At 70.8% G+C, this 114,073-nt stretch carries 102 protein-coding genes and 2 pseudogenes (2 of these 104 only partly in view); 46 read left to right on the forward strand and 58 right to left on the reverse strand.

Features of this window, described 5'->3' with window-relative positions; translation table 11 throughout:
- On the reverse strand, positions 1-288 hold the 5' end (the start) of the coding sequence (locus tag OHS71_RS38675) for an ABC transporter ATP-binding protein (protein WP_328483982.1). The gene continues 462 nt to the left of window position 1, outside the view; only the first 288 of its 750 coding nucleotides appear in the window; its start codon is at positions 286-288; the stop codon falls past the left edge of the window.
- Positions 285-800, reverse strand: a complete 516-nt coding sequence (locus OHS71_RS38680) for a PadR family transcriptional regulator (RefSeq protein WP_328483983.1) — start codon at positions 798-800, stop codon at positions 285-287. The genes OHS71_RS38675 and OHS71_RS38680 overlap by 4 nt, the downstream gene beginning before the upstream one ends.
- 124 nt (positions 801-924) lie before the next feature.
- Here OHS71_RS38680 and OHS71_RS38685 point away from each other — a divergent pair, with 124 nt between their 5' ends.
- From OHS71_RS38685 to OHS71_RS38705, 5 genes are all read left to right on the forward strand, one after another.
- Positions 925-2,193 carry an ABC transporter substrate-binding protein gene (locus OHS71_RS38685; protein ID WP_328483984.1) on the forward strand — a complete coding sequence of 423 codons (1,269 nt, stop codon included), beginning with the start codon at positions 925-927 and terminating at the stop codon, positions 2,191-2,193.
- Between the two features lie 173 nt (positions 2,194-2,366).
- Positions 2,367-4,061: a glycoside hydrolase family 13 protein gene (locus OHS71_RS38690; RefSeq protein WP_443047135.1), complete on the forward strand. Its 1,695-nt coding sequence runs from the start codon at positions 2,367-2,369 to the stop codon at positions 4,059-4,061.
- An 82-nt stretch (positions 4,062-4,143) separates the two neighbouring features.
- On the forward strand, positions 4,144-5,472 hold the full coding sequence (locus OHS71_RS38695; RefSeq protein WP_328483986.1) for an ABC transporter substrate-binding protein: 1,329 nt from the start codon (positions 4,144-4,146) through the stop codon (positions 5,470-5,472).
- Between the two features lie 6 nt (positions 5,473-5,478).
- The gene (locus OHS71_RS38700) at positions 5,479-6,837 is read left to right on the forward strand and encodes an ABC transporter permease subunit (protein WP_328483987.1); all 1,359 of its coding nucleotides are present in this window, start codon (positions 5,479-5,481) and stop codon (positions 6,835-6,837) included.
- Positions 6,834-7,679 carry a carbohydrate ABC transporter permease gene (locus OHS71_RS38705; protein WP_328483988.1) on the forward strand — a complete coding sequence of 282 codons (846 nt, stop codon included), beginning with the start codon at positions 6,834-6,836 and terminating at the stop codon, positions 7,677-7,679. Before OHS71_RS38700 ends, OHS71_RS38705 begins: the two co-directional genes overlap by 4 nt.
- A 123-nt stretch (positions 7,680-7,802) precedes the next feature.
- On the opposite strand, the gene OHS71_RS38710 is transcribed toward OHS71_RS38705, so the two are convergent.
- From OHS71_RS38710 to OHS71_RS38735, 6 genes are all read right to left on the reverse strand, one after another.
- Positions 7,803-9,614, reverse strand: a complete 1,812-nt coding sequence (locus OHS71_RS38710; protein WP_328483989.1) for a protein kinase domain-containing protein — start codon at positions 9,612-9,614, stop codon at positions 7,803-7,805.
- Positions 9,615-9,826: 212 nt separating this feature from the next.
- A complete protein-coding gene (locus OHS71_RS38715) occupies positions 9,827-10,177 on the reverse strand; it encodes a hypothetical protein (protein WP_328483990.1) in 351 nt (116 codons plus the stop codon).
- Positions 10,178-10,282: 105 nt separating this feature from the next.
- Positions 10,283-10,546, reverse strand: a complete 264-nt coding sequence (locus tag OHS71_RS38720) for a hypothetical protein (protein ID WP_328483991.1) — start codon at positions 10,544-10,546, stop codon at positions 10,283-10,285.
- A complete protein-coding gene (locus tag OHS71_RS38725; RefSeq protein ID WP_328483992.1) occupies positions 10,537-11,025 on the reverse strand; it encodes a carboxymuconolactone decarboxylase family protein in 489 nt (162 codons plus the stop codon). Before OHS71_RS38725 ends, OHS71_RS38720 begins: the two co-directional genes overlap by 10 nt.
- Positions 11,026-11,267: 242 nt before the next feature.
- The gene (locus tag OHS71_RS38730) at positions 11,268-11,777 is read right to left on the reverse strand and encodes a DinB family protein (RefSeq protein ID WP_328483993.1); all 510 of its coding nucleotides are present in this window, start codon (positions 11,775-11,777) and stop codon (positions 11,268-11,270) included.
- 145 nt (positions 11,778-11,922) lie between these two features.
- Positions 11,923-12,972 (reverse strand): LacI family DNA-binding transcriptional regulator, encoded by a 1,050-nt coding sequence (locus tag OHS71_RS38735; protein WP_328483994.1) that lies wholly within the window; start codon positions 12,970-12,972, stop codon positions 11,923-11,925.
- 99 nt (positions 12,973-13,071) lie between these two features.
- On the opposite strand from OHS71_RS38735, the gene OHS71_RS38740 reads away from it, so the two are divergent.
- From OHS71_RS38740 to OHS71_RS38760, 5 genes are all read left to right on the forward strand, one after another.
- Positions 13,072-14,373, forward strand: a complete 1,302-nt coding sequence (locus OHS71_RS38740; RefSeq protein WP_328483995.1) for an ABC transporter substrate-binding protein — start codon at positions 13,072-13,074, stop codon at positions 14,371-14,373.
- Positions 14,370-15,314, forward strand: coding sequence for a carbohydrate ABC transporter permease (locus tag OHS71_RS38745; protein WP_328483996.1), 945 nt, complete (start codon positions 14,370-14,372; stop codon positions 15,312-15,314). Before OHS71_RS38740 ends, OHS71_RS38745 begins: the two co-directional genes overlap by 4 nt.
- An 8-nt stretch (positions 15,315-15,322) precedes the next feature.
- Complete coding sequence (locus OHS71_RS38750) at positions 15,323-16,189, forward strand: carbohydrate ABC transporter permease (protein ID WP_328483997.1); 867 nt, start codon at positions 15,323-15,325, stop codon at positions 16,187-16,189.
- Positions 16,189-17,988, forward strand: a complete 1,800-nt coding sequence (locus OHS71_RS38755) for a DUF2264 domain-containing protein (RefSeq protein ID WP_328483998.1) — start codon at positions 16,189-16,191, stop codon at positions 17,986-17,988. Before OHS71_RS38750 ends, OHS71_RS38755 begins: the two co-directional genes overlap by 1 nt.
- A 401-nt stretch (positions 17,989-18,389) precedes the next feature.
- Complete coding sequence (locus OHS71_RS38760; protein ID WP_328483999.1) at positions 18,390-21,044, forward strand: discoidin domain-containing protein; 2,655 nt, start codon at positions 18,390-18,392, stop codon at positions 21,042-21,044.
- A 71-nt stretch (positions 21,045-21,115) separates the two neighbouring features.
- Here the strand turns inward: OHS71_RS38760 and OHS71_RS38765 are convergent, their stop codons facing one another.
- Together OHS71_RS38765 and OHS71_RS38770 are read right to left on the reverse strand one after the other, a co-directional pair.
- Positions 21,116-22,390, reverse strand: coding sequence for an alginate lyase family protein (locus tag OHS71_RS38765; RefSeq protein WP_328484000.1), 1,275 nt, complete (start codon positions 22,388-22,390; stop codon positions 21,116-21,118).
- Between the two features lie 183 nt (positions 22,391-22,573).
- Complete coding sequence (locus tag OHS71_RS38770; RefSeq protein ID WP_328484001.1) at positions 22,574-24,271, reverse strand: glycosyl hydrolase family 28-related protein; 1,698 nt, start codon at positions 24,269-24,271, stop codon at positions 22,574-22,576.
- A 145-nt stretch (positions 24,272-24,416) separates the two neighbouring features.
- Between OHS71_RS38770 and OHS71_RS38775 the strand changes: the two genes are divergently transcribed.
- Positions 24,417-24,752: a transcriptional regulator gene (locus OHS71_RS38775; RefSeq protein ID WP_328484002.1), complete on the forward strand. Its 336-nt coding sequence runs from the start codon at positions 24,417-24,419 to the stop codon at positions 24,750-24,752.
- Between the two features lie 91 nt (positions 24,753-24,843).
- Here the strand turns inward: OHS71_RS38775 and OHS71_RS38780 are convergent, their stop codons facing one another.
- Positions 24,844-25,704 (reverse strand): 3-hydroxybutyryl-CoA dehydrogenase, encoded by an 861-nt coding sequence (locus OHS71_RS38780; protein ID WP_328484003.1) that lies wholly within the window; start codon positions 25,702-25,704, stop codon positions 24,844-24,846.
- Positions 25,705-25,721: 17 nt separating this feature from the next.
- Positions 25,722-28,952, reverse strand: coding sequence for a fused isobutyryl-CoA mutase/GTPase IcmF (gene icmF, locus OHS71_RS38785; protein ID WP_328484004.1), 3,231 nt, complete (start codon positions 28,950-28,952; stop codon positions 25,722-25,724).
- A gap of 427 nt (positions 28,953-29,379) precedes the next feature.
- Between icmF and OHS71_RS38790 the strand changes: the two genes are divergently transcribed.
- Positions 29,380-29,928, forward strand: a complete 549-nt coding sequence (locus tag OHS71_RS38790; RefSeq protein ID WP_328484005.1) for a DUF1062 domain-containing protein — start codon at positions 29,380-29,382, stop codon at positions 29,926-29,928.
- Between the two features lie 242 nt (positions 29,929-30,170).
- On the opposite strand, the gene OHS71_RS38795 is transcribed toward OHS71_RS38790, so the two are convergent.
- Positions 30,171-30,551, reverse strand: coding sequence for an STAS domain-containing protein (locus OHS71_RS38795; protein WP_328484006.1), 381 nt, complete (start codon positions 30,549-30,551; stop codon positions 30,171-30,173).
- Positions 30,552-30,719: 168 nt separating this feature from the next.
- Between OHS71_RS38795 and OHS71_RS38800 the strand changes: the two genes are divergently transcribed.
- Positions 30,720-31,199: an ATP-binding protein gene (locus tag OHS71_RS38800; RefSeq protein ID WP_443047136.1), complete on the forward strand. Its 480-nt coding sequence runs from the start codon at positions 30,720-30,722 to the stop codon at positions 31,197-31,199.
- A 74-nt stretch (positions 31,200-31,273) separates the two neighbouring features.
- A pseudogene (locus OHS71_RS38805) lies at positions 31,274-31,644 on the forward strand (ANTAR domain-containing protein); the annotation flags it as partial.
- A 207-nt stretch (positions 31,645-31,851) separates the two neighbouring features.
- Here OHS71_RS38805 and OHS71_RS38810 read toward each other — a convergent pair.
- The 11 genes from OHS71_RS38810 to OHS71_RS38860 form a co-directional block, all read right to left on the reverse strand.
- Complete coding sequence (locus OHS71_RS38810) at positions 31,852-34,950, reverse strand: alpha-N-acetylglucosaminidase (protein WP_328484007.1); 3,099 nt, start codon at positions 34,948-34,950, stop codon at positions 31,852-31,854.
- 20 nt (positions 34,951-34,970) lie between these two features.
- Positions 34,971-35,108, reverse strand: a complete 138-nt coding sequence (locus OHS71_RS38815; RefSeq protein WP_328484008.1) for a hypothetical protein — start codon at positions 35,106-35,108, stop codon at positions 34,971-34,973.
- On the reverse strand, positions 35,105-36,037 hold the full coding sequence (locus tag OHS71_RS38820) for a hypothetical protein (protein ID WP_328484009.1): 933 nt from the start codon (positions 36,035-36,037) through the stop codon (positions 35,105-35,107). Before OHS71_RS38820 ends, OHS71_RS38815 begins: the two co-directional genes overlap by 4 nt.
- Before the next feature lie 5 nt (positions 36,038-36,042).
- On the reverse strand, positions 36,043-37,473 hold the full coding sequence (locus OHS71_RS38825; RefSeq protein ID WP_328484010.1) for an alpha-L-fucosidase: 1,431 nt from the start codon (positions 37,471-37,473) through the stop codon (positions 36,043-36,045).
- A 67-nt stretch (positions 37,474-37,540) separates the two neighbouring features.
- Positions 37,541-39,766, reverse strand: a complete 2,226-nt coding sequence (locus OHS71_RS38830; RefSeq protein ID WP_328484011.1) for a GDSL-type esterase/lipase family protein — start codon at positions 39,764-39,766, stop codon at positions 37,541-37,543.
- A 9-nt stretch (positions 39,767-39,775) separates the two neighbouring features.
- Positions 39,776-40,957, reverse strand: coding sequence for an SGNH/GDSL hydrolase family protein (locus OHS71_RS38835; RefSeq protein ID WP_328484012.1), 1,182 nt, complete (start codon positions 40,955-40,957; stop codon positions 39,776-39,778).
- Between the two features lie 47 nt (positions 40,958-41,004).
- Entirely contained in the window at positions 41,005-41,253 is a 249-nt protein-coding gene (locus tag OHS71_RS38840) for a hypothetical protein (RefSeq protein ID WP_328484013.1), read from the reverse strand.
- Positions 41,254-41,261: 8 nt separating this feature from the next.
- Entirely contained in the window at positions 41,262-44,915 is a 3,654-nt protein-coding gene (locus OHS71_RS38845) for a beta-galactosidase (protein WP_328484014.1), read from the reverse strand.
- Positions 44,912-46,780, reverse strand: a complete 1,869-nt coding sequence (locus OHS71_RS38850; RefSeq protein WP_328484015.1) for a DUF4091 domain-containing protein — start codon at positions 46,778-46,780, stop codon at positions 44,912-44,914. Before OHS71_RS38850 ends, OHS71_RS38845 begins: the two co-directional genes overlap by 4 nt.
- A gap of 107 nt (positions 46,781-46,887) precedes the next feature.
- Positions 46,888-49,743 (reverse strand): TIM-barrel domain-containing protein, encoded by a 2,856-nt coding sequence (locus tag OHS71_RS38855; RefSeq protein ID WP_328484786.1) that lies wholly within the window; start codon positions 49,741-49,743, stop codon positions 46,888-46,890.
- Between the two features lie 584 nt (positions 49,744-50,327).
- On the reverse strand, positions 50,328-51,227 hold the full coding sequence (locus OHS71_RS38860; RefSeq protein ID WP_328484016.1) for an SIS domain-containing protein: 900 nt from the start codon (positions 51,225-51,227) through the stop codon (positions 50,328-50,330).
- 195 nt (positions 51,228-51,422) lie between these two features.
- Here OHS71_RS38860 and OHS71_RS38865 point away from each other — a divergent pair, with 195 nt between their 5' ends.
- The 3 genes from OHS71_RS38865 to OHS71_RS38875 are packed head-to-tail and all read left to right on the forward strand — an operon-like array spanning position 51,423 to position 54,534.
- Positions 51,423-52,682: an extracellular solute-binding protein gene (locus OHS71_RS38865; protein WP_328484017.1), complete on the forward strand. Its 1,260-nt coding sequence runs from the start codon at positions 51,423-51,425 to the stop codon at positions 52,680-52,682.
- A gap of 5 nt (positions 52,683-52,687) precedes the next feature.
- A complete protein-coding gene (locus OHS71_RS38870; RefSeq protein WP_328484018.1) occupies positions 52,688-53,650 on the forward strand; it encodes a carbohydrate ABC transporter permease in 963 nt (320 codons plus the stop codon).
- A complete protein-coding gene (locus tag OHS71_RS38875) occupies positions 53,647-54,534 on the forward strand; it encodes a carbohydrate ABC transporter permease (RefSeq protein ID WP_328484019.1) in 888 nt (295 codons plus the stop codon). The genes OHS71_RS38870 and OHS71_RS38875 overlap by 4 nt, the downstream gene beginning before the upstream one ends.
- An 86-nt stretch (positions 54,535-54,620) precedes the next feature.
- Here OHS71_RS38875 and OHS71_RS38880 read toward each other — a convergent pair whose 3' ends face one another.
- Positions 54,621-55,409 carry a DeoR/GlpR family DNA-binding transcription regulator gene (locus tag OHS71_RS38880; protein ID WP_328484020.1) on the reverse strand — a complete coding sequence of 263 codons (789 nt, stop codon included), beginning with the start codon at positions 55,407-55,409 and terminating at the stop codon, positions 54,621-54,623.
- 200 nt (positions 55,410-55,609) lie between these two features.
- On the opposite strand from OHS71_RS38880, the gene OHS71_RS38885 reads away from it, so the two are divergent.
- The 3 genes from OHS71_RS38885 to OHS71_RS38895 all read left to right on the forward strand — a co-directional run bounded on the left by OHS71_RS38885 (position 55,610) and on the right by OHS71_RS38895 (position 58,234).
- Positions 55,610-56,464 (forward strand): class II fructose-bisphosphate aldolase, encoded by an 855-nt coding sequence (locus tag OHS71_RS38885; protein WP_328484021.1) that lies wholly within the window; start codon positions 55,610-55,612, stop codon positions 56,462-56,464.
- A 246-nt stretch (positions 56,465-56,710) separates the two neighbouring features.
- A complete protein-coding gene (locus OHS71_RS38890) occupies positions 56,711-57,580 on the forward strand; it encodes an SCO6745 family protein (RefSeq protein WP_328484022.1) in 870 nt (289 codons plus the stop codon).
- Positions 57,581-57,727: 147 nt separating this feature from the next.
- Positions 57,728-58,234 (forward strand): DUF6584 family protein, encoded by a 507-nt coding sequence (locus OHS71_RS38895; protein ID WP_328484023.1) that lies wholly within the window; start codon positions 57,728-57,730, stop codon positions 58,232-58,234.
- Between the two features lie 157 nt (positions 58,235-58,391).
- Here OHS71_RS38895 and ppk2 read toward each other — a convergent pair whose 3' ends face one another.
- The 3 genes from ppk2 to OHS71_RS38910 all read right to left on the reverse strand — a co-directional run bounded on the left by ppk2 (position 58,392) and on the right by OHS71_RS38910 (position 61,183).
- Positions 58,392-59,195, reverse strand: a complete 804-nt coding sequence (gene ppk2 / locus OHS71_RS38900; RefSeq protein WP_328484024.1) for a polyphosphate kinase 2 — start codon at positions 59,193-59,195, stop codon at positions 58,392-58,394.
- A gap of 160 nt (positions 59,196-59,355) precedes the next feature.
- A complete protein-coding gene (locus OHS71_RS38905; protein WP_328484025.1) occupies positions 59,356-59,823 on the reverse strand; it encodes an FMN-binding protein in 468 nt (155 codons plus the stop codon).
- A gap of 7 nt (positions 59,824-59,830) precedes the next feature.
- Complete coding sequence (locus OHS71_RS38910) at positions 59,831-61,183, reverse strand: ferredoxin reductase family protein (RefSeq protein WP_328484026.1); 1,353 nt, start codon at positions 61,181-61,183, stop codon at positions 59,831-59,833.
- A 228-nt stretch (positions 61,184-61,411) separates the two neighbouring features.
- Between OHS71_RS38910 and OHS71_RS38915 the strand changes: the two genes are divergently transcribed.
- Together OHS71_RS38915 and OHS71_RS38920 are read left to right on the forward strand one after the other, a co-directional pair.
- Positions 61,412-62,161: a response regulator transcription factor gene (locus OHS71_RS38915; protein WP_328484027.1), complete on the forward strand. Its 750-nt coding sequence runs from the start codon at positions 61,412-61,414 to the stop codon at positions 62,159-62,161.
- A gap of 113 nt (positions 62,162-62,274) precedes the next feature.
- On the forward strand, positions 62,275-63,690 hold the full coding sequence (locus tag OHS71_RS38920) for a sensor histidine kinase (protein ID WP_328484028.1): 1,416 nt from the start codon (positions 62,275-62,277) through the stop codon (positions 63,688-63,690).
- A 109-nt stretch (positions 63,691-63,799) separates the two neighbouring features.
- Here OHS71_RS38920 and OHS71_RS38925 read toward each other — a convergent pair whose 3' ends face one another.
- From OHS71_RS38925 to OHS71_RS38945, 5 genes are all read right to left on the reverse strand, one after another.
- A complete protein-coding gene (locus tag OHS71_RS38925; RefSeq protein WP_328484029.1) occupies positions 63,800-64,078 on the reverse strand; it encodes a GlsB/YeaQ/YmgE family stress response membrane protein in 279 nt (92 codons plus the stop codon).
- 115 nt (positions 64,079-64,193) lie between these two features.
- Complete coding sequence (locus OHS71_RS38930; protein WP_328484030.1) at positions 64,194-65,225, reverse strand: AI-2E family transporter; 1,032 nt, start codon at positions 65,223-65,225, stop codon at positions 64,194-64,196.
- Between the two features lie 288 nt (positions 65,226-65,513).
- Positions 65,514-65,867, reverse strand: a complete 354-nt coding sequence (locus tag OHS71_RS38935; RefSeq protein ID WP_328484031.1) for a VOC family protein — start codon at positions 65,865-65,867, stop codon at positions 65,514-65,516.
- Positions 65,868-66,065: 198 nt separating this feature from the next.
- Positions 66,066-66,980, reverse strand: a complete 915-nt coding sequence (locus OHS71_RS38940; RefSeq protein WP_328484032.1) for a phosphatase domain-containing protein — start codon at positions 66,978-66,980, stop codon at positions 66,066-66,068.
- Between the two features lie 2 nt (positions 66,981-66,982).
- Positions 66,983-68,191 carry an RNA ligase gene (locus OHS71_RS38945; protein WP_328484033.1) on the reverse strand — a complete coding sequence of 403 codons (1,209 nt, stop codon included), beginning with the start codon at positions 68,189-68,191 and terminating at the stop codon, positions 66,983-66,985.
- Positions 68,192-68,501: 310 nt separating this feature from the next.
- Here OHS71_RS38945 and OHS71_RS38950 point away from each other — a divergent pair, with 310 nt between their 5' ends.
- Positions 68,502-70,034: an MFS transporter gene (locus OHS71_RS38950; RefSeq protein ID WP_328484034.1), complete on the forward strand. Its 1,533-nt coding sequence runs from the start codon at positions 68,502-68,504 to the stop codon at positions 70,032-70,034.
- Positions 70,035-70,176: 142 nt separating this feature from the next.
- Here OHS71_RS38950 and OHS71_RS38955 read toward each other — a convergent pair whose 3' ends face one another.
- Positions 70,177-70,623, reverse strand: a complete 447-nt coding sequence (locus tag OHS71_RS38955) for a hypothetical protein (protein ID WP_328484035.1) — start codon at positions 70,621-70,623, stop codon at positions 70,177-70,179.
- A gap of 369 nt (positions 70,624-70,992) precedes the next feature.
- Between OHS71_RS38955 and OHS71_RS38960 the strand changes: the two genes are divergently transcribed.
- Positions 70,993-71,196: a cold-shock protein gene (locus tag OHS71_RS38960; protein WP_009192932.1), complete on the forward strand. Its 204-nt coding sequence runs from the start codon at positions 70,993-70,995 to the stop codon at positions 71,194-71,196.
- Positions 71,197-71,397: 201 nt separating this feature from the next.
- On the opposite strand, the gene OHS71_RS38965 is transcribed toward OHS71_RS38960, so the two are convergent.
- Both OHS71_RS38965 and OHS71_RS38970 read right to left on the reverse strand, forming a co-directional pair.
- A complete protein-coding gene (locus tag OHS71_RS38965; RefSeq protein WP_328484036.1) occupies positions 71,398-71,970 on the reverse strand; it encodes a GNAT family N-acetyltransferase in 573 nt (190 codons plus the stop codon).
- Between the two features lie 174 nt (positions 71,971-72,144).
- The gene (locus tag OHS71_RS38970) at positions 72,145-72,861 is read right to left on the reverse strand and encodes an NADPH-dependent F420 reductase (protein ID WP_328484037.1); all 717 of its coding nucleotides are present in this window, start codon (positions 72,859-72,861) and stop codon (positions 72,145-72,147) included.
- A gap of 483 nt (positions 72,862-73,344) precedes the next feature.
- Between OHS71_RS38970 and OHS71_RS38975 the strand changes: the two genes are divergently transcribed.
- From OHS71_RS38975 to trhA, 3 genes are all read left to right on the forward strand, one after another.
- Positions 73,345-73,896 carry a GNAT family N-acetyltransferase gene (locus OHS71_RS38975; RefSeq protein ID WP_328484038.1) on the forward strand — a complete coding sequence of 184 codons (552 nt, stop codon included), beginning with the start codon at positions 73,345-73,347 and terminating at the stop codon, positions 73,894-73,896.
- A 585-nt stretch (positions 73,897-74,481) separates the two neighbouring features.
- Entirely contained in the window at positions 74,482-74,814 is a 333-nt protein-coding gene (locus OHS71_RS38980) for a MerR family transcriptional regulator (protein WP_328484039.1), read from the forward strand.
- 59 nt (positions 74,815-74,873) lie between these two features.
- On the forward strand, positions 74,874-75,674 hold the full coding sequence (gene trhA, locus OHS71_RS38985) for a PAQR family membrane homeostasis protein TrhA (protein WP_443047137.1): 801 nt from the start codon (positions 74,874-74,876) through the stop codon (positions 75,672-75,674).
- A 45-nt stretch (positions 75,675-75,719) separates the two neighbouring features.
- On the opposite strand, the gene OHS71_RS38990 is transcribed toward trhA, so the two are convergent.
- Both OHS71_RS38990 and OHS71_RS38995 read right to left on the reverse strand, forming a co-directional pair.
- Positions 75,720-76,430, reverse strand: coding sequence for a hypothetical protein (locus OHS71_RS38990; RefSeq protein ID WP_328484040.1), 711 nt, complete (start codon positions 76,428-76,430; stop codon positions 75,720-75,722).
- 385 nt (positions 76,431-76,815) lie between these two features.
- Entirely contained in the window at positions 76,816-77,556 is a 741-nt protein-coding gene (locus OHS71_RS38995) for a VOC family protein (protein WP_328484041.1), read from the reverse strand.
- A 108-nt stretch (positions 77,557-77,664) separates the two neighbouring features.
- Here OHS71_RS38995 and OHS71_RS39000 point away from each other — a divergent pair, with 108 nt between their 5' ends.
- Positions 77,665-78,231 carry an alpha/beta fold hydrolase gene (locus OHS71_RS39000; RefSeq protein ID WP_328484042.1) on the forward strand — a complete coding sequence of 189 codons (567 nt, stop codon included), beginning with the start codon at positions 77,665-77,667 and terminating at the stop codon, positions 78,229-78,231.
- Between the two features lie 93 nt (positions 78,232-78,324).
- Here OHS71_RS39000 and OHS71_RS39005 read toward each other — a convergent pair whose 3' ends face one another.
- The 3 genes from OHS71_RS39005 to OHS71_RS39015 all read right to left on the reverse strand — a co-directional run bounded on the left by OHS71_RS39005 (position 78,325) and on the right by OHS71_RS39015 (position 80,585).
- Positions 78,325-78,729 carry a hypothetical protein gene (locus OHS71_RS39005; RefSeq protein WP_328484043.1) on the reverse strand — a complete coding sequence of 135 codons (405 nt, stop codon included), beginning with the start codon at positions 78,727-78,729 and terminating at the stop codon, positions 78,325-78,327.
- A 132-nt stretch (positions 78,730-78,861) separates the two neighbouring features.
- A complete protein-coding gene (locus OHS71_RS39010) occupies positions 78,862-79,614 on the reverse strand; it encodes an ABC transporter permease (RefSeq protein WP_328484788.1) in 753 nt (250 codons plus the stop codon).
- A gap of 26 nt (positions 79,615-79,640) precedes the next feature.
- Complete coding sequence (locus OHS71_RS39015; RefSeq protein WP_328484044.1) at positions 79,641-80,585, reverse strand: ATP-binding cassette domain-containing protein; 945 nt, start codon at positions 80,583-80,585, stop codon at positions 79,641-79,643.
- Between the two features lie 63 nt (positions 80,586-80,648).
- Between OHS71_RS39015 and OHS71_RS39020 the strand changes: the two genes are divergently transcribed.
- Positions 80,649-81,362, forward strand: a complete 714-nt coding sequence (locus OHS71_RS39020) for a TetR/AcrR family transcriptional regulator (protein WP_328484045.1) — start codon at positions 80,649-80,651, stop codon at positions 81,360-81,362.
- A 174-nt stretch (positions 81,363-81,536) separates the two neighbouring features.
- Here OHS71_RS39020 and OHS71_RS39025 read toward each other — a convergent pair whose 3' ends face one another.
- Positions 81,537-82,412 (reverse strand): helix-turn-helix transcriptional regulator, encoded by an 876-nt coding sequence (locus OHS71_RS39025; protein WP_328484789.1) that lies wholly within the window; start codon positions 82,410-82,412, stop codon positions 81,537-81,539.
- A 104-nt stretch (positions 82,413-82,516) separates the two neighbouring features.
- Here OHS71_RS39025 and OHS71_RS39030 point away from each other — a divergent pair, with 104 nt between their 5' ends.
- Positions 82,517-83,212: an SDR family NAD(P)-dependent oxidoreductase gene (locus tag OHS71_RS39030; RefSeq protein ID WP_328484046.1), complete on the forward strand. Its 696-nt coding sequence runs from the start codon at positions 82,517-82,519 to the stop codon at positions 83,210-83,212.
- 174 nt (positions 83,213-83,386) lie between these two features.
- Here OHS71_RS39030 and OHS71_RS39035 read toward each other — a convergent pair whose 3' ends face one another.
- Both OHS71_RS39035 and OHS71_RS39040 read right to left on the reverse strand, forming a co-directional pair.
- On the reverse strand, positions 83,387-83,740 hold the full coding sequence (locus OHS71_RS39035; RefSeq protein WP_328484047.1) for a hypothetical protein: 354 nt from the start codon (positions 83,738-83,740) through the stop codon (positions 83,387-83,389).
- Between the two features lie 175 nt (positions 83,741-83,915).
- Positions 83,916-84,902, reverse strand: coding sequence for a L,D-transpeptidase (locus OHS71_RS39040; RefSeq protein WP_328484048.1), 987 nt, complete (start codon positions 84,900-84,902; stop codon positions 83,916-83,918).
- A 160-nt stretch (positions 84,903-85,062) separates the two neighbouring features.
- Between OHS71_RS39040 and OHS71_RS39045 the strand changes: the two genes are divergently transcribed.
- The 5 genes and pseudogenes from OHS71_RS39045 (at position 85,063) to OHS71_RS39065 (ending at position 89,017) form a co-directional block, all read left to right on the forward strand.
- On the forward strand, positions 85,063-85,797 hold the full coding sequence (locus tag OHS71_RS39045) for a nucleotidyltransferase domain-containing protein (RefSeq protein ID WP_328484049.1): 735 nt from the start codon (positions 85,063-85,065) through the stop codon (positions 85,795-85,797).
- Positions 85,798-85,910: 113 nt separating this feature from the next.
- Positions 85,911-86,423: pseudogene (locus OHS71_RS39050) on the forward strand (MFS transporter); the annotation flags it as partial.
- A gap of 214 nt (positions 86,424-86,637) precedes the next feature.
- Positions 86,638-86,880 carry a DUF6411 family protein gene (locus tag OHS71_RS39055; RefSeq protein WP_328484790.1) on the forward strand — a complete coding sequence of 81 codons (243 nt, stop codon included), beginning with the start codon at positions 86,638-86,640 and terminating at the stop codon, positions 86,878-86,880.
- Between the two features lie 361 nt (positions 86,881-87,241).
- Positions 87,242-88,261, forward strand: coding sequence for an SH3 domain-containing protein (locus OHS71_RS39060; RefSeq protein WP_328484050.1), 1,020 nt, complete (start codon positions 87,242-87,244; stop codon positions 88,259-88,261).
- Positions 88,262-88,696: 435 nt separating this feature from the next.
- A complete protein-coding gene (locus OHS71_RS39065; protein WP_328484051.1) occupies positions 88,697-89,017 on the forward strand; it encodes a hypothetical protein in 321 nt (106 codons plus the stop codon).
- Between the two features lie 137 nt (positions 89,018-89,154).
- On the opposite strand, the gene OHS71_RS39070 is transcribed toward OHS71_RS39065, so the two are convergent.
- The 4 genes from OHS71_RS39070 to OHS71_RS39085 form a co-directional block, all read right to left on the reverse strand.
- Positions 89,155-89,835, reverse strand: coding sequence for a hypothetical protein (locus tag OHS71_RS39070; RefSeq protein ID WP_328484052.1), 681 nt, complete (start codon positions 89,833-89,835; stop codon positions 89,155-89,157).
- Entirely contained in the window at positions 89,802-89,987 is a 186-nt protein-coding gene (locus tag OHS71_RS39075) for a hypothetical protein (protein ID WP_328484053.1), read from the reverse strand. The genes OHS71_RS39070 and OHS71_RS39075 overlap by 34 nt, the downstream gene beginning before the upstream one ends.
- 223 nt (positions 89,988-90,210) lie before the next feature.
- A complete protein-coding gene (locus OHS71_RS39080) occupies positions 90,211-90,564 on the reverse strand; it encodes a DUF805 domain-containing protein (RefSeq protein ID WP_328484054.1) in 354 nt (117 codons plus the stop codon).
- A gap of 152 nt (positions 90,565-90,716) precedes the next feature.
- On the reverse strand, positions 90,717-91,082 hold the full coding sequence (locus tag OHS71_RS39085) for an STAS domain-containing protein (RefSeq protein ID WP_328484055.1): 366 nt from the start codon (positions 91,080-91,082) through the stop codon (positions 90,717-90,719).
- 664 nt (positions 91,083-91,746) lie between these two features.
- Between OHS71_RS39085 and OHS71_RS39090 the strand changes: the two genes are divergently transcribed.
- The gene (locus OHS71_RS39090) at positions 91,747-92,037 is read left to right on the forward strand and encodes a hypothetical protein (RefSeq protein WP_328484056.1); all 291 of its coding nucleotides are present in this window, start codon (positions 91,747-91,749) and stop codon (positions 92,035-92,037) included.
- Positions 92,038-92,257: 220 nt separating this feature from the next.
- Here the strand turns inward: OHS71_RS39090 and OHS71_RS39095 are convergent, their stop codons facing one another.
- The 4 genes from OHS71_RS39095 to OHS71_RS39110 all read right to left on the reverse strand — a co-directional run bounded on the left by OHS71_RS39095 (position 92,258) and on the right by OHS71_RS39110 (position 94,750).
- Positions 92,258-92,494, reverse strand: a complete 237-nt coding sequence (locus tag OHS71_RS39095; RefSeq protein WP_328484057.1) for a hypothetical protein — start codon at positions 92,492-92,494, stop codon at positions 92,258-92,260.
- 376 nt (positions 92,495-92,870) lie between these two features.
- Complete coding sequence (locus tag OHS71_RS39100) at positions 92,871-93,041, reverse strand: hypothetical protein (RefSeq protein WP_046260526.1); 171 nt, start codon at positions 93,039-93,041, stop codon at positions 92,871-92,873.
- A gap of 166 nt (positions 93,042-93,207) precedes the next feature.
- Complete coding sequence (locus OHS71_RS39105; protein ID WP_328484058.1) at positions 93,208-93,606, reverse strand: DUF6234 family protein; 399 nt, start codon at positions 93,604-93,606, stop codon at positions 93,208-93,210.
- Between the two features lie 154 nt (positions 93,607-93,760).
- On the reverse strand, positions 93,761-94,750 hold the full coding sequence (locus tag OHS71_RS39110; protein ID WP_328484791.1) for an endonuclease/exonuclease/phosphatase family protein: 990 nt from the start codon (positions 94,748-94,750) through the stop codon (positions 93,761-93,763).
- A gap of 429 nt (positions 94,751-95,179) precedes the next feature.
- Between OHS71_RS39110 and OHS71_RS39115 the strand changes: the two genes are divergently transcribed.
- Both OHS71_RS39115 and OHS71_RS39120 read left to right on the forward strand, forming a co-directional pair.
- Positions 95,180-95,875 carry a response regulator transcription factor gene (locus OHS71_RS39115; RefSeq protein ID WP_328484059.1) on the forward strand — a complete coding sequence of 232 codons (696 nt, stop codon included), beginning with the start codon at positions 95,180-95,182 and terminating at the stop codon, positions 95,873-95,875.
- Between the two features lie 10 nt (positions 95,876-95,885).
- On the forward strand, positions 95,886-97,016 hold the full coding sequence (locus OHS71_RS39120) for a sensor histidine kinase (RefSeq protein ID WP_328484060.1): 1,131 nt from the start codon (positions 95,886-95,888) through the stop codon (positions 97,014-97,016).
- 38 nt (positions 97,017-97,054) lie between these two features.
- Here the strand turns inward: OHS71_RS39120 and OHS71_RS39125 are convergent, their stop codons facing one another.
- Positions 97,055-97,960, reverse strand: coding sequence for a trypsin-like serine peptidase (locus OHS71_RS39125; protein ID WP_328484061.1), 906 nt, complete (start codon positions 97,958-97,960; stop codon positions 97,055-97,057).
- 149 nt (positions 97,961-98,109) lie between these two features.
- Entirely contained in the window at positions 98,110-98,811 is a 702-nt protein-coding gene (locus OHS71_RS39130; protein WP_328484062.1) for a 2-phosphosulfolactate phosphatase, read from the reverse strand.
- Between the two features lie 231 nt (positions 98,812-99,042).
- Between OHS71_RS39130 and OHS71_RS39135 the strand changes: the two genes are divergently transcribed.
- Together OHS71_RS39135 and OHS71_RS39140 are read left to right on the forward strand one after the other, a co-directional pair.
- Positions 99,043-99,282 carry a hypothetical protein gene (locus OHS71_RS39135; protein ID WP_328484063.1) on the forward strand — a complete coding sequence of 80 codons (240 nt, stop codon included), beginning with the start codon at positions 99,043-99,045 and terminating at the stop codon, positions 99,280-99,282.
- The gene (locus tag OHS71_RS39140) at positions 99,282-99,659 is read left to right on the forward strand and encodes a fic family toxin-antitoxin system, toxin component (RefSeq protein ID WP_328484064.1); all 378 of its coding nucleotides are present in this window, start codon (positions 99,282-99,284) and stop codon (positions 99,657-99,659) included. Before OHS71_RS39135 ends, OHS71_RS39140 begins: the two co-directional genes overlap by 1 nt.
- Before the next feature lie 183 nt (positions 99,660-99,842).
- Here the strand turns inward: OHS71_RS39140 and OHS71_RS39145 are convergent, their stop codons facing one another.
- Entirely contained in the window at positions 99,843-100,952 is a 1,110-nt protein-coding gene (locus OHS71_RS39145) for an LUD domain-containing protein (protein ID WP_328484065.1), read from the reverse strand.
- A 156-nt stretch (positions 100,953-101,108) separates the two neighbouring features.
- On the opposite strand from OHS71_RS39145, the gene sigJ reads away from it, so the two are divergent.
- The 3 genes from sigJ (at position 101,109) to OHS71_RS39160 (ending at position 104,605) form a co-directional block, all read left to right on the forward strand.
- Entirely contained in the window at positions 101,109-102,047 is a 939-nt protein-coding gene (sigJ, locus tag OHS71_RS39150; protein WP_328484066.1) for an RNA polymerase sigma factor SigJ, read from the forward strand.
- 109 nt (positions 102,048-102,156) lie between these two features.
- Entirely contained in the window at positions 102,157-102,750 is a 594-nt protein-coding gene (locus OHS71_RS39155; protein ID WP_328484067.1) for a VOC family protein, read from the forward strand.
- Positions 102,751-103,420: 670 nt separating this feature from the next.
- Complete coding sequence (locus OHS71_RS39160) at positions 103,421-104,605, forward strand: type III polyketide synthase (protein WP_328484068.1); 1,185 nt, start codon at positions 103,421-103,423, stop codon at positions 104,603-104,605.
- A gap of 300 nt (positions 104,606-104,905) precedes the next feature.
- Here the strand turns inward: OHS71_RS39160 and OHS71_RS39165 are convergent, their stop codons facing one another.
- On the reverse strand, positions 104,906-107,071 hold the full coding sequence (locus OHS71_RS39165; RefSeq protein WP_328484069.1) for an ATP-binding SpoIIE family protein phosphatase: 2,166 nt from the start codon (positions 107,069-107,071) through the stop codon (positions 104,906-104,908).
- A gap of 382 nt (positions 107,072-107,453) precedes the next feature.
- Between OHS71_RS39165 and OHS71_RS39170 the strand changes: the two genes are divergently transcribed.
- Positions 107,454-108,647, forward strand: a complete 1,194-nt coding sequence (locus OHS71_RS39170) for a PP2C family protein-serine/threonine phosphatase (protein WP_328484070.1) — start codon at positions 107,454-107,456, stop codon at positions 108,645-108,647.
- A gap of 70 nt (positions 108,648-108,717) precedes the next feature.
- Here the strand turns inward: OHS71_RS39170 and OHS71_RS39175 are convergent, their stop codons facing one another.
- On the reverse strand, positions 108,718-110,436 hold the full coding sequence (locus OHS71_RS39175; protein WP_328484071.1) for a SpoIIE family protein phosphatase: 1,719 nt from the start codon (positions 110,434-110,436) through the stop codon (positions 108,718-108,720).
- A gap of 474 nt (positions 110,437-110,910) precedes the next feature.
- Positions 110,911-111,756, reverse strand: coding sequence for an RNA polymerase sigma factor SigF (locus tag OHS71_RS39180; RefSeq protein WP_328476313.1), 846 nt, complete (start codon positions 111,754-111,756; stop codon positions 110,911-110,913).
- A gap of 698 nt (positions 111,757-112,454) precedes the next feature.
- On the opposite strand from OHS71_RS39180, the gene kdpF reads away from it, so the two are divergent.
- Complete coding sequence (gene kdpF / locus OHS71_RS39185; protein WP_256916116.1) at positions 112,455-112,544, forward strand: K(+)-transporting ATPase subunit F; 90 nt, start codon at positions 112,455-112,457, stop codon at positions 112,542-112,544.
- Between the two features lie 7 nt (positions 112,545-112,551).
- Positions 112,552-114,073 carry the 5' portion of a potassium-transporting ATPase subunit KdpA gene (gene kdpA, locus OHS71_RS39190; RefSeq protein ID WP_328484072.1) on the forward strand. 194 nt of this gene lie beyond the right edge of the window, so only the first 1,522 of its 1,716 coding nucleotides appear in the window; it begins with the start codon at positions 112,552-112,554; its stop codon lies beyond the right edge, outside the window.

The following is a 114,073-nucleotide window of genomic DNA, read 5'->3' on the forward strand; positions in this document are numbered from 1 at the left end:
GAAGACGACGCCGATACGGCGCCGGCGCGCCACGGCCCACTGCGCTTCGCTGTAGCCGTCGGTGCACACGTCGTCCAGCCAGATGCTGCCGCTGTCCGGCCGCTGGAGGCCGCCCAGCAGATGCAGCAGCGTGGACTTCCCGGCGCCGGACGGACCGGTGACGGCCACGAACTCGCCCTGCCGCACGCACAGGTCCACGCCGCGCACGGCACGGGCCGGCGCCCCCTCGCCGTGGTGGGTCTTCACGAGCTTCTCGGCCCGCAGCGCAGGAGCGTTGGCGTCTTTCACTGCGGCTCCTCCAGTTCCTCCTGGCAGCGCTCCAACCAGTCGAGGTCGGCCTGCAGGTGCAGCATGGCGCCCTCGACGAGCAGCCGGGCCGTCCGGTTGTCCCGGTGCTCGCCCGTGACGAGTTTCGACAGGGTGCGCATGGTGTTCAGGTAGTGGCGTCGTTGCTTGTTGATCAGGGCGATCTGGTCGGCGAGACCGGTCTGCGGGGCGAGCGCGAGCTTCATGAAGAACTCGTCACGCAACCGCGGTTCGTCCGACGTCTCCTCGTACCAGACGCGCAGCGCTTCCTGCCCGGCCCCGGTGAGGTGGTAGATCTTCTTGTTGGGCCGACTCGACTGCTCGACCTCCTCGCCCTCGATCAGTCCCGTCTTCTCGAGGCGGCTCAGAGTCACGTAGATCTGGCCGATGTTCGGCTGAGGGTACGCGGCGCCCAGCAGCCGCTCAAGGTCCTGCTTGAGCTCGTAGCCGTGGGCCGGGCCGCGCGCCAGCAGGGCCAGGAGGGGCAGGCGCACTCGTGCTGTCCTCCTCGCAGCCTCGTATTGTGTTCCAGGCCCTAGTATCGCCCATACCTAACGGGTATACATAGCCTCTGACTCCGGGCGAGGGTGCCCGGCGCCGGTGTACAGGGAGGAACCTATGCGGTGGATACGCGCCGCCGGTAGGGGTCTCCTCGTCCTCGCTGTCGTGCTGGCCGGTTACGGAGCGTCCGGCGCCCATGCGGCCGTGGGGCCGCCTGGCCGCGGACCGCTCACCCTGGCCACCGCGGGCGACCTCACCGGCTACCTCGGCCCGCTGCTCCAGGGCTGGAACCGCGCCCACCCCGGCGAGAAGGTCACGCTGGTCGAACTGCCGGACTCCGCGGACGAGACCCGCGCCCAGATGATCACCGATCTGCGCGACGGCGGCCGCAGCCGCTTCGACGTCCTGAACATCGACGTCGCCTGGACCTCGGAGTTCGCCGCCGCCGGCTGGATCCGCCCGCTGCCGCGAGACCGGTTCCCGCTGGGCAGCTTCCTCGGGCCGGTCGTGGACACGGCGATGTACGACGGCCGGCTGTACGCCGTCCCGTACGTCACCAACGCCGGGCTGCTCCTCTACCGCAAGGACGTCCTCGCCGCCGAGGGCATTCCGCCGCCCCGCACCTGGGCCGAACTGGAGCGCGACGCGAAGACCGTCGCGCCCAGGCACGGCCTCGACGGCTACGCGGGCCAGTTCCTGCCGTACGAGGGCCTCACCGTGAACGCGGCCGAGGCCGTGTACTCGGCGGGCGGCACGATCCTCGGCGACGAGGGCGACCGCGTCACCGTCGACTCGGCCGCCCGGGAGGGCATCGGATTCCTCGCGCGCGGCGTCCGCGAGGGCTGGGTGCCGAAGGAGGCTCTGACCTATACGGAGGAGGAGTCCCGGCAGGCCTTCCAGGACGGACGGCTGCTCTTCCTGCGCAACTGGCCGTACGCGTACGTCAGCGCCTCGGCCGACGGGTCGGCGGTCGCCGGCAAGGTCGGCGCCGTCCCGCTGCCCGGCCGCGACGGGCCCGGGACCAGTGTGCTCGGCGGCTCCAACCTCGCCGTCAGCAGTCATGCCGAGCATGCCGACACCGCCGCGCGCCTGATCGCGTACCTCACCGGCGAGGGCGTCCAGCGGCAGGTGCTCACCAAGGGGGCACTGCCCCCGGTACGCGCGGATCTGTACGAGGACCCGGAACTGGTGCGCCGGTTCCCGTATCTGCCGACCCTGCGCGCGAGCATCGCGACGGCCGAGCCGCGGCCCAAGAGCCCCCGGTACGACCAGGTCAGCATGGTGGTGCAGGCGGTCGTGCACGACGCGATGGCCGGGCACTCGACGCCCGAGGCGGCGGTGCGCCGACTGGCCCGGGAGCTGGCGGACATCTCCCGCCGCGGCTGACCTCCGTCAGCCGACGCCGTTCATCCCGACGGCGATCACCTACTTACATGTTAGGTAACGTCGACGTATCAACCGGGTGCGTTTTGTCCTGGTAAACACCTCTTTACGGCCAGGCCTGGCAGATATCTGCTGTCCGTTCGTTGACACCCCCGTGAGACGCCTACCTAACATGCATGCATAACAGTCAGCCCGCACAGACAGGCCAACGGGTGAGCTCCCAGCACATCGACACGCACTCCGGCACGCACCGATGGTGGCGCGAGGCAGTGATCTACCAGGTGTACGTCCGCAGCTTCCTGGACAGCACCGGCGACGGCGTCGGCGATCTCGCCGGGGTCCGCGCCGGACTGCCGTACCTGAAGAAGCTCGGCGTCGACGGGATCTGGCTGAGCCCCTTCTACCCCTCACCGCAGCACGACCACGGCTACGACGTCGCCGACTACTGCGACGTCGACCCGCTCTTCGGCGACCTCGCCGAGTTCGACCGCCTGGTGGCGGCCGCCCGGCGGCTGGGCGTCAAGATGCTGCTCGACATCGTCCCCAACCACTGCTCCAGCGAGCACCCGTGGTTCCGCGAAGCGCTGGCCTCGGCGCCGGGCGACGCGGCCCGGTCGCGCTTCCACTTCGCCGACGGGCGGGGGGCGGACGGCACGGAGCCGCCCAACAACTGGCATGCCATGTTCGGCGGCCCGGCCTGGAGCCGGGTGACCGAGGCGGACGGCCGCCCGGGCCAGTGGTACCTGCACATGTTCACGCCCGAACAGCCCGACTGGAACTGGCGCGACCCCGAGGTCGGCGCCTACTTCGAGCGGGTCCTGCGGTTCTGGCTGGACCGGGGCGTCGACGGCTTCCGCATCGATGTCGCCGCAGGCCTCTACAAGCACCCCGCACTGCCCGACTCACCGGATCCCGAGGCGGACGCCCGGACCCGCGACTCCGTCAACCCGCTCGCCTGGAACCAGCCCGAGGTGCACGACGTGTGGCGCCGCTGGCGCGCAGTGTGCGAGCAGTACACCGCACACGACGGCCGCGAACGGCTCCTGGTCGGCGAGGTCTCGGTCCCGACGGCCCGCGAGCACGCGATGTACGTCCGCCCCGACGAACTGCACCAGGCCTTCTTCTTCGACCTGCTCAGCGCCTCCTGGGACGCCGACGCGTTCCGCAAGGTCATCACCGAGGCCATGCAGGACATCGCGGGCACGGGGTCGACCGTCACCTGGGTCCTCAACAACCACGACCAGGTCCGCACGGTCACCCGCTACGGCGAGCCGGCCGTGGAGGGCAGCGGCCTGGGGGCCGCCCGCGCCCGCGCCGCCGCCCTGCTCCTGCTCGCGCTGCCCGGCGCCGCGTACATCTACCAGGGCGAGGAGCTGGGCCTGCCCGAGGTCGTCGACCTTCCCGACGACGTGCTCACCGACCCGATCTTCCGCCGCACCGGCAGCCGCGCCCGGATCCGGGACGGCTGCCGGGTGCCGCTGCCGTGGTCCGGGCAGGCCTCACCGTTCGGCTTCACCTCGGGCGTCGACGGCACCAAACCGTGGCTGCCGCAGCCCGAGTACTTCGCCGAGTACGCCACCGACCGCGCCCTCGCCGACACCCGTTCGTTCTGGCACCTGTACCGCGACGGCCTCCACCTGCGCGCCACCCTGCCCCAGCTCGGCGAGGGCACGCTGCGCTGGCTGGACACCCAGCCGGGCGTGCTCGCCTTCGCCCGCGGCGACGGCCTGGTCTGCGCCGTCAACTTCGGTACGGCGCCCGCGCCCGCGCCCGTCCGCGGCGTCCCCCTGCTGTCCAGCGGCCACTGCCCGGCCGGAGTGCTCCCCGGCTCCACGGCCGCCTGGTGGATCGGCGACGACACCGATTCCTGAGCGACTCGGCTTCCCGGTCCCTCAACTCCCGCCCGTCAACTCCCCACCCCGGTAACTCCCCATTCCCGAAGGGACATCAACGATGATGCGACGACGTACCCCCCTGCTCACCGGCTGCACCACCCTCGCCCTGGCACTCGGCGCGACCGCCTGCGGAGGCGGTGGCCCCGTCTCCGCGGGCGGCGGTGACCAGGCACTGAGCGGTCAGAGCGTCTCCGTGGCCGGTGTCTGGTCCGGCACCGAGCAGAAGAACTTCCAGAAGGTCCTGGACGCCTTCACCGAGAAGACCGGCGCCAAGACGCAGTTCGTCTCCACCGGCGACAACGTCTCCACCGTCGTCGGCAGCAAGATCGAAGGCGGCAACGCCCCCGACGTCGTGATGGTCCCGCAGGTCGGCGTGCTCCAGCAGTTCGCCGGCAAGGGCTGGCTCGAGCCGCTCTCGCCGACCACCCAGAAGGCCGTCGCGGCCAACTACGCACCCGTCTGGAAGAACTACGGCAGCGTCAAGGGCACCCTCTACGGCCTCTACTTCAAAGCCGCCCACAAGTCGACGGTCTGGTACAGCCCCGACGCGCTCGACCAGGCCGGCGTCCAGCCGCCGAAGACCTACGACGAGATGCTGAAGGCCGGGCACGCCGTCTCCGACTCCGGCCTCGCCGCCTTCTCCGTCGCGGGCCAGGACGGCTGGACCCTCACCGACTGGTTCGAGAACGTCTACCTCTCCCAGGCCGGGCCCGAGAAGTACGACGCGCTCGCCGCCCACGAACTGAAGTGGACCGACGGGAGCGTGGTCGACGCCCTCACCACGCTCAGCACCCTGTTCAAGGACAAGCAGCTCCTCGCGGGCGGCCAGAAGGGCGCCCTCAACACCGACTTCCCCGGTTCCGTGGAGAAGGTCTTCGGACCGAAGCCCGAAGCGGGCATGGTCTACGAGGGCGATTTCGTCGCGGGCGTCGCCAAGGACCAGTTCGGCCGGAAGATCGGCGAGGACGCCGACTTCTTCCCCTTCCCGCCCGTCGGCGCGGGCGAGGCCCCGGTGGTCAGCGGCGGTGACGCGGCCGTCGTCCTCAAGGACGGCAAGAACACCAAGGCCGGCATGGCCCTCCTGGAGTACCTGGCCACCCCGGAGGCCGCCGCCGTGTGGGCCGGGGCCGGCGGCTTCCTCTCGCCGAACAGGAAGCTCGATCTCACCTCCTACGGCGACGACGTCACCCGGACCACCGCCAAGTCGCTCATAGCGGCCGGGGACACCGTCCGCTTCGACATGTCCGACCAGGCCCCGGCCGCGTTCGGCGGGACCAAGGGCGCGGGCGAGTGGAAGATCCTCCAGGACTTCCTGCGCGACCCCGCCGACCCGAAGGCGACCGCGGCACAGCTGGAGAGCGCCGCGGCCAAGGCCTACAAGGGCTGACCGCCGATGACCGCCACGCTCACGAAGACGGCCCCGCCCCCGGCCGCCGCGACCGTCGCCCGCAAGCGGCGTGCCCGGCGGCGGGGCAGGACCGTCGCCCTGCTCTTCGTCCTCCCCGCGCTGCTCCTGCTGGGCGCGCTCGTCGTCTACCCCGTGCTCTTCTCGGTCGGCCGCAGCTTCTTCGACGCCTCCGGTACACGGTTCGTGGGCGGCGACAACTACACCGAGATGTTCCGCGACCCGGCCACCCTGAACGCCGTGCGCAACACCGCCGTCTGGGTCGTCGTCGCTCCGACCCTGCTGACCGGCCTTGGCCTGATCCTCGCCGTGCTCGTCGAGAAGGTCCGCTGGGCCACGGCGTTCAAACTGCTGCTCTTCATGCCCATGGCGGTCTCCTTCCTGGCCGCGGGCATCATCTTCCGGCTCGCCTACGACGAGGACCCCGACAAGGGCGTCCTGAACGCGGCGGCCGTCGGCGTCCACGACGCCTTCCAGGACACTTCCTCGTACCCGTCCGCCCGCGCTCGCGACGGTCAGGGCCTGGTCCACGGCGCCGACGGCTCGTACCGGACGGGCACCGGCGTGTCACCGGGCGACACACTGGTGCTCGGCCTGGTCGGCGTCCCGCCCGGGGAACTCCCGGCGGGCGCGCGCCCCGCCTACCGGGCGGCCGGCCGCGAAGCGGGCCCCGACGAACTGCGCGGCGTGGTCTACCTGGACTTCACCCCGGGCGGCGGCGGGAAGCAGGGGGCGGTGGACCGCGGGGAGAGCGGACTGCCGAAGATGGAGGTCGTCGCCGTGCGCGACGGGAAGACCGTCGCGAGCACCACCACCGCGGCCGACGGATCCTTTCGCCTCCCCGGCCTCGAAGGGGGCTCGTACACCGTCACCCTTCCCGGCTCGAACTTCGCCCCGCCCTACGACGGCATCTCCTGGCTCGGCCCGACGCTGGTCACCCCGGCGATCATCGGCGCCTACCTGTGGATCTGGACCGGCTTCGCGATGGTGCTGATCGGCGCCGGCCTGTCCACGCTGCCGCGCGACTCGCTCGAGGCGGCGCGGATGGACGGCGCCAACGAGTGGCAGGTGTTCCGCAGGATCACCGTGCCGCTGCTCGCGCCCGTGCTGACGGTGGTCTTCGTGACCCTCGTCATCAACGTGATGAAGGTGTTCGACCTCGTCTACATCATCGCGCCCGGACCGGTGCAGGAGGACGCCACCGTGCTGGCCACCCAGATGTGGCTGGTGTCCTTCGGCGGCGGCAACGACCAGGGGCTGGGCAGCGCCCTCGGCGTGCTGCTCCTGCTGCTGGTGATCCCCGCCATGGTCTTCAACGTCCGTCGCTTCCGAGGGAGTCAGCGATGAACCTCAGTGCGCTGCGGCGCGGTCTCGGCAACAGTGCGGTGCAGGCCGTCCTCGTGGTCGTCGGGCTGCTCTGGCTCACGCCGCTCGCCGGACTGCTCGTGTCGTCCCTGCGGTCGGCGCGGGACACGGCCGAGGGCGGCTGGTGGACGGCGCTCACCAGTCCCCGGCAGCTGTCCTTCGACAACTACACCGCGCTGCTCGGCAACGCCGGGATGACGCAGGCGTTCTGGAACACCGTGCTGATCTCGGTGCCGACGACGCTTCTCGTGGTGGTGATCGCCGCACTGGCGGGATACGCCTTCGCATGGCTCGACTTCCCCGGCCGTGACGCCGTCTTCCTGCTCGTGGTCGCGCTGCTCGTGGTACCTGTGCAGATCGGTCTGCTGCCGGTGGCCAAACTCTTCGGCCAGTTGGGGCTGTTCGGCACCATTCCCGGTGTCGTCCTCTTCCACGTCTCCTACGGACTGCCGTTCGCGATCTTCCTGTTGCGGAACTACTTCGCCGAGATTCCGCGGGAGATGCTGGAGGCGGCCCGCATGGACGGGGGCAGCGAGTGGCGTATCTTCACCCGGCTCGTGGTGCCGGTGGGGCGGCCCGCCCTGGCGAGCCTGGCCATCTTCCAGTTCCTGTGGGTGTGGAACGACATGCTGGTCGCCCTCCTGTTCGCCGACAGCTCCTCACAGCCCCTTACGGTGGAACTCCAGTCACAGATACGGCAGTTCGGCAGCAACATCGACGTGCTGGCGCCGGGCGCGTTCCTGTCGCTGATCGTGCCGGTGGTCGTGTTCTTCGCCTTCCAGCGGCACTTCGTGCAGGGGGTGATGGCGGGCTCCGTGAAGTAGCGGCCGCGGGGACCGCCGCCACCTGCCGACCGGGGTTCCGCGGGCGTCACGGCCGCCGGGGGAGGCCCGGCCGGTCACCTGCGCTCCGGGAACGCGGCGCCCGGTCCCACCGACCGGGCGCCGCTATTCCGCCGTGACGAACCGCAGACGGCGGCGGGCACGCGGCGGGGGGTTCCTGCGGGCGCGGATCTCCTGGACGACGGCGGCGACGACGAGCACGGCCCAGGCCACCGAGAACACCGCGGTCTGCTCGTCCGGACCGAACGCCAGCCAGCCGACTCCCGCACCGCCCAGGGTGACACCGCAGGCCGCGGCGAGCGGCGAGAGATGCCGGCGGCTCAACGCGCGGACGAGACAGAGCACGGCGAGGGCGAGCAGGGGAGTGGCGAAGACCTCGATGCTGTCGTGCGCGGTGTAACTGTGGTCCACCTCGGCCTGCGCGGGAGAGTACCCGCCGCTGTAGTCGCTCTCGAAGAGGTGATAGCCGGAGGAGTCGACCGGCAGTTCGTAGTAGCCCTGGTAGGCGGTGTCGTAGTAGTAGAGGGTGCCGAAGTCGCTCTCCGTGACGGAGCTGTAGTCGTAGTCGTCGGCCGCGCCGCCGATCGCGACACTCGCGACGACGAGGGCCCCTGCTCCCCACCAGAGGAGGGCCGAGGTCAGGGGCAGCCACCGGAACAGGGCGAGGCCGAGCACGACGGCGGCCATCCACACGCCGACGTAGGCGTCGGACGAGTCCTCGTACACGTCCATGTAGCCGAGACTGACCACGCCGGAGACGACGATGCCCAGCAGGGCGACGGCCCTGCCGGCGGTCAGGCCGAACCGCCGCTTGCGAGGCGCGGACGACGGGTCGGCGCTCGTCGGCGCGTCGCCCGACTGTCCCCGGGCGCCGTCCGCAGCGCCGGGGAGAGCCGGGTCGACCGGCCCGCCGGGAGGCGGGACGGCGGGCCGGGGCGGTGCGGGCGCGGTACGCGTGTCCTGCTGGGCCAGCGCCGTGTCCCCGGGACCCGTCTTCGAGTCGGCCTTCGCACGCGAGGGCGGCACGACGGGCGCGGGCGGCGTGCCGGGAACCGGGGCGGCGGTCCCCGGGACCGGCGCGACCGCCGGCCCGCTCAGCACGGTCAGGGTCGCCGACAGAGCGTCCCGCAGTTCCGCCGCACTGCCCGGCCGCTGTTCGCGGTCCTTGGCCAGGGTCCGCAGGACGAGGCCGTCCACCACGGCCGGGATCTGCGGGCGCAGACGGGACGGGGCAACCGGTTCCTGGCTGATGTGCTGGTGCATCACCGCGAAGGCGGAGTCGCCGACGAACGGGGGGCGGCCGGTCAGCAGTTCGTACAGCAGGCAGCCCGTGGAGTACTGGTCGGAGCGGCCGTCGACCGGCTCGCCCGTGAGCTGCTCGGGGGAGAGGTAGGCGGGGGTGCCCACCGTCATGCCCGTCGCGGTGAGGCGGGTGGTGGTCTCGGCGACGACCTTCGCGATCCCGAAGTCCAGGACCTTGATGGCGCCTTCGGACGTCAGCATGACGTTGGACGGCTTGATGTCGCGGTGGATGAGGCCCTGGGCATGACTGTGGGCGAGGGCGTCGGCGATGTCCCGGCCGACCGCCAGGGCCCGTTCGACCGTGAACGGGCCGTCGGCCAGCACATCGGTCAGCGTGCGCCCCTCGATGAACTCCATGACCAGGAACGGAGTCGTCTCGCCGTCGGTGGTGTCCTCGCCGACGTCGTGCAGCACGGCGACGTTGCGGTGGTTGAGGGAGGCCACGATGCGTGCCTCACGGCGGAACCGGACACGGAACTCCTCGTGCCGGGTGAGCTCCGGGGGTAACACCTTCACTGCGACGGTACGCCCCAACTCCCGGTCGGTGGCCCGCCAGACCTCGCCCATCCCACCGCGTCCGGCCGCCTCGACCAGCTCGTATCGCTGCGCGAGCACCCGCATGGTTCTGCCCCCTGGTGACATAGGGCAGCCCGACAACAGCGTGGCCGCCCGAAGTTCCGGAACCGCGACGGGCGAAGGGGCGGCATCTCCGGAACCCCCCCGGCGCCGGTGTGCCTTCTGCCCTGCCGCCCGCTCACCATACTGGCGGAAATTCGCTCATGGGACATTCGGCCCCCAGGAGTACAAATGTGCGCCTCCCGTGGTCCTCAGCCCTCGTCCCGCTGTGCGAACTGGAGGGACAGGGACCGCAGGACCTCCGCGGACGAGGTGTCGGTGCGGCCTTCGTCGTGCACCTCGGCCAGGTGCGCGAAAGCGTAGGAGAAGCAGTGGGAGAGAGTCATGATGGCCGGGCCCAGTGCCTCCGTGATGAGGGCCGTCGTCTCCTGGGCGCTCGCGTCGGCGGGCAGTTTGATCTCGGGGAGGGTCTCGGCGAGCAGCGCGGAGATGGCGCCCGTCAACGCCGCCTTGGCGTCCGGGTTCTCGCGGACCTGCCGCCGCATCTCGATCTCTTCGGTGAGGATGCCGACGACTCGTTGCATGATCTCTGATTGCCGCATGGGTGAAGCCTAGGAGCGGGCAGGCGTCGACGAGAGCCGATCCCTGCTCACGCTCCGGTCGTGCTCCGACGGCCCCGTCACGCCCTGAGCACCGCCCCGCCGTACTCAGGGCGTGACGGGGCCGTCGTCCGGCCGCGGCGGCCGGACCGTGACGAGACGCGTGAGGCCGGAGAAGGGTTTGACGAGGTAGTCGTCCGCGTAGTCGTCCGCGCCCGCCGACAGCCCTCGGTTGAGGATCACCTTCTCCCACATGTCCCGGTCGACGTGGACCGGCCGGGACAGCGCAGGGCAGTCGACGGTGAGGGCGAGGCCGGCCTTGTCGACGGCCGACCTGAGATCCGGGCCACGTCTGCCGGGGATCAGTCCCACTGCCGGTCCGCGAGGGAGGCGACCGGCTGCGGCTTGCCGATGACGGCGAGGGCGGCGTAGAAGCTGATCTGGCCGATCGCGATGGTGAGGGTGGCCAACGCCTTGTCGTCGTAGTGCTCGGCCACCTCGGCGTACAGCTCGTCCGGCACGCGTTCCCGGCCGTGCGGGGCGGGCTGAAGCGTGGCCTCCACCAGGGCGAGGGCGGCGCGCTCGGCGTCGGTGAAGTACGGGGCGTCCTGCCAGGAGGAGACGGCGGTGATGCGCTCCTCGGACTCCCCGGCCTTGCGCAGGAAGCCCGTGTTCAGGATGGTCAGGTACGTGTTGCCCACGATCTGCCCGGCGCGCAGGTGGACGAGGCTCATGGTCGCCCGCGGTACGGAGCGGTTGCCGGTGGCCCGGAAGAGGGCGGCGCTGATGTCGTTCAGCTCGGGCACGAACTGGCCCGGGTCGGGCATCCGGGAGATGGAGGGGTTCGTCATGGCTGCTCTCCTCGTGTTCGCCTGGTCGGCGGCTTCACAGCACTGACGGACGGGCGCACGCGAATGTGACGGGACCGCGGAAGGTTTTCCCAGGGCGCCCCGGCCCCGGGGGGAAACCGTGCCCTGCGCTGTGCGCGGCCCGCAGATCCCGAGGCGTGGAGGACCGGACCGCCTTCGCCCGCAAACGGTGCCCACGGGGCCCGGCCGTCCGGGCGGGGGCACGCGGCCGCCTGGCCGCGGGCTCAGGCGCCCACGGCCCCGTCGACACCCTCGCGCAGGAAGTCCGCATGCCCGTTGTGGCGGCCGTATTCCAGGAGGACGTGCATCATGACCATCCGCAGCGACACCTTCTCCTCCCATCGTGGCTGGTACCCGGCCTGATCCAGGGACTCGGCCGCCCGCTCGACCCGGCGGGAGTTCGCCACCTCCGCCTCCCAGGCCGTGAACGCCTCGGCCCTGGTCGACGTGCTCGCGTCGTACGCCGCCTGGAAGTCGATCCGGTCGGACCAGACCATGGGCGCGTCGTGGTCCTCGAACACCCGGCGGAACCAGGCGCGCTCCACCTCCGCCATGTGCCGCACCAGACCGAGCAGCGAGAGCGTGGACGGGGGCATCGACTGCTGCCGCAGCTCCTCGTCGGTGAGCCCTTCGCACTTCATGGCGAGAGTCGCCCGGTGGTAGTCGAGGAAGGCCCGCAGCATGTCGCGTTCGCTGCCGAAGTGGGGTGGCCCCGTGCGGTTGTCGCTGCTCACAGGCGGTGCTCCTCGTCCGTGTCCGTGTGTGTCCGTGTTCGGGGCCAGTATGGGGCCAAGGGCCGTCGGTCTGCCGGACGGGCGGATCACCGCTCCCTCACTCCGTGCGGACAAGGGGCCTTCCTCCTCCGGCAGTTGACGGCTGTCAGGGCGACGGTCGGTGTGCGGTGCTCTCCCGTACCACCAGTTCCGTCGCCACCTCCACACGGGTCGTCTCCGGCTGCTCCCCGGACAGCAGCCGCAGGACCATCCGGGCCGCGAGCGCGGTCATGTCGGCGAGGGGGGTGCGGACCGTCGTCAGGCGTGGGGTGACCCAGTCCGCGAAGGGCAGGTCGTCGAAGCCGACCACGCTGACGTCGTCCGGGATGCGAAGACCCAGTTCCGCGGCGGCCCGGTAGGTGCCCAGGGCCTGGTGGTCGCTGCCGGCGAAGATCGCCGTGGGGCGGTCGGGCAGCGCGAGCAGTTCCAGGGCGTGCCGGTGGGCGAGGCTGTGAGCGAAGTCGCCGTAGCGGACCAGCTCGGGGTCGAAGGGCAGAGCGGCCTCCGCCAGCGCCGAGCGATAGCCGTCGACCCGCGCCCGCGAGGTGAGCCGGCGTTCCGGACCGCTGATGATCGCGATGCGCCGGTGGCCCAGCTCGACGAGGTGGCGGGTCGCGGCCAGTCCGCCGGGCCAGTTGGTCGCGCCCACCCACGGAGTGCCGGGGGCGGGCTCGTCGATCGGCATCACCAGCGCGTAGGGGACACCGAGCCGGCTCAGCTCGTCGTGCTGCTCCGGAGTCAGTTCGGGAACCACGAGAATCGCTCCGCGGGTGGGGCGGGTGGCCAGCGAGTCCAGCCACTGACGCGCGCGTCTCGTCCGGCCGTGGGTGGCGGAGACCACCAGTCCCATGCCCGCGTCGTGCAGTACGTCCTCCGCGCCGCGGATCAGCTCGACCGCCCAGGGGCTGTCCAGCTCGTTGATGACGAAGTCGATCAGTCCGCCGGGTGGAGCCGCGGTGGCCGAAGGGCGGTGTTTCGCCAGATAGCCGTGCTGCTCCAGCAGCCGCTGCACCTTGGCTCGCGTCTCGGCCGATACATCCGATCTGTTGTGCAGCACCTTGGAGACCGTTGACACCGATACGCCCGCCTGATCGGCGACTTCTGCGAGTGTGCGCCGTCTTCCCTGGCTCGATCCTGTCGGAACCGTTGACGTCATCGGATGAATCTCCTACGTTGCCGGGGCGATCGCGATTTGCGAAAACTATCGCAATCTTCGTTCCCGGAGGAAGGCTCCTCGGTGAGAAGGTGGTCCCCCATGAAGAGATGGCGCGCGGCTTCCCTGGCCGCGGCCGTGGCGCTGGTGCTCTGCGGATGCGGAGGAACCGGTGGCGGTGCCGGCGGCCGTTCGGGCGACGCAAAGGACGAGTTACTGGTCTGGGTGGACAACACCCGGATGCCCGCGGCCCAGCAGTACGAGAAGACCCACCCCGACCTGAAGATGCGCATCGTCACCATCCCGCCCGACGCGGGCTACGTGCCCACCAAGGTCTCACTCGCCAACCGCACCAAGAGCGGCTGGCCGGACGTCGTCTTCCTGGCCAACCCGGCCGAGGCGGCGACGCTCGCGAGCGAGAAGTTCGGCTACGCGGCCCCCCTGGACGACCTCGTCCCGAAGTCCGTCCGCGACGGTTTCACCCCCGGCTCCCTCGACACCTGCACCTTCGGCGGCAGGACGTACTGCCTGCGCAACGACATCGCCCCCACCGTCCTCTGGTACGACGCCACGCTGATGAAGCGATACGGCTACCGGGTCCCCAAGACCTGGGACGAGTACCGGCAGACCGGACTCGAGGCGGCCGAGGAGCACCCCGGCACCATCGTCGGAGCCGTCAACGGCAAGTACGGCGCCGGCGTCTACTTCGGCAGCAGCGGTTGCCCCACCCGCGACACACTGAGCCTCACCGAGGTGCGCATCGACCTCGGCGGGCCGAACTGCACCCGGGTCGCGGACCTGCTCCAGCCGCTCGCCCGCAAGAAGGCCGTCACCACCGTCGTACCCATCGACCCGGGCTTCTCCAAGCTCGGCAAGGGCGACAAGATCCTCATGCTGCCGGCCCCGGCCTGGTTCGGCGACTTCATGTTCGGCCCCGCCTTCAAGGTGCCCGAGGGCCGCATCGCCGCGGCTCCCATGCCCACCTGGCCCGGTGAGAACAAGCCGTACGCCGGACAGGTCGGCGGTGGCGCCTTCCTCGTCTCCTCGCATGCCGGAGGGCGTACCCGCGAGGCCGTGGACCTGGTGCGCTGGATGACCACCGACGTCGCCCTCCAGGCGAAGCAGCCCACCTATCCCGCCTTCGCCGCGGCCGCGGTCAAGTGGGGCGAGGCCAAGTCGAAGGACCCCTACTACGCCTCCGACCCGATGCCCGCCCTCACCGCGGCGGCGAACGCGCTGCGCCCCGGCTTCGGCGCGGTCCGCTTCGAGGCCGACTGGCAGAGCAGCTTCAACGACACCTTCGTCAAGGCGGTCGACTCCGACGGCAACCTCCGCGATTCGCTGAGGAGTTGGCAGGACAAACTGAAAGCGGCCGCCGGGACCAGCGGGTACACGGCCGGATGAAGACGCTCACGACACCCCGCCCGCCCACGGCCGCCTCCGCACCCGCGGTGACACAACGCCACCGCCGGTGCCCCGCACGCACCGCCGCGGTCTGGATACTCGTCGGCCCCTACACGCTGTTCCTCGTGGTCTTCGGGCTCGCACCGGCCGGATACGCCCTGTGGACCTCGTTCGTCGAGGACGGTTCCTTCACCGGCTTGCGCGACTGGGCGGCCGTTCTCCACGACTACCGGCTCGGCGACGCGGCCGCCCATGTGACGACGTATCTGCTGCTGTGGCTGCCGATCCTGCTGCTGACGGTCCTGTCCCTCGCCTTCACCCTGCACGCCCGCCCCGGGCGCGCGACGAGCGTGCTCCAACTCGTCTACTACCTGCCCGGCGCGGTCACCGGCTCGGCGGCGGCCCTGCTGTGGCTGTTCATGGTCAGCCCGGACAGCAGCCCGTTCTCACCCCTGCTCGACCTGATGGGCATCGAGAGCGCCACGGACGCGCTCTCCGGCGGCAGCGTCATCGCCGTCCTCACCGTGATGGGCGTCGCGGTGCACGCCGGCGGCTGGATCGTGGTCCTCCACGGGGCGCTCAACGCGCTCCCCAAGGATGTCCTGGAGGCCGCGCAAGTCGACGGCGCCTCCGCCTGGCGCACCATGTGGCACGTCAAGCTGCCCATGGTCCGCACCTACGTCGCCTTCGTGCTGATCTCCAGCTTCGCCTCCGGCAGCCAGGTGTTCGTGGAGCCCACCGTGCTCTCCACCGGCGCCCCCGGCCAGATCAGCCCCACCTGGTCCGTCAACCAGCTCGCCTACGTCTACGCCACCCAGGACGGCGACTTCGGCAAGGCCGCCGCCCTCTCACTGGCCATGCTCGCCGTCGGAGTGCTCGCCGCCTGGATCGTGATCACCCGCACCCGTATGTACGCCACCGACTCCTCCGACTCCCGGTGAGTGAGGCGATGACCGCTCTGTCACGCGGCGCCCGCGTCCTGTTCCTGCTCGGCGCCGCCGTCTTCTTCGGACTGCCCCTGCTCTGGCTGCTGCTGGCACCCACCCGCACGGCCGACGACCTGACCACCGGCTCACCGCTCGGCTTCGGCTCGCTGGGCAACGTGGGCGACGCCTGGTCGCACCTCACGTCGTACAACGACGGCGAGATCACCCTGTGGATCGGCAACTCGATCATCTACGCCACGGCCAGCGTGGCGCTCGCCCTGCTGCTCTGCGTGCCCGCCGGCTACGCGCTCGCCAAGCACGACTTCGCCGGCCGCCGGGCCCTGCTCACGCTCTCGATCATGACGATGATCCTGCCCCCGGCCGCGCTGGTGCTCCCGCTGTACCTGGAGATGTCCGCACTCGATCTCACCGGCACGGTCTGGTCGGTGATCCTGCCGCTGTCCTTCTACCCGTTCGGCGTCTATCTGGCCTTCCTGCACTTCCGGGCGAACCTGCCCGACAGCCTGCTGGACGCCGGACGCGTCGACGGGGCGAGTGAACTGCGGCTGTTCTGGTCGGTCGCGGTGCCCCTGGCCCGCCCCGCGATCGCGCTGATCGCCTTCTTCGGCTTCGTCCGCTGCTGGACCGACTTCTTCCTGCCCTTCGTGATGCTCTCCGACGACCGCACCTTCACCCTCCAGCTCGGCCTGATGTCGCTGCTCCAGTCCACCGGCGCGGTCAACAACTCCAGCGGCTTCGCCGACCTCGATATCCACCAGCCGGAAGCGGCCCTTGCCGGGCTCGTGGCCGGTGCGCCGCTGCTGATCGGATTCGTCCTCGCCCAGCGCTTCCTGCGCACCGGGCTGCTCGCCGGAGCGGAGAAGGGCTGATGGACGACGCACGTACCGAACTCGCCGCGGAAGCAGCGGAACTGATCAGGCCGGTCGTGTCCCGCTTCAGCCCGGGCCGGGCGCGTGTGCGGCTCGGGGTGAACACGGCGATCCATGACGACACGGCCGCCGAACTCGAGGCGTTCGCCCGGCCGCTGTGGGGACTGGCGCCCCTGGCGGTGGGCGGAGCGCTGGTTCCGCATGCGCAGTCCTGGCTTCAGGGACTCGCCCACGGCAGCGATCCCGCGCACCCCGAGTACTGGGGCGAGCCGGTCGACCGTGACCAGCGCATCGTCGAGATGGCCGCCATCGGCTTCGCGCTCGCCCTCGCGCCCGAGGTGTGGTGGGACCCGCTGAGCGGCCCCGAACGCGACCGGCTCGCACGCTGGCTGCTCAGCGCGCTGCCCCGGGAGACCTCCGACAACAACTGGCTTTTCTTCCCCGTGCTCGTCGGCCTCGGCCTCGACCGGGTGGGGGTGGCGTACGACCGCTCGCTGATCAGCGCGCGCCTCGACCGGCTGGAGACCTTCTGGCTGGGTGACGGCTGGTACGCGGACGGCCCCACCGAACGGCGCGACTACTACGTCCCGTGGGCCATGCACTTCTACGGACTGCTGTACGACACGCTCACGGACGGCGACCGCTTCAAGGACCGGGCGGCCCGGTTCGCCGGGCACTTCCGGAACTGGTTCGCCGACGACGGCGCCGCCGTCCCCTACGGCCGCAGCCTGACCTACCGCTGGGCGCAGGCCGCCTTCTGGGGCGCGCTGCCGTTCGCGGGCGTCGACGTACTGCCGTGGGGCGAGGTCAAGGGATATCTGCTGCGGCATCTGCGCTGGTGGCGGGGGCGGCCGGTGACCGGCCCCGACGGACTGCTGTCCATCGGGTACGGCTATCCGCAGCCCTCGCTGGCCGAGCAGTACAACGCGCCGGGTTCGCCCTACTGGTCGCTCAAGGCGTATCTGCCGCTCGCACTGCCGGCCCGGCACGCGTTCTGGACCGCGAAGGAGGAGCCGGCTCCCGCCCTGGACGCTGTCAGCGCCCAGCCGCACGCCGGGGCGCTGCTGATGCGCACCCACGGCGATGTCACCCTGCTCGCCGGGCGCCAGCACCACCCCTGGGTGCGCCACGGGGCCGAGAAGTACGCCAAGTTCGCGTACTCCACGCGTTTCGGCTTCAGCCTCCCGAACGGCACGCTCGGGCTGGAACAGGGCGCGCACGACTCGATGCTGGCGCTCAGCGACGACGGCGGGGCGCACTACCGGGTGCGCGAGGAGCCGGCCGACCCGCACGTCACGGCGGACACGGTCCGCAGCACCTGGAGCCCCTGGCCCGACGTGGAGATCACCACCTGGCTGACGGCCACCGCGCCCTGGCACGTACGCGCGCACCGTATCCGCACCGCTCGCGCCCTGCACACCGCCGAGGCCGGTTTCGCCGTCGACCGCGACGCGGGCACGGACCGGGAGACCGGGCCTGGGCACGCACGGGTGTCGGCCCCCGCGGGCTTCACCGGACTGCGCGACCTCGACGGCCGGCGCGAGGGCGACGTCGTCGACTGTCTGCCCGGTACGAACGTCCTCGCCAGACGCACCGCGCTGCCCCTACTGAGCGGCCTGCTCCCGCCGGGGGAGCACTGGTTGAGGTGCGCCGTGCTCGGCGCCCCGGCGGGACACGAAGCCGAGACGGCCTGGCGAGACCCCCCGATCACCGGCCACCCCGCCACCACCGCAGCCCCCGCGACCGCCACAGCCCCCGCCACCGGCCCTCCGACGGCCGCACGGCCGGTCACCCCTTGACCTCCACAGCCCCCGCGACCGCCACCGGCCCTCCGAAACCGCCGGGCACCCCTTGACCACCGGGCACCCCGCGGCCGCCACCGGCCCTCCGACGACCGCACCGCCGGGCACCCCCTGACCACCGCAGCCCCCGCGACCGCCACCGGCCCTCCGAAACCGCCGGGCACCCCTTGACCACCGGGCACCCCGCGGCCACCACAGCCCCTCCGACGACCGCACCACGGAGCACCCGCTGACCGCCGGGCACTCCCCGGATCACCGTGCCCTCCCCGGATCACGGCACACCCGCGGCCACGGCGCACCCCCGGCCACCGCGCACCGCTCTGTCCACCGGACACCCCCCCTGCCCACTGGAGATGGAGACCCCCGACCACCGCACATCCGACGACTGGAGACGGGACATGAGATTCAGACACCTGTCCGTACTGGCCGCCGTGACCGCGCTGCTGACCTCGCCGGTCCAGGCGCACGCGGCACAGCCCGGCCACACCTACCACGTAGCACCCGCGGGCAGCGACCACGCCCACGGCACGCAGGCCCGACCCCTGCGCACCATCGGCGCCTGCCTCGAACGCGTCCGCCCCGGTGACACCTGCCTGATCCACCGGGGCACCTACCGGGAACAGCTCACCCCGCCCTCCGGCACCGAGGGCGCCCCGATCACGATCGCCTCCTACGGCGACGGCCCGGTGACCGTCGACGGGACCGAGCGGGTGAGCGGCTGGAAGGACGCCGGCGGCGGGCTGGTGGCAGCCGACACCGACCTGCCGCCCGACCCGGACTTCAACGCGGTGTTCCTCGACAACGCCCGCGCCGCTGAGGGGCGTTGGCCGAACTCCGGCGCCGACCCGCTGAACGCGACCTGGGCCGAGGCCGACACCACCTCCACCGACCAGCACATCGACGACACCGACCTGCCCGGCGCCGACTGGACCGGCGCCACCGTGCACCTGTGGGCGGGCTCCAACCCCTGGGCCCAGCAGACCGGCACGGTCACCGCCGCGGCGCCCGGCAAGCTGGACTTCAAGGGCGGCAACCACCGCTGCCCACCGCTGTGCATGGGCAACCAGACCTACCGCAACTACTACCTCGTCGGCTCGAAGGCGGCTCTCGACCAGCCGGGGGAGTGGTACTACGACAAGACCGCGCACCGGCTGTACCTGGTCCCCCCGAAGAACGGCATCGCCGGACACACGGTGACCGCCAAGCACCGGCTGTGGGGCGTCGACCTGAGCGGCAGCTCCCACGTCACCGTCCGCGGTCTGAACCTGTGGGGCACCTCCCTGCGAACGGGGCAGTCGAGTACGGAGGTCGTCGTCGACCGGCTGCACGCCTCGTACATCTCCGAGTTCTCCACCCTGCCCATGCCGCCGGACAGCGATCTCGCGATCCCGCCGTTCGAGGGGCACATCGTCGCCTCCCGGATCCTCGACTCCGGGGTGCAGATCCTCGGCACCGGCAACACCCTGAGGAACAGCGAGATCGCGCAGTCCGCCGGTGACGGCGTCCTGATCCGAGGCACCGGCAACACCGTGACCGGCAACTACATCCACGACGTCGGCTGGATGGGCAGCTACACCCCCGGCATCGAGATCAACGGCAACGGCCACACGGTCACCCACAACACGATCCGGCGCACCGGACGGGCGGCTATCGACACCGCCTGGCAGCTCAACGGCACCGAGTTCCACGACAACCGCATCGCCTACAACGACCTCTCCGAGGCGATGCGCACCTCCCGCGACGGCTCACCGTTCTACGTCTGCTGCACCCTGAACGGCTCCGGCACCTCCATCGACCACAACACCGCGCACGACGCCGACGGCCAGAACGGCTACTACATCGACAACTACTCCGGCCACTTCCGGCTGCACCACAACGTGGCCTGGAACACCGGCAGCCGGGGCGTCTACTTCAACGGTCACACCGGCCCCAGTATCGCCAACGAGGACCACAACTCCAGCTACGGAGTGGGCATCAACGTCGCCTCGGTCGCCCTCGGCGGCGCCACCGACGCGTCCGGCTCGTACTTCAGCAACATCGTCGGACCCAAGCCGGTCACCGCCACGAAGGCCGGAGACCCGCTGCCGGTCGTCCGCTCCAATCTCATCAGCGACCGGCCCGGCTACACGGACGCGGTCAACGGCGAACTGTGGCTGACGCCGGGTTCACCCGCCGTCGACGCGGGCGAGGCGATCGACGGCGTCACCACCGACGTCGTGGGCGCGGCTCCCGACCAGGGCGCCTACGAGTACGGCGCCCCCGTCTGGTCGGCCGGCTGCGATCTGCCGGGCTGCCAGGAACGGGTGCGGCACGGCAGCTGGACCGCCACCGCCGGCGACTCCACCGACGCCTCCGCCACCGTCGACGGCGACATCGACACCCGGTGGACGGGCGCCGCCCCGCAGGCCGCAGGCCAGTTCCTGACCGTCGACCTGGGCGAGAGCAAGACCTTCGGCCGCCTTTCTCTCGACGCGGGCCGCGACACCAGCGGCCAGCCCTACGGATTCACCGTCTCCGTCAGCGGCGACGGCGCGCACTGGGGCGAACCGCTGGCCCGGGTGGCCGGCCGCTCCTTCACCCAGGACGCGGTGTTCCCCCGGCAGACCACCGCCCGCTACCTGAGGATCACCCTCACCGCGAGCGGACCCGCACCCTGGGTCGTCAACGACATCAGGCTGTACGGCGACGGACCCGACGCCGCCTCGACGCTCCAGGCCGAACGGGCGACGACCGTGCGGGGCGTGGAGCGCGGGACGGCTTCCACGGGCGTCCTCGACCCGGGCGACCGGGTGGTCTTCGCCCGGGCGGACGTCCGCGGGAAGCGGCTCACCGTACGTCTCGACTCCGCCTGCGCACGGGGCTGCTCGCTCCAGCTGCGCCTGGACGCCCCGGACGGCCCTCTGGCCGCCGTGGTACCCCTCGGGGGTGCCGAGGGGTGGCAGGAGCGGACCGTCTCCCTGAAGCGGGAGATCACCGGCACGCACGACCTGTACCTCGTGGCGAAGGGCGCCGGCCGGGTCGCGGCTCTCGACTGGCTGACGATCAGGCCCTGACGGCAGACGGGCCGGGCGGCGGGACGGAGATCCCGCCGCCCGGCCCGTCCGGCCCGCGGGGTGCCGGGGCCTCAGCCCGTTATGGAGTCCAGTTGCTCCGCCGCCGGGCGCAGGGCCCACAGATCACCCCCGGGTGGTTCCTGTAGTGCGGGGACGGCCCGCCGCGCCTGCCTGTCGCCCGCGTCGGCGGCCGCGTGCACCACATCGGTGGCCGCATACCGGTAGAACTCGAGTTCCGGATGCGGCCAGGCCGCGGTTCCGGTCGCGGCGGGCAGCAGATAGTCCACCGCCTGGAACAGGCTCTGCCCGTCGGGGCCCCGGTACTTCCACAGGTCCACGCCGACATGCCGGCCGATGGCCGCGAGCCGGGTGTAGGCGACCAGGTCGAACGTCGAGTAGTGCCAACTGCGCGTCCGGGCCAGTTCCTGCGGTTGGCTGCCGTCGGCGGCGATCTGCGGGGTGATGCGCGTACTCCGTGCGTTCAGGACCGTTCGGCGGGCCAGGTCCCTGTCGCCGGTCGCGTAGGCGAGGGCGGCGACCTGCATGTCGTGGAAGGTGCCGTGGTTGTTCGCGGCGGCGGCCTCCTGCTTGCCGAAGTCGCTGTTCTTCAGCCAGCCGAGGAAGTCGGTGTTCCATTTCGCCATGCCGGCGCGGTCCGTCCTGGTCCATCCGGCGGCGCCGGTCTCCAGGATGGCGAGCGCGTCGACGACGCTGGTGTACGACTGGGAGAAGTCGATGATGCCGATGGCGCGGCCGTCGTACTTGCAGGGGATGAACTGCGCGTGGTTGAGGTTCGGGTTCATCCTCGTGGCCGGATCGAGGAACCAGGTGCGCAGGATCTGCCCGGCCTTGAGGGCGTACCGCTTGTCACCGCTGTAGTACCAGGCCAGGGACAGGTCGTACGCGGAGTCGAAGACCTTCTCCACCTCCTGACGGTCGGTGCCGGTGTCGACTTCGGGGTTGCGCTGTCCGTCGCGCTGCACATAGGGGCAGCCCCACGGGTTGTCGGAGGTCGGCGGCCCGGAGGGCCACCAGTACGGGGCCTGGCTGAGGTAGTCGTGGACGTCGCCGCCGGGTGCCGGCCGGGGCTTGTCGACAACCGTCCAGGGGCCCTGGTCCAGCCACTTGTCGGCGCGGGCCGTCAACGCCGATGCCGTGCGCCGCAGTTGCCGGTCGCCGAGGTCCAGGCGGATCTTCGCCTGTTGCAGGCGGGCGCCGTCGAGGACGGCCGTGTGCGGAACCCGGGGCACGGGATGCGCCACCCTCGCCGAGGCTGCGGGTACCGCACCGGCGGTGAACGCGACCAGGGCCGCCAGGAGGACACCCAGGCGGGAGCGAGCGCTCATAGGTCAACTCCAATCATGTATGTGAATGCGAGGGGCGGCCGTCCCCGGTCGGGACGAGGCGGCGCGGCGCCGTCGTGCGGCCACGGGTCTTCGACGTCCTGGACGGAGCAGGCCGGCCGGAGGCGTCATCCACCCCGCGGGGCGCGGGAGCCGGCCGCCTCGTTCGTCACCCTCTGTCGTGGCCTACAGGGCGCGCTGGGCCTCGTGCAGGTTGCGCGGCCGTACCGCGCCGGGGGCGCCGTACAGTTCCAGCCGGGTGTGCAGATCACCCGGGAAGTCGGGGACGTCGATCTGGTCGAACTCCGTGACCTCGTCGACGCCGACGGTGGCCGAGTACGGCGCCAGGGCGTCGATCTTCATCAGGCCCGCCCGGCCGTTGGTCACCCGGATGTTCCAGTGCGTGAAGCGGGCGCCGAACAGCGGACCCGCGCTCGCGTCACCGCCGTGACGGCCGTTGTTGTTCACCGTGATGTCCGTGCGGACGTTGGCGAACGGCATGCCGCGGTGGCTGTCGAACGTGCCCATCCGCATGTCCCCCCGCGACCACACGTTGTACGAGGACAGCCCCTCGACATTGATGCCGTGCAGCTGGGTGTCGGGGCGCCCGGGGACGGTGCGCTCCTCGATGACGAAGTCCTCGATCAGGTTGTCGTGCGACCCCTCGCGGCAGAAGTAGGGGTGATGCGAGCCGCGGCCGGCCACCCGCGTCCGGCGCAGGGTGCAGGCGGATGCGGCCACGAGACCGAAGCCGTTGTCGACGTGCCGGACCGTCACGTCGTCCACCCAGCAGTCGTAGGCGCACTGCAGGACGACGCCGTTGTGCCCCTTGTCGAGAAGGTGCGGTTGCTGGGCCGACTCCACGGCCTCGAGGGTCAGGCCCTCGACGCCCGCGCCCGTCAGCTCCGGTACGTGCGTGGTGAGCTGGGGGTTCCACTCCTCGCGTACGTCGAGCGGGAGGGGGCGTTCCAGGGTGACCCTGCGGCCGTGGACACGGGTGACGCGCACCGGCCACTCGTAGGGCACGTAGGAGGTCAGCTTCGTCTTGTCGTCCCAGTAGTACGCCTCGGTTCCGGGCCCGCCGCCCGCCATGTGCTCCAGCAGCGTGTGACCGGCATCGTCGGCGAGCCGGAGGAGGACGAGCGCGCCGGGGCGCAGTCCCGCGGGATCGGTGACCGTCACCGTCCAGGAGCCCTGGCGCGCCGGCGCGACGCCGGTGAGCGGCCGCCATTCGTCGCGCCGATTGCCCGTCCACCCCTCGAACGGCCATGTCCTCGCCCGGATCGCGGCGACGAGCGAGTTCCAGCGGGACTCGGGAGCCAGCCATACGAGGCCGCCGGCCCAGGACCAGGACGACTTGTCACCGCCGTAGCGGGAGCCGTAGGCGCCGATCAGCTCGGTCAGGTTGCGCGTCGCGTACAGCGTCGTGCGGCCGCTGCCGGCGCCGCGCAGGACGACGTTCGAGTGCCCGATGCGTATGACGTCGTCGATCCGGAAGGTTCCGGACGGGATGGAGACCGTGCCACCGCCGGCCCTGCCGGCAGCGGCGATGGCACGGTTGATCGCGGGGGCGGAGTCGGTGGTGCCGCCCGCCCTGGCCCCGAACGCGCGGACGTCGAACACCGGGGGACGGTGCGGGAAACGCACCGCTCCGCCGCGAAAGCCCGCTCTGCCGACGTAGGGGATCTGCGGGTGCGTGTAGGGATGGTGGGTGAACTCGCGCCAGAGCCGCGGTACTTGACCCTGCGCGGCGGGCGCGGCGGCGGCCGTTTCGCCACCGGCTGTCACCACGCCGGCCGCTACGGCCGCGGCGCTGCCCAACAGGCCGCGCCTCGTGAGGCCGGTCGAACGATCTCCGCTCTTGCTGTCGTGTGCCTCGCTCATGTCCGCTCGCCCCTCCACAGGAATTCATGTAGATGAACAACGTTCATAGCTATGTGGGGCGTGAGCATGCCATGGCGCAGTCGGGGCGGGAAAGAGGTGTGCATGACCAAACTCGATGCGAGACCGAACGCGGGGCGCCTGTCCGGTGCGACGCACCCGCGTATCCGTGCTGACGGCGCTGTCCGCGGTCCGCGACCCCGCGCGCATCACACCGATCCGCGAGCCGGCCGGCTCCGACGGCCGGGCGCGCAGCCGCGGCAGCTTCGACGTGCCGGTCGGCAAGGCCGGGCTCGGCCGCCACTCCTCGGTCCTGCGCGGCGCCGGCCTGGTGGAACGCGCGACGAGGGGCCGAGGCGGGTCGGCCGGCCCGCGCCGCGAGGAGTTCGAGAAGCGCCCTCCCGGGCTGCGGGCCCTGCTCCTGCGCGACGACCACCGACCGAGCTGCCCGGGGGCCGTGGGTCCTGACGGCCTGAGGGCCTGAGCTTTTGATCCCGGGGTTCGAGAGTCAGACGATCCGACGGATACCGACGCCGTCGTCAGCGTTCCGCCGGACGACGACGTCGGGCCGTTCCTCAGGAGTCGTAGGCGTAGAAGCCCCGGCCGTTCTTCCGGCCGAGGTGGCCCGCGGCGACCATCCGGCGAAGCAGCGCGGGCGGCGCGTACAGCGGCTCCTTGAACTCCTCGTACATGGACTCGGCGACCGCCTGGGCGGTGTCGAGGCCGATCAGGTCGAGCAGACGCAGCGGGCCCATGGGGTGGGCGCAGCCCAGTTCCATGCCGCGGTCGATGTCGTCCGGCCGCGCGGCTCCCGATTCGAGCATGCGGACCGCGCTGAGCAGGTACGGCACGAGAAGGGCGTTGACGACGAAGCCGGAACGGTCCGGTGCCTCGATGGGCTCCTTGCCCAGCTGTTCCGAGAAGGCGCGGGTGCGCCGCACGGTCTCGGGGCTGGTGGTGAGCGCGGGGATGAGCTCGACCAGCCGCTGGACGGGAACGGGGTTGAAGAAGTGCATGCCGATGACCTGTGCGGGCCGCTCGGTGGCGACGGCGAGGTCGACGATGGGGATCGAGGAGGTGTTGGTGGCCAGGATCGCCGCCGGGTCCTCGACCGTCTTGTCCAGCGTACGCAGGACGTCCGTCTTGATGTCGCGGTTCTCGGCGACCGCCTCGACGACGAACTGCCGGTCTGCCAGCTCGGCGAGGTCGCTGGTGAAGGACAGCCGCGCGAGGGCCTGGTCGCGCTGCTCCTCGCTGAGCTTCCCCCGCCGTACGCCTCGGTCGAGGGAAGCGGTGAGACGGCGGCGTCCGGCTTCGAGGGCGTCGAGGCCGGCTTCGGCGACGCGGACGTCGATGCCGCTGCGCAGGGCGATCTCGGCGATGCCCGAGCCCATGAGGCCGCAGCCGACCACTCCGAGGCGGATGACGGGATCCATGTGGTTCTTCCGTTCTGTCAGACGTTGCGGCGGTACTGCCCGCCGACCTCGAAGAAGGCGTCGGTGATCTGCTGGAGGGAGCAGACGCGGGCGGCGTCCATGAGGACGGCGAAGACGTTGCGGCCGTCGAGGGCCGCGTCCTTGAGGGCGGTCAGTGCCGCGTGCGCGGCGTCACGGTGACCCGACTGGAAGTCCCGCACCCGCTCCAGCTGCGAGACCTTCTCCTCCTCGGTGGCGCGGGCGAGTTCGATGACACCGGGCTCGACGCTGTCGGCGTGGGGATTGCGGAAGGTGTTGACGCCGATGATGGGCAGGGTGCCGTCGTGCTTGCGCTGCTCGTAGAGCATCGACTCGTCCTGGATACGACCGCGCTGGTAACCGGTCTCCATGGCCCCCAGGACCCCGCCGCGCTCGCTGATGCGCTCGAACTCCTGAAGGACGGCCTCCTCGACCAGGTCGGTGAGTTCGTCGACGATGAACGATCCCTGGAGGGGGTTTTCGTTCATGGCCAGGCCCCACTCCCGGTTGATGATCAACTGGATGGCGAGGGCACGGCGGACGGACTCCTCCGTGGGGGTCGTGACCGCCTCGTCGTAGGCGTTGGTGTGCAGGCTGTTGCAGTTGTCGTAGATGGCGATGAGCGCCTGGAGCGTGGTGCGGATGTCGTTGAAGTCCATCTCCTGGGCGTGCAGGGAGCGTCCGGAGGTCTGGACGTGGTACTTCAGCTTCTGGCTGCGCTCGCCCGCGCCGTATTTCTCCTTCATCGCGACCGCCCAGATGCGGCGGGCCACCCGGCCGAGGACGGAGTACTCGGGATCCATGCCGTTGGAGAAGAAGAACGACAGGTTGGGGGCGAAGTCGTCGATGTGCATACCCCGGGCGAGGTAGGCCTCGACGTAGGTGAAGCCGTTGGCGAGGGTGAAGGCGAGCTGGCTCACCGGGTTCGCGCCGGCTTCGGCGATGTGGTAGCCCGAGATCGACACCGAGTAGAAGTTGCGGACCTTCTGCGCGATGAACCATTCCTGGATGTCGGCCATCATCCGCAGGCTGAACTCGGTGGAGAACAGGCAGGTGTTCTGCCCCTGGTCCTCCTTGAGGATGTCGGCCTGCACCGTGCCCCGCACGCTCGCCAGCGCGTGGGCCCGCAGCTCGGCCGTCTCCTCGGGGGAGGGGGAGCGGCCCTGCGCGGAGCGGAAGGCGTCGATGCGCTGATCGACGGCGGTGTTGAGGAAGAACGCCAGGACGGTCGGGGCGGGGCCGTTGATCGTCATGGAGACGGAGGTCGTCGGCGAGACGAGGTCGAAGCCGTCGTAGAGCGCCTTCATGTCGTCCAGGGTGGCCACCGAGACGCCGGAGGTGCCGACCTTGCCGTAGATGTCGGGGCGCTCGTCGGGGTCGCGGCCGTAGAGGGTGACCGAGTCGAAGGCGGTGGACAGGCGGGTGGCGGGCTGGCCCTCGGAGAGGAGCTTGAAACGCCGGTTGGTGCGGAACGGGTCACCCTCGCCGGCGAACATCCGCGCCGGGTCCTCGCCGTCACGCTTGAAGGGGAACACCCCGGCGGTGAAGGGGAAGTGGCCGGGGAGGTTCTCCCGCCGCCAGAAACGCACCAGTTCACCGTGGTCGGTGAAGCGGGGCAGTGCGACGCGCGGGATCCTGTTCCCCGACAGGGACTCGCGGGTCAGCTTGGTGCGGATCTCCTTGTCCCGCACCTTGACCACCTGTTCGTCGCCGGAGTAGGAGGCGACGACCGCGGGCCAGCCGGTGAGCCGCTCCGCGATGTCGTGCGGGAGCTGTCCGCGGGCCGCGTCGAGCAGCGACCGCACGTTCGCGTCGTCCGATCCGGCCTCGACGAGTTCGCCGCTGACCGTCTCCAGGCGTTGCACCCGCCGTGCCGCCTCGGCCAGCCGGCCGGTCTCGGCGTGGTAGGCGCGGACGGTGTCGGTGATCTCGGCCAGGTAGCGCACCCGGTCCGCCGGGACCACCTGCCGGATACCCGAGGAGTGACGCACGTCGACCTCGGCCAGCGTGCTCTCGGACAGGGGCAGACCCTTGTCGGCCAGAGCGCCCCTGAGGTGCTGGTACAGGGCGGTGACCCCGTCGTCGTTGAACGTGGCCGCGGAGGTGCCGTACACCGGCATGTCCTCCGGCCGCATGCCGAACGCCTCGCGGTTGCGCACCAGTTGGCGGCCCACGTCGCGCATCGCGTCCTTCGCGCCGCGCCGTTCGAACTTGTTGATGGCCACGACGTCGGCGAAGTCGAGCATGTCGATCTTCTCCAGCTGCGAGGCGGCGCCGAACTCCGGCGTCATCACGTACAGCGAGGTGTCGACGAACGGCACGATCGCCGCGTCGCCCTGCCCGATGCCCGGTGTCTCCACGATCACCAGGTCGAACCCGGCCGCCTTGACCACGTCGATCACGTCGGACAGATGCTCCGGCAGCTCACGGCTGCCGCGGGTGGCCAGGCTGCGGAAGAACACCCGGTTGCCGTCGAGGGAGTTCATCCGGATCCGGTCGCCGAGCAGCGCACCGCCTCCCCGGCGGCGGGTCGGGTCGACCGCGATCACGGCGATCCGCAGCTTGTCCTGCTGGTCGACCCGGAACCGGCGCACCAGTTCGTCCGTCAGCGACGACTTGCCCGAGCCGCCGGTGCCCGTGATGCCGAGCACCGGCACCGGGCGCGCCGTGCCCGCGGACCGTACCCGGTCCAGGAACTCGGGGGGCAGCTTGCCCAGTTCCGCGCCCGTGACGGCGCGGGCGATCGCGAACCGGTCGCCCGCCAGGACGGCGGCCGGGTCGGCCGCTTTGCCGTCCCACAGGTCGAAGTCGCACTCCCTCACGACCGAGTTGACCATCCCGGCCAGGCCCATCCGCTGCCCGTCCTCGGGGGAGAAGATGGTCACCCCGCTCGCCCGCAGCCGGGCGATCTCCTCGGGCACGATGACACCGCCCCCGCCGCCCACCACGCGGACGTGCTCCGCACCCTGCGCACGCAGCGACTCGACCAGGTACTCGAAGTACTCCACGTGCCCGCCCTGGTAGGACGAGACGGCCACACCGTGGGCGTCCTCCTCCAGCGCCGCGTCCACGACCTCCTGGACCGACCGGTTGTGCCCGAGGTGGATCACCTCGGCGCCCTGGGACTGGAAGATCCGCCGCATGATGTTGATCGATGCGTCGTGCCCGTCGAACAGGGCCGAAGCCGTGACCAGACGGACGGGGTGCACGGGACGGTGCAGGTCGCTCATGGGGCCTTCCCAGACAGATCACGGTAGCTCCGACTGAGGAGATAGTAGGACGTCCTAGTAAATGCCAGTAGGTGAGGACGCTGTGACCAGCAGCACACGCCGGCCCCCGGCCACGGCGGATCGCTGCCCGCCCGGCGCGGCCCCCGGCAACGCACCGCTGTCCGCGCGTACGACGCGCCGCGGTTCCCGGCGGATCCGCCCCTGCGCAGCGGCTCGCGCCGGCGCGGAACCCGCCGCCGAGGCGGCTGGAAATCCGGTGGAGCGCCACCACCGTGAGCCGTTACCGTGCTGCCCGATCAAGTCGTCCAGGCAGGGATGTGCCGTTGTACACCGTGTGAGACCCCCCGAGTGCTGATTCGTCGCGCGTCGCGCTTCTGCGCCGCGCTGCTTTTTGCTGCGGACTTCTCACTGGAACCGGTGTACTTCTGTGCTCGAAAACTGGGTGGTCGTGCCCACCTGCCTGCCCGTCGTCCTCCGCCGTTGTCACGCGTGCGCGTCGACGCGCTTCCGGGCGAACGGCAAATTCCGTGTCAACGCGAACCACAAGCTCCTCGACGCCTGGCTCCTCGTGCTCTGCACCGAGTGCGGGGCTACGGAGAAGCTGACGGTCCTGGAACGGGCGAACGTGCGCTCCGTGCGACCCGAGCTGCTGGACCGGCTGCATGACAACGACCCCGGACTGGCGGCCGAGCTGCTCCGGGATCCGGTCGTGCGGCGCCGCAATCGCATCGCCCTCGACTGGGACGGGGCCTGGCGTCTCGACACCGAGGGCTCGGACCACCTGGACCATGAGGTGATCGACATATCGGTCCGCTTCGCGGCGCGGATCCCGGTCCGGCCGGTGCGGCTCATCGCCGAAGGCTGCGCTCTCCCGCGGGCGGAGGTCGAGAGGCTGATCACGTCAGGGAATCTCGTGTCGGCGGTCCGGTTGAGCGGCAAGCTCTCCGGCGACTTCACCTTCACGCTCAAGCGCTGAGCCTCCTGGTGACCGGGGCCCGGCCGGCAGCAGTGTGCCGGCCGGGCCACCCCGGGCGGCCGAGCGGGACGGTCTCCCGAGTGTCTTCGTGTCAGCGCCCTGACAGGACCGGGCGTCCGGTCTCGTCGCGTGGTCCGCGCAACGCGCGTCAACCACAGCGCAGTCGGCGCGCCGCGACCTCGTCGCGGCCGGCGGCAGCGGGGTTACGAACCTGCGGGGTTACGAGCCTGAAGGACCGGTGCTCACGCCGCCAGGGCCTGTTCGACCGTGCTGTGGCAGGGAAGGACCGCGTCCAGGCCGACGAGCTGGACGACCCGTGCCACCGACTCCTGGGCGGCCGCCAGGCGCAGCCACCCCCGGGCGGCGCTGAGCTGCTGGTGGACCTGGACGAAGACGTTGATGCCGCTCGAGTCCAGGAACGTCACGCCACTGAGGTCCGCCACGATCCGATGCCCCTCGTCGCCCCCGTCACCCTCGCCGTCCCGGGACAGAAGCGCCTCGCTCAGGGCGTCCTTGACGTCGTGGTCGATTTCGCCGCGCAGGGTCACGACATGGATGCCGCCGACCATCGAGCGCTCGGCGGACAGCCGCTCCGCTCGGCCCGTTTCCTGGTTGTCGGTCACCGTTTCCTCAATTGCACCTAGGCTGCCGGGGGCAGCGTCCGTACGAACGATTCTGCCGCACCGCCCCAACCGGATGCGCCCGGCCGGCTGTGCTGTAGAACACTGCCTGTGACATGCATGAGAACGTGGCGGGTACACGTACACGCGTGAACGGGGAGCAGAAGGACGATGCTGGTGGGACCGCGATCGGACGACGAGGACTGTACGAGGCCCGGCCCGCACCTGATGCAGGCCGTACACGCCCTGGGCGGAGGTGACGGATGCATAGCTCAGGCCCGCCACCGGGCCGTCGACTTCCTCACCCGGGCCCGGGACGAGCACGGCCTCGACGTCTCCACGCGGGCCATGGACCTGACCCAGCTGGTGGTCAGTGAGCTGGTCACGAACGCCCGCAAGTACGCGCCGGGCCCGGCGGTCATGGAGCTGCGTGTCACCGGCGCCTTCGTGGAGGTCGTGGTCCGCGACGACGACCCCACCGTGCCGACGGCCGGGGCCGCCGACCCCGACCGGGTCGGTCAGCACGGGCTGGAGATCGTCAAAGCCGTCGCCCAGGAATTCCTCATCGAGCGGCAGCAGGTCGGCAAGCGCGTCACCGCCCGCATCGCCCTGGCCGACACGCTCGCGGCGGCACCGCCGCGAGCCGGCTGACGCCCGGACACGTGGTTCACAAGGTTCGAGGACGGAGGGCGCAGCGCACTGGGACCGGTTCGCTCGGAAGAACCTATGCCCCGCAGGCCCATGTGCTCGGGGTGGGGAGCGTGATGGGCTTCCTGCTGTTCACCGAGGACGAGGAACTCGGCGCGCTGAACTTCTACTCCCGCGAACCCGGCGCGTTCACCGAGGGCAGTGAGCTGGCCGGATGGCTGCTGGCCTCCCATGCGGCGATCGCCTTCTCCAGCGCCCGCACCCACGCCCAGATGGAGAACGCCGTCGCCACCCGCGAGGTCATCGGCGAGCCATGGGTATCCTCATGGGCCGCCACCACGTCACCGAGGAGCAGGCGTTCGACGTGCTGCGCCGCTACTCGCAGGAGAACAACATCAAACTCCGTGAGGTGGCCCGGCTGGTCTGTGAAGAGGGCACTCTTTCCTGACCCCCGGCGGGCGGCTCCTCCGGCACGACATCCGAACCAGAGGAACCTGAGCCGGGCCGACCCCATGGGAACGCCGACCCGGCCTGCGGACCAAGTCCCCCGTCCCGACCCGTCCACACCGGTCCGCACCCGGGTTCCTCATCGGAACGGACCTTCTGCCGGCCGGCAGACCCTCGGCAGCACCGGCCGGCGCCACCGCCGCCCCGGTCAGGTCACCGTGAATCCCTCGAAGGTGGCGATGCCCCGTGTGCCGGTCCAGCCGTTGGCCGCGGTCATGAAGACCCCGACGTCCTGGGCGAAGGCCGCGCCGCGCGGCGCGGCCGTGCCCACCGTGGTCCAGGTGACGCCGTCCGTGCTGGCCTGACCGGTGTACGAGGCGCCGGTCCTGGTCAGCCGTAGCCGCACCGGAGCGGTGAAGGAGCCGGACAGCGCGATCGAGTCGAAACGGCCGTCTCCGTCGGCGTCCCAACTCAGCGCGCAGCCGTTGGACGGTGTGACCGCCAGATTCACACAGCCCGAGCTTCCCCGGACCCCGAGGTCGTCGCGGACGACGATGCCGGCCCGGGCCCAGCCCCCGGTCGCGTCCTGGGAGGTGACCGTCACCTCGGCCACGGTGCCGTCGCCGTACGCGCCGGCCCGGTACACGGCCCCGAACTCGTCGGTCGCGCCCCACATGTCGGCGCCGGCGCCCTCCACGGCGATCTCCGTACCGGCCTGGCCGAACACGGCGTCGTTGAAGGAGACCGTGCGGTACGGGGCGCCGACCCCGGCCGCCGCCACCAGCCGTACCGGAGCGACCGCCTTGCCGCCGCCGGCGTACGCCGCCGCTGCGACGACCTGGCCGACGAGGTGCTTCGGCGCACCCGCCAGCGAGACCTCGAAGCGAGCGGTGAACGTCCCGCCGGAGACGACCAACGCCGTCCGTACCGGGTCGAGGGCTTTCACCGCCAGGCCCTCGGGAGCCGTGACGGAGAGCGTCACCCCCCGTGCCGTCGCAAACCCGTTCCTGTTGGTGAAGGCGACCGTGATGGTCGCGGGCGCGCCCTCGGCCACCGCTCCACGGTCGGTCGCGGCGGTGAGGGCCGCCTGGTGGGGGGTGGCGGCGAGCAGGTCGCGCACGCGGCGGGCCAGGGCGTACGGCGAGCCGTGGGGCCGGGTCGGGTGCGTCTCGTGCGCATGTGCCCAGCGGTCCTCCAGGGCGAACCAGTCGATCGACGCCGGGTCCTCTCCCGTGACGAGCGCGTCGAAGTACGTCTTCCAGCGGGTGCGGTACAGACCGCCGACCAGCCCCGCCCACTCCCGGTTCGCGTAGTCGTGCAGGCCCTCCTCGCTGCTCACGCGTCCGCCCCAGGTCGTGATGAGAGAGCGGACGTCGTACTCCAGGCGGTCCTTCTCGGCCCGGTCGGCGCCCCAGGAGCGCGCGTCGGCGAGCCACCGCCCGAGCAGGTGCTGACCGGAGGCCGCCAGCAGGTCGTCGAGGAGGTCCATCCAGGCCAGCCAGGTCCTGGTCAACCTGCCGAACAGGACCTTCTCCCCGGCTTGGTGCGCGGCCCTGATCTGCGGCAGCAGCACACGGCTGCGGTTGGACAGGACCTGGCGGGCCACGTCGACGACGTCGTACCGGTAGGCCGAGCTGTCCCTCAACCCGGTGCGCACGGCGAGGAGTTCCGTGAGCGCGGTGTCGAAGACCGTGGTGTCGTAGCGGTCCTTCTCCGGCCCCCAGGCGGCGGCCTTGTTCGCTGTCAGGCTCGGACGGGCGCCGAACAGGCCGTCGGGCGCCTCGCTCCAGGCGTCCGCTCGGGACATGTTGTACGCCGTGTCGCGGATCGTCTGCCAGGCCGCGGCGGCATGCCGGTCGGGCCCTCCGTAGCGGGAGAGGGCGTACGCCGCGAACCAGTCGTCCAGATCGATGGTGCCGGGCGTCCAGGCCAGGTCGGTGAGCAGGGCGAGGGCGGGTGCGTTGTTGTCGGCGGCCTCCGGCATCGCCGCGATACCGGCGAGTGAACTTCCCTCTCGGTCACGCCACTTGGGGTACTGCTCCACCCAGTCCGGGGCGTTGGCGCCGATCGGGGTGTGGCCGCCGAAGTTCCAGATGCTGCCGAAGGCGTACGGCGTGCCGCCCCAGTCGCTCTCCCGGTCGGTCACGGTGGTGTAGCGGTCCGAGAGTCCGTCCACGATCAGCATCCGGCTCTTGTCGACACCGTCGAGCAGCGCCCTGGAGGGGTTGTTCTGCCATCCCAGGATCGCCCAGACGGCCCCCGGGTGCGCTTTCTGGAGCGCCGCCTCGACAGCCCGCGCGGCCTCGTCCACCGGGACGTCACCGGGGTTGCCGCCCTCGTGCAGCAGGTCCATCTTGTACATCGTGCTGTCGCCGAACCGCTCCGACTGGGCGCGGTAGAAGGTGGCGGCCACCTCGGCGAAGGCCTTCGTGCGCGGGTCGAGCCAGTCCGGGCGTTCGAAGGCGCCCCAGGTGCCCTGCGCCACCACCGCGGCGTCCCCGCCGTGCCGGGCGGGGAAGTCGTGGGGGACGCTGCCGTAGTAGCCCGGCAGGACCGGCGTCATGCCCAGGTCGCGTATGCGGTCGACGATCCTCCCGGCGAGTGCGGCACGTCGCTCGACGAGCTGCCGGGAGACCGGCCCGCCGAAACCCGACATGTTCTGGAGCAGCCACCAGGGCTGGTGGGCGGGGGCCGGGATCCAGGCGCGCAGCGCGGCGTCGGAGTAGCCGAAGCGCCGGAAGGTGTCGTAGTACACCGCGTCGCCGCCGATGTACACCAGGACCCGGTTGACTCCGTGCAGGGCCAGCACGTCCAGCTCGCGCTGCCAGGCGTTCCAGTCGCGGTAGGCGTTGGTGTAGCCCTCGTTGGTGTCGTTGAAGGCGAAGCGGTGCGGCACGTCGGCCGTTCCCGTGATCTCCTCGGCGGGCGCGGGGAGCGTGCTCGGCAGGTTCAGTTGCTCGCCCGTCCAGGAGACGAAGGCGTGTGCGGTCCGCCGCAGGTAGGTGTGCAGCCCGGCGAGCAGCACCGCGGGGCTGGTGGCCTCCACCGTGAGGTGCCCGGCCCGGCCGGACACCCGGAAGCGGTCGGTGTCGTCGTGGAGGGCCCGCAGGGTGATCTGCCGGTGGTGGTCGGGAAGCAGTCGCTTCAGCGCGGCCGCGGCGGGAGCGGTGTCGAACGGGGCTCCGCCGACCGCGTACGCGCCCTGCGGGCTGGTCAGCAGCGCGGCGCCGCCCAGCGCGACCGCGCCCGTGAGGATCCGTCTGCGGGTGATACCGGCGAGGTCGAGGTCGCCTCGGTTGTCGTGCATGAACGTCCTTCCGGCAGGGCTCAGTTGATCGGCATGGCGAAGATGTGCAGGGTGGCGGCGTCGGGTCGGAGACCGTCGCCGGCCCTGCGCGGGACGGGGTGACGTGGCTCCTTGACGGTCCGGGGGCGGTGGGCGTGCTCCAGGCGGTGGGCGCTCATGACCGCTCCACGGTGAAGTGGTCGAACACGGCCCGGACCGTCGTGCCGGGGTGGTCGAGGTTCACCGCGCTCGCCACCACGCCGGCGTCCAGGGCGCCGCTCGCGGAGGGCACGGTCACGCGGCCGATCTCCTTCCAGGCGAGGCCGTTGTCGGTGCTGCTGTACGCCGTGCAGGTCGTGCCCTCGCGGACCAGGCGCAGCCAGGCGGGGTGGCTGGACACGCCGCCGCCGGCCCAGGTGTCGAGGTGGCCGTCGCCGTCGCTGTCGGTCATGAACTCCACGCCGTAGGACTTCGACATCGTCAGTACGGCGTAGCCGCCCTTCTCCGGTGCGGTCAGGTCGTTGGCGACGGCGATCCCGTACTTGGCGGTGGGGTTGTCGCTCCCGGTGAGCCCGACCGTCCTGACCTGCACCACGCTCGACTCGGCGGCGGAGCCGGGCAGGAGGATGCCGCCCTTCTCGTCGAGCCCGCCGGACAGGTCACGGCCGCCCGCCCAGATCACCAGCCGGCTGCCGTACTGCCCGAAGCGGGCGTCGTCGGTGGTCGCGAACGTCCGGTACGGGTCCCGCACGCCGTTCGGCTCGTAGGGCAGGCTGACGGTCTTCGCGGCTCGCGCGCAGTCGGCGCTGCGGCCGTCCACGTCGAAGACGACGTGCGCGGTGAACGAGAGGTCCCCGGCGGCGTCGGCCGGCATCGACGTGCGCCAGATGCGGGTGACCTGTGCGCCGCGGCGCACATCACCGAGCGGGACGGCGCGGGCGGCCGTCGTCCTGCCCGGATCCACCAGGTACAGGACGGCGCCGCGCAGCGGGAACGGGCAGTTGTTGACGAGGACCGCGGTCGCGGTGACGACGTCGCCGCCGGCCGGTTCGGCAGGCTCGGTGGTGACGGTGAGGACGGGGCCGAGGGTGTCCGTATGGGTGCTCACCCCGCTCACCGCCGTTCCCAGTCGACGGTGAAGGTGCTGGCGAGTTCGCCGGGCAGCGTCCTGGGGACGCTGATGTGGACCTTGCCGTCGGAACGGGTCCATTTGAGCGGTCCGTTGTGGCCGAGCAGCCGGATCCGGGAGGTCGCGGAAAGGGGGATGTCCGCGGGCACGGAGAGGGTGCCGTCGGGCGCGCCGAGCACGATGATGTTGAACTTGCCCGGGGTGACTGTGTACCGGACGCCGGGGGCGCTGCCCTCCTCCTCGGCCCGCACCCAGGGCGTCGAGCCGTAGATCGCGGGCCCGTTGACCTTCAGCCAGGCGCCGATGTCCCGCAGCCGCCGCTGCATCACGTCGGGAATGGTGCCGTCCGGCCTCGGCCCGATGTTCAGCAGCAGGTTGCCGTTCTTGCTGGTGACGTCGGCGAGCAGGTGGACGAGGTACTCCGAGGTCTTGTAGTCCTCCTCGACCTCGAACCTGTTGTAGCCCCAGGAGTAGCCCATCGTGATGCAGCACTCCCATTTCTGGGGGTCCATCGTGGGGTTGGTGCGCTGCTCGTAGGTGGCGAAGTCGAAGTGCGTGTCGAAGCGGTCGTTGACCACGACCCCCTGGGGGCGGCCGCGGTTCTTGGCCTTGTTGTAGTAGTGCGCGAGCGGTTCCTCGCTGCGCCACGGCGGTTCGCCGGCCGGCCGGAACCACTGGCCGTCCGCCCACAGCAGTTCCGGGTCGTAGCGGTCGATGATCTCGTACAGCTGCTTCAGTTCGTAGTCCCCGATGTAGTCGTCGACGGGCCTGTAGCCGGTCATCGGGACCTCTTCGCCCGTGTAGAAGTTCCTCATCGGCCGGCCGAGCGTCGGGTTGAAGTACTCGCCGAGCGAGTAGTACAGGCCGGGCCGGACCGTCCCGCGCTTGCGGGCGGCTGTCATCAGCTCGCCGACCAGGTCGCGCTTCGGGCCGTACCTCCCGGCATGACGGTCCGTCACCTTGCTCGGCCACAGGGCGAATCCGTCGTGGTGCTTGCCGGTCAGCGCGAAGTACTCGGCGCCCGCCTGCTCGAACAGCCGCACCCAGGCGTCCGGGTCGTAGTGCTCGGCCGTGAACCGCGGGATGAAGTCGTCGTAGAGGAAGTCCTGTCCGTAGGTGTCGCGGTGGTACTTCCAGGTGGGATCGTTCTCGAAGCTCTGGTACCAGAGGTACCACTCGGAGGCCATCTGCCGGGCGGAGCCGGCCGGGACCGAGTAGACGCCCCAGTGGACGAAGATGCCGAACTTGGCGTCCTTGTACCAGCGCGGCACGGGATGGGTGTCGAGGGACGCCCTGGTGGGCCGGTAGTCGGGGAGGCCGCCGCCGATCGCCCGGGCGGCGCCGGGCGGGGCCAGGAGCACTGTTGAGCCGAGAGCAGTGGCCGTGGTGAGGAAGCGTCTACGGCTGACGTTCACGCGGGGCCTCTCAGTGGATGGTCGGTGCGGTCGTCGCAGGGGAGGCGGTCGCTCAGTCGGTGGTCGTTCACCCGTTCCTCGTTCCGCCGGTGGTCGTTCCGCCTGCGGTCGTTCGGCCGGTGGCCGAGAAGGCGTCGAAGACGGCTGTGGTGATCTGACCGGGGTGGTCGAGGTTGACAGCGCTGGCGACCATTCCCGCGTCGAGGCCGCCGCCTGCCGTGGAGGGGACGGTCGCGGTCCCGATCCGCTGCCAGGTGGTGCCGTCGGCACTGGCGTACGCGGTGCAGGCGGTGCCGTCGCGGGTGAGCCTGAGCCAGGCCGGGTGGTACGAGGAGCCGCCGCCGGCCCAGGTGTCGAGCTTCCCGTCGCCGTCGCTGTCGGTCATGAACTCCACGCCGTAGCTCCTGGACATGGTGAGCACGGCGTAGCCGCCCTTCTCCGGTGCGGTCAGGTCGTTCGCCAGGGCGATCCCGGCCTTGGCGGAGGGCCCGCTGCCGGTCTGGCCGACGAGACGGGCGGTGAGGCTGCCCGAGGCGGGTACGGCGTCCGGGACATGGACGGTGGCCTTCTCGTCCTTCCAGCCGGCCAGGTCCCGGCCGCCCGCCCAGATCGCGAACCGGTCCCCGTTCTGGGCGTACTGGGCGTCGTCGGCCGTGCTGAACGTCCGGTACGGGGGCCGGACCGCGGACGGGACGGGGGTGACGTCGGCGCTCACGCTGTCGGCGTCGTGGCGCGTTCGGCCGCTCTGCCGGAAGGAGGAGTCCACGCCGATGGCGTGGGGCCCCCATGCCGCGTCGGCGGACGGCGTGACGCGCCAGACGGCCGTGGAACTCGCGCCCGGGGCAAGGGAGGCGACCCCTGTCTTCCCTTCCGCCTCGGCGGTCCAACCGTCCGGCAGGCGCAGCGCGGTGGTGACCCGGGTGACCGTCCTCGTGCCGGTGTTGGTGACGGTCGCGCTGATCTCCGTGGGACGGCCGGCCGGAAGGCCCGGGTGGTAGGGGGTGAGCCGGACCCGGGCCGAGGGGCAGTCGCGGGCCGCTCCGAGGCCGGCGAGGTCGACCGCGTCGGCGAACGCCTTCATCCCGGTGTCGTTGGGGTGCAGATGGTCACCCGAGTCGAACGCGGCGGCGTAGCGGGTGGGGTCGTCCGGGTCGCGTACCGCCTTGTCGAAGTCGGCGTGGCCGTCGAAGACGCCGCCGTCGCGCACGAAGGCGTTGACCTTCTGCCGGTCGGCCTCCTTGGCCTCGGTCCAGTAGTCGCCCCAGCCACGGTAGGGGACCACGGTCGCGCCGATCACCCGCAGCCCGCGGGCGTGGGCCCGCCGCACGATCTCCCTCATGCCGTCGATCACCTGGTCGCCGGTGGCGCCGCCCCAGCTGAGGTCGTTGACGCCTTCGAAGAGGATGACCGTCCGCGCGCCCGGCTGGGACAGTACGTCGCGTTCCAGCCGCTCAGGTGCCGAGGGGTTGCCGTCGGTCCCGGCCGTGATGCGGTTCCCGCTGATGCCCTCGTTGAGAACTCCGGCGGGTGTGGTGCAGCCGGACAGGCGGGCCGCCAGATAGTCGGGCCAGCGCCGGTCGGCGTCCGACGTGGAGGCGGCCCCGTCGGTGATGGAGTCGCCGAGCGCGACCACGGCACCCCGCGCCGGCCCGCCCCGTACGTCGACACCGGTGAGGAACGGGAAGGCGGAGTCGGTCGTGGTGAACGCGTCGCCACCGGCGTCCCCGGCGTGGTCGCCGCCGCCGTCGGGTGTCCAGTAGACGGTCTGCAACCCCATCCAGTGCTGGCTGACGTGGCCGAGCCTGCCGGGGAAGTACAGGCTGACCACCAGGTCGCTGCGGGCAGCCACGGGAATCCGCAGCCCGTCGCTCGCCGCCTGCCCACCGGCCGGGATCATCACCTCACCCTTCCCCGCGAACGTCAGATCGCGCGGACCGGCCACGGACGAGCCGCTCGCACGGCGCCCCACGGTCGCGTGTCCGATCGTCACCGGCTGGTCGGTGAAGGCGTTGGTCAACCTGATCCTGACGCTCGTCCCGGCCGCGCTGACGCGGACCGGGATCCGCACGGTCACCTCCGAGGTGCCCGGGTCGTACGACGCGTGCTGCGCGGTCGCCCAGGTCCCCGTCCAGCCCTGCTGCCGGCTCCCGGCCTCAGCCGCACTCACCGGAAGCACGGCCGCCAGGACGGCCGCCACGGCTGTGGCCAGTGCGGCGAATCTTCGTTGTCCACCCAGGTGGGGGTGCGGGTGTCTGCGCGGGTGTCCCCGCAGGCGTCCGAGTGATGCGAGCACGGGTCCTCCTCAGGAACAGCCGCGGCCGAGGCCCAGCGTCGTCAGGTCGATGGAGTCGGCGAACGCCTTCATCCCGGCGTCATCGGGATGGAGATGGTCACCGGAGTCGTAGGCCGCGCCCAGCCGTTGGGGATCTGCCGGGTCGCGGACCGCCCGGTCGAAGTCGGCGTAGTCGTCGAAGACGCCGCCGGAGTCCCGGACGAACGCGTTGACCCGCCGGCGCCGGGCCTCCGTCTCCTCCGTCCAACCGCCCCAGACGAAATCCTTGTACGGGGTGATGGTGGCGGCGACGACGCGCATCCGGCGCCGGTGCGCCCGGTCGGCGATCTCGGTCATTCCGGCGATGATCTGCTCGGCACTCGCCCCGCCGAGGTCGTTGATCCCCTCGAAGAGAATCAGGGTCCGCGCCCCCGGCTGGGAGAGCACGTCCCGGTCGAGCCGGTCCAGGGCCGAGGGATTCGTCGCGGTCCCGGCGGTGATCCTGTTGCTGGTGATGCCCGCGTTGAGCACCCCCGCGCCGGGCCGGCAGGCGTTCAGCCGGGCGGAGAGCAGGTCGGGCCAGCGTTGGTCGGTGTCGGCCGTCGAGAAGGACCCGTCGGTGATCGAGTCGCCGAGCGCCACCACCGCCCTGTTCCTCGGCGCGGTCACATCCACGCCGCTGAGGAACGGCCAGCTCGTGGTGGTCCAGGTGAAGGCGTCCCCGGTGGGGTCGGCGGCGTGGTCGCCCGCCCCGTACTCCGTCCAGTACACGGTCTGCTGCGCCCACCAGTGATCGGTGATGTGCGTGACCTGGCCGGGCAGATGCAGACTGACCACCAGGTCGGTCAGGGCCGGCACGGCGAGCCCGACCGGATCGCTGACCGCCTGGCCGCCCGCCGGGATGGTGACCCCGTGCTTCCCGCTGAACCGCACGTCGAACGGGCGTGCCACGGCGGAGCCCCCCGCACGCAGGCCCACGGTCGCGTGTCCGATCCTCACCGGGTCGCCGGCGTAGGCGTTGGTGAGGCGGATGCGTACGGACGAACCGCCGACGCTGGTGTGGACGGGCATCCGCACCGTCACCTCGGACATCCCCGAGACCTCGTAGTGCTCGCTGGCCGCCGTCGCCCAGGTGCCTGTCCAGTCGCGCTGAACAGGCGACTGGCCTGCCTGGGTGGGCGCCACCGGCCCCGCCAGGAGAGCCCCGACCATGAGCATCAGTACAGCGAACCTGCCACACACGGAACGCATCGCGCCCCCTACCGTTCCGCGCCGCTGCGCGCGAGGGCCTGGTACGCCTCGGTGGCGCCATCGGCCTCCGGGCCGGCGAAGGCCGGGGTCATCCCCGGTGGCGCCGCGTACGCCTCGAGCGCCACGGGACCGCTGACGGCCTCGCCGTCGGTGACGTCGCGTCGTGTTCCGGTCGGCGGAAGCACGTCCCGGGTGGTGCCTTCGTCGAGCTTCGGCGCGGCAAGCGCGGCCGGGCCGCAGGGGACGGCTCGTGTCACCGTGGGCATCACGCACCGCCCCCACAGGTCAGCCTGGCGTCGGCCCAGTCCGCGTGGTCCGCGGAGACATCGCCGTCCCCGTCGACCAGCAGGTCCAGCCAGCGGGCGTCGGTCACGTCCACGTCGACGGCCGTGCCGCCGTCGGAGCCGCGTACCACCGGGGTCTTCGTGAGCGAGCGGCCGTCGGCGACCACCTGGAAGGAGACGCTGCCGCTGTCGCCGACCTCGTCGTCCACTCCGGCGGTCGCGGTGAAGCGGGTGCAGCCGCCGCCGAGGTAGACGTGGATCCGGCTGTTCGCGTGCACGCCGAGGCCCTTGGCGTAGGTGGTGCCGCCGATGCTCAGAGGGCGTCCGTCGCCGGCCGCGGCCTCTCCGTTGGAGGTGTCCTTCTCCACGGGGCCCCAGCCGTTGACCGCCGTGACGAGGGTGAGGTCGCTGACGTGGGCGTCGGCGGACAGCCCCGGCGGCGGCACCTGCACGGCCCGGACACCGGTCACGGCGCGCGGACGGCCGTGCTGGGTCAGCTCGGCGGTCGCGGACAGGACGGCGTAGTGGACGGGATCACCCGGCGGGGTGACGGTGTAGTCCGCGGTCACCGTGCCGCCCGGCCGGACCCGGTCGAAACGGACGGTGTCGTCGGTGGTCGCCTTCCAGCCTTCCGGGACCTTCAGCGTCAGCCGGACGTTCCGGGCGATCGGCGCGTCCTTCGGCACGCTGAGGGTGACGGGGACCTTCACGGCGGTGCCGGTGCCCATGAACGGGTCGGCGTCGACGGTGACGTGAGCGCCCGCGGCCGGCATGGCGTAGGTCTTCGCGTCGTACGAGGGAGCGGCCACCGTGGCCACCTTGATGCCGCCCGCGGAGGCGCCGAGGCCGACGAGCCTCACCGAACCCGGGCCCGCGCCGTCCTCGGTGGACCACACGGCCAGGGCGATGGTGTTGTTGCCCTGCTCGCGCAGGAGACCCTTCGGGATGACGAACCGTGACTGCGGCCCGGTGCCGGGCAGGTAGCGGCCGATCAGCCAGCCGTTGACGAAGATCTGGGCGCGGTAGCCGGTACGACCGCCGGCGGCCCCGGCGAGTTCGAGTGCGAGTGCGTTGTCCTGGCCCTGCGGCAGGTCCAGCCGGGCGGACGTGCGGTACCAGCGCACGCCGGGCCCGGTCCTGCGGGTCTGCCGGGCGAGCGTGGTGCTCTTCCAGCCGCCGTCGGAGTACCCCGGCAGCGACCAGCCGGCCCGCTCCCCGTACAGCCCGCCGTTGTTGTACGGCCCACGGGCGGTGTCGGCCGGGTCCTCGCCGCCTCGGCTGCCCTGGATCTTCCAGGTGAGGGTGGAGGCCCCGCCGATCACCTCGGCGCCGAGCAGTCCGCGCGGCTCCTTGGAGTAGTCGTGGCCCCATTCCTCGTTGTGACCCGCGTTCTCCACAAGGACGGAGAGGACGTTGTCCCCGCCCCCTTCGCCGGCCTTCAGCGCGCCGGCCGGGATGTCGAAGGTGTGCGCGCCGCCGCCGGAGCTGCCGAGGTAGCGGCCGTTGAGCCAGACCGCGTACTGGCCGGTGCTGCCGGTCGTGGCGTCGAGTGCGAGCGCGGTCGCGGCACCGGTGGTCCTGAACCGGCCGCGGTACCACACGTTGCCGTGGTGGAAGCCGTACTCGTCCATCGCGAGGACCGGCAGCGATCCGGCCAGATCCGGGTCGGCGGCGGTGAGGTGGTCGGCGGTGGTCCAGGAGGAGTCGTCGAAGCCGGGAGCGGCCTCCGGTGCCTCCTCTTTGTACGTCCATGTCCTGAGCGCGGGCAGCTCGACCGGACGTGGCGCCTCGGTGACGGCGACCTTGCGGCCGTTCCAGGTGGCCTTCCCGGCGTCCGCGATGACCTCGATCTTCGCCGCCTCGGTGGAGTCGCCGGTCAGTTTCAGAGTGCCGTCCGTCTCCTGGGCGGTACGGACGAGGGAGGGGCCTCGTACCAGGACCGGACCCGTGGCGGTGTCCTGCCGCCACCAGTGGGCGGTCTCGGCGGTGTCGGCGATCAGCAGTTCCATGCCGTTCACCCGCACCCGTGCCAGACCCTTGTGGGTGTAGTTCAGCCGCAGGTCACCGCGTTCGGCGTCCCAGGTGGGGGTGACATCGCCGTCGAGGACGGTCACCTCGGGCCGCGCGGCGTACCGCAGCACGGTCTCGCCGGTCTCGCCCGCCCGCCCGTACAGCAGCGCCACTTCCCGGCCCCCGATCCGGGCGTGCGTCATGATCTCCGAGGTGGAGTAGACGAGCCGCTGGCTTCGGCCCAGGTCGTAGCCGGCCACGAGCAGTTTGGCGTCCCGGCCGTCGACGGTGATCGTTCCCTGCTGGGGCACCCGCGGGTAGTCGCCGTCCGCGCCCTTCAGCGACAGGGTGGTCTCGTCCTTGTCCTTCACACGGGTGTCGGCGTGCCGCACGGTGAAGAACTGAGTGCCGTCGTCGGGGTTGACGCGCCGGTCGATGCGCAGGGCCTGATCGGTGGGAGTGGGCGCCTCGGCCCTGTCGGTGCGCGCCAGCGAGGTCACCGAGTTGACCATGTACCCGAGACGCTTGAACTCCTGGTATTTGTCGGTGAGTTGGCGGGACTCGTTGATCGGGGCGCCATAGTCGTACGACGTGTACACCGCGTTGGGGTCGGCGAGCCAGCCCCAGTTGGTGCCGCCGTACGTCATGTAGAAGGACTGGCCGCTCACCCCGGCCGCGATGTTCATCTTGCTGAACACCCGGGTGAAGTCGGTGCCGGTGAGTTTCGCGCAGTCCTGGTATCCGGTGCCGCCCCAGGGGTCGAACGCGCCGCCCTGCGCCTCGGGGATGAGCAGCGGGGACTCGGGCTTCCACTCGTTGACGTAGGAATAGTCGGGCAGGTTCTTCCAGGAGTCGGGGTTCTTGCAGTCGAAGCCCTGCGGATAGGCGTCGAAACCGTAGATGTCGGGGGCGCCCTTGCCGCTCACCCAGTTCTTGTTGGCCCCGCCGTCGTTGACGAAGGTCGGGACGTCGATGCCGTCCGCACGCGCCCAGTCGATGAGGGTCTGCATGTAGTCGGCGTCGTGCCGGCCGCCCTGGTACTCGTTCTCGACCTGATACAGAATCACCGAGCCCGTCCCGCGCGTGAGTTGGTGGCGTGCGATGACCGGGTTGATCCGGCTCATCCACTCCCGGGCCGCCTTCAGGTACTCCGGCTCGGAGGTGCGGTTGACGCCTGCCTGTGTCGTGCGCCAGGCGGGCATGCCGCCGCCGGAGACCTCCGCGTTGATGTACGGGCCCGGGCGGGCGATCACGTACAGGCCCGCCCGCTCGGCCTCGTCGAGCAGCCGCTCCACGTCGCGGATGCCGGTGAAGTCGTACGAGCCGGGCTTGGAGGAGTGGTACCCCCAGTCGAAGTAGAGCGAGACCGCGTTGAACCCGCCCGCCTTGATCTTCTGGAGCACATCGCGCCAGGCGTCGGGACTGGGCAGCCGGAAATAGTGGAACTCGGCGCCCCACAGGTACAGGGGCTTGCCGTCGACCCGCACGGAGTACTGGTCATAGGTGACGGTGTGCGGGGCGGCGCCGGGCTTCGCCCCGGCGGGTGCCGCGACGGCGTGCGTACTGGTCAGGGGCATGACAGTAAGGGCCGTGGCGAGCAGCAGGGACCTCCACTTCGCTCTCATTTGGTCAGCCCCTTCACGACTGCGGTCCGCGCGGTCTCGATGTCGCCCACGTCCTTCGTGCGGCCGTCCAGACCGCGGGTCGCGGTGGCGAGGGCCTCGGTCAGCGCGGCGCTTTCGGCGCCGCCGTCCTTCCTGCGCAGCTCGGCGACGAGTTCGTAGTCCTCGATGCCCTCCTTCAGCTGCTCCCAGCGGATGCTGGACATCGGACCGTCCTTGCCCGGGTAGACCAGGTACTCGTCGCCCTGGGTGAAGATGTGCACCGGTTGCTTGAAGGGGTCGCTGGTCCAGCTGTTGTACGACCAGCGCAGGAAGCCGTCCAGACCGCGCTGGGCGGAGATCCACGGCAGCATCCGCGACTCGACGGCGGGGGAGAACGTCAGCGTGTTGGGGTGGGCCGGCGCCCCGTACACGTAGAAGGTCGTGATCTTGCCTGCCCTGCGCCGCTCGGCCGCCTTCTCCTTCGTCATCGCGTCGATGCCGCCCCAGTCGACGGACAGGTTGGACGCGACGCCCTCGGTGCTGATCGAACCGGCCACGGAGATACGGTCGTCGAAGACGGGCGCGACCTCGTGGACGAAGTTCCTGACCACGGTCATCGTGTCGATCGGCCGCTCGTCGAAGGACAGCCAGGTGTCCTCCAGCCAGCCCTTCGCCTTCAGGTGCTTCTCGAAGGCGGGCAGGAACGCTCCCCACGCCTCACGCCAGCGGCTGCCGCCCAGATCGACGTTCTCGTAGACGGTTCTGCCGGTGCTGGTGTCGGTGTAGGTGAGGTGCTCCCGGTCCTGGAAGGCCAGCATGGAGAAGGCGCCGATGTCGGGCCCGAGACCGGCGCCTCTGGCGGTCCGGACGTACTTGTCCCAGCGGCCGAAGTCGAAGGAGAACGCCTTTCCGTTCCACTTCCAGCCCACCATGCTGGTGTACGGCGTGGCCGTCTGCGACGCCCTGGTGCCGAGCGACCACTGGTGGTGCCACGGGTTGTCGACAATGGTGGTGTTGATGACCTTCTGCCCGCGCGAGGCCAGGTCGCGGTCGTACGCGCCGATCAGCTTCCAGTGCTCGTCGGACCAGAGCTCGACGCCGTGATTCCTGGCGATCGTCTCCGGCTGCGCCCATACGTCGAGGAAGAAGGAGTAGTCCTTCGGGTCGGGCACGCTCGCGTCCGCGACCTCGATGGTCAGCGGATAGTGGGCCTGGGTACGGCCGTCGGCGTCGACCTCGACCGTGCCGGTGTAGGTGCCGGGCCTGGCCCGCCCGGGGATGTGGAAGGTGAACCACAGCGGCTGGGCCGCGTACGCGGGTACGTCGACGGAGGACCGCTCCTCCAGCGGGTCTGCGACCACGTCGGGGTTGCGGTCCCCGGACACCTCCTTGCCGGAGCTGACCTGGTCGATGGTGGCGGACCAGTCGACCTCGCTCTTGGAGCGCTGCACGGGCACGTACCTGACGAACCTGACCTGGGTGTCGGCGCCGGACAGCTTCGCGCCGCCGGGGCCGGTCAGATCGCCGACCACGGCCTTGACGTCGCGGAGACGGTGGCCGGAGGCGATCGCCAGCTGCGCCGAGACCTGCTCGTTGCGGACGGCGGAGAGCTTCAGCTCCTTGGTGTCCTTGCCCTGGATGGGGGTCATCGGGTACCGCGGGACCCTTTCCTCCGCGGAGCCGGCGAAGGAGCCGGTGGGGACCCAGGTGAGGGTGTCCCTGGTGCCCATGGCGTCGGCGACCTTGACGGTCAGCCAGGTGGTGGTGGTCCTGGAGCCGAGGTCGGTGCCGGTGGTGGCCGCACCGGTGACGGCGATCGCGGTGGTGCTCGCGGCCACGACGACGCCCGCGACGAAGCCGGCGAGGGCTGAGGACGTACGTGCCATGGGCTGGGTCCCTCTCTCTCACGAAGGTGCAGGGAAGTGGGGCCCCGGCAGGCCCCGGGGAGGGCGAGGTCCTGCCGGGAAGCGGGGGTCGCCGGCGTCGGCGCGTGTCAGGAGGTGACGGAGAATCCGCTGAAGACGGCTTCGATGTTCTGGCCGGGGTAGTTGACGTTGGCCGCGCCGGCGACCATCCCGGCGTCTTCGGTGCCGGAGGCAGAGGGCACCTGTGCGGTGCCGACCTGCGACCAGGTCTCGCCGTCCTTGCTGGCGTACGCGGTGTAGGTGGTGCCGTCCCGGGTCAGCTTGAGATGCGCCGGGTGGTAGGTGGAACCGCCGCCCGCCCAGGTGTCGAGCTTCCCGTCGCCGTCGCTGTCGGTCATGAACTCCAGGCCGTAGCTCTGGGTCATGACCAGCACCGCGTAACCGCCCTTCTCCGGCGCGGTCAGGTCGTTGGCGAGGGCGATGCCCGCCTTGCCGACCGGTGAGGCGCTGTTCTGCGAGACCAGCCGGGCCTGCACGGTGGCCTTCTCGCCGGCCGCGTCGTCGCGGTAGATGACGCCCTTCTCGTCCTTCCAGCCGGACAGGTCCTGGCCGCCCGCCCAGATGGCGAACTGGTCACCGGCCTGGGCGTATCGGGGGTCCTCGGAGGTGGTGTCGGTCGTCAGGTACGGCTCCTGGACACTGCCCGGGGCGGGCTTCACCCGCGCCTGCACGGTGTCCGACACCTTCGTCGACCCGCTGTGGGCTCTGTAGGTGGCGGTGCCGGTGAGGTCGTGGCTGCCCCAGCGGGCGTCGTCAGCCGGGGTCACGGTCCAGGTGGTGGTGAGTGTGGCGCCGTTCTTGAGGGACTTCGCGGTGCTCGGGCCGGCCGCCGCCGCATGCCAGCCGTCGGGCAGGCCCAGTGCCGCCTTCACGCTCCCGATGGGCCCGGTGCCCCAGTTGGTCACCTCGGTGGTCACCTGGAACGGCCTACCGGAGTCGGTGGCCGGGGCGTCCGGGGTGATCAGGACGGAGGCGGCCGGGACGTCGTCGCGCTTGAGGGCCCTGACGGCCTTGGCGGCACCCTCCGCCTTGAGATCGACGAAGGCCGGCGTGACGCCGAGCGGCGCCGCGTACCCCTTGAGCGTCCTGGGGCCGCGGATCACGGTGCCCTGGTTCACGTCGTACCAGGTGCCCGGCGGCAGATGGACGGAGCGGGTGGCGCCGCTGCTCAGCTTGGGCGCGGCCAGCACGGCCGGTCCGAGCATCCACTCGTCGGTGACGGTGTAACTCGCCTCGTCCTTCGGGAAGTCGAAGAACAGCGGCCGCATGATCGGATCGCCGGTCTTCAGGGTGCTCCGCACCTGGTCCCAGATGTAGGGGGCGAGTTTCTCGTGCGTCCTGATCGCCTGCCGGTAGAGGTCGACCGTCTCCTGGTCGTAGTCCACCTTCTGCCCGGTGGTGGTGTCGTTGGTGTCCACAGCGGAGGTCGAGGCGTACATCAGCGGCATCAGCGAGGCGGACTGCGCCCAGCGCACCAGGACGTCCTTCGACGGTGCGGGCTGACCGCCGGAGCCGCCGATCATGTCGGACTCGACGAACGGGTAGCCGATGGTGGAGATGGCCAGGTTCTGGGAGGCGGAGGCGCGCAGGGAGTCCCAGCCGGTGCCCTTGTCGACCTGACGGGTGACGAAACCGGCCTCGTGGGCCGTCCGGTTCCAGTGCACCCGGATGCCGGCGCCCTGGAGGTCGAACCCGTCGGCGAGCTGTGTACCGAGCTTCTGGTAGTCCGTGGCCTGGTGGCCCTCGCGCGGCGCGCACTTCTCGTCGAAGAAGCGGGTGTCGAACTTCAGCCCGTCGATGTCGTACGTGTCCATCAGGGTTTTGAGGTTGCCCTCGTACCAGGCCCTGGCGTCGGGGTTCGCCAGGTCGATGATCCCGGCCTGCCCGTTCCACCAGGTCACCTCACACGGCTTGCTCGTGTCCTCGGCGTCCTTGAGCAAGTAGTCGTGGTCGACGGCGTACCGGTAGTTGTCGGAGTCCAGGTTGATCCACAGGGTGACCCAGATGCCGAAGTCGAACCCCATGTCGTGGATCTTCTTGGAGAGCCCTTGGGGATCGGGGAAGGTATTGGGGTCCCAGGTCAGATTGCCGTAGTTCGATTCCCACTTGTCGTCGAGCTGGATGGTGTGCCCGTCCAGGCCGTTGTCGTGGAGGTCGGTGGCGTAGTCGAGCAGTTTCTCCTGGTCGACCTTGGTGTAGAACTGCGCCCACGAGTTCCACAGAGGCTTGGCGTACTGCTCGTACGGGGCGTCGGACTTGGCGGGCTTGCCGACGACGCCGATGTAGTCGCGGTAGACCTCCAGCGGGGTCGACTCCACGAACACGGTGGCCTTGTAGGGGTCGGGCGAGCCGACGGTGAAGGTGCCGAGGCCGTCCTTGCCCTTGTTGATCGCCACGTCCATGACGTTCCCCGTGTCGACGCGCAGGCCGGTCGACCTGGAGGTGTACCAGAACGGGTCGATCATGTTGTACGACGCCGGACCGAAGCTCTTGTGGTCGACCTCGCCCGCGTCGAGCGGCCAGGGCTGGTCGACCCCCGGGCCGCCCTGCGGGGTTTCCGCCTCGCCGTGGCCGTACCAGTGGCCGGCCGCCGACAGGTCGTAGGCGAGGCCCAGTTGCTTCGCCGCGCCGCCGTGCACGTCCCAGTCGAGTTGGTACCGGTCGGCGCCGGGGGTGATGCGGGCCCGCACCGTGACGCCGTCGAGCGTGCTGTCCGCCGTGACGGTCAGAACACCGTTCTTCCACGTCCAGTCGGTGACCCCGGTCGCGTGCTGCCAGATTCCGTCGGCCCCGGCGAAGCGCAGGGCGCCGGTGTCGCCGGGGGCGGTGGCGAGCACGGTCTTCCCGGCGCGGCGCGTGGTCAGGGCGAGTTGACCGGTGGCCACGTCGAGGGTGTAGCCGGGTGCGCCGGCGGAGGCCGGCATGGAGACCGTGACGGCGTGCGCGGTGCGGACCACCTTGGGCCCGCCGGTGCCGGCGGTGGTGGTCGGGCGGTCGGCGGCCGTTGCCGTGGCGGAGCCGGTGACGGGCGCCATCAGCATGGCGGCGGTCAGCGCGGCAGTGAGCAACAGGCCGCCGGGACTGCTCAGTCGGGCGTGCACTCGTGTCCTCCTGTCGGACAGGACGGTGACTCGGTGGCTCGGGAGCGGCGGTGCGTGGTGCCGGTGCGTGCGGAGTTGGCCGGTCACGAGGAAGCGCGGCGCTCGGCGGGCTCGAGATCTGCTTGTCACAAGCCTCATAAGCCTCAGAGACCTTGAGGGAGCTGTTTGGTGCTGCGTGCTGATGCAAGATTCCAAGCGATTTCGCTCATGCTCTTGCGGTAACCGCCACCTGTCAACAGGCGGGGTGTCCGGCCTCCCGGGTGCCCCGAGGGGCCGCACGGAGCTGTTGTCGCCCCTGGTGGTGGTCGGTTCCGGGCCCCCCGGGAGGGCGTCGGCGGGCCCGGAAACCGTTGGTAACGGACGGGTAAATTCTGCGACTTCGTCGAGACCGGTACCGGCGCGCCCGGTCAGGCGAGGATCACGGAGCGGGTCAGATGGCGCGGATTGTCCGGGTCCAGCCCACGTGCCGAGGCGAGGGCGGCGGCCAGCCGGTGCACCACGACGAGGTCGGCCAGCGGGTCCCGGCCGAGGGCCACCAACTGCCCCCCGGTGCGGGCGATGTCGTCGGCGAGACCGGCCGGCAGTTCCGCCGGGTCGCCGAACCACCAGGCCACCCGGCCGGGGCCGGTGACGCTGATCGGGCCGTGCCGGTACTCCATGACCGGATAGGCCTCCGTCCAGGCGCCCGCCGCCTCGCGCATCTTCAGCGCAGCCTCCTGGGCGATCCCGTAGGCCCAGCCCTGCCCGAGGAAGGTGAACTGCTCGGCCTCGAGCACCCCGGCCGGCAGTTCCTCGTCCAGCGCCGCGCGGCCCTGTGGCGGAAGGTGGCCGAGGTCCTCGCCCAGATGCGCCCGCAGGAGCACCAGTTCCGAGCTTGCGAACCGGGTCTGGACGACCGAGGTCTCGTCCGCGAAGTCGAGCAGGACGACGGCGTCGGACACCCCCGTCACCGGTGACTGTGCCACCGCGGTCACCGCGGTCGTGGGGGTGTGCCCGCGCAGCCGGCGGAGCAGTTCCAGCACCTCGGTCGTGGTGCCGGACCGGGACAGCGCGACCACCCGGTCGTAGACGCGGCCGACCGGCATCTCGGAGGCGGGGAAGGCGTCGGTCTCCCCGTGGCCGCCCGACTCCCGCAGTGCCGCGTACGCCTGGGCGATGAACCAGGACGTCCCGCAGCCCACGACGGCCACGCGCTCTCCGGGGCGGGGCAGCGAGGCGGAGGCCGGCCCGTCGGTTCGCCGGGCCAGAGCCTCGGCCTGCCGCCAGCAGTCGGGCTGGGTGGCGATCTCGATCTCGGTCTGACTCATCGGGAGGTCTCCCCTCTCGGCGCACGGTGTGACCGATGCGTGATGTGGCGGCCCCTTGACACCGTGCGCGACTCATTGAGCATCATGTCGCTTGATGATTGATAGCACTAGGAATCGAGCATAAACAAGCAAGCGAGCGCGCAATCAAGCGAGCACGCGCTTGACCCAGCACGCCATGCGTGCGGAGAGGACTCCGTGAAACGGCACCTCACAGGCCTTGCCGGGGGACTGGCCCTGGCGCTTGCCCTCGCCGGATGCGGCAAGGGCAGCTCCTCGGACAGCGGCGGCTCCGACGGCACCACGATCACCTTCGTCGCCGCGAAGTACGACGACGACACCCAGGCCTACTGGGCAGCGCTGATCAAGGACTTCGAAGCCGCGAACCCCGGATACCGGGTGAACCTGGAAGTCGTCGACTGGGAGCAGATGGACTCCAAGGTCAAGACGTACGTCCAGACCAAACAGGAACCCGACATCCTCAACTACAACAAGTTCTCCGACTTCGCCCGGGACGGACTGGTCCACAAGGCGCGGGACGTCGTCTCCCCCGAGGTGCTGAGCGACTTCCTCCCGCTGTTCCGGCAGAAGGCGCAGTACGACGGCGCCCAGTACGGCCTGCCCTTCATCTCCAGTGCACGTCTGTTCTTCTACAACAAGGACATCTTCGCCGAAGCGGGCATCGCCCGGCCGCCGTCCACGTGGGCCGAGGTCGAGGCCGACGCCAAGAAGATCAAGCAGGCCGGCTACATAGGCCTCGGGTTACCTCTGGGGGCCGAGGAGGCCCAGGCCGAGTTCCAGATCTGGGCGATGAACAACGGCGGCGGCTGGACCGACGCCTCGGGCAAGTGGGCCATCGACCGGCAGGCCAACGTCGACACGCTCACCTTCCTGCGGAAACTGACGAAGGAGAAGGTCACCCAGCCCAACCCGGAGGCCACCAACCGCAAGGACGTCTTCAACCAGTTCGCCCAGGGCAGGATCGGCATGCTGAACGGGGCGGTCTTCATGCGCAAGGGCTTCATCGACCCGGTCGACGCGAAGCTGAACTACGGCGTCGCGGCGCTGCCGAGCAAGGACGGCAGCACACACAAGACGCTCGGCGTGCAGGACTACCTCGTCGCGTTCAAGAAGGGCGACGGATCGAACAAGGCGGGAGTGAGGAAATTCCTCGACTTCTTCTACCAGAAGAAGAACGCCGCCGAGTTCGTCTCCACCGAGGGGTTCCTGTCGGTCACCAAGTCGTCCGGCGAGGTGCTGAGTTCCGACAGCCGGAACGCCGCCTACTACAAGCCGTTCGTCGACGCCCTCTCCGACGCGGAGTTCGCCCCCACCGACGACCCGGCGTGGGCAGCCGTCGACGGCGCCGTGAAACAGCGCATCGGCACCGCCGTGGCGGGCGGTGACCCGGCGAAGGTGCTGGGCGAGATCCAGAAGACCGCGCAGAAGGGCGACTGACCTCGGTGGCCGTACACGACGTCACCGTGAACGCGGCGGGGAGCGAACGCCCCGCCCCGCAGGCGCCCGTGCCCCCGCCGCCCCGCCCTCGGAGTAACCGGCGTGCGCTGGAGCCCCTGTTGTGGCTCGGTCCCGCCACCCTCCTCATCCTGACCATGGTCGTCTGGCCGATCGTCGAGATGGTCCGTACATCCCTGACACGGGTGAGCTCGACCGGACTGTCCCGGGGGTTCGCCGGCGCCGGCAACTACACCGACCTGTTCGCCGAGGGCGATCTGCCCGGAGTGCTGCTGCGCACCCTCGTATGGGTCGTCGGGGTCGTCACCGTCACCATCCTGGTCTCCCTCGGACTGGCCCAACTGCTCAACTCCCGTTTCCCCGGGCAGCGGTGGGTGCGGTGGGCGATGATCGTGCCGTGGGCCTCGTCCGTGCTGATGACGGCCCTCATCTGGCGCTGGATGCTCAACAACTTCTACGGCGTCATCAACCGGCTGCTCATGGACCTCGGTGTGCTGGACGCGCCCGTCAACTGGCTGGCGGACCCGGGGCCGGCCCTCGTCGCGATGATGGGCGTGGCCGTGTTCGTCTCGCTGCCGTTCACCTCCTTCGTCCTGCTCGCCGGTCTCCAGAGCATCCCCGCCGAGGTGTACGAGGCGGCGCGGGTGGACGGCGCCGGCCCGGTCCGGGGCTACCTGGCCATCACCTTGCCGCTGCTGCGGCCCTCGCTGGTCGTCGCCGCGATCATCAACGTCATCAACGTGTTCAACTCGTTCCCCATCATCTGGGCCATGACGCGCGGCGGCCCCGGCTTCGCCACCGACACGACCACCACCTATCTGTACAAACTCGCCTTCGACAACCAGTCGGTGGGGGAGTCGGCCGCCATGGCCGTCGTCAACTTCGGGCTGGTCCTGGCTGTGGTGCTGGTCTATCTGCGCGTCGTCCGCCGTAAGGAGGACACCGCGTGAGCAGGACCGCCGTCGATCCCCGCAAAGCCGCGCCGCCCGGGCGGCGAACCGCACCGATGAAGCTGCGCACCGTCCTGCTCACCGCGACCGGCTGGCTGGTGGCGCTGGCGTTCCTCGCGCCCTACGCGCAGATGCTGCTGACGGCCCTCAAACCGACACCCGAACTGATGCAGTCACCGCCGGCCTATCTGCCCTCCCACTGGCAGTGGTCGAACTTCACGGACATCTGGTCGCTCAACGACCCGCGCGTCGTGGACGCCCTGCTGTTCTCGCTGTACATCGCCGGAGCGGCGACGCTGCTCACCCTGGCCGTCGGGCTGCCCGCCGCGTACTACACGGCCCGGCACCGCTTCCGCGGACGCGGCGCGTTCCTGCTGCTCGTCCTGGTCACGCAGATGTTCGCCCCGACCGCGCTGCTGGTCGGCATCTACCGGGAGATGGTCAGCCTCGACCTGACCGACACCGCCGAGGGCCTCATCCTGGTGAACGCGGCGTTCAACCTGCCGTTCTGCGTGTGGATCCTCAACGCGTACTTCGCGAGCATCCCCAAGGAACTGGAGGAGGCCGCCTGGCTCGACGGCACCGGGCGGTTCGGCGCCCTGACCCGGATCGTTCTGCCGCTCGCGATGCCTGGTGTGGTGACCGCGCTCGTCTACACCTTCATCGGTGCGTGGAACGAGTACGTGGTGGCGCTCACCATCACCTCGTCCGGCAACCGGATGACCCTGACCAAGGCGATTCCCGGCTTCGTCACCTCGTACCACGAGCAGTGGCAGTACCTGTTCGCCACGTCGATCGTCGCGATCGTCCCCGTGGTGGTGCTGTTCGTCTTCGTCGAGCGCCACCTCGTCGCGGGCCTGACCTCGGGCGGCGTGCGCGGATGACGGCGCGAGGCGCATCACGGCCGCGCCCGGGGCCGGGTTCCGGTCCCGGGCCGCAGTCGGCGTCGCGCCGGGAGCGGCGTGGGGTGTCAGGCGCGGATGACTTCCACACCGGCAGCCGTGAACGTCTCGGTGAGCCGGTCCGAGGCGGCCTTGTCGGTCACCAGGACGTCGATGTCCTCCACCGGGCAGATGCGGGCGAAGGCCCGCCGGTCCAGCTTGGTGGAGTCGGCGACCGCGACGACCTGCTGCGCGCGGCGGGCCAACGCCCGGTTGATGCTGGCCTCGCCCTCGTGGTGGGCGGTCGCCCCGTTGGCCACGTCGATGGCGTCGACGCCGATGAAGACCACGTCCAGTGCGATCTCCGCCAGCAGTTCGGTGGCCAGCGGACCGATCAGCTCGTAGGACGCCGGCCGGGCGACCCCGCCGGTCACCACGAGCTTGACGTGGCGACGTACGACCAACTCGTTGGCGATGTTCAGGGCGTTGGTGACCACGGTGACCGCCGTCTCCGCACCGCCGGAACTCAGGTCGGCGCGGGTGGCCAGTGCCCGCGCCACCTCGGTGGTCGTGGTGCCGCCGTTGAGCCCCACCACGGCCCCGGCCTTCACCAGGCCGGCGGCGGCGTGCGCGATCCGCTCCTTCTCCGGAGCGTTGCGCGCGGCCTTGTAGCGCAGGGGCAGGTCGTAGGCGATCGCGTTGATGACGGCTCCACCGTGCGTGCGGGTGACCATCTGCTGGCGGGCGAGCTCGTCGAGGTCGCGCCTGATCGTCGCGGCGGAGACTCCCAACTCCTCGGCGGCAGGCTCGACTTCGATCCGTCCGTCGCGCGTCAGCATCTCCAGCAGCGCGCTCCACCGGGCCTGCGGTGCCGCCATCTCTCACAACTCCCTGTCGGTGGTGTGCGCCACGAGGTGCGCAGCACCATGAAACCACAGCGCTTGATTGGGTGTTTTATGGTCGCCAAACGAGCAAAACCCTGCACGTCCCGCAGGTGCGGCCCGCTGCCGCCCTCGCTGCCCCTGTCCCTTCCGACGCTCTGCTCGCCGGCCCCGCCCGCCGGGATCGGGGGCCGTCCGTGCCCTTGACCTCCACCGCGGACCTGATGAGCTCCGCGTACCGCGACGGACGGGCCGTCGGCGCGTTCAACGTGATCACTCTGGAGCACGCCGAGGCCGTGGTCACGGGGGCGGAAGCCGCCGGCTGCCCGGTCATCTGCCAGATCAGCGAGAACGCCGTACGGTTCCACGGCGGCCGGCTCGCCCCGATATCCCGCGCCACCGCCGCGCTCGCCGAGGCGGCGGCCGTCCCTGTGGCGCTGCACCTCGACCACGTCACGGACGAAACGCTGCTGCATGGCGCCGCGGACTGCGGCTTCGGCTCCGTCATGTTCGACGCCTCCGCGCTGCCGCATGCCGAGAACGTCTCCGTCACACGCTCCGCCGCGCAGTGGGCTCACGCCCGGGGGCTGTGGCTGGAGGCGGAGCTCGGCGAGATCGGCGGCAAGGACGGAGTGCACGCGCCCTCGGCCCGTACGGACCCCGACCAGGCGCGCGAATTCGTCGCCGCCACCGGCGTGGACGCGCTGGCCGTCGCGGTCGGCAGCTCCCACGCCATGACCACACGCACCGCCCGGCTGGACCACGCACTCATCGCCCGCCTCGCCCGGGCGCTCCCGGTGCCGCTTGTCCTGCACGGCTCGACGGGCGTACCCGACGAGGAACTCCTGCTGGCGGTGGCGGCCGGCATGGTCAAGGTCAACATCGGTACGGCGCTGAACGTGGCCTTCACCGGCGCGGTGCGCGACACGCTCGCCGCGGCGCCCGCGGCCGTCGACCCCCGGCCGGCCCTCACCGCGGCGCGCGGCGCGATGGCCGACGCGGTGGCCTCGGCCCTGCGGACCCTGTCGGGCAGCCGGGCGGGAACGGGGTGATCCCCACCTCGCCGACGGGGCGGAGCGTGATGCCGTGGGGGCGCTCCGGGCGCCGTCGGACGGGCGAGGGCTGAGCGGGGCAAGCGGACCCGGCGCGCGAGGGACAGCAAGCCGGGTCTCCGCGCTGCCCCTGTCCGACGGGGCTGCATCGGGGCTGCATCGGGGCTCCAGCGGAACTGCCTCGGGGCCGGACCGGGCCGAGTACCGGGGGTACGGCCATAATGACCAGTCGGTAACCTGTTGGCCATGACTACTGCCGTACTCGAACCGCGCGCCGGTCGGCGCTGTCACAACCCGCTCAACTCACTGCACGCGACGCACTACTTCTCGCCCGATCTGGGTCGCGAGCTGGGCGCACTGGGGATCACCCATCCCAAGGCCGTGAACTTCGCCGTACGGGCGGCCGCGCTGGGGCCGGTCGGAGCCGGCGCGGTGACGGCGGCCTTCTACAACTACAAGCACGACCTCGTGGCCCGGCACGTCCCCGCCGTCTGGTCCGTCGCCGCCCCGGCGGACGTGCTCGCGGCACGCGCGCGGGCCGTCGACGCGACGCTACGGCGCCTGCTGGGCGAGGAGGCGGTGGCGTCCGCGGAGATGACGGAGGCCGCACGGCTCGCACTGCGCGCCGCCGAGGCCTGCGGGCGAGGCGCCCGGCCGCTGTACTCCGCCCACGCCGACCTCGCCGTCCCCGAGGAGCCGCACCTCGCGTACTGGCACGGAGCGACCCTGCTGCGCGAGCACCGGGGCGACGGGCACCTCGCGGTGCTGATGTCCGCGGGGCTCGACGGACTGGAGGCGATGGTCACCCACACCGCCACGGGCAAGGGCATGACTCCGAGGTGGGTGGCGAACACCCGGGGCTGGACCCGGGACGACTGGGACGCGGCGACGGCCCGGCTGCGGGACCGCGGGCTGCTGGACGGCGCCGGCGAGCTCACGGAGCGAGGTGTCGCGCTCCGCGAGGACATCGAGCGGGAGACCGACCGCCTCGACCAGGCTCCGTACGAGCACCTCGGCGCGGAGGGCGTCGCACGCCTGACGGTCCTCGGGACGAGGTTCGCCCAGGCCGCGCTGGCCGCGGGCGCCTTCCCGGCGGACCTGATCGGCAAGAGGTGACCGTCGGCAACAGGTGACCCTCCGGCCGCCCGGAGCGATCCGCCGCCCGGAGCGATCCGCCGCCCGGGGCGACCCGCCGGCCCGGGTGAGCGGTGCCGAGGGAAAACCCGTTCGACGTCGGTCACCGCCGTAGTCGATCATGCGCTCATGCCCCTGAACGAGACTCTCGCCCGAGCCGACGCGGACCTTGCCGCCGGCCGTGTCCCCATGGCGCGCCAGCGCCTGCGCGGGCTGGTGTCGTCCTTCCCCGCCGATCTGGAGCCGCGCCGCCGCCTGGGCGAGGTGTACCGACTGTACGGAGAGCCGGCGGAAGCGGGTCGTTGGATGTACCTCGAACAGGACCGGGACCCGGCCGAGACCCTCGCCTTCGAGCGGAGATACGCCACGGCTGAGCAGCGCATGCGGGCACTCGCCTGGAGCGGCCCCGAGTCGCTCGCCCGATCGGCCTTCGCGCGGGAGCAGCTGGCGGCGGTGCGTGCAGCGTGCTCCGACGCCCTGGGAGCCCCGGCCGACTGGGACACGCTGCCGTCGGACGAGGGCACGGAGACCAAGGTGAGCGCCTTGCCCGGCTACGTCGGCGGCACCGTGTTCGTGCTGGTGATCCTCGTGTTCCTGGCGATCTGGGTGAACGGGCTCGTCGCGCTTTTCGACTGACTCCGCTCGCCAGGCTCCGCGAACCCGGTCCGGCCGATGTCGAGGACGCGGGCACCACGACGGCGCCCACGTGTGAGGTACTCGGCGTGGCTCGGGCCGCCGGGCCGGCCTCATGACAGCGTCCCCGTGTGTTCCGGGGCGCGGGGCGGCCGACGGCTCAGATGGTCGCCGCGTGGTCGGGGACGTAGGTCTGCAGATCACGCGGCGGGCGCTCGTAGCCGGTCGACGGCGGCCGCTCCGGGAGCTCCAGCACGGGCGGCGGCACCTCGTGGTACGGCAGGGACGACAGCAGATGGGCGATCATGTTCAGCCGCGCCCGGCGCTTGTCGTCGCTCTCGACGACGTACCAGGGCGCCTCGGAGATGTCGGTGTGCACCATCATCTCGTCCTTGGCCCGGGAGTACGCCTCCCAGTGGGTGATCGACTCCAGGTCCATCGGCGAGAGCTTCCAGCGTCGCAGCGGATCCTCCAGCCGGCGCCGGAAGCGCTCCTGCTGCTCGGTGTCGCTCACCGAGAACCAGTACTTGCGCACCAGCACGCCCGCCTCGACCAGCATGCGTTCGAAGATCGGGCACTGGCGAAGGAAAAGCTGGTGCTCCTCCTTCGTGCAGAAGCCCATCACATGCTCGACCCCGGCCCGGTTGTACCAGGACCGGTCGAACAGCACGATCTCCCCGGCCGCCGGCAGATGCTCCACGTACCGCTGGAAGTACCACTGTGTGCGCTCGCGTTCCGTGGGCTTCGGAAGCGCGGCGATCCGCGCCACGCGCGGGTTGAGGTGCTCCGCGACCCGCTTGATGGTCCCGCCCTTGCCCGCCGCGTCCCGTCCCTCGAAGACGACCACCAGGCGGGTGCCCGAAGCCCGCACCCACTCCTGAAGCTTCACCAACTCCGTCTGAAGGCGCAGTAGTTCCTGCTCGTACTCCTTGCGCGGCAGCCTCGCCGCCTTCTTGCCGGCCATGCCGCCTCCACCGCCCGATGACCTCTACGCCGAAGAATCGCGGTATTCCACCATGTCGCAGGTCGGACACCAGAACGCCACCGTACTGACAGACGGAGTACCGCGCACCCCGAACGCGCGGGTCGGCCGGTCCGCTGTCCGGCCGTGTCCTACGACGGCGTCAGCCGCTCGCGGAGTCCAGTGCCGACTGGAGTGACTGGCGGTACCCGTCGCTGGTGTACGTGGCGCCGGACACGGTGTCGATGTCGGCGCTCTGGGCCGTGAGCGCCTCTCGGGTCAGCTGCGGAACGGCGTAGCTGTTGATCTGCTGGTCCCTCGGGTTGTCCTGGGGGTAGGTGACCGCGGTGACGTCGGTGAGCTTCCCGTTCGTCAGCGTGACGCGGACCTGGACGGGGCCCCAGCGGGTCTGGACGGAGTCCCCGGTGAGGGTCCGGGTTCCCGTGGCCGCGGATCCGCCGGTCCCGCCCGACACGCCGGAACCGCTGGACGGCGCGGGGGAGGAGGCGAGACCGGCGACGGCTGGCGTCGTGTGCGGTTTCAGCGACAGCAGCAGCACCATCCCGGAGACGGTCGCGGCGCTCGCCAGCACGATCCGGCGCAGCGGACGGTTCTTGTTCAACGTGTGCAAGACGGCCTCACAGCTCGAAGGACTCATGGTGGATACGGCTGTCCGCAACCCCGGCGGCGCGCAACGCCCGGTACAGGTCCTGCGCGAATCCGTGCGGGCCGCACAGGTAGACGTCGTGGGCGTCGAGGTCGGGCACGGCCGCGCGCAGGGACCGGGCGGTGAGATCGGGGCGTCGGCCGTCCGGGCCGTTGAGCGCGTAGTGCACCTTGGCCCCTCGCCACAGCGCGACCGCCTCCAGCTCCCCGCCCAGGGCCAGGTCCTGCGCCGAGCGGGCGCGGTAGAGGAGGGTGACCTCGCCGGGCAGCGTCTCGAACAGGGCCCGCAGTGGGGTGACGCCGACACCGCCGGCGATCAGCAGGGACTTGTGCGCGCTCCGCCGGTCCGCGGTCAGCGCCCCGTACGGGCCTTCCGCCCACACGCGGGTGCCCGGCCGCAGCAGCGCGACGGCGGCGCTGTGGTCCCCGAGCGCTTTGACGGTGATGCGCAGCAGGTCCGGGCGCGGCGGCGCCGACAGGGAGTACGGCGTGGAGGTCCAGCGCATGCCCTCGGTCAGGAACCGCCAGCGCAGGAACTGCCCAGGCAGCGCCCCCATCTCGTCCAGCCGCCGGCCGCGGATCACGACCGAGTACACGCCGGGCGCCTCCCGGTGCACGGTGTCCACCCGCAACCGGTGACGCAGGTTCAGCCGTACCGGAGCCAGGATCCGGAACCACACCACGAGGGCCGCGACGCCCAGGTACAGCGCGTACCAGGCGGCCTGGGCCGCACGGCTGCCGACGAAGTCGGAACCCAGGGCCAGTTGGTGCCCGAAGGTGAGGAAGACCGCCGCGTACGTGAGCAGATGCACGTAGTACCAGAACTCGTGACCGACCCGGCGGCGCACCGCTCGGGCCGAGACGATCCCGACCGCGAACAGGATGACGGTCCCCGCGGCGCCCTTGAGCATCTCCGGATAGTCCAGGACCACCGTGAGCGTCTCGTCCACGAAGGACGAGCCGTCCTGGGCGGCGTACCCCAGCAGTATCAGCACGACGTGCGCCACCAGCAGACAGATCGTGTAGCGGCCCGCCATCGCGTGCCAGCGCGTCACCCGGTCCGCGCCGATCCGTCGTTCGAGGAGCGGGACGCGGGCCATCAGAGCGACGAGGACGGCGCAGGCGTACCCGGCCAGCAGTCCGGCGATCCGCCCGGCCCCCGTCAGCACACCCGCGGAACCCACGACCGACCCGGTGTCGTGCCACCACAGGGCGAGCACGCCGGCGGCCCCGCCCCACAGGACGACGAGCACGGGCACGACGGGGGAGCGCTTCGGTGCGGGAGGCGCGGGGGCGACCCCGGGTCGTGAGTACACCGTCGTCATCCGTGTGTCCCTTCGCTGTCCGTACGCCCCTTCGGCCGTCCGGTAGGGACACTGTGCCGACGCAACCTCTGAGCCGGCTCTCAGCGCACACCGGGTGGCAGGGCCCAGCCGCAGGTGGGAGGGGCCCCCGGGGGGCCGGCGCCGACCGCAGGCACAGGGGACTCAGAGCGAACTCAGAGGCCGGGAAGGCAGCCCGGGCCGCTCCGAGACCGCATCCTGGTGGATGAGATGAACACCCACCGCCCCCGCGGCTCAGGCCGCCCCGCGCTGACCCGGACCGACGGCGCCCCGCTCCGGGTCCTCGTCGTCGACGACGATCCCGACCTCGCGGAGGTCCTCTCCGGCGCCCTGCGGTACGAGGGCTGGGAGGTCCGTACCGCGGGCGACGGTGTCTCGGCACTCGCCGGGGCACGTGAGCTGCTGCCCGACGCGATCGTCCTCGACGTCATGCTCCCGGACACCGACGGCTTCGCCGTACTGCGCGCGCTGCGTGCCGTGCGCCCCGACGTGTGTGTGCTCTTCCTGACCGCACGGGACGCGGTCGAGGACCGCATCGCGGGCATCACGGCGGGCGGTGACGACTACGTGACCAAGCCGTTCAGCCTGGAGGAGGTCGTCGCCCGCCTGCGCGGGCTGCTGCGCCGGGCCGGCATGGCCCGCCAGCAGGCGGACGGCCCGCAGCTGACCGTGGGCGACCTGGTGATGGACGAGGAGGCCCGCGAGGTCACCCGCGGTGGCGAACTCGTCGAACTGTCCCCGACGGAGTTCGAACTGCTGCGTCTGCTCATGCGCAATCCGCGACGCGTCCTCAGCAAGGCGCAGATCCTCGACCGGGTGTGGTCCTACGACTTCGGCGGACAGGCCCACGTCGTCGAGCTGTACATCTCCTACCTGCGCAAGAAGGTGGACGCGGGCCGCCCGCCCATGATCCACACCGTGCGCGGCGCCGGATACGTGCTCAAGCCGGTCGTCCGGTGAGGACACCGAACCGGCGGCCGGCGCGAGGTCCGTTCCGCGGCGGGGCGCGTCAGACGCTTTCGCGCCTTCCGCGGCCCCGCACACTGAGGGCGCGGCTCACGGCCGGCCTCGTCGTGCTCCTCGCGGTCAGCTGCGCGGCCGTGGGACTGGCGGCGGTGGTGGAGCTGAACGGCTTCCTCACCGGCCGGCTCGACCAGCAGCTGCGCGAGACGGGCGTACGGTTCCCGGCGAGCCTCGAGCACGGTGAGAAGCGCCCGTCCGACCACGACGGCGACGAGGACGGCGACGGCGACACCCGCCGTCAGACCGTCGGCACCTTCGGCGCCCGGCTGGTCGGCGACAAGGTGACCAACGCCGCGGTGGTGGGCTCCAGCACGGGCGCGGGCGTCCAGAACGTTCCGCTCGGAGCCGCGGACACGGGAACGCTCGCCCGGGTGCCGGCCGACGGCAGGGGCCACACGGTCGATCTCGCCTCGCTCGACGACTACCGGGTGATGGCGGTCCGGGGCAGGGACGGCGACGTTCTGGTCACCGGGCTGCCCATGGAGCCCGTCGAGGCCACCGTCCACCGGCTGGAACTGGTCGCCGCGGTCGTCTTCGGGGCCGCGCTCGTCGTGGCCGGCTTCGCGGGGGCGCTGTGGGTGCGCTGGTCGTTGCGACCGCTCAGCAGGGTGGCCGCGACCGCCACGAGTGTCAGCCGGCTGCCGCTGTCCAGCGGCGAGGTCGAACTCTGGCCCCGCGCGCCCGAGACCGACCCGCGCAGTGAGGTCGGACGGGTCGCCCGCGCTTTCAACACCATGCTCGGCCACGTCGAGGACGCGCTGACCAAACGGCACGCGAGCGAGGAACGGCTGCGGAGTTTCGCCGCCGACGCCAGCCATGAGCTGCGCACACCCGTGGCGTCGGTCCGCGGCCACGCCGAACTCGCCCTGCTGCACCCCGGGCCGGTGCCGCACAAGGTGGTGCGTGCCCTGGAACGCATCGAGGCCGAATCTGCGCGCATGGGAGAGATGGTCGACGACCTGCTGCTGCTGGCCCGCCTCGACGCGGGCCGCCCCCTGGAACGGCTGCCCGTCGACCTGACCCGCCTGGTCCTGGACGCCGTGACGGACGCGCAGGCCGCGGGCCCAGGACACCGCTGGAAGCTGGAGCTGTCCGAGGAGCCGGTGACGGTGCCGGGCGACGCCCACCGCCTCCATCAGGTGCTGGCCAATCTGCTGGCCAACGCCCGCCTGCACACACCCGTCGGCAGCACGATCACCATCTCGCTGGAGAGCGAGGACCGCACAGCGGTCCTGAAGGTCCACGACGACGGACCCGGCGTCGCCGCCGACGTCCGGCCCAGGGTGTTCGAGCGCTTCACGCACGGGGACCGCCGCCGGACGGGGGGCTCGGAGACCGGCACCGGTACCGGGCTCGGCCTGTCGATCGTGGCGGCGGTGGCGGAGGCCCACGGCGGGAACGTCAGCCTCGACAGCGGCCCCGGCTCCACCACCTTCACCGTGCGGGTCCCCGCCGGTGACGGGTGATCACACGCCGTTCGTCCGGCCGGGCCGCGGGTGGGTGAACGGCGACGGCTCCCGCCCTGAGAACAGGGGGGAGCCGTTCACGCGTGGGGACGCGTACGCCGTCAGCGGGTCACGCGTGGCGGTGCGAATGCCGGTTGCCGGCGACGGCGCGGTAGAGAGCGAGCAGGATGAAGGAGCCGACGATCGCGGCGATCCACGTCGAGAGGTCGAAGAACCCGTCGATGGAGTCGACGCCGAAGATCACCTTGCCGAGCCAACCGCCGAGCAGACCGCCGGCGATCCCGATGAGCATGGTGATGATGATGCCGCCGGGGTCCTTGCCCGGCATCAGGGCCTTGGCGATGGCGCCGGCGAGCAGACCGATGATGATCCACGCAATGATGCCCATGAGGGGTCTCCGCTTCGTCGTGTAAAGACAGTGTTAGCTCTCGTGTGCACCGAAAGCGCGGGGACAAACGTCTCGATGCCGAGTCCTTGACGGCACAAGCGAGTGACCGGCCGTGCTACGTACCGGTATCGGCTCGCAGTGTCTGGCGGACGGACCACGCAACGGCCACCAGCGGTACGGCGACCACGGCGCCGATCACTCCCGCCGCGACCGCTCCGCCCACCACCGCCAGTGCCACCACGACCGGATGCAACCGGACGGCCCAGCTCATCACGAGGGGGTGCAGGAGGTGGCCCTCGATCTGTCCGATGACCACGATCAGGGCCACGACCAGCAGGGCGATGAACGGCCCCTTCGACGCGAGAGCGACGACGGATGCGACCGCCAGGGCAATGGGCGAGCCGATCAGGGGGATGAAAGCGGCCAGGAACTCCAGCAGCGCCAACGGCACGGCGAGCGGCACCCCCAGAGCGTACAGCGCGATACCCACGAGGACCGCGTTGGTCGCCGCCACCAGCAGGATGCCGTGCGTGTAGCCGGTGAACGTCCGCCAGGCGGCCTTGCCGGTGACGGTCAGACGCCGACGCGCGCGCTCCGGGAACTGGTCGCACAGCCACTGCCACTGCCGGTCGCCCGAATGCGTGAAGAAGACCGCGCAGAACAGGGCCAGGGCCAGTACGGTCAGGACCTCGACCAGTCTGCTCGCCCCGCTGAGCGCCGTACTGATCAGGGTGGAGCGGTGACTTGACACGAGGTCACCGATGCGGGCCTGGAGGTCGTCGAAGGCGTTCGGGGGAAGCCGGAAGGGGGGTTCCTCCAACTGCCGCTCGATCCGGTCGATTCCCGCCACGAACTCCTTCTCCAGGCCGCTTCGCTGATCCGCCGCGGTCTCACCCACCAGGACCAGCACCCCGAGGACGAGGGCGATGCCGCCGATGAGCGCGGTGGCCACCGCGAGCGGCCGGGGCACGAACCGGGCGAGGAGGCCGGCCACGGGGCGGAGCACGGCGGTGATGACGAGACCGAGGAAGACGGCGACGGCGATCCGGTGGAACTGCCCGAGCACGGAGAACGTGACGCGGACGACGACACCGACGGCGATGATCCTCCATGCGTAGGCGGCCGCGCTCCGCAGCAGGGCCGGCACGCGCGGCTCCTCGCCGCTTTGTCCTCCGAGCGGCGGGGCGGGCTGATCGGGGGGTGTGGGCACCCCATGCCCGTACCACTCGCCGACGGCCGCACCGCGGCGCGGGCCCGAACTTCCCCCGAAGGCCGGTACCGGTTCGGCGGGGGAGGCGGCCCGGCCCCGGGCCGGGTGGCGCCGATCGCGACGGCCGGGTGCGTCCCGGAAGGAGCCGGTGCGGTTCGCCGGTCACGCCGAGACACACCGGGGAGCCGCCCGCGGACGAACGCCCGGGCGGAGACGCCGTCGCGGTCAGGCGGGCTGCCAGAGCTCGACCCGGTTGCCCTCGGGGTCGGTGACCCAGCCGAAGCGCCCGACACCCTCCATCTCCTGCGTCTCTTCGGAGACTTCCGCTCCCTTGGCCCGCACCTGCGCGAGCATCGCGTCCAGGTCGCGGACCCGGAAGTTCAGCATGCTCTGCTGAGTGCGGGACCCGAAGTAGTCGGTCTCGGACTCGAACGCCGCGAACACCGTCGGCCCGGGTTCCTGACGCCACAGGCCGTGTTCGTCGGCGTCCAGGCCCAGACAGTCGCGGTACCACGCGCTCAGTCCCGCCGGGTCCGCGGCCCGCATGAAGTGTCCACCGATTCCCAGCACACGTTCCATGCCGCCATCCTGCCAGGTCCGCGAGGGACCGGCCCGTGCCCACGCGGGTGCTCGGGGGCTCCGCGACCGACGCGGCCGGCCGACGGGCCCCGGAGCCGGCGGCCCTGCCCGGGCGGCCCGTGCCTCGGAGCACCGGGCGCCGGCCGCCGCGTGGACGGCCGGCGCCCGGCCCGCCAGGACGCACCCGCGCACCGCCGCTCAGAAGCTGCCGTAGTTGACCTGCCAGGTCGGCAGGCCCATACGGCGCCACACGGCGACGACACGGTCGCGGTCGTCCAGGGAGACCCGGACCGCGAAACGATGACGCACATGCCGGTCGAAGAGCTCGGCCTTCACCACGTCGTCGCGGCGGCCGTCACCGGCGGCACGCATCCACAGTTCGTCGTACGGAACCTCGTGCGCGCGAAGCCACGCCTCCGTACGTGCGCGGTGCTCCTCACCGCGGCCGGAGAGCAGGACGACGACATCGCCGTCGGCGCTGCGGAAGGAGCGCAGCGCCCCGCGCACCGACACGTTGAGCAGGTCCTCCTCGCAGCGCGTGAAGTCGTAGGCGCCCCGGTCACCCCGGAGGGCGAGCGTGCCGTCGATGTCGCACATGACCGCGGAGGGAAGCGCCGGGTCGGCGGTGTAGGGCTCGACGGAGGGCTCGTCGTTCAGCCACTCCGCGGTGAGCCGCCAGCCGCCTCTCCGGGACTTCGTGTGCTTGTCGGCGAGGAGCCGGATGATCTCCTCGCCGACCGGCCTGTCCCGCTCGGCGTCGCGCCGTACGCACTCCTCCACCGGTACGTCGGTGAAGTCGTGGACGACGAAGGTGGCCTGTCCGCCCACCGCGGCCTTCAGCCGCTTCGGGATGTGCGGCGTCATGTGCGTGTTGTCCACCACGACGTCGAAACCGCCGTCGACCGCCGCCCGCACCGCCGCGTCCTGGATCGCGAGCACGGTCTGCTCATGCGTGTGCGACCGGCCGCGCTCGGGTGCGGGGATGTCCAGCATCATGCGCAGATCGTCGAGGTTGACACGGCGTATCCGGCCCTCGGACTCCGCCTGCAACTTGCGCGCGGCGGTCGTCTTCCCCGAGGCCGGAAGCCCCGTCATGACGTGTACTACGGGCACGGTCAGTTCTCCTCGTCGGTCTTGAACGGGTCGGACGCCTCGGGCCGGGCGGAACGGTAGGTCACGAGCTCGGTCGGGCGTCCGTCCAGGCGCAGGAACATGGCGGGGCGCAGGGACGCGTCGGGCAGCGCCGCCGCGGCGCGGGCGAAGGCTCCCCGGTCGTCGGCGAGGCGGGACAGCGACCGGAAGGCCGCGTCGATCGCCTGCTCGCGGTCGCCCACCTGCTTCTCGATCCCCGCGATGACGCCGCGCACCCAGGCGTCGAACTCGTCGGGCACCTGCTCCAGCAGCGCGTCCAGAGGCCTGCCCCCGGACGTCTCGATGTCCTCGGCCGAGCAGCCGAGCGCCTGGGCCACCTGCTTGGCGGGCAGTCCGGCGAACCGCTGGATGCCGTGACCGCGCCAGATGTCTCGCTCGGTCACACCCGTGATCACCTTGTGGAGCCGGACGTACTCCGCGAGCTTGGCCTTGGCCCGCACACCCGAGGCGAAGCGCAGCACGAAACCCTCCGCCTCGGTACCGGTGGCCGCGCGGCCGCCGGGCAGCCTGTTGGCCTCGGCCAGGGCGAGGAGGTCGGCGAGCGGCATGGCGGGCCACACGGTGACGACCGATCCGATGCCGTTCCAGTGGGCCGCGGCCTCGGCCAGGGCCACTTCGGCGCCGTCCTTGGCGAACGCGGCCAGCAGCACCAGATCACGACGCTCGCCGTAGTCGACGACGATCCGGTTCTGCGGGTAGAGGATCTCCGCGAGGTAGGTCACCCCGGGGACGAGGCCGGACGTGTCCTTGCCGTCGAGCAGCCGCTGCGCCCACGTGGCCTGGGTGCTGGTGAACGAGCCCTTGGACGCGACCCGCCAGCTCCCCGCGTAGTGGAAGACCACCGCGAGGCTGCCGTCGACCTTGTCGTACACCTCGAACGGCTCGTCCGGGAGGCCGGGCGCGTATGACTGACCGGCCTCGTGCTCACCGACGTTGAAGAACTTCGGCAGCGGAAGCGCGACGATCTCACCTGTGCTGTCGTCGGCGACAAGGCCGCGGCAGCGGATGGTCACGCGGTTCCACACCCGCTCGTACTGGCATGTCCTCGTGTACGTGTAGAGGGACAGTGGCAGTTCCGGGTGCGGCTTGCGTGTGACGTGCCCCGCTTCGAGCGCGGCCGCCAGTTCCTGCGGCGGCAGCAGCTCGTGAAGAGTCAGGTGGTCCTGGCTCATGTGTTCCTCCCCTTGCTGGTCCCTGATTGTCACGCGGGGGAGGGTCGCTGAACACCGATTTTGTCTTCGCACGGGGTGAGCAACGCACTGGTCACACAGTGCCTTCGACGCGGCGCGGCACGGCACAGGCGTTTGCCCGGGCGCCGAGGGCCGGCAAGTCGCTGCCGCTGCCGCTGTCCGGTGGGGCGGGCGTGTTCACGGTCACTGCGTGAGCCCGAGGAAAGCGGGCAGCAGCCTCTGTGAGTACGGAAAGCACCTGGCGCCTCACTGTGCGCAAAGGTCATCTCACGCAAGACGGTAAGGAATTGCAGTGGCTGACGCACTGACCGACGGGCAGCCCGAACCGGCCCGGTCCGGGCCGAACGAGATCGCCGGTCTGCCCGCACAGGTCCGACAGGACCTCACGCGCAGGCTGAAGCGGAACAAGCGTCCGTTCCGCGACGACGACGTACAGGTCGTCGAACCACCACTGCTCCGGCGTGCCGTCGGCGCCTCGGCGCTCGGCAACTGCATGGAGTGGTTCGACTTCGGCGTCTACAGCTATCTCGCCGCCACCATCGGAAAGGTCTTCTTCCCCGGCGCGTCTCCCGCCGCACAGGTCGTCTCGTCCTTCGCCACCTTCGCGGCGGCGTTCGTCGTACGCCCCCTCGGCGGTCTCGTCTTCGGGCCGCTCGGGGACCGCCTCGGCCGGCAGAAGGTACTCGCCACCACCATGATCATGATGGCGGTGGGCACCTTCGCCATCGGCCTCATCCCCAGTTACGCCACGATCGGCATCGCCGCACCGATCCTGCTGCTGCTCGCCCGCATGGTGCAGGGCTTCTCCACCGGCGGCGAGTACGGGGGTGCCACGACCTTCGTCGCCGAGTACTCGCCCGACCGCCGTCGCGGCTTCCTCTCGAGCTGGCTCGACTTCGGCACCTTCGTCGGCTACGCCCTGGGATCTGCCCTGGTCACCGGGCTGAATCTCGCGCTCAGCGATGCCGAGATGCTGTCGTGGGGCTGGCGGATCCCGTTCCTGATCGCGGGCCCGCTCGGGGTGATCGGCCTCTACATGCGTCTCAAGCTCGAGGAGTCGCCCGCGTTCCAGCAGCAACTCGACGAACACGAGCAGAGCCTCGCCAAGGAATCGGCGGGCACCGAGTTCAAGACCATCGTCAGGGATCACTGGCGGGCCCTGCTCATCTGCATGGGACTGGTGCTGCTCTACAACGTCACCAACTACATGGTCACGGGGTTCCTGCCCACCTACCAGACCGAGACCCTCGGGCGCTCCAGCAGTTCCGCGGACGTCCTCGTCCTCGTGGGCATGGTGTGGATCGTGGTGCTCATCACCTTCCTCGGCAGGCTCAGCGACCACATCGGCCGACGCCCCCTGTACGGCTATGCGGCGGCGGGCATGATCGTGCTCTCCGTGCCCTCCTTCCTGCTGATCAAGATGGACGGAACCTGGCCGCCGGTCTTCGGCGTGCTGATCCTGTCCACCCTGCTCGCCTGCTTCGCCGCGCCGAGCGCCGCCACGCTGCCCGCGCTGTTCCCGACGGCCGTCCGCTACGCCGCCATGGGCATCGGCTTCAACTTCGCGGTGGCCGCGTTCGGCGGTACCACGCCGCTGGTCACCGAGGCGTTGGTGAGCCTCACCGGGAACGACATGATGCCCGCGTTCTACCTCATGGCGGCCGGCGTCATCGGGCTGGTCACCGTGCGCTTCCTGCCCGAGAGTGCGCAGGTGTCCCTCCACGGCTCCCAGCCCATGGTGGGATCCAAGAAGGAGCGACGGGAACTCATCGCCACCTCGCAGGAGCTGTACAAGGTCGGCCGGGAGACGGCAGGCCGCCGCTGATCCCGTCCGCCGGTGTCCGTCGCCTTCTGCCCGCCTCCCGTACGGCACGGACTGCCCCGACCGTGCGGCTCCGCCGCGACGGCCGTCAGAAGCGTCCCGCCGGGGTCGCTGCGACCCCGGCGTTCAGCGTCTTCGGCCTGGATCAGCAGGCGTCGTATTTCCAGGCGTCGCCCTCCAACGCCCACGGCTGCTTCGTCCGGTCGAACTTGGGCAGGCCCTGCACCTTGTAGGTGGCGCGGCCGAGGTTGCCGGACACGTCGGCCTGTACGTCGGTCGCCTGGTGGTCGGGCCCGTAGTCCGTCTTCGCCCGGGCCACGACGCCGGCGTACGCGACCTTGGTGATCTCCTTCGCGCAGCGCGCGGACAGCATGGCGTACGCGGTGTCGGCGTCGCCGGCGAAGTACGCGGAGGTGTAGACGGCCACTGCGGCCATGAGGTCGTCGCCCACGTGCTCGGCCGGAACGCTGACGGTGGGCTCGGCGGCGGGTGTTCCGCTGTCGTTGGCGGCCGGGGCGTCGTCGGACGAGGAGCAGGCGGTGAGCGCGACGAGAAGCAGAGCTGCGGTGGTGGTGATTGCGCGAGTGCGCATGGGTGTCCCCCCTGGACGGTGATGCCTGACGGTCATGGTGACATGGCCGGACCGGGTGACGGCTGCGCGGGGCGGGTTTCGGCGGGGCCCTGTGACCGGGCTGCCATGAGGGTGTGACAGTCGGGCGCGCCGTCACTTCCGCGGGCGCGTCGGACGGTCGTGCTGCGCGGGCCGGGGCGGCCACCCGCCGCGATGACGAACGTGAGTTGTGGCTTCCCGCCAGGCTCTGGCACCCGACATGCGCGACCGGCGTAAAAGTCGGATAACCGAGCCGTCGACGGGGTAGAACGGAGTCCGGGTGCCTTCCGATCATGGACGGCCCCGCACACAGACCAGCCGGGACCCCCGGCAAGAAGTGAAGGACACAGCATGGCCAGCGGCACCGTGAAGTGGTTCAACTCCGAAAAGGGCTTCGGCTTCATCGCTCAGGACGGCGGTGGACCGGACGTCTTCGCCCACTACTCCAACATCTCCGGCAACGGCTACCGCGAACTGGTGGAGGGTGAGCCGGTCACGTTCGACGTGACGCAAGGGCAGAAGGGTCCGCAGGCCGAGAACATCGTCCGCGGCTGAGACAGCCGCACACCGCCCCACCCCGGGGCCGCGGTCCAGAGCGGACGGGCGACGCGGGATGGGGCGGCACGGCGGCTCGCCCGCCGGGCCCGTGACCCGGGCTCGCGGGCACGAGTCCGTCCCTGCGACGACAAGCGAGGGGCCCGGCATCGCCGGGCCCCTTTGCGTCGGCGCCCGCACCCGGGCGCCTCGAAGGACGGATCAGGCAGGTCCCCCGACATGCCGGACTTCTTCGGCTCGGGTCCGGAGGCGCCATCTCACCTGGACGCCCGTCTCGCCGGGGGCTTCCGGCCCCTGCGGCAGCCGCACACGCTCCACTTCGGTGAAGCCCAAGCGGCGTGCGACGGCACCGCTCGCGGGGTTGGCCTCGTCGTGGTGGATCTCGATGCGATCGATGCCCGGAAGGTTGCGCCCTTCCTGCACGAGGGCGGCCGCGGCCATGGTGGCCAGCCCTTTCCCCGTCCACGCCTGATGAAGCCAATACCCGATGTCCAGACCGCCCGGTCCGATCCGGCGGTGCAGTCCGCAACTGCCGACCACCACACCCTCCGAGGTCATCGCGTAGTTGTAGGCCTCTCCCGAGGCCCACTGCTCCTCGGAGTAGATCAGGAACCTCTCGCCCTGCTTCCGGTCGTGGGTGGCGGCAAAGGGCATCCACGGCAGCAGGTGGTCACGCGACTCGGTGATGGCCCGGTGCAGGCCCTCGATGTCGTCGACACGCCACCGGCGCAGTTCGACCCGGTCAAAGCGAAGCACCTCAGCAGGCTGTCCCATGACCGGGATGCTGCCTCAGCCTCACCGGATCAACAACGCAATTACCGAGAGCGCGCAGAACGGGGAAGGGCGATCGAACGGCTTTCCTCCTGGGCCCGGTACCCGGCGCTCGTGCGGAGGTTCATCGCCGCCTCGTTGCCGCCCCGCACGGGGAACATCAGACCTCCTCGGAGCTCAGAAGGTGCGGTCGGCCACCTTGGCGCGATGGGCCGTCTCCAGGACGGCGCGCAGCCTGTCGGCGGGGAGCGGTGCGGCGGGGGCCTGGAGCATGTGCCCCGCCGGGACCTCGGGGTCGGCGAGGTAGATGTGTGTGTAGGCGCCGGACTCCGGCTCGAAGCGCCAACTCCGCTCCAGGGTGCCGGCGTCGACGGTGTCGAAGCCGAGCCGGTCGATCAGCTCCGCTGCGCGCGCCTTCGCGTCGGGGTCGTCGCCGGCGATGGGCAGGGCGCTGCGGTCCGGGGACCCGCTGGGACGGGCGAGTTGAGGGATGTGGTGGGCCAGGATGTTGTTGAAGGCCTTGACCAGCAGGGCGCCGGGCAGCAGTTGCCGGGCCAGCTCCGTGGTGGTCAGTTCCTCGGAGTCGAGTGCGGCGATCCGGCCGTCCCGGTGGGGGTAGTAGTTGCCGGTGTCGAGCACGGTCCTTCCCCGCAACAGGTCGGCGGGCAGCGAGCGGTACGCGGTCAGGGGGATGCTGAGCAGCGTCTCCTCCCCGGCGCGGGCGGCCTGCTCGATGGTGCCGGCGGTCGCTCGGGGGCCCAGCTCGTCGACGAGTTCCGTCAGGCTCTGCGGGCCGCGCGAGTTGGCGATCACCACGGCGATGTCCGCCGCCACCGCCAGACGCGCGACAGCGGCCCCGATGTTCCCGCTTCCGATGATTCCCAGAGTCCGCATCGCTGCTCCTTGCTTTGGTGGTTCTCCACGTACGGCCAGTAAACGGAGGGTGCTTCCGTTTACCCTTCGGACGATACGGAGATTGCCTCCGTATTGTCAAAGAGGTGGGGTCCGGCGAGGCCGGTCATGGCGCGCAGCCACTGACGCGGCGCGTCCGCGGGGTCGCCGAGCCGGGCGATGTGCTCCCGGCGGGCCACCGCCCGGCTGCTGACATGCGCTGCCGAAGGGGCCCGAGGAGAACTGCGGGTTCGAAGAAGTCCCGTCAGCCCCGTCTCGGAGCGGCGCGACGACGGCCGATGACTGCGGCTACGGCTCAAGGCGGCCACAGGGGTGGGCCGCTCGGCCCGCCCCTCGGTCGTGGGCTCTGCGCAGCCGCTGTGCCGGTGCCCCGTGTGGTTGGAGTACGGAGCATCGCGGGCGCTCCGCACGGATCTCCGAGTAGAGGGGGCATCTGCCCGGCGGGCCCGCGATAGGTTGCCTGTCATGACCGCGCTCGGAGCCGTTGCCTGGCCACCTGCCCCGATCAGGACGGAGCGGCTCGTGCTCCGTGAGTCCGAGGCCCGGGACCGTGCGGCGTTCATCGCGCTGTTCGCCTCGCCGGAGGTGGGCTCCTATATCGGTGGCCCTCGACCGCGTGCTGAGCTTGAGCGGGCGGTGCCTGAGATACCCGGGCGGCGCCCTGGCCTCTTCGTGGTCGATCTCGGCGGAGTGATGATCGGCACGGTCGAGCTCAACCGGCGTGATGCGGAGCGTCGGAGCCATGTGCGTCCCGATGCGGGAGAGGCCGAGCTCGGCTACCTGTTCCTGCCGAGGGCATGGGGACGCGGATACGCCGCCGAGGCGTGCGCTGCGGCGCTCGGCTGGTTCGCCGACGCGCTTCCCGGCGAACCGGTGGTGCTCTGCACCCGGACTGCCAACGCCCGCTCGATGCGCCTCGCTGCGAAGCTCGGGTTCCGCGAGGTGCAGCGGTTCGAGGAGTGGGGTGCCGAGCAGTGGCTCGGCGCGTGGTCTTCCTCGGTCGTGCCGTCCCGCTGAGCCCGCGCCCGGTGCGGCGCGAGTGTCTGCGTTCCAGGGCCGCCCCCAGGTCGGTCTCGGCGGACAGGCGCAGCGACCGGTGGTCCGTGACCGGCTGGCCGCCCGGCCCGATGGGGCTGTGTGGGCCGCTCTCCGTCACCGCTCCGGGTCACATCACACCTCACTGCTCAAGAAGCGAAAATCTATCTTGGTGAGAGTAGACATTGGTCGGTGGTGTGGGTATGGTTTCTCTCGTAGCCCAGAGAGACAAGAGGCCCGGCAGACATGAACTGCCGGGAGCGGTATCGAAGTCGCAGTATCGGTAAGTGAAGTTCGCACCAGGGATGACCGAGGGACGAACGGAGGAGCAGAGCGCCATCAGGATCGCCCGGACAGGAGTCTCGAGTCCGGGTACCGCAGGACATCGATAGTGAGGTGGTCTCCGGTCGAGCAACCGCGATCCCGGCATTCCCGGCAGTGTTCAGGTCGGGTTTGCAGAGGCAGAAGGCCGGCGCAGCAGTAGGGCCGGCAGATGGTGTAGCAATTCCCTCGGGCCCTGGCGCCGTACGGTGCCAGGGCCCCTCCATGCGTTCACAGAGAGGTGAGATGACAGCAGTCGATCCCATCGGCCGTCTCGACGACGACGACTACCCCGCCTACACCATGGGCCGGGCCGCCGAGATACTCGGCACCACGCAGGGCTTCCTGCGCGCCATCGGCGACGCCCGCCTGATCACCCCGCTGCGCTCCGCGGGTGGACATCGCCGCTACTCCCGCTACCAGTTGCGGATCGCCGCCCGCGCCAGGGAGCTCGTCGACCAGGGGACCCCCATCGAGGCGGCCTGCCGCATCATCATCCTCGAGGACCAGCTCGAGGAAGCGCAGCGCATCAACGCCGAATACCGCCGCACCGTGGCCCCGCACACGGCTGACCTCTGATCCGCGGTCACGGCGACGCACCGGACCGTGCCCTTCCATCACTTCGAGAATATGAGCGCATGATCGCCGAAGAAGCCCAGCCGCCCACCCGCGGGCGGCAGTCCCAGCCCGACTCCGGCACCACGCCCGACGCCCGCACCCCGGCGGAGTCGGCGCCTGTCGGCACAACCGTACGGCCGGCTGACGCGCCGGCTGCCGCCGGTGCGGAAAGCGGGGTGGAGCGGGCGGCGGCCGTGCTCAAGCCGAGAATGCGCGGCTGGCTGCATGCCGGCGTGTTCCCCCTGGCGCTGGCCGGAGGAATCGTCCTGATCGCCGTTTCGCGTTCGGCGGCGGCAGTGGCGGCCTGCGCGGTGTACGCGGTTTCGGCCTGTCTGCTGTTCGGTACCAGCGGCGTCTACCACCGCGGGACGTGGGGGCCGCGCGGGGAGGCGGTGCTGCGGAGGCTGGACCACGCGAACATCTTCCTGATCATCGCCGGTACCTACACCCCGCTGGCGGTACTGCTGCTGTCCGGAGGCGCGCAGCGGGTGCTGTTGGCGCTGGTGTGGACAGGCGCCCTGGTCGGCATCGCCTTCCGCATCCTGTGGATCGGGGCTCCCCGCTGGCTGTACACCCCGTGCTACATCGTCCTGGGCTGGGTGGCCGTGTTCTACCTCCCCGACTTCGCACGTGCCGGGGGCGCCGCGGTCGTCGTACTCGTCATCGCCGGCGGTCTGCTCTACACCGCCGGCGCCGTCGTCTACGGACTCAAGCGCCCCGACCCCTCACCGGCCTGGTTCGGGTTCCACGAGGTCTTCCACGCCCTGACCATCGCGGCCTTCGCCGCGCACTACACGGCCATCCTGCTGGCGGCCACATGACCACGCACGTCGATGGGAAACCGTGCCGGTGCGCACAGACACGCCCTAGGGGGTGAACACCTCGTCCAGGCGGTCGATGGCCCCGTCACCACCGAGGTGGTAGGTGAACACCAGCCCGGAATTCGGGTGTGCCTCGAGCCAGTCGAGGAACTCCTGGACGCCGATGTGCTGGTTCTCGGTGCTTTCCACGATGGGGTTGGTGACCGTGACGTACGCGGCCTGGTCCATCGGGATGTAGGTCTCTTTGCCGACCGTCTCGAACGGTGCGCCGTCGGAGTCGGGCTCGCCGCATCCCCAGTTGCCGTACTTGACGATCAGGCTCAGAGATCCTCCTTCCGGCGTGTAGCGGTAGACCGCGACCTCGTCGGGGGAGATGGGCATCTTGTGGTCGCAGTCCTCACCCTCACCGTCTGCCGCTGCCGTGCTCGTCGCCGTGGGAACCGCGGGCTTGGAGGCAATGGGCACAGCGCTGGGGGACTTGGCGCCGCTGCCCGCGTCAGTGGAAGCCTTCGCGGCGGCCTTGCCGCCCGTCGGGCCGGCGTCCGACCCCGACTTCCCGGCGGTGGCGCCGGTCGTGTCGCCGCTGGTGCCGGTAGTCGTCGCGCTCGCTGCGGCGCTACCGCTGCCGCTCCCGCTCGCCGTGCCGCCGTCACCGGAGCAGCCGGCGAGGGACAGCGCCCCTGCGGCGCATACACCCAGCACGACCGCCCGGACGGCGCCCGGTCTGCGACGGCTCTTCCTCGGCGTCTGGTTCATGGTTCGTCCCCCTCTTGCTTGTTCGAGATCTCCGCAAGCCTCGTCGGCTCGGGAGGAAGGGACGAGTTTAGGCCGTCCGTGGTTGCATTCCGGCCAGATGTCGCCGGAGCGCGGGCGACACCGGGTCACGTCAGCTCAGTTGGGCGGCCGCGCATGTCCGGAAGCGCCGTGCCCTGTCCTGCTCGTCGGGCGGTCTGCCTCAGACCGTGAAGGGCCGCTTTCGCAGGAACTCGTCGTGGGCGCTGCCGGTCACGAGCAGGTCCGGCCTCTGGTCGGGTGGGCAATCCTGCGGAGGATCCCGCGGTGGAACGACTCGTGGCCGCACGTGAACCTGCCTTCGCACCACACTTCTCGGAGTGTGCCGGGAGGCCGTCAGGGCATCGCGTCAGGACGGGGCGAGAACGCAGAACTCGTGGCCCTCCGGGTCGGCCAGGCACGTCCACGGGACGTCGCCCTGGCCGAGGTCGAGGTCGCTGGCGCCGAGGGACCGCAGCCGGGCCACCTCCGCCGCTCGATCGTCACCGGGGTACGGCAACAGGTCGAGATGGACGCGGTCAGGCACGGTCTTCCCGTCGGGCGTGCGGAGGAACTCCAGATACGGGCCGACGCCGTCGGCGGAGCGCAACGCCGCATGGTCGTCGGACACCTCGTGCAGGACCCAGTCCACCGCCTCTCCCCAGAACCGGGCCATGTCCCGCGGATCCGCGCAGTCGATCACCACCGCGGCGATCGGTCCGGTGTCCCGGTAGGTCTCCCGAGGCTCCAGCACGCAGAACTCGTTGCCCTCCGGGTCGGCGAGGACCGTCCACGGCACTTCGCCCTGGCCCACGTGGGCGGGCGTGGCGCCGAGAGTCTCCAGGCGCGCGACCAACTCCGTCCGGTGGGCCGCGGAGGTGGTGGCGAGGTCGAGGTGCACACGGTTCTTCGTCGCCGTCTTGGCCTCCGGAACGGGAACGACGTCGATGCCGAGGGCGACCGGGTCCGGCCACACCAGACCGCCGCCGGGTCCGACGTAGGTGGTCACGCCGGGACTGTAGGCACTCCAGCCGAGCGCCTCCGCCCAGAACCGGCCGACCGCCGAGTGATCAAGAGCCTTCATGTTCACCTGAACAGGTCGCAGTGCCATGCCGGCGATCCTATGCGCCTGCTCTGCGGCTACATCCAGAATGGTTCGGGCGAAGGGCTCGGGTCAGCGCGTCACCGTTGCGCTACGACGATGCGAAGGACGAACGGCATGACGGGAACTCGGCAGGTCTTGTTCATCCAGGGCGGCGGCGAGGGCGCGTACGACGCATGGGACGACAAGCTGGTCGACAGTCTGAGGCGAGAACTCGAGGACGAGTACGAGGTCCGCTACCCGCGGATGCCCGACGAGCGTGATCCGGGTTACGCCCGGTGGAGTCCGGCCATTCGGAACGAGCTGGCGGACTTGCAGGACGGCGCTGTCGTGGCAGGCCATTCGGTGGGCGGGACGCTGCTCGTCCAGACCCTCGCCGAGCAGCCGCCGGAGCGCAGGCTCGCGGCGATCGTGCTGATCGCCGCCCCGTTCGTCGGACGAGGGGGCTGGCCGGGCGAGGAGTTCGAACTGTCCGGCGACCTCGGCGCACGGCTGCCGGACGGCACGCGGGTGCACGTGTTCCACGGACTCGAGGACGACACCGCCCCGCCGTCGCACGCCGACCTCTATGCCCGCGTGATCCCGCAGGCGCAGGTGCATCGGCTGCCCCGGCGGGATCACCAGCTGAACAACGACCTGAGTGAGGTGGCCGAGGTGATCCGCCTCGGCCACCTCACATCCTGATCACCTGGGGCCTGCTGTCGATGCCCACGCCAGGTCGCTTCGCCGTTCGTTCCTCGACGACCGTGACCGACGCTCGCTCGCGGCCCGGCGGGCTCAACCGGTTCCCTTGTTTCTCCGGTTGAGTGTCGTGAAGATCAGAAAGCCTGCGGCGAAGAAGATGACACCACCGACCAGGAACGGGATCGGGGGGTACTCCTCGATGCACGTCTGGCCGCCGGTCACGGTATGGCAGACGTTCCCCGGGCCGCTTCGGTTCAGGTAGGCGATGTAGAGGAGTGGCAGGGCCAGCCCGGCCACCAGGCCGGCCGTCGCGTTCCCCGGGCCCTGCCACAGCAGGAGACCCGCCCCCACCGCGGCCACGAGCACCAGGACGATGCCCACGGTCAGAATGGCGGCCAGTCCGACTCCTGCGAGGCCCCCGACCGCGAGCCACCCCAGGAACCAGCCCCAGCCGGCCACGCGTCCGTACGGGTGTGCGGTGGCTCCACGACTGACCATGGTTCCCCTTCCCCTGAGCCGCGAATCGGACGCTGTGTCTTCACGCCGACCCCAGCATGGCAGGCCCCCCGCGGTGGGGAACGACCAGCCCGTTCAAGGGAGTTCGGATCACGGCTGCCGTGCCCGGGCCGTTCAGGCGCCGGGACGCGCGTACCGCCGTACCGCCGGCGGTACGAACACCGCGATCAGCACCGTGCACCAGGCCAGGGATCCCGCGACCGGATGGGCGACCGGCCAGGCGGCCCCCTGCGGGACCGGTGCGTTGCCGAACAGGTCCCGCAGGGCTGTCGTCACCGCGCTGATCGGATTCCACTCGGCGAGCGTGCGCAGCCAGGACGGCAGCTGGTCGGTGGGGATGTAGGCGTTGGACAGCAGCGGCAGCATGAAGGTCGCGCTGCCCAGCTGGCCCGCCGCCTCCTCGCTGCGGGAGAGGAGCCCGAGGTAGATCCCGGCCCAGGTGCACGCGAGCCGGAACAGCAGCAACAGGCTCACGGCGCCGAGAGCGGCGAGCGCCGACCCCTGCACACGCCAGCCGACGGCGAGCCCCACGAGCAGGAAGGGGAGCGTGCCCACTGCCGTGACCACCAGGTCGGCCGCCGCTTGCCCGAGGGGTACTGCCGCACGGCTCACCGGCAGGGTGCGCAGCCGGTCCGTCACGCCCCGGTGGACGTCCTGCGCTGCCTGGAACATGCCCGTCATGATTCCGTTGGCGGCGGTCGCCACCAGCAGGCCCGGCACGAGGAACGAGCGGTACTCGGCGCCCGGCATCGCCAGCGCGCTGCCGAAGACGTAGCCGAAGAACAGCAGCATGGTGATCGGCATGGTCTGGGTGAGGATCGCCAGGGCCGGGTTGTTGCGGATGCGCAGGAGCTGTCGTCCGAGCATGGCCGTGCCGTCGTGGGCGAGAGTGCTCACGTGGTGACCTCCTGGTCGGTGGTGAGGCGAAGGAAGACCTCGTCGAGGGTCGGCGGGCGCAGGCCGGCGTCGAGCAACGGCACGCCGGCCGCGTCGAGTTCGCGTACCAGGCGGGGGAGGGTGAGTGTCGCGTCCCGGGTGACCGCGCCGACGGTTCTGCGCTCGTGGTCCGACGCCGGTCGTGTGCCGGTGAGCCGGTCCAGGACGTCGGCCGCCTTCGGCAGGGCGTCCGCGTCGGCGACGACGACCTCGGCGTAGGAGCCGATGAGCGCCTTGAGGTGGTGTGGTGAACCGGTGTGCGCGACCCTGCCCCGGTCCATCAGGGCTATGTCGTCGGCGAGTTGATCCGCCTCCTCCAGGTACTGGGTGGTGAGCAGGACGGTCGTGCCGTCGCGCTTGAGTTCGCGGACCGCCTCCCAGATGTCGCCCCGGCTGGCCGGGTCGAGGCCCGTGGTCGGCTCGTCGAGGAAGAGGACGCGGGGGCGGCGGACCAGGCCGGCCGCCAGGTCGAGGCGTCGGCGCATGCCGCCCGAGTAGGTGGAGGCGGGACGGTCGGCGGCCTCGGTCAGTCCGAAGCGGGCCAGGAGGTCCGCGGCGCGCTCCGCCGGTCCGCGTACCCGGTGCAGGCGTGCGAACAGACGGAGGTTCTGGCGGCCGGTGAGGTCCCCGTCGACGGTGGCGTACTGCCCGGTGACGCTTATGGCCCGCCGTACGGCGGAAGCCTCCCGGACGAGATCGTGACCCGCGACCCGGGCCGACCCGGCGTCCGGACGCAGCAGTGTGGTCAGCAGCCGTATCGCCGTGGTCTTGCCCGCCCCGTTCGGCCCGAGGATCCCGCAGACCGTGCCCTGCGGGACGGCGAGGTCGAAGCCGCGCAAGGCGCGCACCTCTCCGAACCGCTTCTCCAGACCTTCACTAAGTACAGCGTACGTAGTAGTCATGTGCCGACCATAGCGCACTACGTGCGATGTACGTAACTACCATGGTGGCCGAGGTGATGATCCATGGCGGGCCGAGCGGCCGTACCCGAAGTGATCTGGGCCCGTGCCGAGCGCACGGGCCGGGGGCCGAAGCCCGCGTACACGCGCGCGGACATCGCGGCGGCGGCGGTGCGGACCGCCGACGAGGGCGGACTGGACGCGGTGTCCATGCGGCACGTCGCGGCCGTACTGGGCTGCGGGACCATGTCGCTGTACAACTACGTCCCCCGCAAGGAGGACCTCTACGAGTTGATGGTCGACGCGGTGAGCGGCGAGCACGAGACATGGGAGCCCAGCGGGGACTGGCGGGCCGACATACTGCGGGTGGCGCGGGACACCCGTGCGCTGATGAAGCGGCACCCCTGGCTGCCCCGGCTGATGTCACCGGTGTACGGGTTCAGCCCCCATGCGCTGCGCTATCTGGAGCACTGTCTGGCCTGCCTGGATCCGCTGGACATGAAGTACGGCATGAAGATGCAGCTCATCGCGATGCTCAACGGGGTCGTGACGACGTACACGGCGAACGAGCTGGCCACCGCGGAGCGGACGCGGTCGTTGCCGTGGTCCGAGGAGGAGGAGAACGCGGTGCGGATCGCCTATCTGGGCAGCCAGGTGGCGAGCGGAGCCTATCCGCGGATGGCCGCGGCGTTCATGGAGGACCCGGGACCGATCGATCTGGAGACCGTGTTCGAGACGGCGCTGGAGCGGGTACTGGACGGGTTCGTACCGCGGAAATGAAGCCGCGGGACGGCCTGCGCGGAGCGCGGAAACCGGTGGGGACCGCAGGACCGTCTCCCGCACACTCGAAGGCGACCGGGGCCTTTCGACCTGCTTCGGGCCTGGGAGCCGCAGGAGCACGACGCGCGATCCCGCCGGCGTCCGTCGTTCGTGATCCGCTTCCCGGAAGTCGCCCTACTGATGTGCGGCGGTCGGCTGACCGGCGATGGAGGCGAGCTTCAGTTTGGTCTCGTCGGCGCTGCCGGGTACGGCAGTCAAGATCACGATCTTGCTGTCGGAATCGCCGTCGGTCAGCACATCGCAGTCCACTTCGACCGGTCCCACCACGGGGTGCTCGACCGTCTTGTGATCCTCACGGTGAGAGGCGACGGTACCGTTCGCCCACAGCTCGGCGAACCGTTCGTTGCCTGCTCCCAGAACCCGGACCAGCTCCGCCAGGCGGCTGTCGTGCGGGAAACGACCGGTCGCGCGGCGCAGGTCGGACACGATGGCGGCGTCGGTGGCAGCACGGTCCGCCTCGGTCACGGGCCACAGCCCGAGGCGGACATGATCTACGCCCACCGGGAACCTCTCGCGGGCGAAATTACGCAGCCGCGGCGGCACCGACGAGGGATCGCCGACCAGCGCGGCCCAACCGCGGTTCCACCAGATCAGTTGCCAGTCCGCCGCGAACACGGCGACCGCGACGTCTCCGAGCCGGCTCAGCACACGGTGAACGCCAGGTGTGATGTGGCCGGAGATCGCGCCATCGGTCGGCGGGACGAGCTGGGCCAGCCGGTACAGATGATCCCGTTCGGCGGCGGACAGCTGGAGTGCGCGGGCCAGCGAAGCCACCACCTGCGCCGACGGCGTCGTGGCGCGCCCCTGTTCCAGGCGTACGACATAGTCGACGGACATACCGGCGAGTTCGGCAAGCTCCTCGCGGCGCAGCCCGACCGCGCGCCGTGCCGGGCCCACCGGCAGCGCCGCGGCCGCCGGGGGCAGTCGATTCCGCCATGTCCGGATCATCGTCCCCAGTCCGGCTCCGGGTGTCGTCGTCATGACGTCCATCATCCTGCGCTTCGGCCGTCGACGGTGATGCCGAAGGTGGTACTGCCTCTCCCACCGTCGAAGCGTCCCTGGCCGGGCGCCACGGGTGGGCGAACACTGCATGCATGACGATCATCTTCATCACCGGAGCCAACAAGGGGCTCGGTCGCGAGAGCGCCCGCCGTCTCATCGAACTCGGTCACAGCGTGCTGGTCGGCGCTCGTGACCCCGAACAGGGCGCAGAGGCCGCCGCCGCGCTCGGCGCGCGCTTCGTCCCCATCGACGTGACCGACGACGCGTCCGTCACCGCGGCGGCCGCGGATGTCGCCGAGCACGAGGGCTCGATCGACGTTCTGATCAACAACGCCGGCATCGCCGGTCCCGCCGGTGATCCCGGCACCCTGACCGGCGCCGACGCCCTCGGTGTCCTCGACGTCAACGTCGCCGGTGTCGTCCGCACGACCACGGCGTTCCTGCCGTTGCTGCGCCGGTCGCCGGACCCGGTGATCGTCAATGTCAGCAGCGGAATGGGCTCGCTCGCCTTCACCCATGATCCGTCGCGGGTCGAGTCCCACGCCGTCGTGCCCCTCTACTGCGCGTCGAAGGCGGCGCTCACGATGCTGACCACGCAGTATGCGAAGGCGCTGCCCGGCATCCGCGTGAATGCCGCCGATCCCGGCTACACGGCGACCGACCTCAACGGCCACAGCGGCCCCCAGACCGTCACAGAAGGCACGGACGCGATCGTCGGGCTCGCCACCGAGAAGCCCGGGTCCGGCTCCGGACGCTTCGTCGACCGAACCGGTGAGATCGCCTGGTAGTGGACCCGGCAGGCGCGGGGACCGGAGCCCCTCGGCACCGCGGTGCCGCCCGCTGCGGCGCCGGAGCCGGCCAGGGTCCCGGCGGCCGGGCCGGGCCGGTGCACAGCGGCTGCCGTGGGGCGCCGCGCCGCACGCTTCCCGCCGCCGGAGTACGGCGCGCCGTGTGCCGCCGGGCTAGGCACGGCGGACGGTGACGCCGCCCACCAGGCCCCAGGCGTCGATCCTGACGGTCGGGCCGCCCGGCTCGCTCGGTCCGTCGTCCTTGACTCCGCCCAGGCGCAACCCGTGCACCTCCACCCTGACGTCGTGGCGGACCCTGAGGCTGACGCCGCCGATCAGGCTCAGCTTGGTGATGCGCAGCTCGGCGCCGTCCGGGAGGTCGATGTCCGTCAGATCGATGTCCGCGCCGCCGATGAGGGAGGCGGTGACCGTCCGCTCGTGGAGGGTCGCTCCCTCCAGGCGGTGACCGCCTATCAGGCTCACCTTGACGTCGGTCTTCCGCGGGTTCGCCCCGTTGCTCTTCGTCATGGAAGTACCGTACGGGTGGCGGCACTTGGGCCCCAGTGCCCGCCGTCCGGTGTCGCGCATGACAAGTGTCATGCGGCAGGCGGCTCCGCACCCGGGGCAAGGCGCGGGCAGCGGGCGGTGACGGCCGCGCGGTCACACGTCACCTGTTGATCGCCGCCGCCACGCGCACAGCGCCTCACAGCGTCGCGGTCGATTCCTCGCCGGAGGCGCTGCCCGCGAGCCACTGGTCCCATCCCAGGTTGAAGTCGGCGTAGCCGTTGTCGGCCGGGGCCTTGGCGCGGGGCGAGCCGGTGATGGTCACGGGATCGCCCTGCTTGACCTGGCCGTAGAACCACTTGGCGTCCGACATGGACAGGTGGACACAGCCGTGCGAGCCGCGGGCACTGCCGCTGCCCGGATTCGGGTCGCCGGTCGAGTAGTGCACGTACGTGCCGGACTGGGTCAGGTGGACGTCCCAGGGAAGCGTCAGGTCGTAGTAGTTGGGGCTGCCCTTGTCACAGCTGATGCCGACGCTGCAGGAGGTCATGTGGACCTTCTCCTGCTTGTCGATGACGGCCATCGTGCCGTTCCACGTCGGATACTCGGAGCTGCCCGCGTTGATCGACAGAGTGCGCAGGTTCCGGCCGTTCCGGGTGACCTTCATGGTGTGCCCGGTCACCGAGACCTCCGCGCGCACGTCGTCACCGATCTTGAAGGTGTGCGTGTAGTCGCGCACGCCGAAGCGTCCGTTGCCGTTGCTGACGCCCGTCATGTCAGCGTCGATCTTCACAGTCGTGCCGGAGGGCCAGTACGTCTTCGGGCGCCAGTCGGCGCGCTTGTCGCCGAACCAGTGCCAGGCGCCGGCCACCGGCTGCGAGGCGCTCACCTTCATGTGCTTCTCGACCGTGGCCCGCGCCTTGGCCGAAACCGGGTTCGTGAAGACCACCGAGACCGGCATGGCCACGCCGACCGTGGTTCCCGTCTGCGGGGTGATGGTCTCCAGCAGCATCGGCGGGCCCGCGGGCTTCGTCGGTGACGGCTTGGCGCTCGCACTCGGGTTCCCCGATGCCTTCGCGTCGTCGCCGCTCGCCTTGTCGCTGCCGCCTCCGCCGCAGGCACTCGCACCCACCAGCACCACACCCGTGACGAGTGCGATCCCTATGCCGCCCTTGCGCCGTCCCACGACGTGCCCCGCTCTCTCGATCTTCGGCCCTGACGGACCCGGCTCACTGTCAGACAGTGACAGCCCGGGTCGCAGTTGCGTGTGCCACGTAAAACGTGTCCCAAAACTCGATGCGCGGACGTTCGGCAAGCAGGGCGGCCGACGCCAGTATGGTGGGCCGATGGCCGACTCCCTGCCGTGCGGCGGTGCGGTGCTCGATGCGGATGAACTGACCGCACGGTGGTCGGACGCCTGGAGTCCGGCACAGGTCGCGGAGCGGCTGGAAGGGATCTCTGCTTCGTGGTGCGTCGCAGCGGGGTGGGCGCTGGATCTCTTCCGCGGTGAGCAGTCGCGGCCGCACGGTGACCTGGAGATCGCGGTGCCCGTGGCGGGATTCCCGGAGATCCGGGACCGCTTCCCCGAGTACGCCTGGGACGCGGTGGGTTCGGGACGGGTCTGGGCCGGGACGGGGCCAGGGTCGGAAGCCGGGGCCGAGGCGATGGCGGCCACGCACCAGACCTGGCTCCGGGACCCGGTGACCGGTCGGTTCCTGTTCGACGTCTTCCGCGAGCCGCACGAGGGCGGGACGTGGATCTGCCGACGGGACGAGACGCTGCGGCTGCCCTACGACACGATCATCGAGCGGACGACGGACGGTATCCCCTTCCTCGTACCGGAGTTGGTGCTGCTGTTCAAGGCGAAGGCGCCGCGGACCAAGGACCAGGCGGACTTCGACGGCATGCTGCCGCTGCTGGGCCGGGCGCGGCGGGCCCGCCTCGGAGAGTGGCTGGAGCACGTGCACCCTGGGCATCCCTGGCTGATGGAGCCGGCGATGCAAGACGCCTCGCAGCCCACTCCGAAGCCCGTCCCGAAGGCCTCCTCGACATTCCGGCGACGAGGTCGCCCGCTCCCGTAGGTGCTGGCGAGGTGAGGTTCCCGCCCACGCCTGAGCGGATGCCCGGTCCCTCCGGGGCTCGGTCCGACGGGCTCGCTCCGAGATCAGTCGAAGCCGGTGAGGGGAGCGGCGGCTACCTGCTCTTCCTGCCGCGGGAACTGCACCTGTCGGGCACAGCCGTAGGACTTGCGCTCGCGGCGACGGGGCCGGGCGCGCTCCTGGGCTCGGCACTGGCCGCCCGCCTGCCGGGCCGCCTCGGCCACGGTGCCGTGCTCGTGTCCGCGGCGGCAGTCGGCGACGGCGCGTTCTTGTGTGTGCCCGCGCTGCACGGCCCCTCTGCGGTGACTGTGGCCGCGCTTCTCGCGGTCGGCTTCGTGTTCGGCGCCGGCGGCCAGGTGGTGAATGTCACGGTCATGGCCGTCCGCCAGGCCGTCACCCCGGACGGGATGCAGGCCCGTGCGGCCGCCACGATCACGTTCGTCGGCATGGGACTGACCCCACTGGGCTCGCTGCTCGGCGGATTCCTCGCGGGGGAGTGGGGGTTGCGCACCAGCCTCCTGGTGACCCTCGCGGGCATGATGCTCTCTCCGGCGCTGATGGCCTCGTCCCCGCTCGCCCGCCTGGGACGGGCGCTGCCGAACGCGTAGACCCTTGTACGACCCGGCCGCGCCGGCCTCGCGTACGGGAATGGCGGGACCCGCGCACATCCAGGTCCGGGCGGACGTCGGCCGGGCGCTGCCTCGATCCTGGTTGTGCGCCCTGGCGTGCCCCGCGCCGATGCGGGCAGTCGGTCGGTGACAGACAAAGCTTCGCGTGTCGCGGCACGCGGGTGAACCGTCCGCACCGGACCAGGAGTTCCTCATGATGATCGTCGGCGTGATCGCCCTCTGCGTAGTCCTCGCGGTACTCGCGTTCATGGTTCCGCGGCTGAGCCGGCACCCCCAGAACGGCGCCCAGCGCACCCTGGGTCTGGGATCCCGCGCCGGTTCCAAGGCTCCTGGTCCGCTGGGGCGCCTGCTGAGCAAGCCCTTCCAGTCCAGCTCGCGGGCCGTGGGGCGCAGCGGCTCCGCCGGCCGCCGGGCGCGGGGACGCATGCCGTTCTGACCGGGCAGCGGCGGGTGCACCCACCAGGCCACGCACCGGGACGCGCTGCCCCGGTGCGTGGCCGCGCTGTCCCGTCGGGGCGATGCGCTGACCGGCCGACACCTGCCGCCCGGCGGAGACGTCCCGCTGGTCCGTATGGCCGTACTCCGTCTTGGGCCGTCGGAGTGCGGGATCCGCACCCACGGGCCTTGGTCGAGCCGACTCGCGATGCCTAATACCGTCGTGGGTGCTGGGGGGAAGGCCGGATCACGGACGCCGAGCGCGCGGCGGTTCCGCGGGGTGTCCGGATGCGGGCGGAGAGACGCTGCCCCGGGGAGCGGGTAGTCCTGGAGCGTCGTCCGCATCCACCGAGGGGAAACCCGTGCCCGTCGTATCCGTGCGTGCCCAGTGGCGTAGGCCGCTGAGGGGAACGCAGATCCTGTGTCTGATGCTGGTCCTGGCGGGTCTGACGGCGCCGCGCGCCGCCGCGCAGGATCCGAGACGTCAGGACAGCTGGCGCATCGACCTGGCGGGACCGGAGACCGGCCGGGGCAACGTCGCCCGACGTCCGGACGGGATCACCGTCAAGGACAGCAACGGCGGGACACGGTCGGTACCCGGCGCCTCCGCCGTCTACACGTCGCCCGGCAGAAGCCTCGGCCGCCCGCTCACGGCGTTCACCGTGCGGACCGAGGCGGAGGTCCCCGCCGGCACCGGGGTGCGGACGGAGATCCGGGGCAGCAACCGTCCGGGCACCTGGACGCAGTGGCGGGCAGTGGACGGCGCCGGCGAGGTCCGGCTGCCGCAGGCGGTGTCGCTCGTCGAGGTCCGGCTCACCCTGCTCGGTGTCCCCGCCGGGCCGTCACCCATCGTCCACGCCGTCACCGTCGCCGCCGCAGCCGTGCAGCCCGCGCCGCAGGACGGCACGTCGGCGGCCAGGTCCGGTCCGGCCTACCGCCTGTTCGCCACCCGGGAGGGCCTCACCGGGGGGACCACCGCGAACGGCCACGTCATCCAGCCCCGAGACCACTTCGTGGCCCTGCCCTCGCGGCGGATGCTGACGGTCAACGGCGGACACGAGTACCAGGTGCGTCTGTGCTACGAGGGGCGCTGTGAGACCGCGCCCGTGTGGGACGTCGGCCCGTGGAACACCCGCGACGACTACTGGAACCCGTCCGCCCAGCGGGAGATGTGGCGGGACCTGCCACAGGGCACCCCCGAGGCGCAGGCCGCGTATGTCGACGGCTACAACGACGGCTTCGACGAGTTCGGCCGGCGGGCCGCGAACCCGGCCGGCATCGACCTCGCGGACGGCACCTTCTGGGACGGCCTCGGCATGACCGACAACGACTGGGTGGACGTCACCTTCATGCCGGACGGCGAGGTGGTCCGGCGACGGTGACGGCCTGGACCGAGACCAGTGTTCGCTCGTGTCCGTTCACTTCGTGTGGTGTCGTCGGCAAGCTGTATGCGGGTGATTCCCGTCCGGCGCGGTGCTGGGTGGTCGGTCGGAGTGTGACCGACGAGGGCGTCACCAACGACAAGGGGGTCCGCCTGACCTCGAACGCCGGCGGGGCCGGTTGTGTCAGCGGTATCCCCCTCGACGGCGGTGGAACAGGCGGCGTCAGTACGCGGTGGGCACGGGGTCGAGGCGTTCGACAGCCGGGAACGTGACGACCCGGCCTCGTTGTCGGCTGTGGCAGCGTGCGGCCCGTCGAGACCGGAGGGGGCGGTTGTGACGTCGAAGCGTACTCGTACGAAGTGGGGACCGGAGCAGAGGCGGCTACTGGCGCGGTGGTGTGAACCCTGGCGGTCCGCCGCGGCCCTGGATGCACCGGTGGACGAATCCCTTGCCGAGTGGGCGCTCGCTCAGCTGTACGACGACCTGGGGCAGAGGCGCCCACCGGTCGTGTGGGTCGACTCGCCGGGCGAGGCCGCCCGGGCGATCGGCGACGCGGGTGCGAGGGAGCTGGTGACCGCGCCGTACGGCGGCGTCTCGATGTGGCCCCGTCGAGGCGATGCCGGGCAGGCCTGGGATCCGCTGAGCCGAGGCGTGGGCGTCGTCACCGTGGCTCCGGACGCGGTCGCCTACCTGGAGCAGCCCGGTCACGTTCCCCTGGCCTGTGCACCGGGAGCGTATCTGCTACGACTCGTCTGATACGACGTCACTGGCGGCGGGGGAACGGGTGACCGAGGGCGAGGGCGGTGTGTTCATCGGTAGCCCGAGGTCAGGCGGGTGCACCGCCCCACGATGCACCCGTCGTCGGCCGTCTGCGGGTGTCGTGGCGTGCTGCCTCACGTCATGTGGTCTGCGCCTGATTCGTCGTCCGCGTTCCGGGGCAGTGCCACCGTCGTGGTGACTCGTACGAGGGAGGGTTGCCGGGGTACTGAACCGAAGCCGAACCGCACGGGTGGTTCGACTTGCGTCAGCGCACCCAGATCCTCGCCGTCGAGTACCCCTGTCAGGGCCCGGATGGGCCGCAGGTCCTGTGCGCCGTACCATTCCCTGCGGCCACCGCCCGCACTGCCTCGGGTGCGCACACCGGCCAGCACCAGGCGGGCGGGCCGGTCCGTGAGCGCGCTCCAGGCCGGACGGCGGGCGAGGGCGCCGGGAACAGCACGCAGCAGGAGGCCCAGGATGCCCCGCCGACCGGTGGTGAAGCGCAGGCGGAGGGGGGTCGCGGTCACGGTCCAGGTGTCCTGCGCGACGCTCACGTCGACCGGTACGACACGTACGGTGTCGAAGGTGTAGGTCCCGCTGACGAAGTCCGCGATCTCCCGGGTGGGGGCCAGCAGCAGTCGCTCTCCGTCGGCCCGCTCCACCATGGCATCGCTGAACGGTCCGAACGGCGACCGCGGCCAGTGTCCGAGCACCACGCGTGTGCCGGACGAGGTACCCACACCCGCGATCCAGCCGTCGAAGCGCAACCGCGGGTGCCCCGTCACCGCGCTGACCACCCGGCTCGCCCGGGACATGAGCAGCCCCGTACGTGGAGGGCGATGCCCCTGTCCTTGTACTGCGTGGGGTCGAGCTGTCCGTCGGCGACGGTCTTGCCGGACAGGTCGGGCGCGGCGGCGCGCTCGCCCCTGCCGGTCGAGGCGAGGGGGGTACGGCCGGCGGCGCTCATGTTGGAAGTGTTGCATGTCGGTCTCCTGAAATCGCTCACCTCCCGTGCGGAAAGGACGGGTTGTGACAGGTCCTCCGGCCGTGGGAAAGGACAACATCCGGTCGCTGCCGCGCCACAGGACCGCGGAGACAGGTCAGGGGCCACCGCGGCTCGGCGGGTTGCCGGGCGCGGACATGAAAAGGCTCGCCGGAACGATCCGGCGAGCCTTCGGTGTTGCGCGGTCTCAGTAGGCGGGGGCCAGCTTCGGGTTGGGGCCGTACTGGTTGGGCTCCTGCTTGCCCTCGCTGGCGAGGAACACGAGCAGGACGATCGCGCCGACCAGCGGGATGAGGGCGATGAGGATCCACCAGCCGGACCTGCCGGTGTCGTGCAGACGGCGGACCGCGACCCCAAGGGAGGGCAGCAGAACGGCGACGGCGTAGATGATGCCCAGGATGCTCGAACCGATTGCGGCGTCGATGATCGCCAGCACGATGCTGACGATGACGCTGAACAGGGTGAACATCCAGTATTCCTGCCGACGGGCGCGCCCGCCGAACACCGCGTACTTCTTCAGTACATCCACGTACCAGTGCATACCGCTTGTCCCCCCAGGGAAGTTGTGTGTGTCGCCATCACATCAGGCCACATGGAGGGAATCCAGCCTTTTGTCATGTGCTAAGCAACCTGTTACGAGGTCGCAGCCCTACGGTGACCAGGCAGGACACGCCCGGTTGTCCGGGCCGGTGTTCAGGTGCTCAGGGCCTGCTCGACAGTGGGATGGCATGCGATGAAGGTGTCCACGCCGACCAGGTGCAGAAGTCGAACGACAGGCTCCTGAGCGCCGGCGATACGCAGCCATCCTTCGGCGTCGCTCACGCGTCGGTGGGCGGTGACGAAGACGTTGATCCCGCTGGAGTCCATGAAGGACACACCGCTGAGATCCGCGACGATCCGGGGCGGCGTCATGACGTCTTCAGGGGTCAGTGCCCGGCTGAGGGCATCCTTGACGTCGTGGTCGATCTCGCCGTGCACCGTCACGACGAGGACGCCGTCGACCATCGAGGGCTGGACGGAGAACCGGCTGGGCCGGTCTTCCTTCTGGATGTCGGTCACCGTCTCCTCGTCTGCTCCTGGGGCATGTGGGACGCGGTCGCGGGGACTCTGCCCCGAAGTATCGCCCTCGACCACTGTGCAAGACGATACCTCAATGCCCGACATTCGAAAATCTATGTTGGTCAGCGTAGACATTCGGTGGTGGCATTGGTATGGTTTGGCCGTAGTCCGGAGAAGTAGCGGGCTCGGCGGGCATGAACTACCGGTAGTGATAACGCAGTTGAGTTTCGCGTCGAGGGTGGGCTGCGGTCGGCAGGTTCGCCGAAGTGGCCCCCGCGGGCGACCCGCCGACGGCCGTCCATGTCGACGAGGTGACCCCGGCCCATGACCCCCCACAGTCGACAGCGCAGGCCGTGTCAGTGTGGGGGGTGTGGCGGAGACCGAGAGAGCAGATGCGTGCGCGGCCGAAGATCGAGGGCGTGGGAATCTCTATGTGTACCGGGTGCGTGGGCGCGGCCGCAGCGCGGTAGTGCTGTGGGTCGGTGGCGAGGGCGACGAACCCGATCGCGTGTGGGCGCTGCGAGGAGCCGATCGCTGCCGGGTGCCGGTGTTCACGACGGTTCGGCAGGCGCGGACGTACGCCGGCCGACGAGGACGGAGGCCGGCCGTTTCTGAAGGAGGTGCTCTGGAACTCACGCGTGTCCAGCGCTGGTTGGAGGACCCGGTGCGTCGGTCCGTCCCCTCGGGAGCGGTGCTGGAGGCGTGGAACTTCTTCGAGGATCTGGCCCGAGGACTCGGCGAGGTCCACCGTCTGCCCCCGCAGAGCGCGGTGCACCACGGCGCCTACGAGAAGTTGTTCGGTGGCGAGTGCGCCGAATGGACCGCTGCCGAGCAGCGCGCGGTACTGGAGCTGATCACGGCAGGGGTTGAGCTGTGGAACTCCTGCCCGGTGATCGTGAAGCCCCGCTCAGGCATCGTCAGTGCCAGGGGGCGGCGCGACCCCCGGGGCCTGTGAGTCGAGCGTCGCTCGGCTCGCCGTCCCGTCGGCCGTCCGGGCGTGTACGCACCCGTGGCTGCGGGACCGGACGGACGACGCGTACGCTCGCGGGGGGCTGGGCCGCGCGTCGCGGCGCCCCCCACCTCGTCCACGGCAGCTGCCTGCCGGGCGACGCCGCCCGACCCTTCGGGTCGGTGACCCGGGTGCCGCCCCTCGGGCAGCGGATGCTGACACATGGTCAGAAGGTGCCGGTGCAGGCGAGGCAGACGTGCGAGACCTCCCACCTTGCCCGCTGCGCGTCCGCGTACTGCGTGGCCTTGAACACGAGCGCGCCCCAGCCGACGCCGCCCGCCACCAGCAGCAGCCCGAGCAGAACGGCGCCGCCTGTAGCCGACACAACACCGATGACGACGGCGACCACAGCCGCCCAGTACGAGACCCTCGGTGCGTCCGGCGGAGCGTACTTCTTCTTCAACGGCGAATCCGACGGCAATGACTGCCAGTAGTGCGGAAGATCCGCGACGTTCGGAGAAGCGCACTTCGACGACGGGCAGGCGATCACGAACACTCCCAAGTCCAGGGCGAGTTGGAGGCAGCAGCGTCCAGCGGTACTGGCGAGTACGGCAAGCCCGACGTGGGACGTGAGACGGGCGTCACTGCCCGGGGGTCACGGGCGCCCCGGCGGACACACGCGGAGCCCTCGCGTGAGGAGGGGATCACTCAAAGCAGCCATGGTCGGCCTGGGCGGCGGGGGATGGTTGCGCCGCATTCCCGGCCGGGTTCCGGGGCGGAACATGCCTGTGGGCCCCGGATGTCTCTCCGGGGCCCACAGGCCGGTTGCGGGGGCGGGGTTACCAGCGATACCAGCGGCCCTTGCGGCCGCCCGTGTCGGCGCTGCGCATGACGAAGCCCAGCAGCCAGACGGCCAGCACGATGACGGCGATCCACCAGAGTGCCTTCAGCGCGAAACCCGCGCCGAAGAGGATCAGGGCCAGCAGCAGAACGAGAAGCAGGGGAACCATAGTTATCAACCTCCGACGCTCCTTGTGCCCGGCGAATCCAAGAGCACACGGCCCATTCGCCTGGTTTCTACGCCGCTCTTGTGGGTACTGGCGCTGGACCCCGAGTCTCCCTGGCCGTTCACCTCTTCGCGCGCGGAGCCGTGTGTGGGTGGCGCAGGACTGTGTCTCAGCAACTCGCGCTGTAGCGGATGCACCCCGGTGCCGGGGTGTGGTCGTTGTCCCACTCGTGTTGCGTGACCACCAGCACCTGGCCGGCCAGGAGAGCCAGCAACACGTGCGCGATCAGTGTCCAGCGTGCACGGAAGAGTGCTGCGAGCACTGCCAGGACGAGTACAGCGACCAAGAACACCCGTACCCGGTCGATGTGCGCGAGCGCGGCCGCGTCGGCCCGCGCCCGGTCCCCTTGCGCCGCCCATACCTCCAGGCCCAGGCCGAACATCCAGTCCAGCACGAGCCAGGCGGTCTCCAGCAGGAACAGCGGTATCGCGAGGGCGAGATCAACGCCCCGGCGTGTTCGGTGCGACCAGGGGCGCCAGTGATGCGGTCCGGGTACGGGAGTCGTCATGGTCGAAGGGTGGCGAGCCGAGGTGGTGGTACGCATGAGCACGCGTACTCAAGTCCGGGCCGGTGCAGAGGCAGAGGTGGTGGGTGACCGGGTCGTGCCGTGCCCAGAGCGGCCAGGCAGGCCAACCGTCGTTCCCAGGTGCTCGGTCGAGGTGTCACCAGCTGATTCCCGCCGCCACCGGCAGGTGGTCGCTGCCCGTGGCCGGCAGCGACCACGAGCTCCGGGGCTCGACGCCGCGGACCAGGATCTGGTCGATCCGCACCACCGGGAACTTCGCGGGCCAGCTGAAACCGAAGCCGTTGCCGGCCACCTCCTGGGCCGAACGCAGCTGCGAGGTGAGGCCGGCGAACGCGCGGTCGTCCATGGTGCCGTTCAGGTCGCCGAGCAGTACCACCCGCTCGTTCTGCTCGGCGGCGACGGCCTCCCCGAGCGCCTGCGCGCCCCTGTCTCTCGAGACTGTCCAAAAGCCCGCCCCGGGATTGACCCGTGCGGACCCCAGGTGTGCCACATAGACCGCCAGCGGACCCTGGTCCGTGGCCACCGTGGTGCGCAGCGCCCGGGTATAGGCCATCCTGACGGCGAGCGGCTTGGTGTCCGCCAGCGGCCCGTAGTCCGTCTTGATGTCGACCGGCCGGGTGTCCGACAGCGGCGCCTTGCTCCACAGCCCGATGGTGCCCTGCACCGTGTGGTACGGGTACGTCTTCGCCAGTTCCCTCTCGTACAGAGGCTTCGCCTGCGGGGTTATCTCCTCCAGGGCCAGGACGTCCGCACCCGAGGCGGCCAGGTCGCGTGCGGTGCCGGTCGGATCGGGATTGTCGGCGCCGACGTTGTGGCTGGCCACGGTGAATTCGCTGCCCGGGTGGGACTTGTCGCCGAGCAGCCCGCCGAAGAGGTTCAGCCACACCAGGACCGGCAGCAGCAGCGCGGTCACCGCGGAGGCGGAGCGGCGCCACAGCGCCCCGGCCAGCAGCATCGGGACGAACAGGCCGAACCATGGCAGGACCGTTTCCGCCAGGCTGCCGAGGTTCCCGATCCGGTTCGGTATCTCGGCGTGCAGCAGCATGGACAGGCCGAGCAGCAGCGCCAGCGCAGTGAGCACGGGACCGCGCTTCCAGAGCTCCGGTCGGGAGCCCATGCGGATCATCCGGCGGATGCCGGCGTGCCGGGTACCTCGACCGGTCTCCCGATGGCCGGCGCCGTCCTGACCGGCCGTCTCTGCCCTGTTCACCTGCGTCATCGTCCGTCCTCGCTCACTGCCGGCGACTGCTCATTCCTCGGGGTACGGGCGGGGGCCGCATACCTGCGCGGGCTGCCGCGGTCGATCGCGGCGGTGCTGCGATCCGTAGTGCCGGGGTCCGTTCCCGAAGGTCTGGCGCACTCGGCACCCGGGCCTCGGCTGCGACAGCCTGCCGTCGCAGCCGAGGCCCGGGTGCCGGTGGCGTTCCCGGCAGGTGAGTCGACGCCGGCGCGGTGGGATCCGAGCCATGCAGCCAGTCAAGACAGTGCCGTGTTGTCGCCGCGTATGCGGTTTTCGATACGCCGCCGATATGCGCCGGCTCGTAGCATCGGCGGCATGCGCGTGTTGATCGTCGAGGACGAGCCCTATCTGGCGGAAGCCATCCGCGACGGCCTGCGCCTCGAAGCGATCGCGGCCGACATCGCGGGTGACGGCGACACCGCTCTGGAACTGCTCGGTGCCAACGCCTACGACATCGCCGTCCTCGACCGCGACGTTCCCGGACCGTCCGGTGACGAGATCGCCCGACGCATCGTCGCCTCGGGCAGCGGGACACCGATCCTCATGCTCACCGCGGCCGACCGTCTCGACGACAAGGCCTCCGGCTTCGAACTCGGCGCCGACGACTACCTCACGAAGCCCTTCGAACTCCGGGAACTCGCGCTCAGGCTCCGCGCGCTCGACCGCAGACGTGGCCACAGCAGGCCGCCGGTGCGGGAGATCGCGGGTCTTCGGCTGGACCCGTTCCGCAGAGAGGTCTACCGGGACGGCCGCTATGTGGCGCTGACCAGGAAGCAGTTCGCCGTGCTCGAAGTCCTCGTCGCTGCCGAAGGCGGTGTCGTCAGCGCCGAACAACTCCTGGAACGGGCGTGGGACGAGAACGCCGACCCGTTCACCAACGCCGTCCGCATCACCGTCTCGGCACTGCGCAAACGCCTCGGCGAACCCCGGGTCATCGCCACGGTGCCAGGCGTCGGCTACCGCATCGACACACCACCGGAGGCCGGACGCGAGGGAGGCGAAGGTGAATAGAGCACCGGGGATGAGCGTTCGCCGCAAACTCGCCCTCAGCTACGCCGGATTCATCATGCTCGCCGGCGGCTTGCTGCTCGTCGCCGTGTGGGTGTTCCTCCTGCGTTATGTGCCTGATCGCGCGACGCTCATCGTCCCCAACGGCCCGTCCACCCATGGTGTCTTTCCCGTCCGGTCCAACCTCCTGCGCCTTTTCGCTCCGAGAGCAGCCGCAGTGGTGGCGTTCCTGCTGGTGTTCGGCCTCGTGGGAGGGTGGGTCCTCGCCGGCCGGATGCTCGCTCCGCTGACCCGCATCACGGGCGCCACACGCACGGCCGCGAACGGATCGCTTTCTCATCGAATCCGGCTGCCGGGCCGTACGGACGAGTTCCGCGAACTGGCCGACGCCTTCGACACGATGCTGGAACGGCTCGAAGCGCACGTCGCCGAACAGCGCAGATTCGCAGCCAACGCCTCACACGAGTTGCGCACCCCGCTGGCGATCTCGAAGGCGCTTCTCGACGTGGCGCGCACCGATCCGGACCACGACGCGGGCGAGGTCATCGACCGTCTCCACGAAGTCAACACCCGAGCGATCGACCTCACGGAAGCACTGCTCCTGCTCAGCCGCGCCGACCAGAGGTCCTTCACCCCGGAACCCGTCGACCTGTCCCTGCTCGTGGAGGAGGCCACCGAGACACTCCTCCCCCTCGCGGAAGCGCACGGCGTCAGCATCGAAACCTCGGGCGACTTCACCCCCACGATCGGATCGCAGGCGCTCCTGCTCCAGCTGACCACGAACCTCCTGCACAACGCGATCGTCCACAACCTGCCGGAACAGGGCACCGTGCGGGTCGACACCAGCATCCGCCCGAGGACCGTGGTGCTCACCGTCGAGAACAGCGGCCGCAGGCTCAGTCCAGAGCTGGCCTCGACCCTCACCGAACCGTTCCAGCGCGGCACCGAGCGCGTACACGCCGGTCATGCGGGCGTCGGCCTCGGCCTGGCCATCGTCAAGAACATCACTCACGCGCACGACGGGACACTGACCCTGACCCCGCGCTCTGCCGGCGGGATCCGCATCACCGTGGAACTACCGCGTCAGCCCCGCACACCGGCAAGCGCTGAACCAGGGAGAGGGGCCGACGAGCGGCCGCGGTAGGGGAGGAGCGCCGCTCCGGTCGGCCGAAGTCCCGGTGATCAGCCGCGCTGGGCGGCGTCGTAGACGGCCCGCGCGGTCTTGTCGAGCGTAGGCCCGTACATCGGGCTGCCGCCGTCGCCCTGGCCGTGGCTGTTGACGGACACCACGGTGCCCTTGCCGGTGGCGGAGTCGAAGCCGGCGAGCCAGGGGCCACCGCTCGCGCCGCCGCCGAGGTCGCACGGGACGCGCTGTTCGCCCTCGGGGGCACGCTGGGTGGTACCGGCGCAGTAGAGCAGCGACTCACCCCGCTGGGGACTGGTCGCGGGATAGCCGAAGGCGGCGACCCGCTCACCGGCCGCACGGCCGAACGCGATGTTCTGCGCCCCCACCGCGTCGGTGAGCCGCTTCCCGTACGCCGGGGTGGCGACGACCATCGCAGCCACGTCATCGACGGTGTCCTCGGCCCAGGAGCGCGGTGTCGTCGTCGCCTTGACGGCGTAGCGGCCGTACGGCGTCTTGCCCTTGGTGTAACCGGGGACGAAGACGATGTCGCTGTAGGTGTTGACGGGCGAGGAGCCGAGCCGTGCGCAGTGAGCGGCGGTCATGATCACCGAGCGGTTGCTGCTGGTGACGGCGCTGGCCGTGCACCAGGTGTCCTGCCCCCTGGAGTCGACGAAGAAGAGGCGGCCGATGCTGGGGATGCCCTTGCCGGTCCAGGGCTTGCTGAGCGGTCCGGTCGGGCCCAGGTCGACGGCGCGGCTGACCTGCTTCATGCGCGCGGGCGTCCAGTAGGAGAGGGCGTCGGACACCTCTGCCGCCGTGTAGGTGACCGTACTGACCTGCCCGGTTCCGGTGGCGGCCGCTGCGGGTAGGGCCGGAGCCGCGAGGGGGCAGGCCAGCGCCAGCAGGGCGGTGGCGAGACCGGCGACGGTACGGCGCGTGCCTCGGGACAGGGTGGGCGACATGGATGTCCTCTCGGGTGATCGGGATGTGGTGATCACCTGGGAGGATGCGATTCCGGAGGGTGCCGTGCATCCGCCGTCTGATCTTTCGTCAGCTGGCCGCCTCCGGCCCGGGCGCTCGAGACGTGGACGGCCAGGGCATCGCGGTTCTGTCAGAGTGAGGCGTCGTCGGCCGGCGAGGGTACGGCGCAGGGCCGCAGGACCATGAGCGAATCCTCCAGGGCCGCCACCATGGCGAAGGGAAACCGGTCGAGCTCAAGACAGAGCGCAACGTCGTCAGGGTGGGTTCCTCGACGTACACCCGTCGTCAGATCGGCTGCGGCGCGCGACTCGGCGGCGCGGCGAAGGAACCCGGCCGCATCCGTCCCGGCGTCGGTCGCCCGCGCGGCGATGTACTGAGCGCACGCCAGATCTTCTTCGGCCCGTCCGTCGTCGCCGGTGACCACGAACGTGACACTGTCGCCCCTGCGCGTCCGCAGGAGCCGAGCGGTTGCCTCCGCCACCACGAAACCGGCGCAGAGCACCAGCGACGCCTCCTTGACCGCAAGGGCGCCGACCGTTCCCGCCGTGGTCTTCTGTACGACCGTTCGTCCGTCAAGGTCGGCAGAGCGCAGCAGCCCCGGCGAGTTGACCAGGTCGAACCCGGGCGCGGGCGGACCGTCTTTGAGCGCCAGCCGATCCGGGTGGTGAGCCTTGAGCGCCAGAGCGTCGTCAAGCGACTCGGCCAGCACGATCTTTTCCGCCCCTTGGGCGAAGACCCAGGCGGCGACGGTGAAGGCGCGCATGACGTCGACCACGACCGCGACGGACGGGGCCTCGACCAGACCGGTGATGCCAACAAAGCGGGCGTCCATTCCGCTCATGATTCCGCACGCCCGACCCGGAGCAGCTGTGGAGTGGCTTACGTCATATCGTCGGTCTCGGTGTGCCCGCATCCGTCGGCCGTCCGCGCCGGGCCCCGTGTCAGGTGGCACGGCGCTGGTCATGACTGCTCGGTCGCCGCATGGCTCGGCAGTGGCCGGACGTGTGCCCGCCTTTCCTGTCGCTGACGCCCGGCGCTTGGTAACAGCTGTTACCATGCTGCTATGGCCAAGACACAACTGGGCGCGCGGGTGGATGAGGACGTGGCGGAACTCGCCAAGAAGCGCGCCGCCGACCTGGGACTGAGCATCGGGGACTACCTCGCCAGGCTGGTGCAGGACGACGCCAGTGGCCTGCGCGCCCGTGCGGTGGACGCGGCCGCCCGCTTCCTGGCCGAACACCAGACGGTCTTCGACGAGGCCGAGGACGCCCAGCAGGCGCCTGCGGGAGCGCGCGCGGCCTGATGGATCTGCACATCGACGTTCCCTGGATCCTGAAGGTCGCGGAGGCCGCAGGAGCGAACGATCCGGCACCCGACGACTACGGCGTTCCCCTGTCGGCGGTCGCCCGGCACCGGGCCGAGCTGTTCGAACAGCCCGTCTACGACGGCCCGTACGCCAAGGCAGCCGCCTTGGTGCACACGCTGGGCCGGTGCCGCTGGCTGGAGCGCTCCAACATGGCCGTCGCCGCGGCCACAGGCGTCATGTACCTCGAGGCCGCCGGAATTCCCCTCAAGCCCGCCCGTGAGGACGCCGTCGCCCTCAAGGACCTGCTCCTCGATCCCACCTGTACCGTCGGGAAGATCGCTGCTCTGCTGCGGAACTGGCCCACCGTCACCTGACACCCACAGGCCTGCCGTTGCTGCTCCGGGCCCATAGGCCGGCCTCGGGCGTGGCGGCGGTCGCGGCGGTGGATCGGCTGCGGGCGTCACGACGAAAGCCCCCACCCGGCTGCCGAGATGCTCGCGCGGCTCTTTCGCCTACCCGGCAACGCATCCGTGACCGCCGCCGGACCCCTGGGCCGGTCAATATCCGATCGCCTCCCGGAGAAGCAGCACCGTGCCGCGCCCCGGGCGGGGTTCCGCGTTGAGGACGAGCAGCCGGTTGACGGCGCTGGGCGTCCCGTACACCGCCTGGGCGCGGGCGTTCTCCAGCGGCAGGGCGTGCTCTTCGACGCGGCGCAACGCGGTGCTGAGGTCGGGCACCACCTTCTGCGCACCGACGACCCAGATCGCGTGAGCGGCTCCGCCGGCGTTGGCGGGGAGTTGGCTGCCGCTGCCCGAAGCGAGAAGGAGCGAGCCGGTCTCGGTGACCGCGGCGACGCTGTTGACGACGAATGCGGGGCAGGCGAGCAGCTTCCGGATCTCTTCGGCGCCGGTGGCACGGTCGATGGCCAGGACGCGCGGCCTGACGGCGTCGTACCGGCCGCCGCCGTTGATGTCCTCGTCGATGCCGGACAACCGAAGGGTCTCGCTGGCTCCGGTGAGCACGCCGGCGCCCTCGGGGAGCAAGTCCTTGACGCGGGCGCGCGCGGCCGCGGCATCGTCAAGGATCTCGACGGCGAAGCCGTTGGTGCTCAGCGCGGCGGCAGCCCGCTCCAGTCGTTCGGACGATGCCGGGTCGGCGAAGGACGGGGCCGAAGCCGTGCCGGCCGTGGCGTGTTCCGGACCGGTCGGACCGGTTTGCGAACCCCGCGCCGCCGTGGGCGCCGTGCCCGCCAGCGGGGAGGTGTCGAGGTACCTGACCTCGTACACCCGCTCGGCGAACTTCCAGCCCTCCGCTGTGCGCTGGTAACGGTCGTGGTAGACGGCGTAGTTGAGACCCTGACGTCCGTCGAGGGTACGAGCGAGTTCCTGGATGTAGGCGCGGCCGGTGGCGGTGTCGCCGTCGAGCAGGATCGTGCCGGGGTGTGTGGTCTGCACGAAGAAGTCCCACTGGCTCTGGAGCCGCTCGCCCCCGGCGCGGATCTCGTCCCGGCCGATCTGCTCGACGGGGATGTTGGGCATGCGCAGGGCGCCGTCCGGTGTGAACAGCGACGCCAGACGGGGGCGGTCGCGCATCATCGCCGCGTCGGTGAACTCGCCGCGCAGTGCCTCGATCTCGACGCGGTCCGCGATGGCCTGGAAGTCGTTCATCAAAGTCGTCTCTCCGTCTTGGTCTTGTCGTCGTCCTCACCGTGACGACAACGCAGCCCCTCGGAATGTGAGGCGGCGCGTCGGCCTCACATTCCGAAGGGCTGTCCTGTCGTAACGGGTAGAGGCAGGGAAGCGAGCGAGGGAGACGTCCAGATCATGACCACCACAGCCGGACCCGGCGACGATCAAGGCGATCCGGGCCTCAGCGCGATCATGAGCGAGCGGCGCCGGCTGATCAACCTCGGCTATCGGCTCCTCGGATCCTTGGCCGACGCCGAGGACGTCGTGCAGGAGACCTACACCCGCTGGTACGCCCTCTCGCCACAGGAGCAGCGGGCGATCGAGTCGCCCGGCGCCTGGCTGATGACGGTCGCCAGCCGCATCTGTCTGAACCTCCTCGGCTCGGCGCGGGCCAGGCGGGAGACGTACGTGGGCGAGTGGATCCCCGAGCCGCTGCCCGATCCCGTGCAGTGGATCACCGGGCACTCCGGCGGCGGCGGGCTCGACCCGGCCGATCGGGTCACACTCGACGAGTCGGTGACGATGGCCTTCCTGGTGGTCCTCGATTCGATGACCCCGGCCGAGCGCGTCGCGTTCGTCCTGCACGACGTGTTCTGCTATCCCTTCGGCGAGGTCGCCGAGGTCACGGGCCGCACTGCGGCGGCGTGCCGCCAGTTGGCCTCGTCCGCTCGGCGTCGCATCCGGACCGCACGGACGCCCGCGGACTCGAGTGCCGGACAGGCCCATGTCGTGAGGCAGTTCAAAAGGGCGTGGGAGACGAAGGACATCGACGCGCTGGTCGGGCTGCTCGACCCCGACGCCACCGCGACCGCCGACGGCGGCGGGCTGGCCGTCACCCACCTGCACCCGATCGTGGGCGGTGAGCGGATCGCGAAGGCATACGCCAAGATCGCCCGTGTGGCGGGCGACCGCACGACGTTCATGGAATGCACGGTCAACGGCCTGCCCGGCTTGGCGGCGTTGCAGGACGGCGACATCGCGACCGTGTTCGCGTTCGAGATCGCGGACGACCGGATCAGGCACATCTGGGCAGTGCGGAACCCCGAGAAGCTCCGTCCGTGGCGCATCACATGAGGTGTGCTCGCAGTTTCCTTTCCCTCCGTATCCGGAAGGATCACAGCACCTGACGTACTCAGCGGCGACAATGAGCAGGCACTGGGTTCGACGGTCCGGGGGGAACTGGATGCTGACCGGGATCGTGATCGACGCGCTGGACGCGGCGCGCCTGGACCGCTTCTGGCTGGACGCGACGAGAGGCCGGACAGACGGTCTGCGGCTGCGGTTCGTGCCCACGACGAAGCCGAAGGCGGCGCAGAAGAACCGGCTCCATCTCGACCTGGCCGGAGGGCCGGACTGGCAGGGCGAGGTGGCGCGCCTGCTCGCACTCGGAGCGACACGGGTCGACATCGGCCAGGGGGACGTCCCGTGGGACGTGCTGGCGGATCCCGAGGGCAACGAGTTCTGCGTCCTGCGGCCCGGTCATCCCGGCGTGCTCGCCGACGCCGGCCTCGCCGCGATCTGCCTCGACATCGCCGAGGAGGACCGCTACGGACAGCGGGCCTTCTGGGAGTTCCAGGCCGAGTGGCGTGCGGTCGAGTCGTACGACTGGGGCTTTCGGCTGCGCCGTCGTCCCACCAGCACGGTCTCACTGGTGATGGGACCGCCTGCGGCGCCGAAGACGGGGCGGAACAGGCTGCGTCTTGAGGTGACCCGGCGCGACGGTGAATCCGGCGAGTTCGTGGACGCCGGCGGGAACGAGTTCCACGTCACGCGCTGACCGGCCGTCTCCTCCATCGAGGCGGCATGCGCGGTAGTCGGCGGTCGGCGGTCGGCGGTCCGCGCCCGGTCCGGGAGGGTTGGCTCCACAGAAGCCGGGACCGGCTTCCCACGCGTACGCGCCGACGCGACGAGGCGGGCTCCTGCGCGGACAGCTGGTCGGCGAAGTGGGGGCGCGTACTGCCCCGCCGGTCTCGGCCCACCTCTCGGCGCCACCCACCAGCGCCGTCGCACGCCGAAGTCGACGGGTGAGGGCGGCGGCGGGGCGAGCGCGCGGCGCAGCTGCACGGCCTGAGCGGCCGTCATCGCGACGCGGATCCGACCCGTCGGTGGGCGTCGGACTCACGTCGCCCGTGTGCGGCCCGCCGATGGTGCGCGCGCCCGGACGGGGCGCGCCCGGACCGGACGAGTCTCGAGACTGACGGTTGGTCAGGCCATGCCCGCAGAGACACTCCCGGGATGGCCCCGTTTTGGCGGTGTGTGCCGTATCACGCCGTTTGAGGGTCGCCCAAGTTGTGTGAGTCACAGCAGATATGTCCATTTAGCGTCCATGCTCGACAGGGACGGCGGCTCCCGAAGCGGAGCCCGTCGGCATGGGCGCGAAGCTCCAAAGTGGCCCATGACGCAGCCCTCGTGACGTTCCTCTCTCTTCCCCTGGAAAGGTGCCCATCATGGCCGCTTACCTCTGTCCTCCCGCCGTGATTCACGGTGAGCACACCGTGGAGACCAGCCAGATCGTGCAGGAGGTGCGCGACCGGCACCCGCATGCGGCGTGGGCGCCGCGGATCGACGGCATCGCGGCCAGTACGGGCATCGAGACCCGCGGCTGGATGCTGCCGCTGGAGACCGCCGTCGCGCCCGGCAACGGCGGCGCTCTACGGGACGTCGGCGTCGAGTCCGCCCAAAAGGCGCTGGCGCACGGCGGATTCACCCAGCAGGAGGTGGACCGCGTGATCACGGCCCTCGAGGCGGTACCGGCGCGGCAGACCGTCCAGGAGCGCACCGCCCCGGCCTGGGAAGCCGTGCAGTCCTACGGGGAGCGTGCGGCGCGCGGAGCCCTGCAAATCGCCGGGCTGGACGCCACGGACATCGACTGCCTGATCACCAGTCACTCCACCACCCCCGCGCTGCCGGGCCTGGACATCGCCCTGGCCAACAAGCTCTCGCTCCGCAACGACGTGATGCTGCTGCCGGCCACCCAGTGGGCCTGTATCGCCGGCACCCGCTCCCTGGCCCTGGCGGCGGATCTCGTGGCCGCGGACCCCGACCGGGTCGTCCTGGTCGTGATCGCCGAGGCGCTGAGCACGACCTACCAGCCCGCGGACGACACCATCGAGTCCCTGATAGTCCGCCTGCTGTTCGCGGACACCGCGGTCGCCGCGGTGGTCACGGGCCGCCCGCGGCCCGAGTCCGTGCTGCGGCTGGACGCCGCCTGGCACCACACCCTGCCCGGCACCCAGGACCTGCACCGCCTGGAGACGCGGGCGGACGGCACCCACTTCGTGATGGACCGGCGCGGGCCGCGCGCCGTACAGGAGACGGTCACCGCGATGTGGGAATGGCTGCGCCTCCGTTACCAGGACGACCCCGACTCCTGGCACCCCGACGTGCTGCTCGCGCACCCCGGCGGGACCCGGGTGCTGGAGTACATGGAGCAGACGATGCCCGAAGCGTGGCCCTCGGGACTGCTGGACTACAGCCGGGACAGCTACACCAGCGGAAACCGCGGAGGCGCCGCCGTGTTCGACATCCTGAGGCGCGCGCACGACGCGGGGCAGAAGTCGGGCAGCCGCGCCGTCCTCTACGCGGCGGCCCCGGGCCTCACCGCCACCGCCCTCGAAGGCGAGTGGCTCTAGGGCGTGTCTGACAGTTCGCGTCGGATCAGCGCGCGGCGTCCGGTGCGGTGCATCGCAAGGCGGAGCATCGCCCGCGTACTGGATGTACTCGGGTGATGCGACAACGCGGCGTGGGGGCACCCCCGGCCGAAGGCTGGGGGAGTGCCGTGCCGGACGCCGCGCGCCCGGCGGGAATTGTCAGACACGCCCTAGGACGAGCCCGCGCGGACCCGGCCGGCAGACGGGCCGACCACGCCACCCGCCCAGGCCATGGGGCGAGCCCGCGCCGCCCGGCAGGCGCACGGACTGTCCGTGGTCACGTCACCATGGGACTTCCGCCCACACCACCTTGCCGGTGTCCGTCCATCGCACGCCCCACCGCGTGGTGAGTCTGTGCACGATGTGCAGACCGCGCCCGCCGTCGTCCAGGAGGCCGCCCGGACCCAGCCGCGGCCTGCCGTTGCCTGTGTCGCCCACCTCGCACAGCAGACTCTGGCCGGCCCTGATCAGCCGTACCGTGATGGGGCCTTCGGCGAAGCGCACCGCGTTCGTGACCAGCTCGCTGACCAGCAGCGGCACGTCGTCCCGGGTGGCGCCCCGGGTGTGCCATCGCCGCAGCAGCGCGGAGACGTGCGTGCGGGCCCGCAGCGGCGCGTCGTCGCGGGCGGGCAGCCGCCAGGTCGCGGTGTCCTCCTTGCGGTAGCCGATCATGCGAGCGAGCAGCAGGGTCACGTCGTCACGCTGGCGTTTGGGCGCGAGCGCGGAGACGACGTGCCGTGCGGCCTGCTGCAAGGTGTCCCAGGGGTGCACCGCGGCCACGGCCTCCGCCAGCCTGCTGATGCCGTCGTCGATCGACAGGGCCGGGTTCTCCACCAGGCCGTCGGTGTAGAGGGCGAGCAGGGAGCCCGGGGGCGCGTCGAACGTGTGCACCTCGAACGGCTCCCGCAGCGCGAACTCCACGCCCAGCCCGGGGTGGGGGCGGACCGCGAGCGGGCCCGCGTGACCGTTCGGAAGCACCAGGACCGGGGGGAGGTGGCCCGCGCTGGAGAGCGTCACATGGTGGCTGACCGGGTCGTAGAGGGCGATGCAGCAAGTGGAGCCGAGGGCGCTGTAGCCGGCCGCCAGCCCGGATTCCGCGTCGTCCAGCAGCGACACGGTCTCGTCCAGGTGCTCCAGGACCTCGTCCGGCGCCAGACCCGCGGACAGCAGCGCGCGTGCCTCCATGCTCAGCTGGCCCATGGTCGCCGCGGCTCCCAGGCCATGCCCGACGACGTCACCGACGACCAGCGCGGTACGGCCGTCCGGCAGCGGGAAACTGTTCACCCAGTCGCCGCCGACACCCGCGCTGTCGGGGGTGGCGGGGTGGTAGACGCTGGCGATCTCAATGGTGTGGCCGCCTGTCCGGGGCAGCAGCCTGCGCTGCAACGCAAGCACCTGAGTGTGCTCACGGTGGTGCTGACGGGCCAGGTCGACGTGATGGGCGGTCCTCGCCACCAGTTCCTGGAGGTCGAACAACTCGCTGTCGCGGAAGGGGAGGTCCGCCCGCCGCCAGACCTCGGCCACGCCCAGCACGACGGGCGGCGTCCCGTCCAGGACCAGCGGTATGCACGCCACACTCGCCGACCGGTCACCGGGCACCAGGGCACGGATCACCCGTGGGCTGCCGAGCAGCCGCTCGACCGCCTCACGATCCGGTATGACGATGGCCTGGGGGGCGTCGTCCCGCCGTACCGCCTGCGCCAGCAGGCGACTCGCGTCGTTCGGGAGATCGCCGCCCGGCGTCACGTAACCCTCGGGCCAGACCCGGTCAGGGACCAGCGCTGCCCGCCGCAGCCGAATACGCCCCTGCCCCTGTTCGGTGAACCCCTCGCCCGTCCACACGGCGAAGTCGAGGTCGACGGCGGCCACGTCCCCCCAGGCCAGCAGGGACTCCGCCAGTGACTGGGCGGTCTCGCCGATATCCAGCGAGGTGCCGATCGCGGTCTCGGCAGCGTACAGGTGCAGCCTCCTGGCCATGGCGATCAAGGAGACGGTCAGGCCCTCCTGGGGCGCCGCGGCGGGCAGGATGCTCATCGAGACCACCAGCTCCGACCCGTCGCCGCGCCGCAGGCGCTGGATCCGGGCGACGTGCGCCTCACCGATCTCCAGGACCTGCCGCAACCTCCGGGTGACCGTCGGTACGTCCCCGGGTGGCAGCAGGTCGGCGAAGGAACTCCCGGCCACGGCGTCCAGACCCGCGAACACGGCGGCGTCCAGATTGCAGCGGGTGATGCGCAGATCTGTGTCCAGGTTGACCACGCCGAGTATCTGGTCGTGACGGTCGGCTGCTGCCGGGCTGCCGGTGACGCGTGGGCGCGTGGTGCGGTCGCCCGGGGCGTCGGCGGGATCGGCGGCCGCTGCCGATCCGCCGCGCGGGATGTAGCGCCCCAGGGCGCTGCTGACCAGGTCGAACGGCGATGAGGACGAAGGGGAGGGCGTGGAGTCCATGCGGCTCTCTCAGCAATCCCCGGCGGAGTGCCGGGGTCGTGGTCGGACCCGTGCGACAAGGCCCCGAGACCCCTGACCGCACACCTCATTGAATAACACCGTGGGTGGCTTCGCCCACACCAGCGGCCAGGGACCTCACCCGCCCGTACAACAACCCCGGGGCGGCCGGACCGCTCGCCGCGCGCGGACGACAGGCTGCCTCCCCTGCGTCCCGCGACCGCCGGCGCCCCGACCGCCCCAGCCGCCCGCGAACACCGTTCCGGAGGACCACAGACCCTCTTCGCGCCGATCTGGCCCACTGTCTTGACCAGGTGAAATGGGTGGATGAGGTGATGTTGCGCAGAGTCGGGGAAGAAGGTGCGGCAACCGACAGGAGGTTGCTGTGGAGGGTGGAGATCTGGAACTGGGCGAGTTGCTGGCCGCTGCGGAAGCGGCCCCGCCCGGTGAGTCCGTGGACGTGGTGGCGCGCGATTTGCAGAAGCGGTTCGGTGCCGAGCGGGTGTCCTTCCTGTTCGTCGATCTCATCGGCCAGCGGCTGGTCCGTCTGGCCGCCGCCGGCAGTGCGGACGCCGACGACGCGGGGCCGGTGGAGCTGCTGGGAAGTGTCTACGACGAGGTGCTGCGGAGCCAGCGCCAGCATGTCGAGCCGGGCGGGCAGGGCGGGCGGCGGGTCATCACGCCGGTCACCAACCGGGGCGACTGCATCGGCGTGCTCGAGGTGAGCCTCCAGAGCGCCGACGACACCGTACTGCGCCAGGTCCGCGAGGCGGCCCACGCGCTGGCCTACATCATCGTCACCGACCGCCGCTTCACCGACCTCTACCACCTGACCCGGCGCACCACCGAGACCAGCCTGGCCGCGGAGATCCAGCACCAGCTGCTGCCCTCCGCGCCGTGCTGCGAGGCACGGCAGTTCACCCTGGCCGCCGGCCTGGTCCCGGCCGACGACATCGGCGGCGACACCTACGACTACACCCTGGACCGCGACACCCTGCACCTGTCCATCACCGACGCGATGGGCCACGACACCAACTCCGCCCTCCTGGCCACACTGCTTCTCGGAGCGCTGCGCCGGGCCCGCCGCAGCGGCTGCGACGCCCTGAGACAGGCCCACCACGCCCACCAGGCCCTGCTCAGCCACAGCCGCGGCCTGGCCACCGGCCAGCTGCTCTGCGTCGACCTGGCCAGCGGCCGGTGCGAACTGGTCAACGCCGGCCACCCCCGCCCGCTGCGGCTGCGCGCCGGCACCGTCGAGGAGGTGCCCCTGAGCGCCAACCTGCCCTTCGGCGTGTCCGCCCCCACCGGCTACCGCCTCCAGGAACTCCAGCTGCTGCCCGGGGACCGCCTGGTGCTGCTCACCGACGGGATGCAGGAACGCGGCGCGGCCGCCGTCGACCTGGCCGCCGTCATCCACGACACCCGCACGCTGCACCCACGCGAAGCCGTCCGCAGCCTGACCGCCGCCGTCCTGCACGCCTGCCACGGCAGCCTCAGAGACGACGCCACGGTCCTGATACTGGACTGGCACGGCACCCCCGACCACCCCGACGACACCAGACCCGACCCGCAGCGATGAGCCGGTAGGGGCAGGGCCGGGCCGGGTCGGCGACGTCCGAGGCCGCGACATCGACCTTGGGCCGCGTGGGTCATCCGGGGTCGGGGGTGCGCAGGGCGAGCAGGGCGACGTCGTCGTCGTTGGCGCGAGGGCGCACGCGGCGCAGCAGCTGGTCGGTGAAGGAGGCCAGTGGCCGGTGGGCGAGGGATGCGGCGTGCCGGCCCAGGCGCTCGAGGCCCTCGTCGAGGGTGCGGCCGGGTTCTTCGATCAGGCCGTCGGTGTAGAACAGGAGGGTCGAACCCGGCGGAAGCAGGGTGACGGCGTCGGTGCGGGGTTTGCTCGACCCGGTGCCCAGGAGGATGCCGTGGCCGTCGGTGAGGTAGTCGGCGAGGCCGTCGTGGCTGATCAGCAGGGGCGGCGGATGGCCGGCGTTGCTCCAGGTCAGTTTCCACCGACCCTCGTCGGCTTCTTCGACACGGGCGAGGATCATGGTGGCCATGGCGACGTCGGTGATGTGCATGACCGCTTCGTCGAGGCGTTCGACGATCCTGCTGGGCGGTTCCTGAAGGGCCCACGCGTAGGCGCGGAGCATGTTGCGCACCTGTGCCATGCCGGCCGCGGCCTCCAGATCGTGGCCGACGACGTCGCCGATGGCCAGCGCGGTGGCGCCGTCGGACAGCGAGAAGGCGTCGTACCAGTCGCCGCCCACCTGCGAGGCGTCCGGGGCGGGCAGGTAGCGGACTGTCATCTGCAGCCCGGGCACGCGCGGCATCTGGGGCAGCAGGTGGTTCTGCATGGTCTCGGCGACCTTGCGCTGACGCTGGTAGAGGCGTGCGTTGTCCAGGGCCAGGCCGGCACGGCGCGCGATGTCCTCGATCAGGGGAAGATCTACGGTGGCGAAGTCGCCCTCCTGCTTGGCGCGGCCCAGGGTGAGTGCTCCCAGGACGGAGCGGGTGCTGCGGATGGGGGCGATGGCCGCGGAGTGGATGCCGGTGGCGTCGAACAGACGGCGCTGTTCGACGGCGATCCCGGAGTCCGGCGGCCCCTGGTAGGTCTTGGGGCCGGCCAGTGTCGAGGCGACCCCGCGCAGCGCCCTGGACAACGGCATCGGTGACTCCTGCGGGACCGGCGGCATCGGTCCCTGGAGCTCCTCATGGCGCACCAAGGCGTCACCGGCGGCCTCGACGACGACATCACGCCAGACCTCGTCGCGTTCGGTGATCAGATCGATGATGGCCCAGTCCGCCAGTCGGGGCACCACCAGCTTCACCAGCCGCCGCAGCGCTTCCTCGACATCGAGGGTGGAGGTCAGCTGTGTGGTGGTGGCGGCCAGCAGCGCGAGCCGTTCGAGTTCCGGCAGCAGTGTCCCCTCCGGCTTCGGCGTCTCGTCGCTCTCCTCCAGATGGCGGGGGTGGAAGACGACGAGGGTGCTGCGCTCGGGGCCGTCGAGGTCGAAGGGGGTTATCAGCCAGGAGACGGAGACCACGCCACCGCCCCCGAGTGCGAAGTACTCCTCCTCGCCCTGCGCGGTGCGTCCGGCGTGGAAGGGCTGGCGCATACGGCACCGGGTGCGTGGCAGGGGGTGGCCGTGGGCGTCGCGGTGCAGCAGGTCGTGCGCGTCATGGCCGATGAGAGCTGCGGCGGGCCGGTCCAGGAACTGTTCGGTGCGGGTGTTCACGGCGACGATGCGTCCCTGCTCGTCCACCACGTAGGCCCCGGTCCCGATGGCTTCCAGTGCCGTGACGAGCGTGGCGGCAGGTGTCGCCACGGGCCGCTTCCCGTGCGACTGCGACTGCTCCGCTCCTGCCATGCCCTGATCTCCTTGTCTGAGTGGCGGCACACCGACTCGACGGTATCCGCCCACTCCCGACTTCCCCATCGCCCATGGATTGAGTCTCAGCGGGATGGGCCTTCCGGGAGCGGGTCGGCAGGAGAGGGGTCGGGACGGGACCGGGGAACCGCGGGCCGCCCTGGAGACGGGCCTGAAGGCCGACTGGCGGTGGGTGCCGCTGCGGACTCCTGGAGGCGGGGACCGAGCGCTCACGCCGCCGGCGGCAAGGTGGTTCCTGGATGCCGGTCGCGCACCTGTCGCGCACCTGCGGCTGCACGGATCGGCTCGTTAGCCGCGGTGCCGGGCGGTGGCGGTGCTGGTGGTTGCTGCTTCTGGGTGTGTGCCCGCCCGTCTGGGGTCTGTGCGTGTGCTGGGGGTCGGGTGGGTGTCCCGGGCGGTGAGGCTGGGTGCTGGTGCCGCCCGGGGCCTTGGGGGGGGGCGGGCTGGTGGGTGTCAGTGCTGGGTGAGCATGCCTTCGCGCAGCCGGGTCAGGGTGCGGGTGAGGAGCCGGGAGACGTGCATCTGGGAGACGCCGAGGCGTTCGCCGATCTGGGCCTGGGTGAGTTCTTCGACGAAGCGCATGTGGATGATCTGCCGGTCGCGTTCGCCGAGCTCGGCGATGAGGGGGGCCAGGGCGTGGAAGTCCTCCACGAGTTCCAGTGCCTGGTCCTCGGTGCCGATGAAGTCCTGCAGGGCGGTCTCGCCGTCCTCACCGCTGCTGAGGGTGGCGTCCAGGGAGGAGGAGTTGTAGCCGTTGGCGGCCAGGCGGGCCTCGCACACCTCTTCCTCGGGCAGGCTCATCAGTTCCGAGAGTTCCCTGACCGTCGGGGTGCGGCCCAGCCGGCTGCGCAGTTCCTCGGTGGCGCGGGCCAGCTGGACGCGGGCCTCTTGCAGCCGGCGCGGCACGTGCACCGCCCAGGTGGTGTCGCGGAAGAACCGCTTGATCTCACCGACGATGTAGGGGATGGCGAAGGAGGTGAACTCCGCCTCCCGGGACAGGTCGAACCGGTCGATCGCCTTGATCAGGCCGATCATGCCGACCTGGACGATGTCCTCCATCTCCTCCGGCCCCCGGCTGCGGAAACGGCCCGCCGCGAACCGCACCAGCGACATGTTCATCTCGATCAGCGTGTTGCGTGCGTACTGGTGCTGCGGCGTGCCCTCCTCCAGCACCGCGAGCTGGTCGAAGAACAGCCGGGACAGCTCACGGGCGTCCCGCGGCGCGACACGAGCGGGGTCGGCGACCTCCGGCAACCCGCGCACCTGCGTGTCCGTAGCCGTCACGCTCATGAGTGCCATGACATACCCCTCCCACCATCGAAACCGACCACCACGAGCCGACTGGAATCAACCGGCACCGCCGCGCGATTACCCCTTCATTGTGCATCCATGCGCCCACCCGCACGAAAAAACGAAACACCACCCCACACGCCGCACGCCCCGGCACCCCCGTGATGGAGGCAGGGCTTCTCGGGGCGTTGTTGTCGGTGCCGGGTGGCACTACCCGGTCATGAATGGCGAGTCGTTCAACTGGGTTGAGTTCCTGGGACGTTGGCAGCAGGAGTGGGTTCCGCGCGCGGACGCGGACGCGGACGAGTAGGAGGGGGAGGGGGAGGAGGAGGGCGGGCAGACCGCCTTCCACCCGGGCAGGCCCGGGGCACAGGAGTCGGAGATCGCCGCGGCCGAGGAGCGGTTGGGGCGGCGGCTGCCACCGACGACGCGCGGTGGCGGACGGCGCGCGGATGCCGTCGAGGCCCGCTGTCATCGCGCCGGGCGCGAGCTGCCGTAAGAGTCCCGTCAAGGGCGCGGTGACTGCCGTAAGGGAGTCGTCAACGGGCGGCCGATTCCGTTCAGGTGCGCGTTTGCTCTGAGTGTCCGCTCGTTTTCAGACCTCTCTTCCACTCCTAGGAGTTCGCGATGGCCGACCTGGCCTTCGTCCTCACCACGGTCGCGGTGTTCGCGCTGGTGGCCCTCGTCGCCAAGGGGGTGACCAGGCTGTGACCGCCGAGAACATCGTCGGCCTCGTCGTGGCCGTCGCCCTGCTGGGCTATCTCATCCTCGCCCTGATCTTCCCGGAGAGGTTCTGACCAGCACATGGGTCCCGTACTCGCCGGCGTCCTCCAGCTGCTTGCGCTCATCGCGGCACTGGCGCTCGCCTACGTCCCTCTCGGCAACTACATGGCCAAGGTCTACTCCTCCGACAGGCACTGGCGCGTCGAGAGGTGGATCTACAAGAGCATCGGCGCCGATCCGGACACCGAGATGCGCTGGCCCGCGTACCTGCGCGGCGTCCTCGCCTTCTCCGCGGTCGGCGTGATCTTCCTCTATCTGCTCCAGCGGCTCCAGGGCCACCTGCCCGGGTCGCTCGGCTTCAAGTCGATCGACCCGGACCAGGCGTTCAACACCGCCGCCTCCTTCGTCACCAACACCAACTGGCAGTCGTACTACGGCGAACAGGCCATGGGACACGTCGTGCAGACGGCCGGCCTGGCCGTGCAGAACTTCGTCTCTGCGGCCGTGGGCATCGCGGTGGCGGTGGCTCTCGTGCGTGGGTTCGCCCTCCCCCACTCTCGGCTTCGCTCGAGCGGGGGGACCCCCATCCGTACCGGTGAGCTGGGCAACTTCTGGTCGGACCTGGTCCGCGGCACCATCCGCATCCTGCTGCCGCTCTCCGTCGTCGCCGCGATCGTCCTGGTCGCGTGCGGTGCCATCCAGAACTTCTCCGGCATTCACGAGGTCGGCCAGTTCTTCCATGGGCACAGCATGGGCGGCGACCAGCAGTGGAACGGAGGAGCGGTCGCCTCGCAGGAGGCCATCAAGGAGATCGGCACCAACGGCGGCGGCTACTTCAACGCCAACTCCGCCCACCCCTTCGAGAACCCGACCCCCTTCACGAACCTCTTCGAGATCTTCCTGCTCCTGGTCATCCCGTTCGCGCTGACCCGCACCTTCGGCATCATGGTCGGTTCGCTCAAGCAGGGCTACGCGATCCTCGCGACCATGACCACCATCTGGGTCGGCTTCATCGCGCTCATGATGTGGACCGAATTCGCCCACCACGGCCCGGCGCTCCAGATCGCCGGGGGAGCGATGGAGGGCAAGGAGACCCGCATCGGGGTCGGCGCCTCGTCGATCTTCGCGGTGTCGACCACGCTCACCTCGACCGGCGCGGTGGACTCCTTCCACTCCTCCTACACGGGTCTGGGCGGCGGGATCACCATGCTGGGCATGCAGCTGGGCGAGATCGCGCCCGGCGGCACCGGTTCCGGCCTCTACGGCATGCTGATCATGGCGATCATCGCGGTGTTCATCGCCGGTCTCATGGTCGGCCGGACACCCGAGTACCTGGGCAAGAAGATCGGCACCCGCGAGATCAAGTTCGCCGCCTGCTACATCCTCATCACCCCGGCGCTGGTGCTCATCTTCACCGCCGCCGCGATGGCCCTGCCCACCCCCGGCAACTCGATGACCAACAGCGGCGCGCACGGCTTCTCCGAGATCCTCTACGCCTACAGCTCGGCCGCGAACAACAACGGTTCGGCTTTCGCCGGTCTGAACGCCGACACCCAGTGGTTCAACAGCACGCTGGGGCTGGCGATGATCCTGGGCCGATTCC

The sequence above is a fragment of the Streptomyces sp. NBC_00377 genome (assembly GCF_036075115.1).
In the GTDB taxonomy this organism is placed as follows: domain Bacteria; phylum Actinomycetota; class Actinomycetes; order Streptomycetales; family Streptomycetaceae; genus Streptomyces.

Bases quoted from the DNA above. Each gene is read 5' to 3' on its own strand.
- OHS71_RS38880 (WP_328484020.1), bottom strand. From the start codon at position 55,409: ATGGCGGCACCGCAGGCCCGGTGGAGCGCGCTGCTGGAGATGCTGACG.
- OHS71_RS39175 (WP_328484071.1), bottom strand. From the start codon at position 110,436: ATGGCAGGAGCGGAGCAGTCGCAGTCGCACGGGAAGCGGCCCGTGGCG.
- OHS71_RS38735 (WP_328483994.1), bottom strand. From the start codon at position 12,972: ATGACGTCAACGGTTCCGACAGGATCGAGCCAGGGAAGACGGCGCACA.
- OHS71_RS38860 (WP_328484016.1), bottom strand. From the start codon at position 51,227: ATGAGTCAGACCGAGATCGAGATCGCCACCCAGCCCGACTGCTGGCGG.
- OHS71_RS39005 (WP_328484043.1), bottom strand. From the start codon at position 78,729: ATGGTCAGTCGTGGAGCCACCGCACACCCGTACGGACGCGTGGCCGGC.
- OHS71_RS39070 (WP_328484052.1), bottom strand. From the start codon at position 89,835: ATGTCCCGGGCGAGCCGGGTGGTCAGCGCGGTGACGGGGCACCCGCGG.
- OHS71_RS39010 (WP_328484788.1), bottom strand. From the start codon at position 79,614: ATGCTCGGACGACAGCTCCTGCGCATCCGCAACAACCCGGCCCTGGCG.
- OHS71_RS39120 (WP_328484060.1), top strand. From the start codon at position 95,886: ATGAGCGTTCGCCGCAAACTCGCCCTCAGCTACGCCGGATTCATCATG.
- OHS71_RS38740 (WP_328483995.1), top strand. From the start codon at position 13,072: ATGAAGAGATGGCGCGCGGCTTCCCTGGCCGCGGCCGTGGCGCTGGTG.
- OHS71_RS38695 (WP_328483986.1), top strand. From the start codon at position 4,144: ATGATGCGACGACGTACCCCCCTGCTCACCGGCTGCACCACCCTCGCC.
- OHS71_RS38960 (WP_009192932.1), top strand. From the start codon at position 70,993: ATGGCCAGCGGCACCGTGAAGTGGTTCAACTCCGAAAAGGGCTTCGGC.
- OHS71_RS39135 (WP_328484063.1), top strand. From the start codon at position 99,043: ATGGCCAAGACACAACTGGGCGCGCGGGTGGATGAGGACGTGGCGGAA.
- OHS71_RS39165 (WP_328484069.1), bottom strand. From the start codon at position 107,071: ATGGACTCCACGCCCTCCCCTTCGTCCTCATCGCCGTTCGACCTGGTC.
- sigJ (WP_328484066.1), top strand. From the start codon at position 101,109: ATGACCACCACAGCCGGACCCGGCGACGATCAAGGCGATCCGGGCCTC.
- OHS71_RS38990 (WP_328484040.1), bottom strand. From the start codon at position 76,430: ATGAACCAGACGCCGAGGAAGAGCCGTCGCAGACCGGGCGCCGTCCGG.
- OHS71_RS38980 (WP_328484039.1), top strand. From the start codon at position 74,482: ATGACAGCAGTCGATCCCATCGGCCGTCTCGACGACGACGACTACCCC.
- OHS71_RS39130 (WP_328484062.1), bottom strand. From the start codon at position 98,811: ATGGACGCCCGCTTTGTTGGCATCACCGGTCTGGTCGAGGCCCCGTCC.
- OHS71_RS38915 (WP_328484027.1), top strand. From the start codon at position 61,412: ATGAACACCCACCGCCCCCGCGGCTCAGGCCGCCCCGCGCTGACCCGG.
- OHS71_RS38755 (WP_328483998.1), top strand. From the start codon at position 16,189: ATGGACGACGCACGTACCGAACTCGCCGCGGAAGCAGCGGAACTGATC.
- OHS71_RS38890 (WP_328484022.1), top strand. From the start codon at position 56,711: ATGACTACTGCCGTACTCGAACCGCGCGCCGGTCGGCGCTGTCACAAC.
- OHS71_RS39145 (WP_328484065.1), bottom strand. From the start codon at position 100,952: ATGAACGACTTCCAGGCCATCGCGGACCGCGTCGAGATCGAGGCACTG.
- OHS71_RS38750 (WP_328483997.1), top strand. From the start codon at position 15,323: ATGACCGCTCTGTCACGCGGCGCCCGCGTCCTGTTCCTGCTCGGCGCC.
- OHS71_RS38835 (WP_328484012.1), bottom strand. From the start codon at position 40,957: ATGGTCGGGGCTCTCCTGGCGGGGCCGGTGGCGCCCACCCAGGCAGGC.
- OHS71_RS38925 (WP_328484029.1), bottom strand. From the start codon at position 64,078: ATGGGCATCATTGCGTGGATCATCATCGGTCTGCTCGCCGGCGCCATC.
- OHS71_RS38955 (WP_328484035.1), bottom strand. From the start codon at position 70,623: ATGCGCACTCGCGCAATCACCACCACCGCAGCTCTGCTTCTCGTCGCG.
- OHS71_RS38725 (WP_328483992.1), bottom strand. From the start codon at position 11,025: ATGACGAACCCCTCCATCTCCCGGATGCCCGACCCGGGCCAGTTCGTG.
- OHS71_RS39100 (WP_046260526.1), bottom strand. From the start codon at position 93,041: ATGGTTCCCCTGCTTCTCGTTCTGCTGCTGGCCCTGATCCTCTTCGGC.
- OHS71_RS38965 (WP_328484036.1), bottom strand. From the start codon at position 71,970: ATGGGACAGCCTGCTGAGGTGCTTCGCTTTGACCGGGTCGAACTGCGC.
- OHS71_RS38715 (WP_328483990.1), bottom strand. From the start codon at position 10,177: ATGCGGCAATCAGAGATCATGCAACGAGTCGTCGGCATCCTCACCGAA.
- OHS71_RS39110 (WP_328484791.1), bottom strand. From the start codon at position 94,750: ATGATCCGCATGGGCTCCCGACCGGAGCTCTGGAAGCGCGGTCCCGTG.
- OHS71_RS39105 (WP_328484058.1), bottom strand. From the start codon at position 93,606: ATGACGACTCCCGTACCCGGACCGCATCACTGGCGCCCCTGGTCGCAC.
- OHS71_RS39035 (WP_328484047.1), bottom strand. From the start codon at position 83,740: ATGACGAAGAGCAACGGGGCGAACCCGCGGAAGACCGACGTCAAGGTG.
- OHS71_RS38780 (WP_328484003.1), bottom strand. From the start codon at position 25,704: ATGGATCCCGTCATCCGCCTCGGAGTGGTCGGCTGCGGCCTCATGGGC.
- OHS71_RS38810 (WP_328484007.1), bottom strand. From the start codon at position 34,950: ATGCACGACAACCGAGGCGACCTCGACCTCGCCGGTATCACCCGCAGA.
- OHS71_RS39000 (WP_328484042.1), top strand. From the start codon at position 77,665: ATGACGGGAACTCGGCAGGTCTTGTTCATCCAGGGCGGCGGCGAGGGC.
- OHS71_RS39115 (WP_328484059.1), top strand. From the start codon at position 95,180: ATGCGCGTGTTGATCGTCGAGGACGAGCCCTATCTGGCGGAAGCCATC.
- OHS71_RS38850 (WP_328484015.1), bottom strand. From the start codon at position 46,780: ATGGCACGTACGTCCTCAGCCCTCGCCGGCTTCGTCGCGGGCGTCGTC.
- OHS71_RS38745 (WP_328483996.1), top strand. From the start codon at position 14,370: ATGAAGACGCTCACGACACCCCGCCCGCCCACGGCCGCCTCCGCACCC.
- OHS71_RS38770 (WP_328484001.1), bottom strand. From the start codon at position 24,271: ATGAGCGAGGCACACGACAGCAAGAGCGGAGATCGTTCGACCGGCCTC.
- OHS71_RS39075 (WP_328484053.1), bottom strand. From the start codon at position 89,987: ATGAGCGCCGCCGGCCGTACCCCCCTCGCCTCGACCGGCAGGGGCGAG.
- OHS71_RS38855 (WP_328484786.1), bottom strand. From the start codon at position 49,743: ATGCCGGCCTCCGCCGGCGCACCCGGCTACACCCTCGACGTGGCCACC.
- OHS71_RS38685 (WP_328483984.1), top strand. From the start codon at position 925: ATGCGGTGGATACGCGCCGCCGGTAGGGGTCTCCTCGTCCTCGCTGTC.
- OHS71_RS38995 (WP_328484041.1), bottom strand. From the start codon at position 77,556: ATGGCACTGCGACCTGTTCAGGTGAACATGAAGGCTCTTGATCACTCG.
- OHS71_RS38690 (WP_443047135.1), top strand. From the start codon at position 2,367: ATGCATAACAGTCAGCCCGCACAGACAGGCCAACGGGTGAGCTCCCAG.
- OHS71_RS38705 (WP_328483988.1), top strand. From the start codon at position 6,834: ATGAACCTCAGTGCGCTGCGGCGCGGTCTCGGCAACAGTGCGGTGCAG.
- OHS71_RS38760 (WP_328483999.1), top strand. From the start codon at position 18,390: ATGAGATTCAGACACCTGTCCGTACTGGCCGCCGTGACCGCGCTGCTG.
- OHS71_RS38815 (WP_328484008.1), bottom strand. From the start codon at position 35,108: ATGAGCGCCCACCGCCTGGAGCACGCCCACCGCCCCCGGACCGTCAAG.
- OHS71_RS38845 (WP_328484014.1), bottom strand. From the start codon at position 44,915: ATGAGAGCGAAGTGGAGGTCCCTGCTGCTCGCCACGGCCCTTACTGTC.
- OHS71_RS38975 (WP_328484038.1), top strand. From the start codon at position 73,345: ATGACCGCGCTCGGAGCCGTTGCCTGGCCACCTGCCCCGATCAGGACG.
- OHS71_RS39015 (WP_328484044.1), bottom strand. From the start codon at position 80,585: ATGACTACTACGTACGCTGTACTTAGTGAAGGTCTGGAGAAGCGGTTC.
- OHS71_RS38970 (WP_328484037.1), bottom strand. From the start codon at position 72,861: ATGCGGACTCTGGGAATCATCGGAAGCGGGAACATCGGGGCCGCTGTC.
- OHS71_RS39155 (WP_328484067.1), top strand. From the start codon at position 102,157: ATGCTGACCGGGATCGTGATCGACGCGCTGGACGCGGCGCGCCTGGAC.
- OHS71_RS38945 (WP_328484033.1), bottom strand. From the start codon at position 68,191: ATGAGCCAGGACCACCTGACTCTTCACGAGCTGCTGCCGCCGCAGGAA.
- OHS71_RS39140 (WP_328484064.1), top strand. From the start codon at position 99,282: ATGGATCTGCACATCGACGTTCCCTGGATCCTGAAGGTCGCGGAGGCC.
- OHS71_RS38935 (WP_328484031.1), bottom strand. From the start codon at position 65,867: ATGGAACGTGTGCTGGGAATCGGTGGACACTTCATGCGGGCCGCGGAC.
- OHS71_RS39125 (WP_328484061.1), bottom strand. From the start codon at position 97,960: ATGTCGCCCACCCTGTCCCGAGGCACGCGCCGTACCGTCGCCGGTCTC.
- ppk2 (WP_328484024.1), bottom strand. From the start codon at position 59,195: ATGGCCGGCAAGAAGGCGGCGAGGCTGCCGCGCAAGGAGTACGAGCAG.
- OHS71_RS39055 (WP_328484790.1), top strand. From the start codon at position 86,638: ATGATGATCGTCGGCGTGATCGCCCTCTGCGTAGTCCTCGCGGTACTC.
- OHS71_RS39045 (WP_328484049.1), top strand. From the start codon at position 85,063: ATGGCCGACTCCCTGCCGTGCGGCGGTGCGGTGCTCGATGCGGATGAA.
- OHS71_RS39030 (WP_328484046.1), top strand. From the start codon at position 82,517: ATGACGATCATCTTCATCACCGGAGCCAACAAGGGGCTCGGTCGCGAG.
- OHS71_RS38895 (WP_328484023.1), top strand. From the start codon at position 57,728: ATGCCCCTGAACGAGACTCTCGCCCGAGCCGACGCGGACCTTGCCGCC.
- OHS71_RS39025 (WP_328484789.1), bottom strand. From the start codon at position 82,412: ATGGACGTCATGACGACGACACCCGGAGCCGGACTGGGGACGATGATC.
- OHS71_RS38700 (WP_328483987.1), top strand. From the start codon at position 5,479: ATGACCGCCACGCTCACGAAGACGGCCCCGCCCCCGGCCGCCGCGACC.
- OHS71_RS38910 (WP_328484026.1), bottom strand. From the start codon at position 61,183: ATGACGACGGTGTACTCACGACCCGGGGTCGCCCCCGCGCCTCCCGCA.
- OHS71_RS39180 (WP_328476313.1), bottom strand. From the start codon at position 111,756: ATGGCACTCATGAGCGTGACGGCTACGGACACGCAGGTGCGCGGGTTG.
- OHS71_RS38765 (WP_328484000.1), bottom strand. From the start codon at position 22,390: ATGAGCGCTCGCTCCCGCCTGGGTGTCCTCCTGGCGGCCCTGGTCGCG.
- trhA (WP_443047137.1), top strand. From the start codon at position 74,874: ATGATCGCCGAAGAAGCCCAGCCGCCCACCCGCGGGCGGCAGTCCCAG.
- OHS71_RS38800 (WP_443047136.1), top strand. From the start codon at position 30,720: ATGCTGGTGGGACCGCGATCGGACGACGAGGACTGTACGAGGCCCGGC.
- OHS71_RS39080 (WP_328484054.1), bottom strand. From the start codon at position 90,564: ATGCACTGGTACGTGGATGTACTGAAGAAGTACGCGGTGTTCGGCGGG.
- OHS71_RS39160 (WP_328484068.1), top strand. From the start codon at position 103,421: ATGGCCGCTTACCTCTGTCCTCCCGCCGTGATTCACGGTGAGCACACC.
- OHS71_RS39020 (WP_328484045.1), top strand. From the start codon at position 80,649: ATGGCGGGCCGAGCGGCCGTACCCGAAGTGATCTGGGCCCGTGCCGAG.
- icmF (WP_328484004.1), bottom strand. From the start codon at position 28,952: ATGAGCGACCTGCACCGTCCCGTGCACCCCGTCCGTCTGGTCACGGCT.